Here is a 113,564-nt window from a genome sequence, read left to right on the forward strand (position 1 = left end):
CACCGGCATGTCGGCGCCGCCGATGGGCAGGGTCATGAGCACGCCGAAGGCCAGTGCCAGGGCGAAGAACATGAACAGGGCGAAGCCGCCCGGGGCCTCGGCGAACATCACGTAGAGGCCGAAGGCGATGGCCAGGCCGAACACGACCAGGTTGATCATCTGCTGGCTGGGGAAGTGGAAGGACTTCTTCATCAGCCCCTGCAGCTTGGCGAAGGCGATCATGGAGCCGGAGAAGGCCACCGAACCGATCAGGGCGCCGGCAACGGCCAGCACCTGGAAGGTGCTGTTGTCGAAGTGGCCCTTGAGCAGTTCCACCGCGGCGATGGCGGCGGCCGCACCGCCGCCCATGCCGTTGTAGATGGCGATCATCTGCGGCATGTCGGTCATGGCGACCTTCTTGCCGGTATACCAGGCCGCGCCGCCGCCGATCAGCATGGCCAGGATCATCAGGCCGTAGTTGCCCATGCCCGGCATGAAGAAGGTGGCGAAGGTGGCCACCACCATGCCGGCGCCGGCCCAGACGATGCCGCCGCGCGCCGTCTTCGGCGAGCTCATGCGCTTGAGGCCGAGGATGAACAGGACCGCGGCCGCGAAATAACTCAGCTCGATCATTTGCGGTCCTCCTTGCTGCTCTTGAACATCTCGAGCATGCGCTCGGTGACCACGTAGCCGCCGACCGCGTTGCCCGCGGCCAGCATCACGCCGATGAAGCCGATGAAGCGCTCCATGTCGGTGTCGGCGTGGCCCATGGCCACCATGGCACCCACCAGCACGATGCCGTGGACGAAGTTCGAGCCCGACATCAGCGGAGTGTGGAGGATGACCGGAACCCGGGCGATGACCTCGTAGCCGGTAAAGGCGGCCAGCATGAAGATGTAGAGTGCGGTGAAGCCTTCGATCATGACGCGTCTCCTTCCACCAGGGCGCGGGTGGGTTCGTGCCTGATTTCGCCGTCGTGGGTCAGCGCCGAGTCGTGGATGACCTGATCTTCCCAGTCGAGCTTGAGTTCGCCTTCCTCGATCATGGGGGTGAGGAAGTTGAGCAGGTTCTTGGCGTACATGTCGGAGGCGTGCACCGGCAGCATGGCGGGCACGTTGAAGGGGCCGTAGACGCGCACGCAGCCGTAGACGTAGTCCTCGCCCGGTTTGGTGACTTCGCAGTTGCCGCCGCCCTCGGCGGCCAGGTCGATGATGACCGAGCCGACCTTCATGTTGTCGACCATTTCCTGGCTGATGATCTTCGGCGAGGGCTTGCCGGGGATGGCGGCGGTGGTGATCACGGCATCGGCCTGGGTGATGTGCTTGGCCAGGACCTCCAGCTGCTTGCGCTTCTCCTCCTCGGTCAGTTCGCGGGCATAGCCGCCCTCGCCCTCGGCGGCGACACCGGTTTCGATGTACTTCGCGCCCAGCGACTGTACCTGCTCGCGGGTGGCCGAACGCACGTCGTAGGCCTCGACCACCGCGCCCAGGCGCTTGGCCGTGGCGATGGCCTGCAGGCCGGCGACACCGGCGCCGATGACCAGTACTTTCGCCGGCCGGATGGTGCCGGCGGCGGTGGTCAGCATGGGAAAGAAGCGCCCGGTACGGTCGGCGGCCATGATGGCGGCCTTGTAGCCGGCTACGGCGGCCTGGGAGGACAATGCGTCCATGCTCTGGGCGCGCGAGATGCGGGGGATCAGTTCCATGGCGAAACTGGTGATTTTCCGGTCGCGCATCAGCTTGACCCGGTCCGGGAACCGGTACGGGGACATGAAGCCGACGACGATGCTGCCCTCGGCCATCTGCTTGATCTCGTCCTCGGTCGGCGGCTGGACCTTGAGGACCACATCGGCACTGGCAAGCAGTTCGGCCTTGTCGGTGACGAAACCGACGTCCTCGTAGTCGTCATCCACATAATGGGCGCCGGCCCCGGCGTCGTGCTCCATCCGGACCTCGCAGCCCAGCGCGGCAAAGCGCTTGGCCACGACCGGATCGAGCGCCACCCGGCATTCGCCTTCGAGGGTTTCCTTGGGTACGGCCACGCGTATCGGCATTGTTGTCTCTCCGTCTCCGGCTGTCCGGTTGTCACGGGCGGGAAGGGCCGGCTTTGTCCCTTCCCCAAAAGCACGCCATGATAACGGATTCAGCTGAGCGATTGAATATCGGGGAAAAATTCCCCCGTGGACACATGGGTGTCATGCCACGATGCTTCAATCGGTAGCGCCGTGCAGCAATGTCGGCGCAAATAAACTCAGTAATATCAGCCGGTTCAAAAGCAAAGACCGGGTTGAAGCAGTTTACTTTTCCGGGGACTTCTGAGATAAAGAGTCCTCCGGTATGACGAGGACTCGACCATGTCGCAGGATTTGTCGCATCAGGTACTCAGGACCGACGCCGGCGGCATGCCGCTGGAGTGGGTCGACTATCGCGAGGCGGTCCGACTCTATCATCTCGGTCAGGTCGCCTACGCCTGCGGCAGTGTGATCTTCCGCATCCGCGGCGGCATCAACGCCCGGACCCGGAGGCAGAGCCTGGTCGAGGTCAATTCCATCATCGCCACCCACGGCAACCACACCGCGCTGCAGAAGAACCGCGACAGCTACACCCCGCCCCTCAACAACCGTACCCTGTTCAAACGCGATGCCCAGTTGTGCCTGTACTGCGGCGAACAGTTTCCCACCCGGGAGTTGTCGCGCGATCATGTCACGCCCATCAGCCAGGGCGGGGCCGATACCTGGAACAATGTGGTCACCGCCTGCAAGCGCTGCAACAATCACAAGGCCGGCCGCCGTCCCGAAGAGGCCAACATGGAACTGCTGGCAGTGCCCTTCATTCCCACCCATGCCGAGTACATCTACCTGCAGGGCAAACGGGTGATGGCCGACCAGATGGAGTTCCTGCGCGCCCATTTCCCCCGCCACAGCCCGCTGCACCAGCGCCTGGCCGCCGCGATGGCGGGGTGATTCCTTTGCTGTTGCGGCAATAACGCAGAGGACGCAAAGTTTTTAAGTTGGTTCTGATGGAATCGTCATTGCGAGGAGCGAAGCGACGTGGCAATCCCTGAACGACTGAACCCACCGTACGAGATTGCCGCGCCGCTCCCATAGAGTCCCTTCGGGCTTCATTATGGGTGCTCCACCCTTCGGATCTCGGCATCGCAATGACGCTGACAAACAGCTTCGTGGGCTGGACTCCAATTTGTCCAGCCCAACCTGCATTGCATAATTATCTCTGCGCCTCTGCGACCTCTGCGTTGTAAGCCGCCCTCACTGTTGAGCGACCGCCAGCGTCACGTTATCCTCGTGGCTCGCCCATGACCCGCTTCCAGTTCCATGTCCCTGTGGCAGCAGATCCAGTCCGATATCCGTGAGCACACCGGCGTGGATGTCGGCACCGATGCCGGCCGCGGCGTCGGCGGCGGCTGCATCAGCCAGGCCTTCCGGGTGGAGGGCGACGGCTGCGCCTTTTTCGTCAAGACCAACCGCGCCGGGTTGGCCGACATGTTCGAGGCCGAGGCCGAGGGCCTGAACGAGATCGTCGCCAGCAACACGGTGCGGGCGCCGGCGCCGGTGTGCTGGGGAGTGGCCGGCGGGCACTGTTACCTGGTCATGGAGTATCTGGAATTCGGCCGCGGTAGCGGGGCCGCGGGTCGGCTGGGTGAACAGCTGGCGCGGATGCACCGTACCACGCGGGAGGCCTTCGGCTGGCATCGCGACAACACCATCGGCTCCACGCCGCAGATCAACACGCCGCAGGACAGTGACTGGATTGCTTTCTGGCGCGACAGGCGGCTGGGCTTCCAGCTGGAACTGGCCGGGCGCGAGGGTCACGGGGGTGAACTGCAGCGGCTGGGTGCACAACTCATGGGTCGCTTCCCTGCCCTGTTCGTGGATTACACGCCGGTGCCCAGCCTGCTTCACGGCGATCTCTGGGGTGGCAATCATGCCGTGCTCGAATCGGGTGAGCCGGTGATCTTTGATCCGGCGGTCTACTATGGAGACAGGGAGGCCGATCTGGCCATGACCGAATTGTTCGGCGGCTTCGGGCGGGATTTCTACGCCGCCTACGAGGATGCCTGGCCGCTGGATGCCGGTTACCCGGTGCGCAAGCAGCTCTACAACCTCTATCACGTCCTCAACCACCTCAACCTGTTCGGCGGCGGCTATCACGGCCAGGCCGTGCGCATGATGGAGAGCCTGCTGGCAGAACTGCGCTAATGGACTCCGTCATCCCCGCGAAGGCGGGGATCCAGAAGCCGCGGCGGGATATGGATTCCCGCCTTCGCGGGAATGACGGTGTATTGGTGGGCGTGTCAAAATACCTGACTGCAGTGTAACCCGCTTATGTGATGAGGGTGTTCACTCCGCCTCTTCCTGTGTCTGCCCCCTGCCGCCGAACTGCTCGATCCAGTTCTCCCAGCCGCCGTCTTCCTGCGGAGCGAGGTTCTGGCGTTCGTCGAACAGATCTTCCATCTGCCGGGCCACCGCCACGGTGAAGGCTGCGTCACGGTGCTGGCGACACCAGGCATCCAGCCGGGCCATGAAGTCGAAGGGATTGGTGGTGCCGAGAATGTTGTAGGTATTGTCCAGCAGCAGGTTGTAGGCGGACAGGTGGCCGGCGGTCCACTCCACGTACAGCAGCTCATCCGCCCCGCCCCGGTAGCGGGCGTCCAGGTAATCCTCGCAGTCGCCGCTGCCGCTGCCGAAGACGGCATAGTTGCCGTTGACGTCCCGCGCGGCTGCCGGTGCAGCGGCCAGCGCAAGGGCGAGTGCAATGCCGAGTCCGCCGGGTGCTGTGTAGTGCATCATGCCGAGTCCTGATGGGTGTCCGCGCGCTTCTGGGCCCGGTCCCGCAGCCAGTCGGTGAACCGGGCGGCGGACATGGGGCGGGCGATGTAATGGCCCTGGGCGATATCGCAGTCGAGAATCTGCAGCATATCCCAGATATCGGCGGTTTCCACCCCCTCGGCGACCACCTTGAGTCCCAGGTTATGGGCCAGGTCGATGGTGGAGCGGACGATGACCGCGTCGTTCTCGTCTTCCAGCATATCTGAGACGAAGGAGCGGTCGATCTTGATCTCGCGCACCGGCATCTGCTTGAGGTAGGCCAGTGAGGAGAAGCCGGTGCCGTAATCGTCGATGGACAGACGGATGCCGCGCTGGCTGAGCCGTTGCAGGATTTCCTGCGCGCGCTCCGGGTTCTTGAGCATCGCGTTCTCGGTGATTTCCAACTCCAGGTATTCGGGCGGGACGCCGAGCTCATCGAGCAGTTCGCCGATGTTGGCGTCGATGTCGGCGTGTTCCAGATTCCAGGTCGACAGGTTGATGGCGATCGGCAGATTGATGTTGAGTCGTTGCCAGGCCAGGTGCTGTTCCAGGGCGCGGCGTATGACCCACTGGGTGAGTGGGCGGATCAATCCGGTCTGCTCGGCGGTGGTGATGATGTAGTCGATGCTGACATCGTTCCAGCGCGGCCAGCGCAGCAGGGCCTCCACGCCGACCAGTTCACCGCTGCTGATGGCGACCTTGGGCTGGTAGTGCAGCTCCAGTTCGTCGTGCTGAAAGCTGTGGCGCAGTTCGCTGATCATGGCCAGCCGGCTGACGCTGTGCGGGTCGTGCTCGGAGCTGTAGACCGAGTGCGTCAGGCCGTTGTTCTTGGCGACATACATGGCCACGTCGGCGCGTTTGACCAGGGTGTCGATATCACTGCCGTGATCGGGGTAGGCGGCGATGCCGATGCTGGTATCCACCAGCAGTTGCTGGTCGTTGATGCTGATCGCTCGATCCAGGCACTGGGCGATCTTGCCGGCGATGGCCTGGGCCTCGGGTATGCCGGTCTCGGGCAGGAGGACGGCGAACTCGTCACCGCCGAGACGGGCAACGGTGTCGGAGCGGCGCAGCAGATCCTGGAGACGGCGGCTGATCTCGCGCAGGACCTCGTCCCCGACATGGTGACCGAGGGTGTCGTTGATTTCCTTGAACCGGTCCAGATCCATCATCAGCAGGCAGAAGGGGTTGCCGTCGCGGGCCGAGATCAGCAGGGCCTGCTGCATGCGGTCGTTGAGCAGGAGGCGGTTGGGCAGGCCGGTCAGGCCGTCATGCAGGGTCTGATGGCGCAGTTCGTTCTGGCGCTGTTCGATCATGTGCTGCATGTGCTGGAAGGCATCAAGCAGATTGCGTGTCTCGCGGTTACGGGGCGCGGGGAGGCGTTCCTGGTACTGGCCGTGGGCGACCTGGTTCATGGCCCGGGTCAGCGTGGACAGCGGGCTGAGCACGGTGCGCTGGAAGAAGATGTAGCCCACGGCGAAGGTGATCAGCACCAGCGCAACCAGCAGCATGATGCCGTTGCGCAGGTTGTGCGCCAGCGCGCTCCAGTGGGTGACGTCGCGTACGGCCGCTTCCTCCACCCTGGCATCGATATGGTCCAGGTTGTCCCAGATGCTGGCGAACAACGGCTGGATTTCGTCCTTGATCAGGGGGAAGTCGGCGCGCCAGTGGCCGGTCTGGCGCAGGCTGCGGAAGCGCTCGAAGGCCCGATACCAGACACTGGCGTTGCGGGTCATCTGCTCCAGCGATTCCGTTGCCTGCAGGGAGAACTGCGGCTGCGATCTGAGTTGATGCAGCCGTTCCAGGGTTTTGAGTACCTGGCCATGGTGCAGGCTGATGTCATGGGCGGCGTCGTTGAGCCCCTTTTCCGTGTCGCTGTAGATGCCGGCCTGGCGTACCACGTACAGGCGGAAGGCGCCGACCATCTGCAGCCAGGAGAGTTGAGCGGCCTCGAATTCGTCGCGGATTTCACGCTGCGCGGGATCCGGGGCGACGGTTTCCAGTTCCTGCAACGCGAGTTGGACCGCCGTGAGGAATTCGGTGCGGGCCGGGGCCAGGGTCTCGTCCATCAGACGGGCGGCCGGGAACAGCTGCTCGACATCGGAACGGATATCCATCAGCCGGTTGGCCGCGGAACTCAATTCGAGCAGGGCATGATCGATCTCGTCGAGGGTCCTGCCCAGCCCCTGCTGCTGCGGCCATTCCAGTCCCTGGAGTTTTTCCGTGGTCGTCAGGGCCGAGCGGATGCGCAGCTGCACGGTTTCGCGGTACCAGGCGGTCGGGGTGAGGATAAAGGCCTGCAGCGCGTATTCCGTGCCCCAGACGTCATTGCGCAGGGAGCGGGTGACCAGCTGGACCTGGTTGCGATGTTCGATATTGCGGGTACTGCGTTCCTGTGCCTGACGGATGTGATAGTCGGTGTACAGCGAAGCGGCCAGGATGGTTGCCGAGACGGCCAGCGCCGCGCCCAGATAGCGCTGACGCAGGCTGGAGCGGTTCAGCCAGGTCGAGAAGCGGCTTGTAGTGGTTCTGGCCAAAACGGATTTCCGCTGTCAGTGGGTTCTGCTGCAGGAGTCACCAGATTGTAATGGCTTTTCGGGCAGTTGGCTGTATAAAAGGCCTTTTACAGACATGTTTTATGTGGTTGTGGTCCGTGCGTACGATGGCGGGTGTCAGCTGTGGTAGGCGGGGCTGAGCCGGTGCACGGCCTCGATCATGGCGGCGGCGTGGTCCGGGTCGATCCGGGGATGAATGCCGTGGCCGAGGTTGAAGACATGGCCGCTGCCCGAGCCGTAATCGGCCAGTATCCGTTCCACTTCGGCTTCGATGCGTGCGGGCGCGGCATAGAGCACCGCCGGATCCATGTTGCCCTGCAGGGCGACCCGGTCGCCCACCCGCCGGCGCGCCTCGCCGAGATCGGTGGTCCAGTCCAGGCCGAGGGCGTCGGGGCCGGCAGCGGCCATGGCTTCGAGCCACTGACCGCCGTTCTTGGTGAACAGGATCACGGGGATGGTCTGACCGGCGTGGTTGCGCTCCAGGCCCTGAACGATGCGCGCCATGTACCCGAGCGAGAACTCGCGATAGCAGGCCGGGCTGAGTGCGCCGCCCCAGGTGTCGAAGATCATCACCGCCTGGGCGCCGGCCCGGATCTGGGCATTGAGATAGAGGGTGACGGCATCGGCCGTCGTACCCAGCAGCTGATGCATCAGGTCGGGACGGTCGTACATCATGCCCTTGATGTGGGCGAAGTCCTTGCTGGTGCCGCCTTCCACCATGTAGGTGGCCAGGGTCCAGGGGCTGCCGCTGAAGCCGATCAGTGGAACCCGGCCGTCGAGTTCGCGATGGATCAGCCGCACGGCATCCATGACATAGCCCAGTTCCTGCTCCGGATCGGGTACGCCCAATGCTTCGACCGCGGCCTGGTCGCGCACCGGACGGCTGAAGCGCGGGCCTTCGCCTTCCTCGAAATACAGCCCCAGGCCCATGGCGTCCGGGACAGTGAGGATATCGGAGAACAGGATGGCGGCATCCAGCGGGAACCGCTCCAGCGGCTGCAGGGTGACCTCGCAGGCCAGTTCCGGCGTCTTGCACAGGGTGAGAAAATCCCCCGCCTTCTCGCGCGTGGCGCGGTACTCCGGCAGATAACGCCCGGCCTGGCGCATCATCCATACCGGCGTGACATCCACCGGCTGGCGCAGCAGGGCCTTGATGAGTCGATCGTTCTTGAGTTCTGACATAATGTGAGTTAACCGCCAAGACGCCAAGTGCGCCAAGGAAAATGGATAAACCGCCAAGGCGCCAAGGACGCCAGGAGACTATAAAACAAGAGCATGTATGTGATTCGCAGTGCAGTCAGCCGCGTTTAATCGGTCCAGTCTGCATTGATCAGTATTCCTTGGCGTGCTTGGCGCCTTGGCGGTTTAGGTCTCCATCTTGGCGTCTTGGCGGTTCAAAAATTTATCGCGGTAGATCTGATGATCCCATCAGGTACTCGTCGACGGCGCGGGCGCACTGGCGGCCTTCACGGATGGCCCACACCACCAGCGACTGGCCGCGGCGCATGTCGCCGGCGGCGAAGACCTTGTCCAGCGAGGTGTGGTAGGCCTTGTCGCCCTCGGTCTCGCCCTTGACGTTGCCGCGGCCGTCATACTCCACGCCGAGTTCATCCAGCATGCCCTGGTGCACCGGCTGGGTGAAGCCCATGGCCAGCAGCACCAGGTCGGCGGGCAATTCGAATTCGCTGTCGGGCACTTCGCTCATCTGCCAGCGGCCCTGATCATCCCTGCTCCAGTCGACCTTTGCGCACTTGATCGTCGTGACCCGGCCATCCTTGCCGATCAGTTCCCTGGTGGTAACCGACCACATGCGTTCGCAGCCTTCCTGGTGCGAGCTGGAGGTGCGCAGTTTGTTGGGCCACTCCGGCCAGGTCAGGCCCTTGTCCTCCTTCTCCGGCGGCCTCGGCATGATCTCCAGCTGGGTGACCGATTTCGCGCCCTGGCGGTTGGAGGTGCCGATGCAGTCCGAGCCGGTATCGCCGCCGCCGATGACGATGACGTGCTTGTCCGTGGCGCTGATGGCCAGGTGCTCGGGGACGGTGTCGCCGGCCACGCGCTTGTTCTGCTGCGGCAGGAAGTCCATGGCGAAATGCACGCCGTCCAGGTCACGGCCCGGGACCGGCAGATCGCGCGGCTGCTCGGCGCCGCCGGTGAGCGCGACGGCGTCGAACTCCTCCAGCAGCTGCCTTGCCGGGATGTCCACGCCCACATGGGTGTTGGGGCGGAACTCCACGCCCTCGGCGGCCATCTGTTCCATGCGCCGGTCGATGATGGGCTTGTCCATCTTGAAGTCGGGGATGCCGTAACGCAGCAGGCCGCCGATGCGGTCGGCCTTCTCGAACAGCACCACGTCATGGCCGGCGCGTGCCAGCTGCTGGGCGCAGGCCATGCCGGCCGGGCCGGAGCCGACCACGGCGACCCGCTTGCCGGTCTTCTCCTCCGGCGGCTGCGGCTGGATCCAGCCCTGCTCGAAGGCCTTGTCGACAATGGCGCATTCGATGGACTTGATGGTGACCGGCTCGTCCTCGATGTTCAGGGTGCAGGCCTCCTGGCAGGGTGCCGGGCAGATGCGGCCGGTGAACTCGGGGAAGTTGTTGGTCGAGTGCAGCACCTCGCTGGCACGCTGCCAGTCGCCGTGATACACCAGATCGTTCCAGTCCGGAATGATGTTGTTGACCGGGCAGCCCTGGTGACAGAAGGGGATGCCGCAGTCCATGCAGCGCGCGCCCTGCAGCTTGAGCTGGTCCTCGCTCAGCGGGATGACGAATTCGTGGTAATGCTTGAGCCGCTGCTCGACCGGCTGGTAGCTGCGGTCGACGAGCGGATACTCCATGAAACCCGTTGGCTTGCCCATAGACTTACTTTCCTCCGGCCGCGGCTGCCAGTTCCTGCGCCTGGGACTGTTTCATATCCTCCAGCGCACGGCGGTAGTCCACCGGCATGACCTTGACGAAGCGGGGCAGGTAGCTGTCCCAGTCGTCCAGGATGCGGCGCGCCACTTCACTGTTGGTGTAATGCAGGTGCTTGTGGATGAGCCGCTTCAGGCGCAGGGCATCGAAGCGGGTCATGTCGCTGATGTCGACCTTGCCGTGGGTCTCCAGGTCGCCGCCCTGATGCTCCAGGGCCTCCAGGGCCACGTCCTCTTCCGGCACCGGCTCGAGTTCGACCATGGCCAGATTGCAGCGCTCCTTGAAGGTCCTGTCTTCGTCCAGCACGTAGGCCACGCCGCCGCTCATGCCGGCGGCGAAGTTGCGGCCGGTCTCGCCCAGCACCACCACCACGCCGCCGGTCATGTACTCGCAGCCGTGATCGCCCACGCCCTCGACCACGGCATGGGCGCCGGAGTTGCGCACGGCGAAGCGCTCGCCGGCCACCCCGCGGAAGAAGCACTCGCCGGTGATGGCGCCGTAGAGCACGGTGTTGCCGACGATGATGTTGTCCTCGGCAGTGAAGCGGCTGACCTTCGGCGGATACACCACCAGCCGGCCGCCGGACAGGCCCTTGCCGGCATAGTCGTTGGCCTCGCCTTCCAGTTCCAGGGTGACGCCGTGGGCGGCCCAGGCGCCGAAGCTCTGGCCGGCGATGCCATTGAGCTTGATGTAGATGCTGTCCTCCGGCAGGCCCTGGTGGCCGTAGCGTCGGGCGACCTCGCCGGAGAGCATGGCGCCCACGGAGCGGTTGATGTTCTTCACCGGGGAGGCGATCTTCACCGGTTCGCCGCGTTCCAGCGCAGGTCTGGCCTGCTCGATGAGCTGCTGGTCCAGCGCCTGGTCCAGGCCGTGGTCCTGGGTCTCGCAGTTGTACAGCGGTTCGTCGGCGGCCGCGGCCGGCATATACAGAATGCGGGAGTAGTCCAGGCCGCGTGCCTTCCAGTGGTTGATGGCCTTGCGCATGTCCAGCCGGTCCAGCCGGCCGATCATCTCGTTCATGGTGCGGAAACCGAGCTGGGCCATCAGCTGGCGCACCTCTTCGGCGACGAAGAAGAAGTAGTTGACCACGTGCTCGGGCTTGCCGGTCAAGCGCTTGCGCAGTTCCGGGTCCTGGGTGGCCACGCCCACCGGGCAGGTGTTGAGATGGCACTTGCGCATCATGATGCAGCCCTCGACGATCAGCGGCGCGGTGGCGAAGCCGAACTCGTCGGCGCCCAGCAGTGCGCCCACCACCACGTCGCGGCCGGTGCGCATGCCGCCGTCGACCTGCACGGCGATGCGCGAGCGCAGGCGGTTCAGGACCAGGGTCTGGTGGGTCTCGGCCAGGCCGATCTCCCAGGGGCTGCCGGCGTGCTTGATGGAGGTCAGCGGGCTGGCGCCGGTGCCGCCGTCGTAGCCGGCGATGGTCACATGGTCGGCGTGCGCCTTGGACACGCCCGCGGCCACCGTGCCCACGCCCACCTCGGAGACCAGCTTGACGCTGATGCGGGCCTGCGGATTCACGTTCTTGAGGTCGTGAATCAGCTGCGCCAGGTCCTCGATGGAATAGATGTCATGGTGCGGCGGCGGCGAGATCAGGCCCACGCCGGGGGTGGAGTGGCGCACCTTGGCGATCCACTCGTTGACCTTGTGGCCGGGCAGCTGGCCGCCCTCGCCGGGCTTCGCGCCCTGGGCCATCTTGATCTGGATGTCGTCGGCGTTGACCAGGTATTCGGCGGTCACGCCGAAGCGGCCCGAGGCCACCTGCTTGATGGCCGAGCGCATGGAATCGCCATTGGCCATCGGCTTGAAGCGCTCCGGCTCCTCGCCGCCCTCGCCGGTGTTGGACTTGCCGCCGATGCGGTTCATGGCCACGGTCAGCGTGGTGTGCGCCTCCCAGGAGATGGAGCCGAAGGACATGGCGCCGGTGGCGAAGCGCTTGACGATCTCCTTCGCCGGCTCGACCTCGTCCAGCGGCACGGGCGCATTGGCGAATTTGAAATCGAACAGGCCGCGCAGGGTCAGCAGGCGTTCGCTCTGCTCGTTGATGGCCCTGGAGAACTCGCCGAAGGTCTTGAAGTCGTTGGCGCGCGCGGCGTGCTGGAGCTTGCCGATGGTGTCCGGCGTCCAGATGTGATCCTCGCCGCGGATGCGGAAGGCGTAGTCGCCGCCGACATCCAGCGCGTTGCGGTAGATGGGCGCGTCGCCGAAGGCGTCGCGGTGGCAGCGCACGGTCTCCTCGGCGATCTCGGCGAGTCCCGCCCCTTCGATCATGGAGGCGGTGCCGGCGAAGTAGCGGTCGACGAAGCGCTGCTGCAGCCCCACGGCGTCGAAGATCTGGGCGCCGCAGTAGGACTGGTAGGTGGAGATGCCCATCTTGGACATGACCTTGAGCATGCCCTTGCCGACCGCCTTGATGTAGCGCTTGTGCAGGTCGGTCTCCTCCACGCCCTCGGGGAAGTCGTGCAGCGAGGACAGGGACTCAAAGGCGAGATAGGGGTTGATGGCCTCGGCGCCGTAGCCGGCCAGCACGCAGAAGTGATGCACCTCGCGCGGCGCGCCGGATTCCAGCACCAGGCCGGCCTCGGTGCGCAGGCCCTGCCGGACCAGGTGATGGTGCACCGCGCTGGTGGCCAGCAGGGCCGGGATCGGCAGGCGCTCGGCGCTGACCGAACGGTCCGACAGGATCAGAATGTTGAAGCCTTCGCGCACGGCGGCCTCGGCCTGTCGGCACAGTTCCTCGATCGCGGTTTCCATGCCGGCGGCGCCGGCTTGCGCCGCATAGCAGATATCCAGGGTCTGGGTGCGGAAGGCGCCGTCGGTGGTCTTCTCGATGTTGCGGATGCGCTCCAGGTCCTTGTTGGTCAGGATCGGCTGATGCACCTCCAGGCGCATGTGGCTGCCGGCGGCGTCCTGGTCCAGCAGGTTCGGACGCGGCCCGATCAGCGAGACCAGCGACATCACCAGTTCCTCGCGGATCGGGTCGATCGGCGGGTTGGTGACCTGGGCGAAATTCTGCTTGAAGTAGTTGAACAGCGGCTTGGGCTTGTTCGACAGCACCGCCAGCGGATTGTCCGCGCCCATGGAGCCGATGGCCTCCTGGCCGGTGGCGGCCATGGGCGTCATCAGCATGCGCAGGTCTTCCTGGGTGTAGCCGAAGGCCTGCTGGCGGTCCAGCAGGGTGGCCGGATCGCCGCCGTTGCCCTCGGCGGCGGCCGGCAGGTTCTTCAGGTGGATCTGGGTCTTGTCCAGCCACTGCTGGTAGGGATGGGCGCGCGCCAGGCCGGACTTGATCTCGGCATCATCGATGATGCGGCCTTCCTCCAGGTCGATCAGGAACATCTTGCCCGGCTGCAGGCGCCACTTGGTGACGATCTTCTCCTCCGGGATGTCCAGCACCCCCATCTCCGAGGCCATGACCACCAGGTCGTCGTCGGTGATCAGGTAGCGCGCCGGACGCAGGCCGTTGCGGTCCAGGGTGGCGCCGATCTGGCGGCCGTCGGTGAAGGCCACGGCGGCCGGGCCGTCCCAGGGCTCCATCAGGGCGGCGTGATATTCATAGAAGGCGCGGCGTTCCTCGTCCATCAGCGGATTGCCGGACCAGGCCTCCGGGATCAGCATCATCATGGCGTGGGAGAGCGAGTAGCCCGCCAGCACCAGCAGTTCCAGCGCATTGTCGAAACTGGCCGAGTCGGACTGGCCTTCGGGGATCAGCGGCCAGATCTTGTCGATATCGTCGCCGAACAGCTTCGAGGCCATGGAATGCCGGCGCGCGCGCATCCAGTTGACGTTGCCGCGCAGGGTGTTGATCTCGCCGTTGTGGGCGATCATCCGGAACGGGTGCGACAGGTCCCAGGACGGGAAGGTGTTGGTGGAGAAGCGCTGGTGGACCAGGGCCAGGGCCGAGACCATGCGCTCGTCCTTCAGGTCCTGGTAATAGGCGTCGACCTGATTGGCCAGCAGCATACCTTTATAAACCAGGGTCTGACTGGACAGGGAACTGACATAGAACTGCTCCCGGCCGGGGAAGTCCGAGGCCAGCACCTGATTTTCCACCACCTTGCGGATAATGAAGAGTTTGCGCTCGAAGGCAGCATAATCGGTGCAGTTCTCACCACGTTGGATGAAGATCTGCCGGACCACCGGTTCCAGGGGCAGTACGCTCTCGCCCAGGCAGCCGGCGTCGGTGGGCACGTCGCGCCAGCCCAGCAGGTTCTGGCCCTCTTCGACCAGGGTGGCCTCCAGCAGGGCCTCGCACTCGGCGCGGCCGCGGGCATCGCGGGGCAGGAAGATCATGCCCACGCCGTACTCGCCCGCTGCAGGCAGTTCGAAGCCCAGTTCGGTGCATTCCGCGCGCAGGAAGGCGTCGGGGATCTGCATCAGGATGCCGGCCCCGTCGCCGGCCTTCGGGTCGGCCCCGACGGCGCCGCGGTGGGTCAGGTTTTCCAGGATCTGCAGGCCCTGGCGGACGATCGCATGACTCTTGCGGCCCTTGATGTTGGCGACGAAGCCGACGCCGCAGGCGTCGTGCTCGTTCTCCGGGTCATACAACCCCTGTCTGGGCGGCAATGCACCTCGGCTCATGTCAGAACCTCTCTCAATCCAATTCGAAGACTGTGGAATGACCGCGGCGGGGCAAGCCCGCATCGCTCTGGATTGGGGTGAGCGACGCGGGCCAGGATCCGTGGACACGGGTCTGCCTGTGCCCTGATTCGATAGGCAAACCCCGAGCGGTCGGCAAGTATAGCGCCGCCGATCAGGCGGTTCAAACCGACATTGAGCAGGGGTGGGCGGACGCGTTGCGGTGTGTACCCGGCAGTCGCCTCACTCGGCCGGGGGCAGTTCCGCGCGGATCTGGTCGAAGCGCCGCGGCCAGGGCTGGAGTTGGCGCAGCGCTGCGGGCAGGGCCCCGCGGGCCGCCGTGGCGGCGGCGCGATCCGGATAGCTTCCCGTGACCACGATGTGCCAGGCGGCAGCCTTGCGCCAGGTGTGAATCGCGTGCAGTTTGGCCTCGTCCCCATGGCGAGCGAGGAAGCGCTCGACCGTCTCCGGGTCGCGGGCACCCAGCAGCTGCAGGGTGTAGTGGTCCGCGGGCTGGTCGGCCAGCCAGTCCGGTGCAGGCGTGCTGTCAGTGTCGGTGGATGCGCGCGTCCGGGCAGCGGCCGCGGGTGCAGCCTCGGTCTGTGTTTGCGCCGGGGCGGCCTGCGCAGCCGGGGGTTCCGGCGCGGGTGCTGTCGCCTGCTCCCGGGGCGCTGGTGGCTCGGGCTCAGCGGCTTCCGGGGCGGGCGCCGCTGGTGCCTCGGCCGGTGTCTCCCCGACGGAAGGCGCCGGTACTGCCGGGGACAGCTCGGCCTCCAGGGCCGGTGTCTCACCGGCCGCAGGGGCCTGCGCCGGATCCGCGGGTTCGGATACGGATTCCGTGTCCGGCGGACTCGGGGTGGCGGGATCCGGACCCGGAGCCGGGGTGTCCGTCCCGGCGGCGAGCGGGTTGGCCGGCGGCAGCTGCAGGGTCTGTTCCTCCAGGCCCGGCAGCGCCGGCGCGCGGGTGTCGAGCTGCCAGAGACCGATGGCGATGCCGGCAACGGCGAGCAGGGCGAACCCGGTGAGCCAGCGCCCGCGCCGCGACCGGGACGGGCCGGCCGGACGCCGGGCTGCAGCGCGCTGCAGCCCCTGTTCCAGCAGGGTTTCGTGCGCCAGGCGGTTGAGTTCGCCGGGGCGGCCGCCAGCCGTCTTGTGCATGGCCCGCACCTCGGTCGCGCTGAAGGGGCTGTCGCCGGAATAGCCGGCGATGGCCAGCTGGTACATCAGGTAGGCCGCGCTCTGCTGCTCGTCGAACGGCGGCAGGTCCAGGGTGTGCACCAGCGACTCGCCCGGGCTTTTCAGGCTGAGCGACTGCAGGGTCGGATCGAGCTCGGGCGTGGCGAAGATCAGGATGCGCAGGGCCTTGAGGGTTTCGGCAGGGGAGCGGGCCAGTCCCAGCAGGGCCTCGAGCACGGGTGCGGGCAGGCGCTCGGCGTTGTCGATGACCAGCACGGCCAGCTGTCCGACCTGCTGCAGCCCGAGACAGTAGTGGATCAGGTCGGAGCCGAAGTGTTCGGTGTTCTCGGCGGCGGCATCGGGGTAGCAGTGTGAGAGTTGTACATAGAGCTCGGCGGCTGTGTTCACCGCTGCGCCGTCGAGCTGGCACAGGCGCCAGTGTTCGGCGGCCCGCAGCTGCAGCTGCTGCCGCAGCATGGTCTTGCCGGCGCCCGCCGGTGCACGCACATACAGCAGTTGTTCGCTGAAGCGTGTCAGGTGCTGGAGCAGGTCCAGGCGCTGCATCAGTGCCGGGTCGGCATAGAAGAAGCGCGCCTCATGGCGGTCCTGAAAGGGGTCGCAGTCGAGGTCCAGTGCGGCGACGTAATCGGGCGGTGTGTACGGCTGTGAGGCGTCCGCGTTCAAGGCTGCTCCTGTCCCTGGATGAAAACAATGCGGTAGCCGCGCCTGATCTGCTCGTCACGCAGGCGCATGAGCGCCTCCATGGCCTGATCGTGGTCGGGGTAATGATCCTTGATCACGCGGCCCCCGGCGCCCTGGTGACCCCATTCGCGGACCAGGTTCCAGCCCTCGAGCAGGTCCTCCTGCAGGTGCAGGTGATAGTAGCGCGGGGCGCTGCCGTCGGCGGCGGGTATCTGCATGTACAGGCGCATGGTTTGATGTTGTTGAGCGTGAAGCGGAATTATAGTTGACGGCCCGGCTTCAGTGCGCATGCTTGCTCACGTCTCACGTGAGTTCCTTCGGATTATACACCCTCTCGTATTCCGCAATGGCGAAACGGTCGGTCATGCCGGCGATGTAATCGGCCACGGCGCGGGCGCGGCCGGCTTCGCCCTGCCGGTCGGCCAGTTCGGCGGAGGCGTGCTGCGCTTCCTGCGGCATCAGGCGGACGTCGTCGAAAAAGGCGGTAAACAATGCCTGGATCACGCGCGTGGCCTTGGCTGTCATGCGATGTACGCGGTAATGCCGGTAGAGCTGGCTGCGCAGGAACCGCTTGAGTTCCAGGTTCTTTTCGCGCATGCCGTCACTGAAGGCGACCAGCGGCTCGGGCTGTGCGCGCACCGCCTCGATGTCGGCCGGCGCGGCGGCGTCCAGGCGGGCCCGGCTGGTTTCGATCAGGTCCACGGCCTGGCAATTGATCAGGCGGCGGACCACCTCGTGAATGCTGCGCCGTTCGGGCAGTTGCGGGTAGCGGCGCCGGACTTCTTCATACTGTTCGCGGAACAGGTCGATGGCGTTGAGCTGCTCCAGCGTGATCAGGCCGGCGCGCAGGCCATCGTCGACGTCGTGGCTGTTGTAGGCGATCTCGTCGGCCAGGTTGGTCAGCTGGGCCTCCAGGCCGGGCTGGCGTTTGTTCAGAAAGCGTTCGCCGATCTCGCCCAGCAGCCTGGCCTGCGGCAGGGAGCAGTGCTTGAGGATGCCCTCGCGCGCCTCGAAGGTGAGGTTGAGGCCGCGGAATTCGGCATAGCGCTCCTCCAGTTCATCGACCACCCGCAGCGATTGCAGGTTGTGCTCGAAGCCGCCGTAGTCCTTCATGCAGGCATTGAGCGCGTCCTGTCCGGCATGGCCGAAGGGGGTGTGGCCCAGATCATGGGCCAGGGCGATGGTCTCGGTCAGGTCCTCGTTCAGCTGCAGCGCCCGGGCGATGGTGCGCGCAATCTGAGCCACCTCGATGGAATGGGTCAGGCGGGTGCGGAACAGGTCGCCCTCGTGATTGACGAAGACCTGGGTCTTGTATTCCAGCCGGCGGAAGGCGGCCGAGTGGATGATGCGGTCGCGGTCGCGCTGGAACTCGCTGCGATGGCTCGGGGGCGGTTCCGGATGACGGCGACCGCGGGAATTGGCGTCACTGGCGGCGCAGGCGGCGTAACCGGTCATGTACCCTCACCCCGCATGGGCGGCGTCCAGGGTGGCACGCAGCAGGTCGGGGTCGAAATCACCGGTCACCACGGCCGCACCTATGCCTTTCAGCAGCACCAGCCGCAGGCCGCTGTCCATGACCTTCTTGTCGACCGCCATCAGGTCCAGGAACTGTCGGGTGCTCATCTCGCCCGGGATGCGGGTCGGCAGACCGGCCCGGGTGAGCAGCTGCTCGATGCGTTCGACCTCGCCCGCATCGAGCCAGCCCTGGCGGGCCGAGAGTTGCGCCGCCAGCAGCATGCCGGTTCCCACGGCCTCGCCATGCAGCCAGGTGCCGTAGCCCATGCCGGTCTCGATGGCGTGGCCGAAGGTGTGGCCCAGGTTGAGCAGGGCGCGCTGGCCGCTTTCGCGCTCGTCGGCGGCCACCACCTCGGCCTTGTTCAGGCAGGAGCGGGCGATGGCGAAGATCAGGGCGTCGGTGTCGCGCGCCGTGAGCAGGTCCATGTTCTTCTCCAGCCAGGCGAAGAAGTCGGCATCGCGGATCAGGCCGTACTTTATGATCTCGGCCAGGCCGGCGGCCAGTTGCCGGTCATCCAGGGTGGCCAGGGTATCGGTGTCGGCCAGCACGCAGTTGGGCTGGTGGAAGGCGCCGATCATGTTCTTGCCCAGCGGGTGGTTGACGCCGGTCTTGCCGCCGACCGAGGAATCCACCTGGGCCAGCAGGGTGGTGGGGATCTGGATGAAATCCACCCCGCGCTGGTAGCTGGCGGCGGCGAAGCCGGCCAGGTCGCCGATCACGCCGCCGCCGAGGGCGACCAGGGTGCACTTGCGGTTGAAGCGGTGTTCCAGCAGGGCATCGAAGATGCGGTTCAGGGTGTCCAGGTTCTTGTACTGCTCGCCATCGGGCAGGATCACGGTCTGGAGGTCATAACCGGACAGCCCGGCCTGCGCCGCCTCCAGATACAGCGGGGCGATGGTCTCGTTGGTGACGATCATCACCTGGCGGCCGTGGATGGCGGGCTGGAGCAGATCCGCGCGCCCGAGCAGGCCGGGACCGATATGAATGGGGTAGCTGCGTTCGCCGAGTTCGACGTACAGGGTCTTCATGGGGATGCGCTGTCTTTCGCTGTCAAATTCAGCACTATACGGACTCGGGCGGCCGCGAGTAAAGATGTGGGCAGGCAGGATGGGTGCGGGCGCGGTGCGCTGCAACCCGTCGTGCGGACGGGAGATGATGGGTTCGCCTGGCTTCGCCCGTTCTGCGCGGTCACTGGCGGCGGGCACGGTCGGAGCGGGGCCGTTGCCTGCTTCCGCACTGCCCGTCGAGCCGCTGCACGATCTCGCGCACCACATCCTTGACGCTGCGCCCGTCGGTCTCGATCACCAGGCTGGCCAACGAGCGATAGAGAGGTTCGCGCTCGGCCATCAGGGCCTCCAGGCGGGCACGCGGATCTTCGGTCTGCAGCAGCGGCCGGTTGCGGTCGCGGGCCGTGCGTGCCAGTTGCTGGTCAACGGAGGTGTGCAGGTAGATCACGGTGCCGCGGCCGGCCAGGTGGCGACGGTTGGCCTCGCGGGTCACGGCGCCGCCGCCGGTGGCCAGCACGATGCCCTGCTTGCGGGTGAGTTCGTCGATGACCTCCGCCTCGCGACGGCGGAAGCCCTCCTCGCCTTCCTTTTCGAAGATGAAGGGGATGTCCACCCCGGTGCGCAGTTCGATCTCGCGGTCGCTGTCGAGAAAGTCACGGCGCAGACTGCGCGCCAGTTGGCGGCCGATGGTGGATTTGCCGGCGCCCATCGGCCCGACCAGAAATAAATTGCCCGGCATTTTCATGCCGGGCAGGTATGCCAGAAAAGCCTGACAGGGGCAAGCGTCAGTTGACGCGCAGGCTCTGCTTGATGATCTTCGGGGTGACGAAGATCAGCAGTTCGGACTTGTCGTCCTGCTTGCGGGTCTGGCGGAACAGCACGCCCACACCGGGCAGGTCGCCGAAGAACGGCACCTTGTCGACCTCGTTGAGCAGGGTCTGCTCATAGATGCCGCCGAGCACCACGGTATCGCCGTTGTCGACCAGCACCTGGGTTTCGACGTTGCGGGTGTTGATGCTGGGCACGCCGGCGAAGACCTGGCCGACGCTGTCCTTGCTCACCCGCAGATCCATGATGATGCGGTCGTCGGGCGTGATCTGCGGGGTGACGTTGAGTTCCAGCACGGCTTCCTTGAAGCTGACCGAGGTCGCGCCGCTGGAAGAGGCCTCCTGGTAGGGGATCTCAACACCCTGCTGAATGGTGGCCTCATGCTGGTTGGAGGTGATCACGCGCGGGTTGGAAAGCACCTCGCCGCGACCCTCGGCCTGCATGGCGGACAGTTCCAGGCGCAGCAGATCCCGGCCGACGCGGCCGACCAGCAGGTTGAGCGCGCCGGCCGCATCGCCGACCGGCAGGTCGACCATCAGGGCCTCGTTGCCGCTGCCGGCGGGGTTCTCGATGCCGACCACGCCGCCCGGAGGGGCCAGGTCGCCGGGCAGGCCGCCGCCGATGATGCCGCGGGTCTCGTTCTGGTAGACGTCGTTCTTGGTCAGTCCGAGCTTGACGCCGAGATCGCGGGCGAAGTCGTCATTGGCGATCACGATGCGCGATTCGATCATCACCTGACGGACCGGGATGTCCAGGCTGGTGATCAGCCGGCGGATGTCCTCCAGCCGCTCGGCCGTGTCCTTGACCAGCAGGGTGTTGGTGCGCTGATCGATGGTGACCGAGCCGCGCTCGGACAGGATGCTGGCGCCTTCCCCGCCGCCCTCGCCCTTGAGCAGCGTGGCCAGGTCGGCGGCCTTGGCGTAGTTGACCTGGATGAATTCGGAGAACAGCGGGGCCAGTTCCTCGATCTGCTTCTGCGATTCCAGTTCCAGCTTCTCGCGCGCGGCCAGCTCCTCGCTGGGGGCGACCAGGATCACGTCATCGTTCTTGCGCATGGCCAGGCCCTTGGTCTTGAGCACGATGTCCAGCGCCTGGTCCCAGGGCACGTTCTGCAGCCTCAGGGTGATGTTGCCGCTGACGGTGTCACTGACCACGATGTTGGTATTGGTGAAGTCGGCGATCAGCTGCAGCACCGAGCGCACCTCGATGTCCTGGAAGTTCAGCGACAGGCGCTGGCCGGTGTAGCCGACCTCCTCGCGCCGGCGTTGTTCCTGCTCTTCCTTGGTGACCTGGCGCACCTCGACCGTGAACAGATCGTCGGACTGGTAGGCGATGTGTTCGTACTCGCCTTCCGGCGCGATGGTTACGCGGACGTTGTCGCCGCGGCTGCGGGTGTCGATGGTCTGCACCGGGGTCGCGAAATCGATCACGTCCAGGCGCCGCTCCAGCTCTGCGGGCAGCTGGGTGTTGTGAATGTCCAGCACCACCTTGCCCGCCTCCTGGCGCATATCGACCGGGATGTTGGGGTTGGACAGCTGGATCATGACCCGTGCCTCGCCGTCCGGGCCGCGGCGGAAATCGACATTCTCGATGCGACTGCCGGCTGCAGCGCTGCGTGCTGCGGGCTTCGGCGCATCGCTGGCGGCGGCGGCCGTGCCGGAGGCGGTGGTGATCGGGCCGCTGGCGCCGATGGTCAGCACGATGCGGTTGCCTTCGCTCTTCAGGTCATAAGGCGCGGTCTCCACCAGGTTGAACACCACGCGGGTGCGTCCCTGGGCCTCGATGGCGGTCAGGCTCTTGGCCAGGCCGACGCCGATGTTCTGCGATTTGGTGCCCAGCTGGTTGCTGGTGTTGGGGAGGTCCAGCGCAATCCGGGCCGGGTTGTCGATGGTGAAACTCAGCGGTTTTTCCGCCGGTTCGGCCATGTTCAGCGTGATCTGCACCTTGTTGCCGGGCAGGGACGAGACATCCACGCCCTGCAGGGCGTTGGTCTGGGCCGCCAGTGTCTGTGAGAACACCAGGACGGCAAGGCCGAGCAGGAGGGTATGCAAGCGGGTCATGATGGTATCCGTTCTGGTCGCGGCCTGCGGACGGCTGTGACGGTTATGGGCAAAGTGCATTGTGATCATCCTGTTTCCCCCCATGGGATCATTCACTGAGCGCGAGTGAGGCCTGGCGTTCGATCCAGCCTCCCAGCCCGTCCGGAACGATTTCCACTAACTCGATTTCGTATTCCGTTATGTTGGCGATCCTGCCGTGGTTCTGGCCCAGATAGTTGCCCGGCTGAACCCGGTGAATGGTGCCGTCGTTGGCGCGTACCAGTCCCCAGGACTGGCCGCCCTGATCCAGGGTGCCGACCATGCGCAGGGTATCCAGCGGGAAGGCCTCCAGCGCCTCGCGGGGCCGGTTGCTGTCGGGCCGCACGCCGCTGTCGCTGCGTTCGGTCAGAATGTCTTCCGGGGTGCCGCCGGCACTGGGCCGGAACGGGCTGCGCAGATCGGTCGCCTGGTAGAGAAAGGTCTCGTAGGGTTTGAACTCCGGCAGCGGCTCCACGCGTGTATTCTGCCGCGCGCGCACCTCGTCCACGTACTGGCGCAGATCATCGGTCTGGCCGCCGCTGCAGGCGGCAACCAGTGCGGATACACTCAGCAGCCAGGCAATCCGGGCGGGGCGTTCCATAGTCAATTTCACTTGCCCGCCTCCTCTTCATCCTCGTCCAGGTAGCGATAGGTCTTGGCCGTCAGTTCCATGATCAGCTGGCCCTGGCTTTCCTGCCCATCCTTGGACGGCGCAATGCCGATGTCATGAATGGTGACGATGCGGGGCAGCGCGGCCACGCCGCTGACGAAGTTGCCGAACTCGTGATAGCTGCCGCGTACGCGGATGCTGATGGGCAGTTCGGCATAGAAATCCCTGGGGATCTCGTTCTCGGGTTTGAACAGTTCGAACTCAAGGCCGCTGGCCAGGCCGGTCTGGGAGACATCGACCAGCAGTTCGGCGACCTCGGTCTTGTTCGGCAGCTGGCGCAGCATGGTACCGAAGCTCTGGCGCATCTCTTCGAGCTGCTGCTTGTAGGCCTCGAGATTGGCCGCCTTGGCCGCCTTGGTCTCGAACTCGGACTTCAGTTCCTGTTCCTTGCGCTCGACCTTCTGCAGGTTGGCCTGCTGGTCCTTGATGTCGAACCAGTAACCGAGGAAGGCCACGGCCACGGCCACCAACACAATGACGAAGATGCGCGCCGGCAGCGGCCAATTGTGTATGTTGCTGAAGTCGAGTTCATTGATCTTGCTCAGATCCAGGTTCATGAATCACCCCCGGCATCCTTGTTGGCTTCCGCGTCGGCGTTCTTCTGCTTCGCCGTGAGGGTGAACTCGGCGGAGCGGGAGCGTTCCTGCTTCCTGGTCTCAATGACCTGCAGCCCCGGATTGGCGAGCCAGTCAGAGGCATCGATGTTGCGCATGTAGGCCGAGACCCGCGCATTGGACTGGGCCACGCCGTCGATGCTGAGCTTGGTTTCGCTCTGCTGCAGCCTGGTCAGATGCACGCCTTCGGGCAGGGTGCGCACCAGTTCGTCCATCAGGTGGACGCTCATGGGGCGGTTGCTCTGCAGTTCCTGGATCACGTTCATGCGTGCCAGCAGGTTGGCCTTGGTCTTTTCGAGATCGTTGATTTCCTTGATTTCCTTGTCCAGTTTCTTGATCTCGGCCTGGAGGAAACCATTGCGGCTGTTCTGGTTCTCGATGGTCTGGGCCATCTGCATGTGCCACAGCCCCCAGATGGCGGCGCCGAACACGGCGGCCAGCACCACCTGGACCACGAAGTCCTTCTGCTGCTGAGCGCGCAGTTCCTCGCGCCAGGGTAATAGATTGATGCGTGCCATTTCCTTGTGCTCCCCCTTTAGCGCTCGTCGAAGCTGCGCAGCGCCAGGCCGCAGGCGATCATAAGTGCCGGTGCGTCATTGCTGAGCGACTGGGTCTTGATCCTGGATGCCAGCGACATGTTGGCGAAGGGATTGGCGATGAGAGTGTCGATCCCCAGCTGGTCCTGGATCAGGCTGTCCACCCCGGGGATCGAGGCGCTGCCGCCGGCCAGCACGATCTGGTCGATGCTGTTGTACTGGCTGGAGGAGAAGAAGAACTGCAATGACCGGTTGACCTGCTGCGCCATCGCCTCCTTGAACGGCTCCAGCACCTCCGGCACATAGTTGTCCGGCAGGCCGCCCTGGCGCTTGGCCATGCCCGCTTCCTCATAGGAAAGCCCGTAACGGCGCATGATCTCCTCGGTGAGTTGCTTGCCGCCGAAGACCTGGTCGCGGGTATAGATGATCTTGAGGTCGTGCAGGACGTTGAGCGTGGTCATGGTCGCGCCGATGTCGACCACGGCGACCGTCTTCTCGATGCCCTCGTCCTCAAGCTGGCTGCTGAGCAGGGAGAAGGCGTTCTCCAGGGCATAGGCCTCGATGTCCACCACCCGGGTGTCCAGGCCGCCGGCCTCGACCGCGGCCCGGCGCATGTCGACATTCTCGCTGCGCGAGGCGGCCAGCAGCACATCCACGGTATCGGGGTTGTTGGCGGAGGGGCCCAGGATCTCGAAGTCCTTGTACACCTCCTCCAGTGGGTAGGGGATGTACTGGTCGGCCTCCAGTTCGATCTGTGCCTCCATGTCGGCATCGGACAGCGAGGCCGGCATGGGGATGATCTTGGTGATGACCGAGGAGCCGGCCACGGCCACCGCGGCATGGCGGGCACGGGTGCCGGAGCGTTTGACCGCCCGGCGTACCGCCTCGCCGACGGCCTCCGCATCGGTGACGCTTTTCTCCACCACAGAGTTGGGCGGCAGGGGCTCTACCGCGTAGCTTTCCACCCGGTAGCGGTCGCCGCTGCGACTCAGTTCCAGCAGCTTGACTGCGGTGGAGCTGATGTCGAGTCCGACCAGAGGTGGCTTCCTGGACTTGAAGATCTGCGCAATCGGCACGGCGGCGTCCTTTGAATTCCTTTATTTTATCCTGAGCTTGCGCCTAAAACGTCGACTCTTGCATTAGAAGGGAACCCCAACTGTTTGTCAACAAAAGTTCTGGCTGCGCCTTCAGGTGTCGAATCAGGGTATCGGAACCAGCCTGATTTCCTTTATAGTGACGAGTCTATGGCGTGAACAAGCTGAGACGGGAATCACACTCCCCTGTTATTTCCATATCTTATGAAGATTATGCGTTTCTTGTTGTACGGGACGCTGGGCCTCGCGATGGCGGGTCTGGTGCTTGCCGCTGGCCTTTATTTTTATATCACTCCCCAGCTGCCCTCCGTTGAAGCGTTGCGGGACGTGCAATTCCAGGTGCCGCTGCGGATCTACAGCGCCGATGACCAGCTGATCGCCGAGTACGGCGAGAAACGGCGGATTCCGGTGACCTACGAACAGCTGCCGCAGCCGTTGATCCAGGCCTTCCTGGCCGCCGAGGACGACCGTTTCTTCAAGCATCCCGGGGTGGACTATCAGGGTCTGCTGCGGGCCGCGTTCGAGTTGCTGCGCACCGGCGAGAAGCGCCAGGGCGGCAGCACCATCACCATGCAGGTGGCGCGCAACTTCTTTCTCAGCAGTGAAAAGACCTATCTGCGCAAGCTCACCGAGATCTTTCTGGCGCTGAAGATCGAGCGCGAGTTGTCCAAGCAGCAGATCCTGGAACTGTATCTGAACAAGATCTATCTCGGTCAGCGCGCCTACGGGGTGGGGGCGGCGGCGCAGATCTACTATGGCGTGCCACTGGAGGAATTGAGCCTGGCGCAGATGGCGATGATCGCGGGCCTGCCCAAGGCGCCGTCGCGCGACAATCCGGTGTCCAACCCGCTGCGGGCCGAGCAGCGCCGCACCTATGTGCTGGGGCGGATGTATACCCTGGGCCATATCGACGCCGAGCAGTACCGCCAGGCCCTGACAGCGCCGATCAGTGCCCGGGTGCATGCCCGATCCAGTGAGCTGGAGGCCGCCTATGTGGCCGAGATGGTCCGCGCACACATGGTCGAGCGCTATGGGGAAGGGGCCTATACCGAGGGCTACCAGGTGCGGACCACCCTGGATTCGAGGCGCCAGCGGGCCGCGAGCCGGGCATTGCGAGCGGCGCTGATGGAATACGACCAGCGCCACGGCTACCGCGGTGCCGAAGGGCGGGTGAGTCTGCCGGAGACGGCACCGGCCGAGGCGGCACACGAGGCGCTCGACGACTTCGGCACACTGGCCGGGCTGGCCCCGGCGGTGGTGCTGGCGCTGGAGGAGCAGGCCTTCACGGCCCTGCTCGCGGATGGCCGCGAGGTGACGGTGGCGTGGGACGGCATCGAATGGGCCCGGCCCTATCTCAGTCATGACCGCCGCGGCAAGGCCCCGACGGCTGCGGCCGATGTGGTGCAGCCGGGTGACATCGTGCGCCTGCAGGAAGCCGGGGCGGGCTGGCGGCTGGCGCAGCTGCCCGCGGTCGAGGGCGCGCTGGTTTCGCTGCGGCCGGACGACGGCGCCATCCTGGCCCTGGTCGGCGGCCTGGATTACTTCCGCTCCAAGTTCAATCGCGCGGTCCAGGCCCGGCGCCAGCCCGGTTCCAGCTTCAAGCCCTTCATCTATTCCGCCGCCCTGGACAAGGGCTTCACCGCCGCCACCATCATCAACGACGCACCGGTGGTGTTCGACGATCCGGGCCTGGAGGCGCACTGGCGGCCGGAGAACTACAGCGGCCGCTTCTACGGCCCGACCCGCCTGCGCGAGGCGCTGACCCACTCGCGCAACCTGGTCTCGATCCGGCTGCTGCAGGATATCGGTGTGCGTTATGCCATCGACTTCGTGAAACGCTACGGCTTCGAGGCCGACCAATTGCCCGCCAACCTGTCCCTGGCCCTGGGCAGCGGCAGCGTGACCCCGCTGCAGATGGCGCGCGGCTACGCCGTGTTCGCCAACGGCGGCTATCGCATCGAACCCTATTTCATCGAGCGCATCCTGGATGCCGACGGCGGGACGGTGTACCAGGCTCGTCCGCCGACGGTGTGCCGGGACTGCGCAGCCGGGGACGGGGTCGAGGACGCGGCTGAGGCCGGGCCGGCGCCGGAGGGCATCGATGCCGTTCTGGTCGGTCCGCCCGAACCGCCGCCCCCGCCCCGGGCCGAACGGGTGCTGGAGCCGCGCAACAGCTGGTTGATGAACAGCCTGCTGCAGGACGTGGTCAAGCGCGGCACCGGCCGCCGGGCGCTGCAGCTGGGCCGCGGGGATCTGCGCGGCAAGACCGGCACCACCAATGACCAGCGCGACGCCTGGTTCTGCGGCTTCGTCCCCGGGCTGGTCAGCATTGCCTGGGTCGGCTTCGACGAACTGGAACCCCTGGGTCGGGGCGAGACCGGCGGCCGCGCCGCCCTGCCGATGTGGATCGACTACATGCGCAGCGCGCTCGAGGGCATACCCGAACAGCGCCGGGATCCGCCGTCCGGGCTGGTGACGGTGCGCATCGATCCGGTTACCGGCCTGCTGGCGCCGAGCGGCCGGGACGGTGCCATCTTCGAGACCTTCCGCCAGGAGCAGGTGCCGACCCGCTACAGCCGCCAGGATGCGGTCAGTGAAGACGGGGGCGATCCGCAGGCCGAAACGGTTGAGCCGTTGTTCTAGAACAGGCCCTGGGCCATAACACCACAGGGGGGAGCACGGGATGCGACACTCGACCCGCGATCAACAGATGCGCCAGCGCATCGCCCAGGAAGCGGCGCGCCTGATCGCCACCGAAGGGGTGCGCGATTATGGCGCCGCCAAGCGCAAGGCGGCCGAGCGCCTGGGCGCGCCCGATACCCGCAACATGCCGCGCAACACCGAGATCGAGGCCGAACTGGTGAGCTACCAGTCGCTGTTCCAGCGTGACGAACAGCCGCTGCACCTGCAGGCCCTGCGCCGCGCCGCGGTGCAGGCGATGAGCTTTTTCGCCCGCTTTCGTCCGCGGCTGACCGGCTCGGTGCTGAGTGGCACCGCCGACAAGCACTCGGACGTCAATCTGCATCTGTTCGCGGCCACCCCCGAGGAGGTGTTCCTCTACCTGATGGAGAACCAGCTGCCGTTCGAAGAGGGGCAGCGCCGGTTCCGCTTCGGCCGCGACGAGCAGCATACCGTGCCGGTGGTGCGGTTCATGGCCGGCGAGGTGCCGATCGAGGCGGCGATCTTCCCGGAAGAGGGTATCCGCCAGCCGCCGCGCTCGCCCATCGACAGCCGGCCGATGGAACGCGCCGGGCTGGCGCGGGTGGAGGCGCTGCTGGAGGAGTCCGAGCCGGTCGAGTCCTGATCCATCAGGCTTCGCGGTATCCGGGTGTGCAGGTCGGGTTAGCCCGCAGGGCGTAATCCGACCTTGCCCGCGCCTGGGTCGGGTTACGCTGCGCTGACCCGACCTGCAGCTGACCTGTTCAAACCAATGTGAGTTCGGATCAGGCCTGCGACAGCTCAGGTCACGCCGATCTTCGGCGGCTCGGGATAATGTGAGGGATAGGGCTCGCGCGCCGCGCCGGAGTCGACCGCGGCACGGGCGATGGCCGGCGGGACGAAGTCGATCAGGCGCGGGTCCAGTGGTTTGGGGATGATGTAGTCCGGTCCGAATTCCAGCCGGTCCAGGTTGTAGGCCTTGAGCACATCGGGGTGCACCGGCTCGCGCGTCAGGGCGCACAATGCCGCCACGGCAGCGATCTTCATCTGCTGGTTGATCTCGCGCGCATGCACGTCCAGCGTGCCACGGAAGATGAACGGGAAGCCCAGTACATTGTTCACCTGGTTGGGGTAGTCGCTGCGCCCGGTGGCCATGATCATGTCGTCGCGCACCTCGAGGGCGACCTCAGGCCGGATCTCGGGGTCGGGATTGGACAGGGCGAACACGATCGGCCGCGCGGCCATGCTGGCCAGCATCTCCGGGCTCAGGATATCCGGCCCCGATACCCCGATGAACACATCGGCGCCCTGCATGGCGTCGGCCAGACTGCGCCTGTCGGTCTCCACTGCATAGGCCTGCTTGTAGGGGTTGAGATCCTCGCGGCCGCTGTGAATGACGCCCTGGCGGTCAACCAGCAGGATGCGCTTGCGGTCGGCGCCCAGTGCCAGCAGCAGGTCCATGGAGGCGATGCCGGCCGCGCCGGCGCCGACGCAGACGATATCGGCTTCGGGCAGCGACTTGCCCTGAATCTCCAGCGCGTTGAGCAGGCCGGCGGCGATGATGATGGCGGTGCCGTGCTGGTCGTCGTGGAAGACCGGGATATTGAGCCGCTCGATCAGGGTGCGCTCGATCTCGAAGCAGCGCGGCGCGGCGATGTCCTCCAGGTTGATGCCGCCGAAGGTCGGGGCGATGCGGGCGACAGTGTCGATGAAGTCGTCCGCGGCCGGCGCGTCGACCTCGATGTCGAACACGTCGATGTTGGCGAAGCGCTTGAACAGCACCCCCTTGCCCTCCATCACCGGCTTGCCGGCCAGCGGCCCTACATTGCCCAGTCCCAGTACCGCGGTGCCGTCGGTGATCACCGCCACCAGGTTGCCTTTGGCGGTGTAGCGGAAGGCGGTGTGCGGATCGCGCGCGATCTCGCGCACCGGCTCGGCCACGCCCGGGGTGTAGGCCAGGGCCAGGTCATCCTGGCTGTTGCAGGGCTTGGTGACCTCGATGGCGATTTTTCCGGGCCGGGGCTCGGCGTGATAGGCCAGGGCGCGTTCTCTGTAGTCGCGGGACATCCGGTTCGGTCCTTTGTTTTGGCGGGTGCGTTCGGGGTTGGGCAATGGTAACGCAAAGGGCACAAAGGCGCAGAGTCGCAGAGAGAATGGAAAGCTGGCCTTAATTCTTCCTGGCGCCTCTGCACCCAGAGGGCAGTAACGCCTTTGTGTCCTCCGCGTTACTGCCGCGCAGTTCACGGCACGGTCTTGACCAGGCTGCCGGGCGCGGGCTCGCCGTCGGGGTAGAGGTCGTTCAGCAGTCGCAGCTGCGCCTCGGGGTGATTGGGAATGCTGGAGTCACGGGCCAGGTCAGCCATGCGGGTGCTGTTCCCGGCGCGGATGACCCGGATGCGCAGGGCGCGGGCCAGTTTGCGTTCGGTCTCGGTCAGAGGGTGGAAGCTGCGCGCGGTTTCCAGTACCAGACGGTCGTAGCGGAAGGGGTCGCCGCTGGTGTCGGCCGCGCCGGCGAACAGCAGCGCCTTGTCGTTGCGGTACAGCACCACGTGGCGCACCGGCAGCCGGCCTTTGGTCGTATCCTGGCGGGCGATGGCGGTGTAGCCCTGCATGCCCTGGTGCGTGATCGCCTCGCCGTGTTCCAGGTTCGCCAGCTTCAGGCGCTGGAGCAGGAAGTCCCGCGGCGGGATGCGCTTGTTCAGGTCGGCCATGGTGAACTGGATCATGCCGTCACCGCTGCGGGTGGTGGCGACCACGCGATCGGGCAGGTTCTCGACCTTCCAGCCCGACGGAAAGCTGATGGCCAGGTCCAGCGGGGCGTGATAGAAGCGGTTGCCGCGGCGGATGCCCTCGGCCTCGCTGTCACCGAAGACCAGCCCGTCGCTGCGCTGCAGGAAGGCGTCGCGCTCGATGCGGCCGCCGTTGCGGGTGTGCGCCTCGGCGGCATGCACCACCTCCTGCAGCCGCTGGTCGTTGCTGGGATGGGTGGAGAACAGGCCGTGGTAGACGCGCGGTTCGCGGCCCTCCTCCTCGGCCAGCCGGATCTCGAACTGTTCCTGGTCCTTGAGTACCTCGATGACCCCCAGCATGGCGCCGGGGGCGTAGCCGGTCCGGGCCAGGTACTCGGCGCCCAGGCGGTCGGCTTCCAGTTCATGCTCGCGGCCGTAGCCGCGCACCAGGGCGGTGCCGGCGATGTTGGCCAGGTCCCCGGCGCCCTGCACGCCGGTACTGCCGGCGATCACCGTGGCCAGGATCCCGGTGACGGTGGCCGCGCTGTGCTGGCGCACCGTGTGGCGGGCGGTGACATGGCCGATCTCGTGGCCCAGCACCGCCGCCAGTTCGGCCTCGGAGTTGAGGTAGGCCAGCAGGCCGCGGGTGATGTAGATATAGCCGCCGGGCAGGGCGAAGGCGTTCACGTCCGGGCTGTCGAGCACGGTGAAGCGGTAGACGAGATCGGGCCGGTGGCTCTGGGTGGCCAGCCGCTCGCCGACGCGCTGTACATAGGCCTGCAGTTCGGGGTCCTCATACCGGCCCATCTGCTCCAGGATCTGGGGATTCAGTTCCCGCCCCAGGGCGATTTCACGCTCCTCGGACATGAGCACCAGATCCTTGTCGCCGGTGACCGGGTTGGTGGCGCAGCCGGCGAGCAGGGTCGGTCCGGCCAGCAGAAGCGTCAGGATCAGCAGGGGCAGTCGCGGCAGCAGTGTCAGCATGATCTCAGTCCGGTGCGTGTTCATTCCTGCCCGGGGGCGGGCCGAGGACGGTCAGCATCAGCGGGTGGCGGATCTGCAGCCGCAGCTGGCCGCGGCGCTGATAGATCCAGCCGCTGGCCTCGATCTCGCGGCCGGGCAATGCCTTCCAGTCCAGCCCTCCGAACGCCTTCAGGTCGGTCCGGGCGATACGCAGGGCGACATTGCCCTGCAGGTTGATCCACCGATTATACTGCCCGTCGCTCACATGGGTGACCCGGCCGCGGATAAACCGGAAACCTTCGGTGGAGATCGGCAGGTCGGCGGCCGGCCGGGGGCGGAAGTCGGGCCGGCGCCACAGCCCCTTGCCGGCGCTGCGGGCCCGGGCCGCGGTGGCGTGATAGCAGGTGGCCTGCCAGGTGTTCGGCGGGACGGTCAGGGCGAAGCCCTGGCCCTGTTCGAGCATGAGCGCGGTCAGATTGCGGCCGTCATCGAGGAAGGCGTGGGCCAGCAGTCGGCCGTAGCGGTCCTCGCGTTCGCGCCCGAGGCGCAGACCGAGTTGATTGCGGTTGAGAAAGACCAGCCGGCGCAGGACATCCCGCGCCGCCAGGGCGCCGGGCTCGTGGGGGGCGCCGTCGTGGCCCAGTTCGGGCGCATTGATGCCGATCAGGCGCAGCCGCCGGCCGTCCTGCAGGGCCAGGGTGTCGCCGTCCAGTGTCTGGCTGACCCGCACCCGCTCGTCGATGCGTTCGGTCAGGCAACCGTCGGTGCCGGTGGCCGGGGCGGCGGGCGCCGTCAGCAGGCCGAACGCAACGAGGGCGCAGCCGGTCACCCGGCGCGCCCTCGCTGTCAGTGATCCAACCCGTGGCAGCACGGGTTGAAGCCTTATTTCATGCCGTACTTGCGACGGAACCGGTCCAGACGGCCACCGGTGTCCAGGATCTTCTGCTTGCCGGTGTAGAAGGGGTGGCAGCTGGAGCAGACCTCGACGCTGAGGTCGCGGCCCACGGTCGAGCGGGTCTGGAAACTGTTGCCGCAACTGCAGGTCACGGTTATCACGTTGTATTCGGGATGGATTTCCGCTTTCATTTCTGGGTCCTCGGCGATACCGCGCCACCGTCTGGGTGGCGGAAAGGCCGGCAATGATACGGAAATCGGACCGGGCTCACAAGCCCTTTGCGTCGCGGCGGGCGAAGTTCACCACATTGCCCGGGCGCGCCGGCAGCCCCTGGCGCGGATCCCGGTTGAGACTCTCCAGCAGCCCGCCCCGGCCATAGACCGAGTCCCACATCAGGTTGTGCATGCGGATGCAGGCCGCCAGCGGGGTGCCTGAAGTGCGCCGGACCTGGTCCAGCTTCCACTGCAGACGCCGCAGCCGGGCCTGGGTGCGGACGGGGGCCTGGCGGATCGCGGCCTCGATGGCCTGGGTGCGGCGGGCCTCGAAGCCCTCGGGGTCACGGCTGGCCAGTTCGGACCAGCGGTCGAAGTCGAAAGTGGAGTGATGCGCCTGTTGCATGGGCCTTCTCCCGTTCAGCGCCGCCCGGGCGGCGTTATTTATTGTTCTGTGATTGACTCTAGCACGCGGGGTAGGGGATGTCATGCTTTTGGCGCCTGGAATATGACGGATTTCAAATCATCGATTTCAACCTGTTGTTTTTGATCTGAAAGTGCTTTTGACGCATGCGCTCGTCAGCGGCGGGCATTCCCGGCCGGCAGGTTTTGGCCTATGATGCCGAGCCCCGGCCACGCGCCGCTTCCCGCTTCGGCAGCGAGTTCCATGTCCCGTACCCCCAATATCGGCTTCGTCAGTCTGGGCTGCCCCAAGGCCCTGGTCGACTCCGAGCGCATCCTCACCCAGCTCCGGGCCGAGGGCTATGGCATCGTCCCGGACTATGCCGGGGCCGACCTGGTGGTGGTCAACACCTGCGGCTTCATCGACGCCGCCGAGGCCGAGTCGCTGGAGGCCATCGGCGAGGCCGTGGCCGACAACGGCCGGGTGATCGTGACCGGCTGTCTGGGCGGCAAGGCCGGCAAGATCCGTGAACTCCATCCGGCGGTGCTGGCCGTGACCGGTCCGCATGCCTACGAAGAGGTCATGGCCAGGGTGCATGAACACCTGCCGCCGCCGGCCGAGCCCTACACCCAGCTGCTGCCGCCGGGCGGGCTCAAGCTCACCCCGCGCCACTACGCCTATCTCAAGATCAGCGAGGGCTGCAATCATCACTGCAGCTTCTGCATCATCCCCAGCCTGCGCGGGGATCTGGACAGCCGCCCGGCCGGCGAGGTGCTGACCGAGGCCGAGAACCTGGTCAGCGCCGGGGTGCGGGAACTGCTGGTGGTATCCCAGGACACCAGTGCCTATGGCGTGGATAAAAGATATCCCATGAGTTTCTGGGGCGGGCGGCCGGTGAAGACCCGCCTGACCGAGCTGGCGCGCGAGCTGGGCCGGCTGGATGCCTGGGTGCGGTTGCACTACATCTATCCCTACCCGCATGTGGACGAGCTGATCCCGCTCATGGCCGAAGGGCTGATCCTGCCCTACCTGGACATCCCGCTGCAGCACGCCAGCCTGCCGGTGCTCAAGGCGATGAAGCGTCCGGCGGCGACCGACAACACCCTGAAACGCATCGAGGCCTGGCGTCGCGACTGCCCCGACATCACCCTGCGCAGCACCTTCATTGTCGGCTTCCCCGGCGAGACCGGGGCGCAGTTCGAGGAACTGCTGGACTTCCTGCGCGCCGCCCAGCTGGACCGGGTGGGCGCCTTCGCCTATTCACCCGTCGAGGGTGCGGCCGCCAACGCCCTGCCCGATCCGGTGCCGGAAGCCGTCAAACAGGAACGCCTGGCCCGCTTCATGGAGGTGCAGGGCGGGATCAGCGCCGCCCGCCTGCAGGCGAAGATCGGCCGCGAGCTGCGGGTGCTGGTGGATGAGGTGGATGCAGAGGGCGCGATTGCCCGCAGCGCGGCCGACGCCCCCGAGATCGACGGCCTGGTGTTCGTCGATACCACCGAGGCGCGGCCGGGTGAGTTCCTGGATGTGCGCATTACCGATGCCGGTGAGCACGACCTGTGGGCGGAGCCGGTGGGGTGACGGATCTCAAGATAAAGAGCGCCACGGAATACACGGACATAATACTATCAGTCTGCTGCCCTGGCGCTGCGCGCCGGGCAGCAGAACATGCGTTGCATGCATGCAATCTTCCGTGTATTCCGTGGCGCTCTTTGTTCAGTTCTCTTCCTCCCGCCGCTGCGCCTCGCGGATGCGGTCCAGGCGGATCTCGATGCGCTCGCCGTCACCGCGCTCGGCGATCAGATATTCGGCGTGGTCGCGGGTCTGCAGGTCGCGCGGACGCAGCAACTCGATGTGATCGAGCCCGGAGTTGTCCTGCCAGGTGACCTGCAGGCGCCAGCCGCGCAGGATAGCGAGTTCAAAGTTGCTGTAGAGGCCGCAGTCGATGGGCGTGTAGTGGTCGCCGTTACTCATCGTCACGATGCAGCGTGAGGCTGTAACTCTCGTCCAGCGGATCCACTTGCAGGCGGTGCTCGATGGGCTGGCAGCACACCGGGCAGTCTTCTATGAAGCGTGCGGAGCCGGCGGACAGGTCAAGCGTAACCTCGATCGGCTCTCCGCAGTAGGGGCAGATGTCGGCGTGCTGTTGCAGGTCAGAGCGCGTCATCGGGAAGCATGTCCGCTAACACATCATTGAGAAATCTGTAACCCGTTGGGGTGGCCCGGATATGCGTGTCCAGTTCCAGCAGCCCGCGTTCGATCAGTGGGTCGAGCGCGGGCGCCAGGTCGGCGAAGGCCAGGCCGGTGCGTGCCGTATAAAGCTCCGGCGTGAACCCCTCATGCAAGCGTAGCGCATTGAGCAGGAATTCAAACCGCGCGTCGGCCGCGCCCAGTGTCTGGCTGCCGCCGATGCCGGCGGCGGTTCCGGCATGGGCGAGATAGTCGCGCGGGTGTTTGCATTTCCACCGCCTCAGGATGCGCTGTTCGGCGGCGAGCGTCAGCTTGCCGTGGGCGCCGGCACCGATGCCCAGATAATCCCCGAAATGCCAGTAGTTCAGATTGTGCCGGCACAGGTGGCCGCTGCGGGCAAAGGCCGAGACCTCGTATTGAGTATAGCCTCTGCTGGCGAGGCGCCCCCGGCCTGCCTCCTGGATATCCCCCAAAGTGTCATCATCCGGCAGCCGGGGCGGATGGCTGTAGAACCAGGTATTGGGCTCCAGCGTGAGCTGGTACCAGGACAGGTGGGACGGTTCGAGATCCAGCGCCGTGTTCAGATCGGCCAGGGCCTGGTCCGGGCGCTGGTCCGGCAGCCCGAACATGAGGTCGAGGTTGAAATTGTCGAAACCGGCCGCGTGCGCGGCCTCGGCGGCACGGATGGCCTCACGCCGACCGTGGATGCGGCCGAGTTTCTGCAGCTGGTCATCGTCGAAACTCTGGATGCCGATGGACAGTCGATTGATGCCGGCGGCGCGAAAGTCGGCGAAGCGCTGCTGTTCCACCGTGCCGGGGTTGGCCTCCAGGGTGACCTCCAGGTCCGGTTTCAGCGGCAGCCGGCCGCGCAGTTCCGACAGCAGCCGTGCAATGGCCTCGGCGCTGAACAGGCTGGGCGTGCCGCCGCCGATGAAGATGCTCTCCACCGTCCGGCCCCAGACCATGGGCAGGTCCTGGTCCAGATCGCGGATCAGGGCGGCGATGTAGTCGCGCTCGGGCAGCTCGTCACGCAATTCGTGCGAGTTGAAATCGCAGTAGGGACACTTGCGCACACACCAGGGGATATGCACATAGAGCGCGAGCGGCGGCGGGGCGGTGAAATTGAACATGGTGTAGTGTCGGTAACAACTGCACTAACGCAGAGACGCAAAGGCACAAAGTATATTGAGTATAGGGCTGAACACCTTTCGCTGCTGACAAATGATGCAGCCCTGGCTTTTCCGATGCCGCGGGCGCGCAGCGCCGCGGCAACGCATACCCGGATTTACTTTGCGCCTCTGCGTCTCTGCGTTTAGGTGTTTGTGCCGATCAGGCCCGCAATGCTTCCAGCAGCCGCCGCAGGGCCTGGCCGCGGTGGCTGATGGCGTTCTTCTCTGCCGGCGCCAGTTCGGCGGCACTGCAGTCGTGGGTGGGAACGTAGAACAGCGGGTCATAGCCGAAACCGTTCTCGCCCTGCGGGGCGTGCAGGATACGGCCCTCCCAGGTGCCCTGGCAGATCAGGGGGGTGGGGTCGGCCGCGTGGCGCAGGTACACCAGCAGGCACTGGAAGCGGGCGCCGCGTTGATGCTCGGGCGTGTCCTGCAGGGCCGCGAGCAGCTTGTCGCAGTTGTCCGCGTCGCTGGCGCCGGGGCCGGCATAGCGGGCCGAGTAGATGCCGGGGGCGTCGTTGAGGGCGTCGACCTCGATGCCGGAGTCGTCGGCGATGGCCGGCAGACCGGTATGCTCGGCGGCGTTGCGCGCCTTGAGGAGGGCGTTCTCGACGAAGGTCAGCCCGGTCTCGTCGGCCTCGGGGACGCCGAATTCGGACTGCGGCAGCACCTCGATGCCCAGCCCTTCCAGCAGGGCGTTGATCTCGCGCACCTTGCCCGGGTTGCCGCTGGCCAGCACCACGCGTTTCATTCCGCTCATGCCGTGCCCAGGGCCGCTTTCTGGGCCTCGATCAGGCGGAAGATGCCGCCCTCGGCCAGGTCCAGCATACGCATGAGTTCGTCGCGGCTGAAGGGATGGCCCTCGGCCGTGCCCTGCACCTCGATGAAGTTGCCCTGGTCGTCCATCACCACATTCATGTCGGTCTCGGCGTTGCAGTCCTCGGCATAGTCCAGGTCCAGTACCGGGGTGCCCTGGTAGACGCCGACCGAGACCGAGGCCACCAGGCCGGTGAGCGGGCTCTGCTTCAGTTCGCCGCGATCGAGCAGGTGCTGGATGGCGTCCGCCAGGGCCACATAGCCGCCGGTGATGCTGGCGGTGCGGGTGCCGCCGTCGGCCTGCAGTACGTCGCAGTCGAGGGTCAGGGTGCGTTCGCCCAGCTGCTTCATGTCCACTACGGCCCGCAGCGAACGGCCGATCAGGCGCTGGATCTCCAGCGTGCGCCCGCCCTGTTTGCCGCGGGCGGCCTCACGGCCCATGCGGGAATGGGTCGAGCGCGGCAGCATGCCGTATTCGGCCGTGACCCAGCCCTGGCCCTGGCCGCGCAGCCAGGGCGGTACGCGGGGCTCCAGGCTGGCGTTGCACAGCACCCGGGTGTTGCCGAACTCCACCAGCACCGAGCCCTCGGCGTGCATAGTGTAGTTGCGGGTCAGGCGTACAGGGCGCAGTTCGTCGGGCGCGCGGTGGCTGGGGCGCATGGGAAATCCTTGGTTGTCGTGATCGACCGCAGGGCGGGGAAAGCCCGGGATTATACTGACTGCGAGCGGTCCTGGGCAGGGGCGTCGGTGGGGATTTCATCGGCATAATCGGCCATGGCCTGTTCGATGGCGGCGATGGCGCGGTCGAGGCTGGACAGAGACCCGGTATCGTTCCCGTTTCCGGTCCGTTGCCCGCTCTCCGGTGCCGGTTCGCTGCCGCTGTCTGCGCCCTCCCAGCGCAGGGCCACGGCGGTGACATTGTCGCTGTGCGGATAACTGCGTGCCTCGGCGGTGACGGCCAGGGTCTCCAGACAGTCGGCAAGATTCTCGCTGGCGGTCAGTGTCTGCAGCTGCGACGGCTCCAGCGGCGACCAGAGGCCGTCCGAGCACAGCAGCAGCACGTCGCCGGGCTGCAGCCAGGCGGTGGGCCCGAGGGTGGGTTCGGGCACAACGGTGGCATCACCCAGGCAGCGGCTGACCTGGTTGCGCAGCCGGTGACTGCGTGCCTGGCGTTCGCTGAGCAGGCCGGCGTCGATCATGTCGGCGAGCGGGGTGTGGTCCCGGGTCTGGAACGCCACCGTGTCCTGGCGCAGCAGGTACAGGCGGCTGTCACCCACGTGCGCCCAGTGCGCGGTCTCGCCGCTGATCAGGCACACCACGCCGGTGGTCAGCGGCGCGATGGGCGGCCGCTGGGCCTGGCCGACCGCGATGATGGTGCGGTGGGCCGCCGCCAGGGCCTCGGTCAGGAATTCCGCCGGGTCCTGCAGCGGGTCACGCTGGCGGAAGCGGCGGGCCAGACTGTCGACGAAGGCCTGGGCGGCCAGGTCCCCGCGGGCATGACCGCCCATGCCGTCGGCCACGGCCAGCAGGACGCCGTCGCTGTCGGCCAGGACCAGGCTGCGGTCCTGGTTGCTGCTGCGGTTGCCGATCCGGCTGGTCTGTCTGGAGGTGAAGCGCATGGCAGGTACCCTGATCCCTCACCCTTTGGCCCACGGAAGACTGCCGACCAGACGGTCGAAGGTGGATTCCGGCTCCCCGCCTGTCGCCGGCGCCTCCGACTCAGCATAGAAGGCCGGGCGCAGTTGCGCCACGCTCTGCGGCCGCAGTTCGGGATCGACCTCCATGCACCAGTCGATCAACTCCAGCAGGGGGACGGAATAGTCACGGCGGAAACTGGAGGCCGCGCTTTTCAGCGTGTCGCGTTCGTGGCGCTCGCGTGCCGACGGCGGTGGCTTGCCCTCGATGCAGGCGCGCATGGTCGCCCCGAAGGAATAGATATCGGTCCAGGGGCCGACGTAGCCGTTGGACTCGTACTGTTCGATGGGGGAGAAGCCCGGACTGATGACCTGTCCCGGCTGCGTCTGGCGGCTTTGCGGAAAGCCGTGCACGGCGCCGAAGTCCAGCAGCAGCGGATGGCCGCCGGGACGGATGTGGATGTTGCCCGGCTTGATGTCCAGATGCAGCAGGTCCTGGTGGTGGATCACCTCCAGGCCATCGAGCAGGGGCGGGAAGACGGTGCGCAGGAAGCGCTCGCTCAAACGGCCGCGGCGCCGGGTGAGATAGGTCTGCAGGTTTCTGCCGTCATGGTAGTCCATCACCATGTAGACGGTGCCGTTGGCATTGAAGAAGGTGAAGACGTTGACGATGTTGGGGTGCTTGAGCCGGGCCAGCGCGCCGGCCTCCTGCAGGAACAGCATACGGCCGCGATTGAAGCGATCCGCCTCGGCCTGGCTGCGCGGGGCCACCTGGCCGTCGCGGGCGCGGCGTGCGAGTTTCGAGGGGATGTATTCCTTGATGATCACCTGGGTGCCGCTGTCGGCGTCGCGGGCCAGGTAGACCAGACTGAAGCCGCCGCCGCCCAGGGTTTTCACGATGTGGTAACGATCGAGCCGGGTGCCGGCAGCCAGGGCCTGCGGAGATTTTTTCAGCACCTGTCGGAATCCGTGTCGGTTGGTGGTGTCGGGGCCTGTCAGTGCCGTGCTGGGGTAGTGTTAACCGGCGCTGGGTTAGTAATATGGTTCGGCAGGTCCGCGCCGGACTTGAGGTGCACGCCCTTTGAGTGCTTGAAATACAAGGAGTTGAGATGATTCGGAGCATGACGGCCTTTGCCCGGCAGGAAGCCGGCGGCGACTGGGGCGCACTGGTCTGCGAACTGCGTTCGGTCAACCATCGCTACCTGGAGCTCAGTCTGCGCCTGCCCGAGGAATTGCGTGGGCTGGAGTCCGGCCTGCGCGAGCGTGCCGCGCAGGGCCTGCGGCGCGGCAAGGTCGAGATCAACCTGCGCTACCGTCCGGGGGACGGCGCGGCCGGCGAACTGGCGCTGGATAGCGGATTGCTGGAGCGCCTGGGCGCAACCCTGCAGGCGGTGGCCGCGGGACTGCCCGACCCGGCCCCGGTCAGCCCGCTGGAGGTGCTGCGCTGGCCCGGCGTGGTGCAGGATCGTCAGCCCGACCTGGCCCCGGTGCAGGCGGCCGCGGTTGAACTGTTCGAGCGCGCCCTGGCCGAACTGGTCGAGACGCGTGCCCGCGAGGGCGCTCAGATCCGGGAACTGCTCAGCACCCGGCTGGACGCCATGCAGCCGCTGCTGGCGTCGGCGCGCGAACGCCTGCCGCAGATACGTGAACGCCTCCGGGACAAGCTCAGGGCCCGGGTCGAGGAGTTGGTCGCGTCCCCGGATCCGGAGCGGCTGGAGCAGGAATTGGTCTACCTGTTCCAGAAACTCGACGTGGATGAGGAGCTGGATCGACTCGACGGTCACCTCGACGAGGTGCGCCGGGTGCTGGAGCGCGACGAGCCGGTGGGCAGGCGACTGGACTTCCTGATGCAGGAGCTCAACCGCGAGGCCAACACCCTGGGTTCCAAGTCCGCCGACAGCGAGACGACCAATGTCTCGGTCGAGCTCAAGGTGCTGATCGAGCAGATGCGCGAGCAGGTGCAGAATGTGGAGTGATGTTCTGAACCGCCAGGGCGCCAGGCACGCCAGGAACAGTTTGAGAAACCCCTGATTAATTCGTCATGCCCGCGGAGGCGGGCATCCATGCCCCTGAAACCACTGGATTCCCGCCTTCGCGGGAATGACGGGAAGAGGAATAATCAGAGCTTCCTTAATCAGCATCGCAGGTCGGGTTAGCCCAAAGAGCGTAACCCGACGTACCACCGTGATGTCAGATTGCGCTGCGTTAACCCGGCCTACAGAGCTGATAATGCAAGATTTTTGTAAAATATTAATGTCAACAATTATTTTGTAATAAGGTAGATATTTATGGCACAAGGCAGTCTTTTCATCGTCTCCGCCCCCTCCGGGGCCGGCAAGACCAGTCTGGTGCGGGCCCTGATGGAGCGGATGGACGGTCTGGCCTTCTCGATCTCCCACACCACCCGGGCGATGCGGCCCGGCGAGCAGGACGGGCGCGACTATCACTTCGTCACGGTGGAGGCCTTCGAGGCCATGATCGGGCGCGGCGAGTTTCTCGAACACGCCCGGGTGTTCGACAACTACTACGGCACCGCCCGCAGTGCGGTCGAGGCCCAGCTGGCCCGCGGCGAGGACGTGTTCCTGGACATCGACTGGCAGGGCGCGCGCCAGGTGCGGGAGCAGCTGCCCCAGGCGCAGGGCATCTTCATCCTGCCGCCCAGCCGGGCGGCGCTGGAGTCCCGACTGCAGGGCCGCGGTCAGGACGGACCCGAGGTCATCGCCCGGCGCATGCGCGATGCCGTCAGCGAGGCCGCGCACTATGATGAATACGACTACCTGATCATCAACGACGACTTCGACGCCGCGCTCGGCGAACTGGGCGCCATTGTCACCGCCGCCCGCCTGCGCCGACCGCGCCAGGCCGGCCGCCATGCCGGCATGATCGCCGACCTGCTGGCACCCGCCGGCTGAATTGGGTAGACTTGCCCGCCTCGCAGCAACGATTCTGAGCAGGAAACTCCTTATGGCACGCATCACGGTGGAAGATTGCCTCGATAATGTCGATAACCGCTTCGAGCTGGTCCTGCTGGCCGCCAAGCGGGCCCGCCAGCTGGCGCGCGGCGCCGAGCCCAAACTGGACTGGGAGAATGACAAGCCCACCGTGATGGCCCTGCGCGAGATCGCCGATTCCCTCGTGCTGCCGAGCAATGTCGACTCCCTGGTCAAGCCGCCGGAAGAGCCTGCCGCCGAGGCCGAGGCAGAAGCCGACGCCCTGCCGCCCGAGACTGAATAACCCCGTTCCAGCCTGTTCCGCCCGGCGTTGTGGGGCGGGTCCCCTTTGGCCTATGATCCGAAGGCCGGTCTGCGCCTGCGCGCTTACCGGTGGGTTCGTATGACAGGTGCCTGTGGATGAGTGAGGAGGCGGGGCAGTCGATGGTGGCCAAGGCCAGGGATACCGACAGCGAGCGGTTCCTGATCAGCGATCTGTGCAATCTGCTGGATTCCTACCTGCCCCATGATGCGGTGCAGGAGGTCTACAGTGCCTACCTGTTCGGCGCCGAGGCCCACGAGGGCCAGCACCGGATGTCCGGTGAGCCCTATATCTACCACCCGATCGCCGTGGCCCGGATCCTGGCCGAGATGCACATGGATCACCAGAGCATCGTCGCGGCCATCCTGCACGATGTCATCGAGGACACTCCCACCGCCAAGGAGCAGGTCGAGTCGCGTTTCGGCGCCGAGGTGGCCGAACTGGTCGACGGCGTGAGCAAGCTCACCCAGATCCAGTTCGAGTCCAAGGCCGAGCAGCAGGCCGAGAATTTCCGCAAGATGATGCTGGCCATGGTGCGCGACATCCGCGTCATCCTGATCAAGCTCGCCGACCGCCTGCACAACATGCGCACCCTGGGCGTGATGCGCCCGGACAAGCGCCGCCGCATCGCCCGCGAGACCCTGGAGATCTATGCCCCCATCGCCAACCGGCTGGGCATGAACCAGATGCGCCTGGAACTGGAGGACCTGGGCTTTGCCGCCCTGCATCCGATGCGCTCGCGGGTGCTGGAGGAGGCGGTGCGCCGCGCCCGCGGCAATCGCAAGGAGATCCTCAACAAGATCGAGACCGCCATCAAGCGCCGCCTGCGCCAGGAGCACATCGACGGTGAGATCAAGAGCCGCGAGAAGCACCTCTACAGCCTGTACCGCAAAATGCGCGGCAAGGGCGTGTCCTTTGCCGACGTCTCCGACGTCTACGCCTTCCGCATCATCGTCGACAAGCCCGATACCTGCTACCGGGCGCTGGGCATCGTGCACAATCTCTACAAGCCGGTGCCGGGCAAGTTCAAGGACTACATCGCCATCCCCAAGGCCAACGGCTATCAGTCGCTGCACACGGTGCTGTTCGGGCCCTACGGCGTGCCCATCGAGGTACAGATCCGCACCGAGGACATGGATCGGGTGGCCGAGGCCGGCATTGCCGCGCACTGGCTGTACAAGGCCGGCGAGGGCGGCGCCAACAGCGCCCAGCAGCGCGCGCGCGAGTGGCTGCGCGAACTGCTGGAGATGCAGAAGAACGCCGGCAATTCGCTCGAGTTCCTGGAAAACGTCAAGATCGACCTGTTCCCCGACGAGGTCTATGTGTTCACCCCGCAGGGCGAGATCATGGAACTGCCGCGCGGGGCCACCGCGGTGGACTTCGCCTATGCCGTGCATACCGAGGTCGGCAACACCTGCATCGCCGCCAAGATCGACCGCCATCTCTCGCCGCTGCGTACACCGCTGCTCAATGGTCAGACAGTGGAGATCATCACCGCCCCCGGCGCCCACCCCAACCCGGCCTGGCTGAACTTCGTCATCACCGCCAAGGCCCGCTCCAATATCCGCCATCACCTGAAGAACCTGCGCAGCGAGGAAGCGGTCAACCTGGGCCGGCGGCTGCTGGACAAGGCGTTGGCAAGCCTGGGGACCAGCCTGGGCGAACTGCCGCAGGCGCGCATCGAGGCCTTCCTGAGCGATTGCGGGGCGGAGTCCCTGGAGGCGGTGCTCGACGATATCGGTCTGGGCAACCGCTTTCCCATCCTGGTTGCCCGCCAGCTTGCCGGTCGCAGCGAGGAGGTCGAGGCCGGGGCGTCCGGCGACGCCGCGCAGGTGACCACGCCACTGGCCATCAAGGGCACCGAGGGCATGGTGGTCAGTTATGCCAAGTGCTGCCGCCCCATCCCCGGCGATCCCATTATCGGTTTTGTCAGCGCCGGGCGCGGCATCGTCATTCATGTGGAGAACTGCAAGAACGTTGCCGATTACCGCAATCAGCCGGAGAAATGGATCGACGTCGAGTGGGAGCCCGATGTGGAGGGCGAGTTCCCCGCCGAACTGCGCATCGAGGTGGCCAATCAGCGCGGCGTGCTGGCCACGGTCGCCGCCGTGATCGCCGATATGGGTTCCAATATCGAGAATGTCGGCATCGAGGAGCGCGACGGCATGAATACCACCATGGTATTCACCATTACTGTCAAGAACCGCCGGCATCTGGCCAGCGTGATGCGCCGTATCCGCCACATCAAGCTGGTGCTGCGGCTGTCGCGCGGCCGGGGCTGATGGTGGACGGTCAGTCCGTCATTGCGAGCGAAGCGCGGCAATCTCCTGATGCGCAGGAAAGCCGGTAGAGATTGCCGCGCTTCGCTCGCAATGACGTTCAAACAACCAATAATCAGGAGTCATCCGTGAGTAGAGAAATCATCGCCACCGACAAGGCGCCGCAGGCCATCGGCCCCTATTCCCAGGCCGTCAGATACGGCGACACCGTTTATCTTTCGGGTCAGATCCCGCTGGTGCCGGAGACCATGGAACTGGTCACCGGCGACATGGCCGCCCAGGTGCGCCGGGTGTTCGATAATCTCGGTGCCGTGTGCGAAGCCGCTGGCGGTTCACTCAATGATATCGCCAAGATCAATATCTTTCTCACGGATCTGTCCCATTTCCCGCTGGTTAATGAGATCATGCAGGAATACTTCAGCGAGCCCTATCCGGCGCGCGCCGCCATCGGCGTGGCCAGCCTGCCCAAGGGGGCGGCGGTGGAAATGGACGCGATCATGGTGGTTTGAGGATTTGAAGATCCAACGCAGAGGCGCGGAGACGCAGAGGACGCAGAGGACGCAGAGGACGCAGAGGACGCAGAGAAATAATTATTGCTTCAGGTGTCTGGCAGGAGCCATTGCGCTGCAGTCTGATCGCAAGCGGCATTGAACAACCGAACCGTAACAAACATTAATACTCTTTGCGTTCTCTGCGCCCTTGCGCCTCTGCGTTGAAAAGTTCTATGAATCAAAAAACGGATACCAAGCGCATGGATGCGCGTACGCATAATGACGAGACGCTGGACCGGGTGCCGGTCACGGCATTGAAGGGCGTAGGCCCGCGGCTGGCGGAGAAGCTCGCGCGGCTGAACATCGCCACGGTCCAGGATGCCCTGTTCCACCTGCCGTTGCGCTACGAGGACCGCACCCGGGTGGTGCCCATCGGGGCGTTGCAGCCGGGCAGGCGCGCGGTTATCGAGGGCGGGATCGATCATGCCGAGATCAAATTCGGCCGCCGGCGCATGCTGCTGGTGCACCTCAGTGACGGCACCGGCGCCCTGATTCTGCGCTTCTTTCACTTCAACGCCGCCCAGCAGGCCGCGCTGGCGCGCGGGATGCGCATCCGCTGCTTCGGCGAGGTGCGCAGCGGACCGGCGCAACTCGAAATGGTACATCCCGAATACCGTCGGGTGGATGCCGACACATCCGATCCGGACGCAGCCAGTCTCACCCCCATCTATCCCTCCACCGAGGGCGTGCATCAGCTCGGACTGCGCAATCTCACCGACCAGGCGCTGGCCTGGCTGGAGGCGTCTCCCGACAGCCTGCCCGACTGGCTGGGCGACAGCGCCACTGCACCCGCCGCGCTGCCCGGGCTGCGCGCGGCGATCCGGCTGGTGCACCGGCCGCCGCCGGAGGTGGATCTGGCTGCGCTGGAACTGGGCGAACACCCGGCCCAGCGGCGGCTGGTGCTGGAAGAGCTCATCGCCCATCACCTGAGCCTGCGGGTGCTGCGCTGGCGGGCGCAGTCCCTGCAGGCGCCGGTGCTGCGCGGCGACGGCCGGCTGCGCCAGGCGTTGCGCGGGCAGCTGGGCTTTCCCCTGACCGCGGCCCAGGAGCGGGTGGTGGCCGAGATCGAGGCCGATCTGGCCCGCGCCCATCCCATGCTGCGGCTGGTGCAGGGCGATGTCGGGTCGGGCAAGACGGTGGTGGCGGCGCTGGCGGCGCTGGCGGCGGTCGAGTCCGGCCTGCAGGTGGCGCTGATGGCGCCCACCGAGCTGCTGGCCGAGCAGCACCTGCGCAACTTCAGCGCCTGGCTCAGCCCGCTGGGACTGGAGCCGGCCTGGTTGTCGGGCCGGCTCAAGGGTGCGGCGCGCCGGGACATGCTGGCGCGCATCCGCGACGGCGAGGCCCGGGTGGTGGTCGGCACCCATGCCCTGTTCCAGGAGGAGGTCGCCTTCGAGCGCCTGGGCCTGGTGATCATCGACGAGCAGCACCGTTTCGGGGTGCATCAGCGCCTGGCCCTGCGCGACAAGGGTGGGCAGGACGCGCGCCTGCCGCATCAGCTCACCCTCACTGCAACGCCCATTCCGCGTACCCTGGCGATGGCGGTGTATGCCGACCTGGACACCTCGGTGATCGACGAACTGCCGCCCGGACGCAAGCCGGTCAGTACCGTGGTCATTCCCGACAGCCGCCGGCCCGAGGTGGTCGAGCGGGTGCGCCGGGCCTGCGCCGAAGGCCGTCAGGCCTACTGGGTCTGTACCCTGATCGAGGAATCCGAGAGCCTGCAGTGCCAGGCGGCCGAAGAGGCCGCCGCCGAGTTGCGCGAGGCACTGCCGGAGTTGCGGGTGGGACTTGTCCACGGCCGGCTCAAGGCCGCCGGGAAGGCGGACATCATGCAGCGGTTCAAGGACGGGGCGCTGGACCTGCTGGTGGCCACCACCGTGATCGAGGTGGGCGTGGACGTCCCCAATGCCTCGCTGATGATCATCGAGAACGCCGAAAGGCTGGGACTGGCCCAGCTGCACCAGCTGCGCGGCCGGGTCGGGCGCGGGGCGGCGGAAAGCCACTGTGTGCTGCTCTACCATACCCCGCTCTCCCGGCAGGGCAGGGAACGCCTGGGGGTGATGCGCGCCACCAGCGACGGCTTCGAGATCGCCCGCAAGGACCTGGAGTTGCGCGGTCCGGGCGAGGTGCTGGGGACGCGCCAGACCGGCATGATGAACCTGCGCATCGCCGACCTGGTGCGCGACGAGGCGCTGCTGCCCGAGGTGGAGCGGCTGGCCGAGCGGCTCAACCGTGACCATCCGGAACTGGTGCCGCGGTTGATCCGCCGCTGGCTGGCCGAGAACGTACGCTACGGCTCGGTCTGACGGTCCGCGTTTGTTCCGGTTGCAGCCATTCATGCGATAATCCCCGGTCTTTGGTCCGAGTCCTGAGATCTTGTCCCACCCGCGTCTGCACAATCATTGGGAAAATCCCTGGCACGCCGGCCGTCGCTGGCGGCGCGCGCAACTCGATCCGGTGTTGCGCGACTGGCTGCTGGACACCTCCTCCCTGACCCGGCGGCTGCAGGCATGTTGTCCCGGCCGCTTCCGGGTACGGCTGGACTGGCAGGGCTGGGCCCGGCCGAGCCTGGACGAGTGCCGGGCGCTGGGCCTGCGCCGGCGCCAGCGGGCCCTGATCCGCGAGGTGCATCTGTTGTGTGACGATCGCCCCTGGGTATTCGCGCGCACAGTGATCCCGCGTGCCAGTCTGCACGGCCGGGGGCGGCGGCTGGCGCACCTGGGCGAACGGCCGCTGGGTGCCGTCCTGTTCGCCGATCCGCGCATGCAGCGCGACGAGGTCGAGATCGCCCGCATCGAGCCCGGTACCGCCCTGCATGCCCATGCCCTGGGCGATGCCGGCCCGGACAGGGATGCCATCTGGGGCCGGCGTTCGGTATTCTGGCTGGGGCGCAAGCCGCTGCTGGTCAGCGAGATTTTTCTCAACCTTCAACACCGGGCGTAGGTTGGGTGAAACCTGGTGCAACCCATCGGTACTGTCCGGGCGATGGGTTGCGGCGCAGGGCGCCTCCACCCATCCTACTGGCCCATGCAACCCTGCGGCTGGAATCAGTGTTTATGCTCGACCGCCTGTACCAGTACTACCTGCTCGCCCGCCTGCACCGGCCCATCGGCACCCTGCTGCTGCTGTGGCCGACCCTGTGGGCGCTGTGGCTGGCCGCGGAGGGATTCCCCGACCCGCTGGTGCTGGCCGTATTCGTTGCCGGTGTGGTGCTGATGCGCTCGGCCGGCTGTGTCATCAACGACTATGCCGACCGGGAGTTCGACCCGCATGTGAAACGCACCCGGGAGCGGCCCATCGCCAGCGGCAAGGTCAGCCCGCGCGAGGCGCTGGCGTTGTTCGCGGTGCTGTGCCTGATCGCCTTTGCCCTGGTGCTGCTGATGAATCCGCTCACCATCAAGCTGGCCTTCGTGGGGGCGGCGCTGGCGGCGATCTATCCCTTCACCAAGCGTTTCACCCATCTGCCGCAGCTGGTGCTGGGCGCGGCCTTCGGCTGGGGCATCCCCATGGCCTTCGCCGCCCAGACCGGCGAACTGCCGCGGCTGGCCTGGCTGCTGTTTCTGGTCAACATCCTCTGGGCCACGGCCTACGATACCCAGTACGCCATGGTCGACCGCGACGATGACCTGAAGATCGGGGTGAAATCCACCGCCATTCTGTTCGGCGAGGCCGACCGGCTGATCATCGCCATGCTGCAGCTGCTGGTGCTGCTGGGCCTGGGGCTGGTCGGCAGCATGGCCCAGCTGGGGCTGTATTATTATCTCGGCCTGGCGGTGGCCGCGGCGCTGGCCCTGTACCAGCAGTATCTGATCCGCGGCCGCGAGCGTGAGGGCTGCTTCCGTGCCTTCCTCAACAACAACTGGTTCGGGGGAGCAGTGTTCGCCGGGCTGGTGCTGGATTACCTGAACCGGTCCTTCGCCGGGTGATGTCGCCGGAACCGCCAGGGCGCCTTGGGGTTCATTTCGATGCTGTGTGACAGGGAGTTGATATGACGGGAAACAACCCCACCGCCTATGAACGCCTCGGCGGCGACGCCGGCGTGCGGGCACTGGTCGAGCGGTTCTACGACGAGATGGACCGCCTGCCCGAGGCGCGCGGCATCCGCGATCTGCATGCGCCGGATCTCGCTGAGGCACGCGAGAAGCTGTACCTGTTCCTGTCCGGCTGGCTGGGCGGACCGCCGCTGTACATCGAGAAATACGGGCATCCGCGCCTGCGCGCCCGCCACCTGCCGTTTCCCATCGGCGAAGCCGAGCGCGACCAGTGGATGCTGTGCATGACCCGCGCCATCGACAGCCTGGGACTGGAGCCGGGCTTTCGCGACCAGTTGGTCGCCACCTTCTTCCAGATGGCCGACCACATGCGCAACCGCTTCGATCCGAAATCCCATCCCTTTCCGCTGGCAGGGGGCTGATGCGTCGCTTCCTGCTCCGTCATCGCCCTTCGGTCAGCCGCCGGCACCCGCTGTGGGGCGAGAACCACCGGCTGCGCGACTGGGTCATCCGCTCGGGCTGTCTGACCTTTCGCCGCGAGCAGGTGGCGCGCGGGGTCGCAGTGGGGCTGCTGGTCGGGTTAACGCCCACGGTCGGGTTCCAGACTCTGCTCATGCTCGGCGGCTGTCTGCTGGTGGGCGGCAACTTCCCCGCTGCCTTCCTGGTCTCCTGGGTCAGCAACCCGCTGACCATGACCCCGCTGTACCTGGCCTTTCACGAATTGGGCGAATACGCCTTCGGCGCCTGGCTGGAACGGGTCATCAGTCATACCGACTGGCTGGGCGAGGCCATGATCGACCTGTCCTGCACCGCGCTGGGCAGTCTGATGGTGGCCATACCCGCCGCGGTGCTGGGCTATCTCGCCACCCTGGGCGGGGCCGAGGTCTGGCAGCGCCGTCGGCATGCCGCCCGTGACCGCCGGCGGCGGGCGCGGCGGGCGCTGCAGCAGCAGGGCGCTGACCCCACCGACCAGACCTGAGCAGCCGCCGACGCCCGGGTTTTCCTGAGCGGGTCGTCGTCGTGCCGATCGAGCTGCGTGTAATCGGGTGATTGCCTGCCGAAGAATCCCCTGAATTTCCCGGCTTGAAATACGGCCCCCGACGAACTAGATAACACGGGAACGGCAGAGGATTCTGAACGCCCGGACGGGCGAAGGAGGCAGGCATGGCCGGACTGCTCAATCGTCTCTACCCCGAGGACATCCGGGAAATTCAGCCGAAGGAGACCCTGGACAGCGATACCCCGCCGATCAACCGCATCGATATGCGCCGACCCCTCCACTGGCTGGCGCAGGGATGGCAGGATCTGCGCCGTGCCCCGGTGGCGCTGATCGACGGGCTGGTCGTGGCCCTGGTCGGGTTGGTCTCGGTGTGGCTGACCTGGTCCCAACCCTGGCTGAGTTTTTCCCTGGTCACGGGCTTTCTGCTCATCGCGCCGGTGCTGTCGGTGGGGGTCAATGAACTGGCCCGGCGGCTGGATACCGGTGAGGCGCTCGGCCACGCCGCCGGCCTGGATGCGTTGATGCGCCTGGGCTGGCCGCTGTGGCTGTTCGCGGGCCTGTTGATCGTGCTGTTCAATGTCTGGGCCAGCTACATCTGGCTGTGGCTCGGGGTGCTGAACGTCGGCAGTGCCGGGGTGCTGGGCAGTGTCGACCAGATGCTGCTGGCGTTCCTGTCCAGTGCCGCCGGCATCGTGTCCCTGGCCGGCCTGCTGGTGGCCGGGGCAGTGCTGGCGCTGGCGGTGTTCTCGCTCAGCCTGGTGACCCTGCCGGTGCTGCTCGACCGGCACTGCTCGCTGGTCGATGCCATCGCCATCAGTTTCAAGGCGTTCCGGGACAATCCCCGGCCGCTGCTGCTGTGGGCCGCCCTGATCACGGGCCTGTTCGCGCTCTCGGCCCTGACCGCCTTCATTGCCCTGGTGGTGGTCTTCCCCTGGCTGGGCCTGGCCATGTGGCACGGCTACCGGGACCTGGTGGCCTGGGACGACCGCTGACCCTCACGCCCGCGCGCACACCCACACCTGCACCTCCAACGCGCCCCGTGCCTTGAGCGCACGGGCCAGGGCGTCCGCCGTGGCGCCGGTGGTCATGACATCGTCGATGATCGCCACCCGCCGACCGCGCCAGTCTCCCTCCGCCCGGAAGGCGCCGCGCACGTTGGCCCGCCGTGCCCGGGCGGAGAGTTCGGCCTGGGTGTCGGTGCAGCGCAGCCGCCGGCAGCGTCGGCTGTCGAGCGGCAGTTTCAGGCCGTGGGCGGCGAAGCGGGCGATTTCCAGCGACTGATTGAAACCGCGCCGCCACTGGCGGCGCGGATGCAGGGGGACGGGCACAAGCAGGTCGCAGGCGGGCCAGTCCGTGGCGGCCAGATGCAGCAACTGGCCCAGCAGCCGGGCATTGGCCAGGCGGCGGTGGTGTTTGAGATCCAGGATCAGGCGGTCGACCGGGGAGGCGTAGCGGAACAGAGTGAGCGTACGGTCGAAGGCCGGCGGCCGACGTTGGCAGCGCCCGCACACCCATCCGGCATCGCTGGCCAGCGGCTCGGCGCAGCGGCGGCAGGCCGGCCCGGGCCGCGGCAGCTCCGCCCGGCAGCCGGCACACAGGTCAAGCTCGCCGGCCCCGGGTCGATGACACAGGATGCAGGTCGGGGGGAATAGTCGGAATTGTATGAAATTCCACCAGTTGTTAACCATATGGCGTCCCTGCCGGTTGACAATCGGGGTGGGAAAGGCGATGATTCCGGGCCCTTCGATCAATTCAGTATACCGGAATCCAGTCCCATGTCCGAGACCGCGACCACTGCCACTCACCTGGTGACGGCCCGCAGCGCGCGCTTCAGCGCGGCCGCGTTCAATTACGGCAACATCATTTCCCTGCTGGCGCCCTTCCCGCTGATGATCTTCTGGCTGGGGGCGTCCATGTTCGTCTACTGCATGAACCGGCATCACCCGAACGAGAAGGTCGGCCACTACACCCAGCAGGCCGCCTACCGGTTCTACGGTGTGACCGGCTTCTTCGTCGCCGTGGCCATGTTCCTGCCGGTCAATCTGAACTACTACCTCATCGCCTGGGCCGTCGGCGCCGCCATCCTGCTGCCGCTGACCCTGCGCGACCTGGCCCGCATCCGCCGCGAGTCCTGGGAGGACATGGAGATCCTGGCGGAGCCGCAGGAATGAGCGGCCAGCCGGCGTTCGAGGTGGCCGCCGGCGATGGTCTGCGCCACGACTGGCGCCGGGACGAGGTGCTGGCCCTGTTTGCCCGCCCCTTCAATGACCTGATCTTCGAGGCCCAGCAGGTCCATCGTGCGCACTTCGACCCCGGCGAGGTGCAGGTCAGTACCCTGCTGTCCATCAAGACCGGCGCCTGTCCGGAGGATTGCGCCTACTGTCCCCAGAGCGCCCATTACAAGACCGAACTCGAGGTCGAGCGGCTGCTGCCGTTGGAGCAGGTGGTCGAGGCCGCCCGTGCCGCCCGCGCCAGAGGCGCCAGCCGGTTCTGCATGGGCGCGGCCTGGCGGCGGCCGCGCGACAAGGATCTGGAGCCGGTGCTGGACATGATCCGGGCGGTCAAGGCCGAAGGGCTGGAGACCTGCGTGACCCTGGGCATGCTGACCGAGGCCCAGACGGAGCGTCTGAAAGAGGCCGGGCTCGACTACTACAATCACAATCTCGACACCTCGCCGGAGTTCTATGGCGAGATCATCTCCACCCGCACCTATCAGGATCGGCTGGAGACCCTGGGCCACGTCCGCGACGCCGGCATCCACGTCTGCGCCGGCGGCATCGTCGGCATGGGCGAGGACCGGGCCGATCAGGCCGGTCTGCTGCAGGAACTGGCGAATCTGCCGCGCCACCCCGAGAGTGTGCCCATCAACCTGCTGGTCAAGGTCGAAGGCACGCCGCTGAGCGAGGTCGAGGACCTGGATCCCTTCGATTTCGTCCGCAATATTGCCGTGGCCCGCATCCTGATGCCGCAGTCGCATGTGCGCCTTTCCGCCGGCCGCGAGGCCATGAGCGACGAACTGCAGGCGCTGTGCTTCCTGGCCGGCGCCAATTCCATCTTCTACGGCGAGAAGCTGCTGACCACCGGCAACCCGGACGCCGACCACGACCGGCGCCTGTTCGAGCGGCTGGGCCTGCGCCCGGTCTGAGCCGGGCCATCCCGGTGAAGGACCTGCGCACCGCCCTGGAGCAGCGCCGCCGCGACGGTCTCTACCGCAGCCGCCGCCTCGCCGAATCCCCGCAACGGCCCGAACGCCGCATTGACGGCCGCGACTGCCTGAGTTTCTGCAGCAACGACTATCTCGGCCTGGCGGCGCATCCGCAGGTGGTCGCGGCCCTGCAGACCGGGGCGCAGCGCTGGGGCGCCGGCAGCGGCGCGGCCCATCTGCTGGCCGGACACACCGCGGCCCATCATGCCCTGGAAGAAGAACTGGCCGACTTCGTCGGTGCGCCGCGCGCCCTGCTGTTCTCCACCGGCTACATGGCCAACCTCGGGGTAATGGCCGCGCTGCCCGGACGGGCCGGCCGGCTGTTCCAGGACCGGCTCAATCATGCCTCCCTGCTCGACGGGGCACGCATCAGCGGTGCCCGGCTGGTGCGCTATGCCCATCTCGACATGCAGGATCTGCAGCGGCGCCTGGCCATGGCCCCGGCGGGGGGGCGGCTGATCGCCAGCGACGGCGTCTTCAGCATGGACGGCGACTGCGCGCCGGTCGAGGCGCTGGCCGCGCTGGCCGCGGAGCACGCGGCCGGGTTGTTGCTCGACGATGCCCACGGCCTGGGGGTGCTCGGTCCGCAGGGGCGCGGCACCCTGGCGCAGGCCGGACTGACACCCGACGCTGACATCATGCTGATGGGCACGCTGGGCAAGGCGCTGGGCACCTTCGGGGCCTTTGTCGCCGGCAGCGAGGCGCTGATCGAGACCCTGATCCAGCAGGCGCGCAGCTATGTCTACACCACCGCGCCGCCGGCGGCCGTGGCCGAAGCGACCCGGGCCGCGCTGCAGCTGTGCCGTGACGAGAATTGGCGTCGTGAACATCTGCAGAGCCTGGTTGCGCGGTTCCGCGCCGGCGCGGCCGAGCTGGATCTGGTGCTGATGGAATCGTCCACGCCGATTCAGCCGCTGTTGATCGGTGAGACCCGCGCCGCGACCCGGATGAGCGAGGCGCTGGAGGCCGCCGGCATCCTGGTGCCGGCCATCCGTCCGCCGACCGTGCCGGAGGGTGAGGCGCGATTGCGGATCAGTTTCTCCGCCGCGCACACCCAGGCCGATGTGGACCGGCTGCTGGAGGCGCTCGGCTCGGTAATGAGACGTTAGGCGATGCATCTGGAGATCGAGGGCGTCGGGCCGGATCTGGTGCTGCTGCACGGCTGGGGGCTGCGGCTGGAGGTGTGGGATGGCCTGGTCGGTTCCCTGCGTGAGCGCTTCAGGGTGATCCGGGCGGATCTGCCCGGGCATGGCCGCAGTCGCGATGCGACGCAGCTGGACGCCGATGCGCTGATCCCGGAGCTGGAGGCGGTACTGGAGCCGCCGGCGTGCTGGGTCGGCTGGTCGCTGGGCGGGCTGCTGGCGCTGCAACTCTGTGCACTGCGCCCGGCCTGGTTTGTCCGGCTGGGCATGGTGGGCTGCAACCCCTGTTTCGTGCAGCGTCCGGACTGGCCGGGGATGGCGCCGGAGGTGTTCGAGGCGTTTGTCGCCGGCGTGCGCGGTGACCCCGGCGCGACCTGGAAACGGTTTCTCGCGCTGGTTGCCCAGGGGGACGGCCAGCGCGAGGTCCTGCGCAGCCTGCGCCGGACGGCGGGCGAGTTCCCGCCGGCGACCGACGCTCTGGTGCAGGGGCTCGAACTGCTGGCGCACACGGACGCACGCCCGACGACCTCCGGCTGTTGTGTGCCGGTGCACTGGCTGCTGGGGACGGCGGATGCGCTGGTGCCGGCAGCGACGGCGGACGGCCTGGCCGGCCTGACCGGGGCGGAGTCGGTGACGCGGATCGAGGGCGCCGGCCATGCGCCGTTCCTGTCGCATCCAAAAATATTCAATCAATGGTTAGGGCGGCTGGCGAAATGATGCGCACAGGGATTCCGGGATTCGCGCGACAGATACGCATTGAATGATGGACGAGACACCACAACTCCGTAGGTCGGGTTAGCGCAGCGTAACCCGACACAGACGGCGGCAACGTCGGGTTACGCCCTGTGGGCTGACCCGACCTACGAAGGTTGTGTACAGAAACCGATTTGATGGATAAACCGCAGCAACAACTGGACAAGCGCCAGGTCCGCATCGCCTTCAACCGGGCGGCGGACAGTTATGACGGCGTCGCGGTCCTGCAGCGCGAGGTCGGCGAGCGGTTGCTCGAGCGGCTGGAACTGATCCGGCTGGAACCGCAGTGGGCGTTGGATCTCGGCGCCGGCACCGGGCAGATCACCCGCGGGCTGCTCAAGCGTTACCGCGGCAGCCGGGTGGTGGCACTGGACCTGGCCGAGGCCATGCTGGCGCATACCCGCCGCAGCGCCGGCTGGTGGCGGCGGCCGCGGCTGGTCTGCGCCGACGCCGAGCAGCTGCCCCTGGCCGATGCCTCGGTGGATCTGCTGGTCTCCAATCTCACCCTGCAGTGGTGCAACAGCCTGGAACAGACCTTCGCCGAGTTCCGCCGGGTGCTGCGTCCCGGCGGAGCGCTGTTCTTCACCACCTTCGGCCCCGACACCCTGCGCGAACTGCGCGAGAGTTGGGCCGAGGTCGACGGGCATTCGCATACCAATCGTTTCATTGATCTGCATGACATCGGTGATGCGCTGGTACGGGCCGGGCTGGCCGAGCCGGTGATGGACATGGAAATGCTGACCCTGACCTACCGCGAACTGCCCACGCTGGTGCGGGAGATCAAGGAACTGGGTGCGCACAATGTCACCCGGGGGCGGGTGCGCAGCCTCACCGGCCGGGCGCGCTGGCGAGCCTTCGAACAGGCGTATGAGTCGCGCCGTCGCGACGGCGTTCTGCCGCTGAGCTACGAGGTCATCTACGGTCATGCCTGGGCGCCGACCGGGGTGCGGCAGCAGCGCAGCGGTGACGAGGTGCGGGTGCCGCTCGATATGCTGAAGGGGCGCTGAGACCGGATGGGTCGGATACTTTTCGTCACCGGCACCGATACCGGCTGCGGCAAGACCTTTGCCGGCACCGCGTTGATTCATGCCCTGCGTGCCCGGGGTCGGCAGGTGCTGGCAATGAAGCCGGTCGCCTCCGGCTGCGAGATGACGCCGGACGGTCTGCGCAACAGCGATGCGCTGGCGCTGCAGTCGGCGGCGTCCACGCTGCTGTCCTACGACCGGGTCAATCCCTGTGCCTTTGCACCCGCCATCGCACCGCACATCGCCGCTGCCCGGACCGGGGTGCGGATCCCGCTGCCGGACATCATTGCCACGGCCCGGGAGCTGGCCGCCCAGTGCGACGTACTGGTGGTCGAGGGGGTGGGCGGCTGGCGTGTGCCGCTGACCGACGCGGAAGAGGTCGCCGATCTGGCGCGGCAGCTGCAGGCCGGGGTCATACTGGTGGTGGGGCTGCGCCTGGGCTGCATCAATCATGCCCTGCTGACCGCCCAGGCGATCGGGGCCGACGCGCTTCCGCTGCTGGGCTGGATCGCGAACCGGATCGATCCGGGCATGGACCAGCCCGAGGCGAATCTCGCCACGCTGGCGGCGCGACTCGGTGCGCCCTGCCTGGGATGCCTGCCGCATTACGCCGAAACCGTCGATCCGCGGGCAGCGGCCGAGCACCTGAATCCTTCCTCCCTGTAATCGATCGCACCCGTCGAGCCTTGCCTCAACGCGGCGGTCCAATGCGAGTTATGTCAGTCTGCCTTACAGATACTGTTAGGTATGTCGACGGGGCGACGTGATGCGCAATAAACTCCCTTTATCGTATGCGGAAAGAACAGCCAGATGTTTCATCCGGGCGCCGCAATATTAGCGAAGAGCTAATATTATAAATTTATAATAGTTTGTGTATAGGTTTTACAATAGCCTGTTATCGCAAAGTTTTATAACGCTGTTGGAGCGAGTTTGCTTGCGCCGTGCAGGTGCATCGGGTAGCATCCGGAACAGGTGAAATAACACAGTCTGTGCGTCAAAACACAGGCGGATGCAACTAATACATTATATAAAGCAGGCTGCATTCCAAGAGGGCGAGGTGGTAGCAGCGCAGTGTGACGCCAATCTGGCGGAGTGTTATGTCCTGATCCGGCCCAACTGTTCATTGACGTGGCGGGGGTCGGTACTCGTCTTCTGCGGCATCTTCCTGGTCTCGATGAGTATAGCCCTGGGCTTCTGGAGTCAGGGGCTGTGGCTGGTTCTGCCCTTCGCCGGCCTGGAGATGCTGATGCTGGCCGCCGGGCTGTATCTCGGGGCATTGCGGACGAGCGAGCGCGAGGTGATCCGGATCGAGGGGGATACGGTCGCCATCGAGCGCGGCCGTCGCTGTTGCCGGGAGATCATCCGCTTTCCCCGCGGCTGGGCCCGGGTGGAGTTGGCGCGCGCCGCCCGGCCCGGGTACCCCAGCCGGCTGCTGATCCGCAGTCACGGTCAGGCCCAGGAGGTCGGGCACTGTCTGAACGATCAGGAACGCGATCGGCTGGCGACGGATCTGCGCGACTGGATCCATCCAGGTCCGGCACCGGCCTGAGTGCTGAGAATCAGAATCACACAAGAAACAATGCATCTGGACCAAAGGAGAGAAGGGGCATGTCAGCGAGTATGAAACTGAGGGGGCGTCGGCTGCTTGCCGGGGCTGGCCTGATGGCGGCCGCCGGCAGCGCGACGGCGGAATGGGGGTTGAATCTGCCTGTCGGTGTGAGCCCGATCGCCAACGAGGCCTACAGCCTGCACATGCTGATTCTGTGGATCTGCGTCGCCATCGGCGTGGTGGTGTTCGGGGTGATGTTCTATTCCATCATCAAGCACCGCAAGAGCAAAGGCGCGGTCGCGGCCCAGTTCCATGAAAGCACGACCATCGAGATCCTCTGGACCATCATCCCCTTCCTGATCCTGGTCGGCATGGCCTTCCCGGCCACCAAGGCGCTGATCGCCATGGAGGACACCAGCAACTCCGATGTGAGCATCAAGGTCACCGGGTATCAGTGGAAGTGGCAGTACGAGTATCTGGACGAGGGCATCGGCTTCTTCAGTACCCTGTCCACGCCCAGGGACGAGATCTTCAACAAGGCCGCCAAAAACGAGCACTATCTGCTGGAAGTGGACAATCCGGTCGTGGTGCCGGTGGACAGCAAGGTCCGCCTGCTGATCACCGCCAGCGATGTGATCCACGCCTGGTGGGTGCCGGATCTCGGCATGAAGAAGGACGCCATCCCCGGCTTCGTCAACGAGATGTGGTTCCGCATCGATGAGCCCGGCGTCTACCGCGGCCAGTGCGCCGAGTTGTGCGGCAAGGACCACGGCTTCATGCCCATCGTGGTGGTGGCCAAGGAGCAGGCCGAGTATGACCAGTGGGTGGCTGAGCAGAAGCAGGGCCAGGTGGCCGTGGCCGCTGAATCCGAGCGTGAATGGACGCGCGATGAGTTGATGACCCGGGGCGAGGAGGTCTACACCTCCAACTGCGTGGCCTGCCACATGGCGAACGGCGAGGGACTCCCCGGGGCCTTCCCCTCGCTCAAGGGCGGCGCTATCACCACCGGCCCGGTCGCCGGCCATATCGATATCGTGCTCAACGGCTCTGCCGGCACCGCCATGGCCGCCTTCGGGGGGCAGCTCAGCGATGCCGATCTCGCGGCAGTGGTTACCTATGAGCGAAACGCCTGGGGCAATGATACCGGCGATGTGGTGCAACCGGCCGATATCAAGGCGGCGCGCTAACGGATTCCGAGGAGGAGAGAGCAGATGACTACCGCAACCGCACACGAGGCACACGACGATCACGGGCCGGCCCGGGGTCTGTCGCGCTGGCTGTTCACCACCAATCACAAGGATATCGGCACCCTCTACCTGCTGTTCTCGCTGCTGATGTTCTTCATCGGCGGTGCCATGGCCATGGCCATCCGCGCCGAGCTGTTCGAGCCGGGGCTGCAGTTCGTCAACCCCATGTTCTTCAACTCGCTGACCACCATGCATGCGCTGGTCATGATCTTCGGCGCGGTCATGCCGGCCTTCGTCGGCCTGGCCAACTGGCTGATCCCGATGATGATCGGAGCGCCCGACATGGCGCTGCCGCGCATGAACAACTGGTCGTTCTGGATCCTGCCCTTCGCCTTCACCCTGCTGCTGTCGACCTTCTTCATGGAGGGCGGCGCGCCGGCCGGCGGCTGGACCATCTATCCGCCGCTGGTGCTGCAGACCGGAGACGCGTTTCCATTCCTGATCTTCGCCATCCACCTCATGGGCATCTCCTCCATCATGGGTGCGATCAACGTGGTGGTGACGATCCTCAACATGCGTGCACCCGGCATGACCATGATGAAGATGCCGCTGTTCGTCTGGACCTGGCTGATCACCGCTTATCTGCTGATCGCGGTGATGCCGGTGCTGGCAGGCGCGGTGACCATGCTGCTGACCGACAAGTACTTCGGTACCAGCTTCTTCACCGCGGCCGGCGGTGGCGATCCGGTCATGTTCCAGCACATCTTCTGGTTCTTCGGGCATCCCGAGGTCTACATCATGATCCTGCCGGCCTTCGGCATCGTCTCGCAGATCATCCCGACCTTCGCCCGCAAGCCGCTGTTCGGCTACAGTTCGATGGTCTACGCCACGGCTTCCATCGCCTTCCTGTCGTTCATCGTGTGGGCGCACCACATGTTCACGGTGGGCATGCCGCTGGCCGGTGAGTTGTTCTTCATGTATGCCACCATGCTGATCGCCGTGCCCACGGGCGTGAAGGTGTTCAACTGGGTCTCCACCATGTGGCGTGGCTCCATGACCTTCGAGACGCCGATGCTGTTCGCACTGGGCTTCGTGGTCATGTTCACCATCGGCGGTTTCTCCGGCCTGATGCTGGCCATCGCGCCGGTGGACTTCCAGTACCACGATACCTACTTCGTGGTGGCGCACTTCCACTATGTGCTGGTGACCGGCGCCGTGTTCGCCATCATGGCCGGCGCCTATTACTGGCTGCCCAAGTGGACCGGCAACATGTACAACGAGACGCTCGGCAAATGGCATTTCTGGCTGTCGACCATCTCGGTCAATGTGCTGTTCTTCCCGCAGCACTTCCTGGGTCTGGCCGGTATGCCGCGCCGCATCCCGGACTACTCCATCCAGTTCGCCGAGTTCAACATGATCTCCTCGCTCGGCGGCTTCGCCTTCGGTCTGAGCCAGCTGCTGTTCGCCTATATCGTGATCAGTACCATCCGCGGCGGCGCCAAGGCGACCGACAAGGTATGGGACAACCCCGAGGGCCTGGAGTGGACGCTGTCCTCGCCGCCGCCCTATCACAGCTTCACTACGGCGCCCGAGGTCAAGTAAGGCAGGGCCGGCGCGGACAGAGGTGTCCGCGCCGGTTCCGCGCCGCGAGGTGTAAATGTCGCAGCAGACACCACAACAGAAACGCAGCAACATCCGTCTGGCGTTGATCCTGGCGCTGATCGCGCTGGGGGTCTTCGTCGGTTTTGTCTGGACCACGGCGGGAAGCGCGCAATGAGCACGCAGGACGACCCGCGCCAGCAGGCCACCCGGCGTACCCTGCGCCGCATGCTGTTCGTGACCGTCGGCATGTTCGGCTTCGGCTTCGCCATGGTGCCCTTCTACAACGTGTTCTGCGATATCACCGGGCTGAACGGCAAGACCGCGGACGGGCCGGCGCAGACGTTGCAGGAAAGCCGGATCGACAGCGATCGAACGGTTACCGTGGAGTTCATCGCCAATCTCAATCAGGCCATGCCCTGGGAGTTCCGGCCCGAGGTGAACAAGATGCAGGTGCAGCCGGGCAAGGCCTATACGGTCAGGTTCTATGCGCACAACAACAGCGGCAGGGAGGTGGTTGCCCATGCCGTGCCCAGCGTCGCACCGGGGCTGGCGGCAAAGCACTTCCACAAGACCGAGTGCTTCTGTTTCACCGAGCAGAGGTTCGGCGCCGACGAGGGGCGCTGGATGCCGGTGCGATTCATGGTGGATCCGGAACTGTCAGACAAGCACAACGAACTGACCCTGTCCTACACCTTTTTCGATACCGGGGCGCGTACGGCGGCCGCGCCGAAGGGGTTGGAGGCGGTGCATCCGTCGACGCAGACAAACTGACAGGGTCCATGTACTGGATGCTCGGAACAAAAAAACAAATTGCTGAATAAACCAGAGAGGATTGAGGTATGACTGAAGCACATGGCGGCTACTATGTCCCCCACGGCAGTCACTGGCCGCTGGTGGGGTCCGTGGGTCTGACCACCCTGGTGGTCGGCTTTGCGATGCACCTCAACGGTTCGGACATCGGGCTGAGCACGATGTTCGCCGGCATCGCCATCGTGCTGATCATGATGTTCGGCTGGTTCGGCACCGTGATCCGGGAAAGCGAATCCCACATGTACAACGAGCAGGTCGACAAGTCCTTCCGCTGGGGTATGGGCTGGTTCATCTTCTCCGAGGTGATGTTCTTCGCCGCCTTCTTCGGCGCCCTGTTCTATGCCCGGATACTGTCCGTGCCGTGGCTGGGCGGCGAGGATGCCAGCACCCATGCGCTGCTCTGGGAGGGATATTCCGCCGCCTGGCCCACCAATGGCCCGGGCGCCATGGGCGGGGTCTTCGAGACCGTGGGTGCCTGGGGCATTCCCGCGATCAACACCCTGATCCTGCTGACCTCCGGCGTGACCGTGACCTTTGCCCACTGGGCGCTGAAGAAGAACAACCGCGGTGCGCTGGTGGGCTGGCTGTTCGCCACGGTCGCCCTGGGTTTTCTCTTCATCGGGCTGCAGGCCTATGAGTACGGCCATGCCTACTCCGATCTGAACCTGACCCTGGAGTCGGGCGTGTACGGTTCCACCTTCTACATGCTCACGGGTTTCCACGGCATGCATGTCACCATCGGTGCCATCATGCTGGCCATCATCATGCTGCGCAGCATCAAGGGACACTTCACGCCCGACCGCCACTTCGCCTTCGAGGCGGTGGCCTGGTACTGGCACTTCGTGGACGTGGTATGGCTGGGGCTGTTCGTGTTCGTCTACTGGCTCTGAGGCGGCTGATCGGGATCATGGCCACGGCAAGGCGCGGCAAGCCAGTTGGTGTTGTTCATTGATTCCGTGGCGGTTTTACGGCCGCTCCCCCGGGCCGGGTGCACGGTCCTGCACAGCCTCTGCGGGTGGCTGCGGATAGACACCGTGGGGCTGCAGCACCCCGGTGGCGTAGCCCAGCATCAGCAGCAGGAACAGGGTGATGGACAGGCCGATGCGCCAGGTCAGCGCCTTGACGGTGCGGTCCGAACCGCCCCTGTCCCTGATCAGAAATACGAGGCCGCTGGCCAGGCTGCCGAGAATGACGAGCAGCACCAGTACGATGAACAGTTTTGGAAGCATGGAATGAAGGCGCCCTGTATAGCCGGGTTTGATGTAAGCCAGGCCGCAGGCGCACGAGCGCAGCGGCGGGGCGGTTCAGTATACACGCCGGCGCGCGGACGGGGCGAGTGAGGCCGGAGCGCCGCGCCTTCCGTCCCGGCCTGTGGCCCAGCCTGATTGTCGCCGTCCTGCTGGTCCTGCTGGTGGGGTTGGGCTTCTGGCAGCTGGACCGGGCCGAGCAGAAGCGCGCGCTGCTGGAGGAATACGAACACCGACCGCAGCAGGCCGCAGTCCGGCTGGATGCCGCGGTGAGGCTGGAGCCGGAACTGCGATACCGCCAGGCCTGGGTCCGCGGGCGCTACGATCCGGCGCACCAGTTTCTGCTGGACAACCGGGTGCATCAGGGCCGGGCCGGTTACCAGGTGCTGACACCGCTGCGCCTGGCCCACACGGATGCGGCGGTGCTGGTCAACCGGGGCTGGGTGCCGCAGGGCCGGACCCGCGCCGATCTGCCGCCATTGCCGGTGCAGAGCGAGGGCGTCATTACGGTGGAGGGCATGATCGATTATCCGCCCGAGGACCCCTTCAGCCTCGGCGAAGGCGAGGCCCGCGCGCCGGGGTGGCCCAAGGTGCTGCAGCAGATCGATTTCGAACTGCAGTCGCGGCAGCTGGATGCGCGTCTGCTGCCGCTGATACTGCTGCTCGATCCGGCGCAGTCAGACGGTTTCGTGCGCCAGTGGGCGCCGATCCCGGAGCGGTTCGGTCCCGCGCGGCATGTGGGCTATGCCGTGCAGTGGTTCGCCCTGGCCCTGGCCCTGGTGATTCTGTTCTACTGGGCCGTACGGCGGCCCGCTGAAGACGGAGCAGACAGAAAATGAGTGGTGTGATGGAGTCCGGAACGATGGCGAACAATCCCGCGGATGCGGCCTCACCGCGACGCGGCCGCCTGGTCCTGGTGCTGATTTTTGCGTTCTTTGCCCTGCCGCTGGTGGTGGCCTGGGTGATGAACTTTGCCGGTGACTGGGTGCCGCAGGCCTCGGCCAATCACGGCACCCTGATCCAGCCGGTACGGCCGGTCGAACTGCAGGGGCTGGTGGGTCTGGATGGCGAGGCCTTCGACCCGGCGCGGCTGGCCGATGACTGGACCCTGGTTTATCTGCACCGCGGTGCCTGCGACGAGACCTGCTACAACACCCTGTACAAGCTGCGCCAGGTGCGGCTGGCGCAGGGCAAGAACATCGAACGGGTGCAACGGCTGCTGCTGCTGGCCGAGCCGGTCACGCCCGACTGGGCGCGCGAGGCCCGGGGGCACTATCCGGGCATGCAGATCGCGCGGCCGCGGCAGCAGGGGGCGGCTGCACTGACGCCCTTCCCGGCGGCCGGCCGGGTCTATCTGATCGATCCACTGGGTCAGTTGATGATGGAATACCCGCTGCAGGCCGAGCCCGCGGGGATGATCGAGGATCTGGAGCGTCTGCTGCGGATATCCTACGTAGGATGAATGACACCGCCTGCATGGCGGGGCGCAACCAACACCGGGGGAGAGACAAGTGGCAAACGTCAACGTGCTGACAAGCCTGCAGGCCGAAGGGGCGGCCTGGCGCGACTATCTGGGCCTGTGCAAGCTCAAGGTGGTCGCCCTCATCGTGTTCACCGCGGTGGTGGGGATGTTCATGGCCACGCCGGGGCTGGTGCCGCTCGATGCCCTGGTCTTCGGCAGCCTGGGCATCGGCATGGCCGCGGCCTCGGCCGCCGCGCTCAATCACCTGGTCGATCACAAGGTCGATGCCTGCATGGCGCGCACCCAGAACCGGCCCCTGCCCACCGGCCACATGAATCCGCGCAACTGCCTGTACTTCGCGCTCGCCCTGGGCAGCGCCGGACTGGCCATGCTGTGGCTGCTGGTCAACCCGCTGACCGCGGTGCTGACCTTCCTGTCGCTGATCGGCTATGCCGTCATCTATACCCTGTATCTGAAACGGGCCACGCCGCAGAACATCGTCATCGGCGGGGCCGCCGGCGCCGCGCCGCCGGTGCTGGGCTGGACCGCGGTGACCGGTCAGGTCGACCCGCATGCGCTGCTGCTGTTCCTGATCGTGTTCGTCTGGACGCCGCCGCACTTCTGGGCCCTGGCCATTCATCGCCGCAGCGAATATGCCAGGGTGAACATCCCCATGCTGCCGGTCACCCACGGCGTGGATTTCACCCGCGTTCAGGTGCTGCTCTACACCGTGCTGCTGGTGGCGGTGAGCGTGCTGCCCTATGCCACCCACATGAGCGGCATGCTCTATCTGGTGGGGGCGCTGGCCCTGGGCGGCGGGTTCCTGTATCACGCCCTGCGGCTGATGCGCAGCGATGCCGCGGCCATGCCCGCCTTCGGGTATTCCATCCTCTATCTCATGGGCATCTTCGCCCTGCTGCTGCTGGACCACCACCTGCCCGGCCTGTGGCGCAGCCTCGTCGTCTGAGCCAACAGCTTCCGTAGGTCGGGTTAGCGTAGCGTAACCCGACGGGCGCCGCGGCCTGATGTCGGATTACGCCCTTCAGGCTAATCCGACCTACTGAACTGCCCGGCCTGTGGCAGACCCTGGGCGGTCTTCCGGGCTGAACCGAAACCCGACCGGGATCAGTGCGTTGACACCGTTCCGGGCAGTGATCCCCGGCCGCTGCCGCCGGCCGGGGGAATAAGCCGGCTGTCCCCGGCGTCCCTCCAGCGGCTTCCGTACTCGATTTTTCAGAATTTCGTCCGATACTGGAGCCTAGCGTTCTGCGCTTGGATCAGGGCGCAACTACGGGACATGGGTGCGGCAAATCCCATACGAATCTTGCGTCAGGGAGTGCCGTCATATTAGAATGTCCTGATATTTTCCTCGGGCACGGGCACCGCAATTTCCTCGGGCACGGGCCCTCGTGCCGGAATTCCAACAGGTAGCAACGAGGCGAGTCATGGCGCAGAGTGCAGCAGTGGGTACGCAGCAGCAGTACAACTATGCGATTATCAAGAAATTCTCCATCATGGCCCTGGTCTGGGGCGTGCTGGGCATGGCTGCCGGACTGTACGCCGCGCTGGAACTGGCCTATCCCTTCCTGAATTTCAACATCCCCGAGATCACCTTCGGCCGTCTGCGTCCGGTGCATACCACCCTGGTGATCTTCGGCTTCGGCGGCAGCGCCCTGTTCGCGACTTCCTATTATGTGGTGCAGCGCACCAGCCAGGCCCGCCTGTACGGCGACGGTCTCGCCAACTTCACCTTCTGGGGCTGGCAGCTGTCGGTCGGCCTGGGCGCGCTCAGCTACATGTTCGGCATCACCCAGTCGCGTGAATACGCCGAGTTCGAATGGCCCATCGACATCCTGATCACCCTGACCTGGGTGGCCTATTTCTGGGTCTATGTGCAGACCCTGCGGCGGCGCTCCCAGCCGCACATCTACGTGGCCAACTGGTTCTACATCTCCTTCATCCTGGCCACTGCGATCCTGCACATCTTCAACAACCTGGCCATCCCGGTGAACCTGTTCAGCCTCAAGTCCTACTCGCTGTTCTCCGGCGTGCAGGACGCCATGACCCAGTGGTGGTACGGCCACAACGCCGTCGGCTTTTTCCTCACCGCCGCTTTCCTGGGCATGATGTACTACTTCGTGCCCAAGCAGGCCGGGCGCCCGGTGTACTCCTACCGCCTGTCCATCATCCACTTCTGGGCGCTGGCCTTCCTCTACATGTGGGTGGGCGCGCACCACCTGCACTGGACCGCGCTGCCGGACTGGACCTCCACTCTGGCCGCAACCTTCTCCGTGATGCTGCTGCTGCCGTCCTGGGGCGGCATGATCAACGGCATCATGACCCTGTCCGGCGCCTGGCACAAACTGCGCACCGACCCGATCATGCTGTTCATGATCACCGCACTGTCCTTCTACGGCATGTCGACCTTCGAGGGTCCGCTGATGTCGCTGAAGAGCGTGAATGCGCTGTCGCATTACACTGACTGGACCATCGGCCATGTGCACTCCGGCGCATTGGGATGGGTGGCGCTGATCTCCTTCGGCTCGCTCTATCACATGGTGCCGCGCCTGTATGACACCAAACTGTGGAGCCTGCGCCTGGTCTATGCCCACTTCTTCCTGGCCACCATCGGCATCGTGCTCTACATCACCGCCATGTGGGTGGCCGGCATCGGTCAGGGCCTGCTGCTGCGCGCCTTCGACGACCAGTTCGGCACCCTGGCCTACACCTTCATCGAGACGGTGACCTTCCTGCACAAGCCCTATGTGGTGCGTGCACTGGGTGGCGCCTTCTTCGTCAGCGGTGTCGTACTGATGGCCATCAATATCGCCATGACCATTCGTCAGGCCAAGGTCGAGCAGGCCGCCATCGAGGCCAAGATCGCGTCCAAGCTGGCACGCGCCTGATATAGAGCAGCGGAGAGTTTTGAGCAATGAGCTTCTTCAAACACGAAAGCATCGAGATCAATGCCGGCCTTCTGATCGCACTGACCATGGTGGTGATCAGCATCGGCGGCCTGGTGGAGATCGTGCCGCTGTTCTATATCAAGAACACCATCGAGAAGGTCGAGGGCGTGCGCCCCTACACGCCGCTGGAACTGCGCGGGCGTGATATCTACCAGCGCGAAGGCTGCTACCTGTGTCATTCGCAGATGATCCGGCCCTTCCGTGACGAGATGCTGCGCTACGGGCATTACTCGCTGGCGGCCGAGTCGCAGTACGACCATCCCTTCCAGTGGGGCTCCAAGCGCACCGGCCCGGACCTGGCGCGCGTGGGTGGCAAATACTCCAACGAGTGGCATGTCGCGCACATGATCAACCCGCGTGACGTGGTGCCCGAGTCCATCATGCCCAGTTACCCCTGGCTGATGGAGAATGAGCTCGAATACTCCGACGTCGCCGACCGCATGCGGGCGCTGAAGAAGGCCGGCGTGCCTTACTCCGAGACCCGGGAGGAATACCAGGCCAACGTCGAGAAGTTCGGCCGGGAGGCTGCCGACAGGCTCAATATCCTCGCCGCCGAGCAGAATCTCATTGCCGAGGCCCAGGCCGGAAACTTCGACGGTGACCGCGCGCGGCTGACCGAGATGGATGCCCTGGTCGCCTATCTACAGATGCTCGGCACGCTGGTCGATTTCAGTCAGTACGAGGAAGGCCACTTCGCCGAGTTCCGCTGAGGCACTGGCCGGGTGAATCGATATGTCTGAACTGCTGCGCTGGATCGGTCAGTTCGAGAACAGCAAGATCGTTGCTCTGCTGATCTTCTTCGTGACCTTCTGCGCCATCATCATCTACGTGTTCACCGGCAAGCGGCGCAAGCAGCGGCTGGAATCCTACAAGTACATCCCGTTCGAGGACGATGAAAACGAGTCCCGGACGCAGCGCAAGGTAAATGACGATGAGTGAAGCGAACAAGCAACAGGGCGCAGTACAGACCACGGGTCATTCCTGGGACGGTGACCTGCAGGAGTTCAACAACCCGCTGCCGACCTGGTGGCTGTGGGGCTTTTATCTGACGGTGATCTTCGCCGTGATCTACTGGGTCATCTATCCGGCCTGGCCGGTGGGCGAGTCCTACACCAAGGGTGTGGCCAACACCATCACCTATACCGTCAACGGCGAGGAGCGCACCACGCACTGGAATACCCGGGCGCTGCTGATGAAGGAGATGCAGAGCGGCCAGGATGCGCAGAAGATGCAGGCCTATATGGAGAAGGTCGCCGCCGCCAGCTACGACGACATCCTGGCCGACGAGGAAATGCTGGCCTTCACCCGCGCCGTGGCCAAGGGCCTGTTCGGCGACAACTGTGCGGCCTGCCACGGCTCCGGCGGCGCCGGCGTGATGGGCCTGTTCCCCAACCTGGTCGATGACGCCTGGCTGTGGGGCGGCACTGTCGAGCAGATCGAAACAACCCTGACCGAGGGCCGTCACGGCTTCATGCCGGCCTTCGGCCGCAGCCTGGACGATGGCCAGATCGATGCCGTGGCCCATTATGTGCTCAGCCTGTCCGGCCACGAGGTCGACGGCGACATGGCGCAGCGCGGCATGCAGATCTTCAACGGCAAGGAAGGCGGCTGCTTCTACTGCCACACGCAGGCAGGCACCGGCCTGGAGTCACAGGGTGCGGCCAACCTCACCGACAGCATCTGGACCGTTGCCAATGTGCCGGGCCAGGACAGCCTCGAGGGCAAGCTTGCCGAGGTGCGTGAGGTGGTCGAGAATGGCATCGAGCGCGTGATGCCGGCGTGGGATGAGCGCCTCAGCGACAACGAAATCAAGCTGCTGACCGTCTACGTGCACGAACTCGGCGGAGGGCAGTAGCATCCGATGATGCATCCGGCCGGCCGGCGGCGGACAGCCGTCAGCCGGGGGCCGGGAGCCATCATTATCCGTCCATGACCGAAACCGACGTCCAGCTCTACCAGAAACGCGTACCGATCTATCCCCGCTCGGTCAAGGGGCGGTTTCGTCGCCTCAAATGGGGCATCCTGACACTGGCCTACGGTGTCTACTTCCTGCTCCCCTGGCTGCCATGGGATCGGGTGGCCGGTCCCCAGCAGGCCGTGTCCTTCGACATCCACGGCCGCCGTTTCTATCTGTTCGATCTGACCGTCCACGCCCAGGACATCTTCTGGCTGGCCGGCTTCCTGGTCATCGGGGCCTTCCTGCTGTTCTTCGTCACCGGCATCGCCGGGCGGGTATTCTGCGGCTACTTCTGTTTCCAGACCCTGTGGACCGATGTCTACATCCTGATCGAGCGCCTGGTACAGGGCGAGCGTCCGGCGCGCATCCGTCTGGACAAGCAGCCCTGGCGCGGCGGGAAACTGCTCAAGAAGGGAACCACGCATCTGTTGTGGCTGCTGGTGGCCTTCCTTACCGGTCTGAGCTTCACCCTCTACTGGGGCTATGCGCCGGAACTGTTCACGGGCTTCTTCACCGGCCAGGCGCCGTTCCCCGCCTATGCCACCACCCTGTTCCTGACCGCGACCACCTATGTCATGGCCGGGCTGGCACGGGAGCAGGTCTGCACCTACATGTGCCCCTATGCCCGCTTCCAGGGGGCGATGTTCGACCGCGACACCCTGATCGTGGCCTATGACGAGGCCCGCGGCGAGGGCAGTGCCGGCCGTCACAAGGTGGCCAAGGGCCTGAAGACACGCGAGGAACGCCAGGCGCAGGGCGTGGGTGACTGCATCGACTGCGGCTACTGCGTGCAGGTGTGTCCCACCGGCATCGATATCCGCAACGGGATGCAGTACCAGTGCATCTCCTGCGCCCTGTGCATCGATGCCTGCGACACCATCATGGATTCCATGGAGTGGCCGCGCGGGCTGATCAAGTACACCTCCGACAAGGCCCAGCACGGCGAGAAGACCCGCCTGCTCAAGGGCAAGACCATCGGCTACGGCGTGATCCTGCTGTCGGCAGCCACGGCCCTGATCGTCAGCATGCTGAACCAGGTGCCGCTGGACATCTCCGTCTCGCAGGTGCGTCAGCCGCTGTATGTGCGCCTCTCCGATGGCCGGATCCAGAACAGTTATGAGATCAAGCTCAACAACAAGGCCGATCTCAGTTACGAGGTCAGGCTCGATGTCAGCGGACTGGGCGGGGCGGAACTCGATCTGGGTCAGCTCGAACACATCGTGCTGCACCCGGATCAACGGCTGCAGCTGTTCGTCAAGGTGAGAATGCGGCCGCATGCCAACCAGCCCGAGAAGAAGGATTTCTACTTCGTGGTCGAACCTGTCGGGGCCGGGGATATCCCGCAGGTGAAATGGCCCTCGGTCTTCTATCACCCGGACGACTGAAGTATGGAGCAGCTGATCACCATCCCGCTGGGTATTGTGCTGCAGGTGCTGCTGTTCATCGCCCTGCGTCGCTTTGCCGGCATGGGGGCCAGGTCCGCCGCTGCCGTCATCGGGCTGCTGGCGCTGGGCATCTACATCCCCTATGCCATTCTGTACTGGCCCGGGGGCGACGTGGTGGCCATGCATGTCGCCCTGTATGCCGTGACCGCCTACGGCCTGGGCCTGATCATCGCCAACCGCGAGGCGCGTCTGCGCCAGCACGGCGGCAGCGAGGGCTGGTTCCACTGGGGGCCGGCCATCATCATCGGCTTCTTTGTCTTTCTCGTGCTGTTCGATACCGCCTTCGTGATCATCTCCCAGAAGGGTCTGCCCGAACCGGTGGCCGAGTGGCTGCTGCCGGCGCGCGACCGGGGCGAGGTCACCACCAACTTCCCCGGCGTGGCCGCACGCGACTACCAGGAGAAGCAGAGCCACTTCAACCGCTACCTGGAGCAGCGGCGCGAGCAGAGCGAACGCGGCTGGCAGGTGGACCGCGGCTGGATCGGCCCGGCAGTGGCGGACCGGGCGAGCCTGTTCCAGGTGCGGGTACTCGACCGTGATGGCAATCCGGTCAGCGGTGCCGACGTCGGGGGGAACTTCCTGCGTCCGTCCGACACCCGCCTGGACCAGGCCTTCCGCATGCAGGAGACGGCCAGTCCCGGCATCTATCGGGCCGAGGTCGTGCTGCCGGCCACCGGCGTGTGGGAACTGGACCTGACCATCCGCAGGGGCGAGGCGGTGCATCAGCTGCGGGCGCGGACCACCGTGGAGGCGGCCCCGGAGAGTCCCTGAGACAGGCGTTGCCTGTATCCATCCTTCCGATAGCGCTAAGCTGTGCAGCCATGACCGACACCGCCGCCTCCCAGCCCCCCGTCCCGGAGCAGGACGACGACACCCGCTGCTTCCACTGCGGCCTGCCCAACCCGCCCGGCAGCGACTATGTGGTGCAGATCGAGGACCGGCCGCGGCGCATGTGCTGCCCCGGTTGCAAGGCCGTGGCCGAGGGCATCGTCGCCGCCGGCCTGGAGGACTTCTACCGCTACCGCACCGAGAAATCGCGCACGGCCCAGGACCTGGTGCCCGAGGCACTGCGGGACATCGAACTCTACGACCGGCCCGAACTGCAGCAGAGCTTCGTCAGTGTGGATGAAGGCAACCTGCGCGAGGCGTCGCTGATCCTGGAGGGCATCACCTGCGCGGCCTGCGTCTGGCTCAATGAGCGCCATGTCGGCCGCCTGCCCGGCGTGGTGGAGTTCCAGGTCAACTACTCCACCCACCGCGCCCGGGTGAAGTGGGACGACAGCCGCATTCACCTGTCCGACATCCTGCGCGCCATCAGCGACATCGGTTATCTGGCCCACCCCTTCGATCCCGGCCGCCAGGAGGCGGTGCACAAGCGCGAACGCAGCCAGGCCCTGCGTCGCATCGCCGTGGCCGGTCTGGGCATGATGCAGGTGATGATGATCGCCGTCGCCCTGTATGCCGGCGAGGCCGACGGCAGCATGGATGCCGCGTTGCGTGACTTCCTGCGCTGGGTCAGTCTGCTGATCGCCCTGCCGGTGGTGGTCTATTCGGCGAAGCCCTTCTTCGTCAGCGCCTGGCGCGATCTGCGCCGGCGCCAGCTCGGCATGGACGTGCCGGTCTCGCTCGCCATCGGCGGCGCCTTCATCGCCAGCGGCTGGTCCACCGCGGTCGGCGGCGAGGACGTCTACTTCGACTCGGTGGCCATGTTCACCTTCTTCCTGCTCACCGGCCGCTATCTGGAGATGCTGGCCCGGCACAAGGCCGGCCAGGCCGCCGAGGAGTTGGTGCGGCTGCTGCCCGCCACCGCCAGCCGGCTGGATGCGGCAGGCGAAGAAGCGCGCGTTGCCGTGGCCGAACTGCGCCCCGGCGACCGGGTGCGCATCAAGCCCGGCGAGACGGTGCCGGCCGACGGCCGGGTGAGCGAGGGACGCAGTTCGGTGGACGAGTCCCTGCTCACCGGCGAGAGTCTGCCGCAGGCGAAACGGCCGGGGCAGGACCTGGTCGGCGGCACGGTCAACATCGAAAGCCCGCTGATCATGGAAGTGGTCAAGGTGGGCCAGGACACGGTGCTCTCCGCCATCAGCCGGCTGCTGGATCGCGCCCAGACCGAGAAGCCGGGCGTGGCGCGTCTGGCCGACCGCGTGGCCGGCTGGTTCGTCGCCGCCATCCTGCTGCTGGCCGTCGGCGTGGCGGCGTACTGGTGGCAGATTGAGCCGGCGCGTGCCTTCGCCATCACCCTGTCGGTGCTGGTGGTGACCTGTCCCTGCGCCCTGTCGCTGGCCACCCCGGTCGCGCTCACCGCCGCCACCGGCGCGCTCACCCGCATGGGCGTGCTCACCACCCGCAGTCATGCACTGGAGACCCTGGCCCGGATCACCCATATCGTACTGGACAAGACCGGCACCCTCACCGAAGGCCGGCTGCAGCTGACCCGGGTGGTGCGGCTGGGCCGCGAGACCCGCGACCGCGCGCTCACCATCGCCGCCGGGCTGGAGCAGGCCTCCGAGCATCCGCTGGCGCGGGCCATCCTGCAGGCGGCGGACCGCACGCCGGCCGCGGACAACCTGATCGCCACGCCGGGCGAGGGTGTGGAAGGCGAGGTGCAGGGGCGGGTCTACCGCCTGGGCACACGCGAGTTCGTGCTCGGACTGGGCGGTGCTGACAAGGCATTACCGGAGGAGTTCGCCGATCTGAGCGGCACCTTTGTCTATCTGGCGGATGCGCGCGAACTGCTGGCCGTACTCGTGTTCGAGGACAGTCTGCGTGACGGCGCATGCGAGGCGGTCCAGGGGCTGCGCGAACTGGGCATCGAGGTGCGCCTGCTCAGCGGCGACGAGGACCGGGCGGTCCGCCGGGTGGCAGAGGAACTCGGCATCGAGGCGGCGCTGGGGCAGCAGAAGCCGCCGCAGAAGCTGGCCCACCTCAAGGCCATCCAGGCCCAGGGCGGCATCGTGGCCATGGTCGGCGACGGCGTGAATGACGCCCCCACCCTGGCCGGCGCCCAGGTCTCCATCGCCATGGGCGGCGGCACCCAGCTGGCCCACGCCGCCGCCGACATGGTACTGCTCTCGGAACAACTCCCCCACCTGCCCGAGGCCGTACGCGCCGCGCGCAAGACCCTGCGCCTGATCCGCCAGAACCTGGGCTGGGCCATCGCCTACAACCTGTGCGCCCTGCCGCTGGCGGTGATGGGCTTCATCGCCCCCTGGATGGCCGCCATCGGCATGTCCGCCAGCTCCCTGATCGTGGTGCTGAACTCCCTGCGGTTGCGGCGGTTCTGATCGGTTCGGCTACCAGAAGAATAAAGACCGACAAGATCCGGTATAGCCAGAATTACGTGCTTCTATTAGTGATTTCTTGATAGCTGATGTAGCCGAATTGTGTCGGCGAAGGAAATCATAAACTTAATGTCCGTTTTCTGACTCAGCGGAATTCTGTGCGCTGGGCGATTCGATATTCCGTCTATCATTTAATATGTCGTCAAAATAACCCTGCCGGGTTTGGTTCTGGCGGCCTATCACGATACGATGCAATACGGATCGGGCAGGGTGACATCGTTGATTCGTGTGGTATTTTAGGTGAAGATTCGGGTGTGGATGCGCCAGAATAGGCGGAATCGGGAGTATTGCATGATAGATGGAATCCGCACTATTACCAATAATACGGATTCCGTCTAACACACTGTTATATGCCATGAATTCATCAATCGAGCACATTAAGTTAGTAAATGACGTTGCAGAGTTCTGCGAAAAGCATGATCTCATCATATTTGAACATGACTACAATTACATGGTGTTTGGTAGTTGGAGCCTAGTAATTGGTAAAAGCAAACACCGCATGAGATTCAGTTGGGATGGTAAAGAATCTTATCTTGGCGTTGGGGTGTCAGAATTTCAAAATTCCAATTCCACTGCAAATTGGGAGCCGGTATTGCCGAGTATAGGTGGCACACAAAAAACGGAGGCAGAAGTATTTGCCTTCATAAAAGAATCATTGAATAAGCAATATGTCATATAACAATCACATCAACTTTGCTCCCTTCGGTCGCCGGACGCTCCTGACGTCGCGCCGGTTATGTGAGCGTTAGATGCAGTATGAGTCGATATACACGCAAGGAATGGCGCTATGAAAATAAAGTCAGTAACCATTAACCGCTTTCGCGGCTATGCCGAACCCACAAAATTAGATGTTGACGATCTGTGCGTTTTGGTAGGAAAAAACGACATAGGGAAATCAACGATTTTGGAGGCATTAGATATCTTTTTTAACGAGGGCAAGGGCTGTGTAAAGCTTGATAAGGATGACATTAATAAGAGATGTGTCGCAGACGGTAACGATTGCATAGAGATTGCCGTCGAATTCACTGATCTACCGAATGCCGTGTTGATAGACGCGACTAACCAGACGACGCTTTCAAGCGAGTATCTTTTGACGGGCACCGGAACACTGGAAGTAGTGAAGCGGTATCCTAAGGCAGGAAAGGAAAAAGTATTTATTCGAGCGCTTCACCCAACACACGAAAATTGTCGTGACTTACTGCAAAAAAAGAACCCGGAACTGAAAAAACTTCTCGACGACCAGGGGCTTGGTGTGAAGACAAGACAAAGAACGCGGAACTCCGTAAAGCAATCTGGCTGTCGCAAGATGACTTACAGCTTGCAGAGGTAGAAATCGAAGTTGCGAAAATTGACGCCAAAAATATCTGGGAGCAGCTTAAAAGCTATATGCCCCTGTACACGTTGTTTCAGTCTGATCGAAAGAACAGCGATGGTGACAGCGAAGTACAAGACCCAATGCGCTTAGCTGTCCGAGAAATATTGGGTGACCCCAAAATACAGAAAGAACTTTCTGATGTGGCTGAGACAGTTAAAGAACGGCTAAATGAGGTCGCAGCCAGGACCCTCGATAAGCTACGTGAAATGAACCCCGCTATCGCAAATTCACTTGATCCCCAGCTACCTGATGCAGAAAGTTTGAAGTGGACTGACGTATTTAAAAATGTATCGATTTCGGGTGATGAAGATATACCTATCAACAAGCGAGGTAGTGGCGTTAAACGTCTTGTCCTAATTAGCTTCTTCCGCGCCGAAGCAGAGCGACGCCAACAGGCAGTTAATCTACCAAATATTGTATATGCAATTGAAGAGCCAGAAACGTCACAACACCCAGAACACCAGAGAGCACTAATTGATGCCCTTATTGCTTTGTCCTCGGCCGATAACACGCAGGTCTTTGTTACAACCCATAGCCCGGAGATCGTGAAAAGGCTTCGTTTTGAAAACATATTGCTTATTTCAGGGCGCGCACCAGGAGAGATGCTGCATGTGCGTGAGCATAACTTGCCGTATCCGAGCCTGAATGAGGTCAATTACGCCGCTTTTGATGAAACTTCATTCGAGTACCACAATGAGCTATACGGATATATCGAAGCAGAAGGTGCGCTCCAAGAGTACAAGCAGGGAAGGCCGGAGCGGCCGTATAACAGAGTTCGCCGAGATGGCTCCGTTGTTCCTCAAACGATAATTCTTACCGAATACATTCGTCACCAAATCCATCACCCAGAGAATGATCAGAACGCACCGTTCACTATGGATGAACTAAAGGAATCTATCGATGCTATGCGTGCGTTCATCCAGGGTGGAATGGGAGCGTGAAATTGCATCTAACAATCGGCTGCACTAGGACGTCAAACACTTCGCTGCGCTACGTGTTTGTCGCCTGTGAGCCGTGCCGTTAGCTGTAAAAAGAAATGGCATCGGAAGAAAGAAAAATACTAGAGCAATGCCTTAAGCCTCTGATGAAGGAGCTTGGCTTTAAAAAGCAAGGCCCTACTTGGCATCGCAGCAATGCAGATGCGATAGAGGTGCTTAATATTCAAGGGTCTCAGTGGAGTAAGAACTTCTACATAAATCTTGGTACGTATTTCAAGGCAATCGGCAGTGACGATACGCCGAAAGAATATGACTGCCACATTAGGCAACGTCTATGCGGAATCACTGACGACCTTAACGAGTGCAATAGCACATTATCGTTTGAAAACAGCATCAAACTTGAAGAAAGAGATAGCAATCTAAAAAGGTTGGTTTCTCAATTTGCCATCCCCTGGCTAGAAAGGTGTGCAACGGTTGAGGGTGCAAAAAACTACTTATTGAGTGAGAAAAAGCACGGTCTCCCTGTTACAAAGCAAACTTGGGAGTTCTTGGGTATAAACCACAGCTAACAAGGGGCTCCAATGGACATCAAAAAGCTACGCTCGTTCCTCGCTTCGCTTTTTGCCGCCATTGAGCCCAGGCGTTAGCCGTAAGGTAAAAGAATTAAGTGAAACTTAACGTTAATAACTCCCCTTTGTTAAAGCGCATCTCTATGGCTATAGCTGAACATGAAGGTCCAGGCTGTACCTTGCATGTTAGTGTGTCAGGTGAACCTGTCTGGGAGAAATCCTCGAATGGGGAGGAGGTGTATGTGCGGTGGCTTTGCTGGAGCATCGAGAATGGGGATTCAGAATTGGTTCCGCCTCAGTTTGAGGTTGTGAGTCCGGAGATAACGCTGGAATGCCTAAAATATGATTTACCTCATGTGTTTAGTGAAGTTAGTGTTGTGGTCGACAATGACATTGAGGTTTGATTATACGGCTAACAATGCCATGCACCGGATAAAAATCCTTCGCTTCGCTTCGGTTTTTCACCGGTGATGCAGTGCGTTAGGTGAAAAATGATCGAATTTGACGGAATCACTATTCCATCAGGCATACAAACATGCCGAAACGTGTATTTGTACGCAGATGGAGAAAAATGGATTCTATCTACCAGAGCGCACAAAATAGCAATTTTTGATAATCGAGAAGACGGGGAGGCATGGTGGCAAAGGTTCGAAGAATTTCGAGGTGTCTCTCACAAACCGGTAAAAAACTCTAAGCCCGTCGCTAAGGTAAAAAATAAGAAAAAAGCGAATAAGCGCAAGGGAACAACAGCAGGTGCAACGACTGACTCGTACGGATGGAGTCCAGAGAAAGGCATTTGTCCGGTATGCGGCGGTGATGGCGGAGCAGCAGGCCAATGTTACAAATGCGGTGGGTCCGGGTGGGCTTAGCGATAAATACTCACCTAACAAGGCAAATCCACTCGGACGCCAAAAAGCGCCGCTCCTTCGTCGCTCTGCTTTTTGTCTCCGGTGATTTGCGGCGTTAGAACAATTTATTTACACCAGTGAATAACTATAAACGAATTCTTCTATTTGCGATGTTAACACCCATATTGGTGGTAACCATTTATGTTTTATATTTGTGGATTACATACATAGATGAAACTGTAGTGCAAGGAACTGCTTATGGCTTTGAAATTGGCGACAGTAAGAGCGAAACATACACAAAAGCAAAATGGGTGCTACTTAAATTATCTGATTCAGGCATCACGCCGCCATATATCGAAGTAAAAGTTAATAATGAGAATGAAGAGCTTTTGGCGACAAAGTCTGAGTATGATTTGCTTGTACAAACACTACTGCATGATGTCGGATACGATAGATTTATTGAAAAGGATGTTTGGCGGTTCTATATCGATGGTAGCTATTTTAACTCAATCAGTCTCAAATTCTGTCAAAATAAATTATGTGAAATACATAGGCATAGAAAGTACTTTGAAATGCCGTAAATGTTCTAACAAGGCGGCTAAGGCTGACGGCTTCGCCGCAGCTTGCCTTGGCCGTTATGCCCAATAAGGTCGAATCGACATGGAAGTAATATTTTCAGTCATTTCCGTTCTCGTGCCCATTGTGGTCGGTGGCGTGTTCGGATATTTCTATTTCGGAGGGAAAAAGAAATCGCCTTTAGAGGCCGGCCATACTCCTCAATTAGAGGAACAGGCCGGAGGCCGATTCGATGGCTTTAATTTGACCATCCCTTTTGTACGCCATGCCATCTATGATGATTTTGTGGCTATTTCTTATGGAAAGAATAAGCACATTTTAAGGTTCAGCGAGATTGCTGAAGCAAGCATCAAAAGGCATCTTTTTTCAAAGGGGCTAACGTATCGGCATAGCAATGCAAGCGTTCCCACTGAGTGCATCATTTGGTCGAAAAATGCCCCGAGGGTATTGGAAATACTGAGTTCAAACGGTGTTTTGGTACAAAGTAAGGCATAACAAGGCAATCAACTTCGCGCCTTCGGCGCCGGACGCGCAAACGCGCGCCGGTTATTTTTATCGTTATGTGTAAAGAGGCCTTCGCAAGCACATTCTCATCTTACAATGAAAAAATATGACTATTGTTGCAGGAAAAATAGAGCCGCTAAAAAGATTAAAAGAGACTTTGCACAATCATGGCATATACAGGTTCAACTCTATCGGTGACATCAAAGCCTTTTTACAACGATATGAATCTGAAAAGAAAGATATACCGGCTACCGTAAAGCTCAAAACAGACGAAGAAATTAAGGCACTAGAAGAGGCGTCAAAGAAAGCGATAGAGATACGTGATAAAAATTTGTTCAATAAAGTTCTCTACTACTTTAAGGCGAGAAAGCTAATAAAAAACCATGCTGCACTAGTGAACAATTATGAGGCCGAAGTATCGAAGCGATGTACAGATTCTTATCGCGAGCTGGAATTCATTAAAGAAACAGTAGAAGGCCTATATTCAACAATCGCTGGTGCAATTGGTGAAAATGCAGTTGTTAGTGAGCTGCAAAAACTATCTGACAACCATTATTTAATTAATGACTTTTCCTTAACTTTTGATCCTCCAATATTTAATAAACGCGAGAACGATCGAATTTACAGCATCCAAATAGATCATCTATTAATTTGCAAATCTGGCGTCTTTGTTCTTGAGACAAAATATTGGAGCGCGCAGTCAATTGAAAATCTTGACCTCAGATCGCCAGTTGAACAGATCAAGAGAGCTAGTTTTGCATTATTTGTGTTTTTAAATAGCGATACCAACCAGGGATTGGTGCGTCATCATTGGGGAAGTAAAAAAATACCAATTAGGAACATTATCGTAATGACCAATAAGGCACCAAAAAGCGACTTTCAACATGTAAAGGTGCTGCCTCTTGATAAACTGAACGGCTACATTAAATACTTTGATGAGATATTTGATGAAACTGAGACAAAAAACATATTCAATTATTTAGACGATGAAGCACAGCAAAACACATAACAAGGCGCTCGTTCGGACGCAAACTACGCTGCGCTTCGTTTGCGCCGCACAGCTTCAGCGTTAGGCCACTGAAGAAGGAGGCTTTCTGAATGAATAAATTTCATGGGGGATGCATATGTAACGCCGTACGTTACGAAACCACTTCTGAACCATTGAATCAAATGTAGTAGTCGCGATCTGATCTGACAGTTACCGGCTCCGAGGAAGCCGTGGCTGTCAGGTCAAGTTCAGGCGATGAACTTTTCCTTCCAGATTTGTTTGCCATCCTCCCATGTCGCCATGGGCGTGCGTCCGCAGCACATCTTGCCCTGATGGGTGCGCTCATTATTGTAGTACGCCAGCCAGGTGTCCAGATCCGCCTGTAGGGATTCCAGGTTCGTGTAGATGTGCTTGCGGAACGTGACCTGGTAGAACTCCTGGAGAATGGTCTTGTGGAAGCGCTCGCAGATCCCGTTGGTCTGCGGGGAACGGGCCCGGGTGCGGGTGTGCTCGATGTCGTTGACCGCCAGGTAGAGCTGGTAGTCATGGCGATCGGCCTTGCCGCAGTATTCCGTCCCTCGGTCGGTCAGGATGCGCAGCAGCGGCAAGCCATGCTCTTCATAGAACGGCAGCACCCGGTCGTTGAGCAGATCCGCCGAGGTGATCGGCGTCTTGGTCGTGTAGAGCTTGGCGAAGGCCACCTTGGCGTAGGTGTCGACAAAGGTCTGTTGGTAGACCCGGCCCACGCCCTTGAGCGTGCCGACGTAGAAGGTGTCCTGGGAGCCGAGGTAGCCCGGATGGGCGGTCTCGATCTCGCCGCAGGCCACGTCGTCCTCTTTCTTCTTCTCCAGGGCGGCGACCTGAGCCTCGGTCAGCACGATGCCCTCCTGCGCCACCTTGGCCTCCAACGCCTTGAGCCGGTCGCGGAAGCAGGCCAGCTCGTGGCGCAGCCACACACAGCGCACGCCGCTGGGGGAGACAAAAATCCCACGCTTTCTCAACTCGTTACTGGCACGGACCTGGCCATGGGCCGGGGCCTCCAGGGCATACTCCACCACGGCGGCCTCTGTGGCCTCGTCGGTGCGGTTCTTGATGTTGGGCTTACGGCGGGACTGGTCGAACAGGCCCTCGACCCCGCCGTCCTCGACGGCGGCCTTGTAGCGGTAGAAGGTGTCGCGGGACAGGCCCATGACCTTGCAGGCGCGGGAGACGTTGCCCAGCTCCTCGGCCAGATTCAGCAGGCCCAGCTTGTGTTTGATGATTCTCTCGTTAGTATTGAGCATGAGGGTTACCTCTTTTGGTTCCGATGGTGAGTTCGCACTTCCATCAGAACCGGTAACCCTCACTTTTTCAAGTCAGGTGTCAGATCAAGTCGAAACTACTTCAGAATCAAAGGGTATGTCACTGCAGAGAATGTCAAAAAGCTATTGGCACTACCTTCAACGCTCGCGTGCTGATGCGTATTGAAGATGTTGCTATTTCCGGCCCGATTAACACGTTTCACTCCACAGAGGCTCTTGAGCGTGGTTTTTGTTCGCATTGCGGTACAACCATCTTTTCTCGGCGTGTTACTGCGGGTGTCATTGGACTGACAGTTGGCAGCCTCGACGATCCGTCACTATTCAAGCCTGATATGCACTTTTGGGTATCATCAAAGCAGCCGTGGTTAGAGATCTCAGATGACCTACCTCAATATCTGGAAGGTCCGCCATCTTTGGGTTATTAACTTCATGCGTAGTAACAACAATTGGCCTAACAATCACATCAAAATCGCTCCCTTCGGTCGCCGGACGCTCGTTCCTCGCGCCGTTTATGTATGGCGTTATGCCTAAAAAGGAGAGGAAAGCACCTTGTCGCTAAGCAGAAAGAAAGTCCGCGAACTTGTCGGCCTTACTTTTTCCGATTCCGGGGAAAACCCAAGCAATTGGTTTGAAATAGCTGTCGAATTCCATGCTGCAGCAAAGCTACTTTCCAACCCTGAATTAGGGAGTTTTCGTCTAACGTATTTCTTTAATGCGGGTCTTGCTATCGAACTCGCCCTGAAGGCGACGATATTGGCCAAAGGCCTGTCGTTTGAAACAAACCATAAGCTAATTGATCTGGGGGACCAAGCCCAGGTAGGTCTCACGGAAGATCAACTGTGTACCCTAGAGTTGTTGTCTGAAATTATTATTTGGGGCGGCCGTTATCCAGTGCCGAAGAACGAACGGCAATGGGATCACTACCATGATTCAATCTTGGAAAAACATGTTGTTCGGGAGAGAATCGGGAATACTGGTAGAACTAGGGCGTACCCCAAGCGATTCCCGTCACTCGAGAACTATTTGGCAATATGGGAAGCTTGCGAAGAGGAGTTCAGGCGTGCATCCGGGTAAGGGCATAACAAGCGCATCAACTTTGTTCCGGGCCTCGCGGCCCTCCACCGGACGCGCATTCGCGCGCCGGTTATGCAGTCGTTAAACGTAAAAGATTATAAATGAGAGTTTATCACCTTCTTTCAGCCCAATTTGGTATAACCAATATTGCGTTATCGAGAATAAAGATATCTCGATATGATGATCTTAATGATCCATTTGAACTGCTGGCAGGTGAACTAAGTGAAAAGGAACTTAGAGGCGCAGTCTCAGCAATGAAAAAGGATTTCAATGAAACAAAGGGGTTAATTTGCTTTTCCAAAAATTGGGAAAACCCAGTTCTTTGGAGTCATTACGCCGACAAACATCATGGAATGGCACTAGGCTTTGATATACCAGACAAATATGCCAGTGAAGTGCATTACAGCCCAGATCGTATTCCCGTAGAATATGTGGGTGGCAATAAATCAAATGGAATCGAACCGTCGTATGTACAGAAAATCACAAGCACTAAATATAAGCACTGGGAATACGAAGATGAAATACGTATGCATGTAGGCCTGGATGAAGGAACATGCGAAGGTGGTCTATATTTCATGCCATTCTCTAACGAGCTAAAACTGCGCGAGGTTGTACTAGGCCATTCTTGCCCAATTCCAATTGATCAAATCAGGGCGCTTCTTAAAGAATTGCACCCTGAAGCCAAAGCAATAAAGGCACGATTGGCTTTTAGGTCTTTTAGAGTTGTTACAAATCAGCGGTACGTAGAAAAATGAAAAAACGTTTAACAAGCAGGTCAGCTTGGACGCTCCTTGCGTCGCGCCAGTTACCTGAACGTTAGCTGTCCGACCTACCCATGGAAAGTAGACACATTCGTCAATTAGGATAGTATCGACGGAGAGGTGTCATCATGGCAAAGCGAAAAACCAAGTCATATCCAGAGTCCTTCCGCCGGGAGGCTGTCCGTCTGGCGGACCAGCCAGACCGAACAGCGGCCGATGTCGCGAGAGAGCTTGGGATTCATGTGGGCCAGATCTACAACTGGCGCACTCAGTTCAATAAGCTCTCAAAGGGGCAATTCACTGTAGCGGACGGCACGAATTATTCGCAGCAGGAGAAGGCAGAGATTCGGCGCTTGAAGAAGGAAGTTGCTGACCTTAAGGAAGAGCGGGATTTCCTAAAAAAAGCGACGGCATACTTTGCGAAAGCCGACAAGTAAAGTATGCCTTGATCGACTCGTGTCGGCATGAGTTCCGTATCACGTTGATGTGCCGTGTGCTGGGTGTGTCGAGATCCGGATTCTATGCATGGCAAAGGCGACCGATAAGCAGGCGGCAACAGCGCCGGGCCCTGATCGGTGAGGCGGTTGAAGCGGCCTATGTCCAGTATAAGCGCCGCTATGGCGCCCCGAGACTGGCCGTGGAGCTGAATGAGCAGGGCATTGGGTGCAGCCTGAACCATGTGGCTGCATTATTACAGGAGCGCGGGCTCCGAGCACGCAACGGCAAAGGCTTTCGGTACCGACCGCGCACGGAGGCCATGACCAATGTGAATGATAACCTCCTGGCGCGGGGCTTCACGGCAGAGGCACCCAACCGCAAATGGGTCTCGGATATCACCTATATCAAGGTGGGACGGATCTGGCTGTATCTGGCAGCGGTGATGGACCTGTTCTCGCGCAGGATCGTGGGCTGGGCGGTGGATGACCATATGCGCGAGAGCCTGGTCCTGGAGGCGTTACACATGGCGGTCTCCCAGCGTGATATCGCACACGGCGCCTTGATCCACTCGGACAGAGGGGTGCAGTATCGGGCCCATGAGTATCAGGAAGCCCTGAGGGGCTATGGACTGCGCTGTAGCATGAGCCGGAAGGGCAATTGCTGGGATAACGCGGTGATGGAGTCGTTCTTCAGTCGACTGAAGGTGGAACTGATCTATGCCGAGAACTACAAAACGGTCCACGAAGCCAGGTCGGGAATCTTCGAGTACATTGAGTTATTCCATAACCGGGAACGTCGTCATTCCGCGATTGGCTATATCAGTCCGCATGCCTACGAGCAGCGGTATGAACAATTAAACGTGTCCACTATTCGTGGGTAGGACCACTGTATAAAGATATGAACAATATAGAGGTTAGGAAGATTTGTCGAGGTGAGGAAGAAGAGTTATGGATGCTCTTTTATAACACTATCCATACCATAAATACTCGTGATTATAATGACGATCAAATAGCAGCCTGGGCACCCAAAGATTTCGACATAAATATAGCAATACAAAAGTTCATAGATATAGATCCATTCGTAGCGATCAAGGATGGAATGATAGTGGGATATGCAGACATCCAAACTGATGGATATATTGATCACTTTTATTGTCATCATAAATATCAAAGTCAAGGGGTTGGCAGAAAACTTTTCTCTGCTCTTGAAAAAGAAGCAAAAGAAAAAGGTATTTACAAAATGTATTCAAATGTAAGCATTACCGCCCGCCCATTTTTTGAAGCCATGGGGTTCGGTGTAGAGAAAGAACAGGTCGTAAAAGTGCGTGATCAGAAGCTCAAAAACTACAGAATGGTTCGGCAGCTATGAATACAGCTAACAATGCGCTCGTGTGGGACGCTAGCTTCGCTGCGCGCCCCACAGCTTAAACGCTAGAGGGTGATCGCGTAAGTGCTGGTGTTGAGGGCGACAACTAAAGTCCTGAAGACGTTGAGGGAGTCGGCAACGGAAACTGATGCCTCTGATACGGCGCTGGGTGATTGGTACGTAAACCGCATTGTAGTAGACCGAAAACCCATGCTGCTTCTTGTCAGTTCGCGATCGAGGCTCGCGATTCTTACACCCGCCCGAGATGTAAAGAACCTTCCTTGCTGGGTTGGAGAGCTGATTGCTGATCGCCTTGCTCGATTGGGGCTCGAAGACAACTTGATTAGGGCGGAGGTGGGTGCGATGGAGATTGTTCGAGTGGGGCGTACACGCGACCGCTCAATTACTGGTCAAATGGTCGATTTCGCAAGAGCAATTCCATACTATCTTCCGGTAGACGAATGGGACGAATCGACGCTTCGCTTGGTGGAAGATCGGCTGGGCGAAACTCCGTGCCTCTCGGGGCGCGCGCGATCGGAGACAGTGTGGCCAGGTCAGGTTGCGTGTCAGTTGCTGATGGGTCGGTGGTCGAGTGGTGCCCCCGCATACTGAAACGCCTGATATTTCAGATAGCCGGGTCAGAGTTAAAATGCAGCAATTGTGAATACGCGAAAATACAGAGCCTTACAGGCCAGGGTTGAATGTAATTATATAATAACTACAATATATGGCTATGGATGGGCTCAACTTCGAGTGGGATAGCCGCAAGGATGCGGCAAACCGGAAGAAGCACGGCGTTTCTTTCGAGGAGGCGAGGACGGCATTTTTCGATGAAAATGCGCGTTTCATGGCGGACCCGGATCACTCGGATGAAGAGGATCGGTTTGTTCTGCTGGGCCTGAGTTCGCAATTGCGACTGCTTGTTGTCTGTCACTGCTGCAGGGAAGAGCAGGAAACCATTCGAATCATTTCAGCCCGTAAGGCAAGCCGCTCGGAGCGGCGTCAATATGAGGGCTTCAGAGATGCGTGATCACTACGACTTTTCTAAATCGAAGAAAAATCCCTATACCAAAAAACTGAAGAAGCAGATTACGATAAGGCTCGACGAGGATACGGTCGCCTATTTCAAGGCGCTGGCCGAGCAGAAGGGTATTCCGTATCAGAGCCTGATCAATCTGTATCTTCGGGATTGCGCGGAACGCAATCGGGATCTGAAGATCAAGTGGGGATAATGCGGCATGTGATGGTGCTGCGTAATCACATGTTGGGATTCACGTGGTTCAGCCCAACCTACAAGCTTGATTATTGTCTTCGTGTCCTTTGTGGTGACAACAATAAAAAAGCCGCCCGCAGGCGGCTTTCTTTTGGGCGATGGCCGTAAGCCTTACAGCGACTCCGCCTCCTCGGACAGGTACTCGGCCACGCCCTCGGGGCTGGCCTTCATGCCCTTCGCGCCCTGGTTCCAGCCGGCCGGGCAGACCTCGCCGTGCTGCTCGTGGAACTGCAGGGCGTCGACCATGCGCAGCATTTCGTCGATGTTGCGGCCCAGCGGCAGGTCGTTGACCACCTGGTGGCGCACCACGCCGGCCTCGTCGATCAGGAAGGAGCCGCGGAAGGCGACGGCGCCGTCCGGGGTCTCGACATCGAAGGCGCGGCAGATGTTGTGGGTCATGTCGGCGACCAGGGTGTAATTGACCTGGCCGATGCCGCCCTTGTCCACCGGGGTGTTGCGCCAGGCGTTGTGGGTGAAGTGCGAGTCGATCGACACGCCGATGACCTCGACGTTGCGCTTCTTGAACTCGTCCAGGCGGTGATCGAAGGCGATCAGTTCGGACGGGCACACGAAGGTGAAGTCCAGCGGGTAGAAGAACACCACGGCATACTTGCCCTTGGTGGCGGTCCTGAAATTGAAGTTGTCGGTAATCTCGCCATTGCCCAGTACGGCCGGGGCGGTGAAATCCGGGGCTTCGCGTCCTACCAGTACACCCATCTTGATACTCCTTGAAAAGCACTTAAGTTGACTGAATTGCTTGGTATTATCCTATGCCGGCAGAGTCGAAACAAGCACGCCCGCCGTGCTGTATTTTCCCGCGTCCGGCGTCGCGGTGCCGGCAGGGTGGTCTACAACTAAGCGGTGAACAGGGGTGGCGGCGGGATTGCAAAATCTTGCTCTGGCTCTGCCGTCAGGCCGTGATTTGCAATATGAACCGGAAGCCAATCGTGCAATGAGGGGTAACACAATGTTTTTTATATTTAATTCAAATCGGCACGAAACGTGCAAACAGAGTGGGCAGGCGGGTGCCGTCACTGCTGACTCGTCCTGCCGTGGAGAGGCTGCGTGATGTGGTGGTTCAGCAGGCAAAGGCAGCGACAGGTGTCCCCGATCAGGCAAAGTGGACGCACGGTAACGCTGTCCGGTTATGGGTCTCTGCATGTGAATGTGCAGATCGACTGCCTGGGCGCGGTCTGTCCGCGTCCGCAGCTGTTGTGCATGCGGGCGCTTGATCACATGCAGCCAGGCGAAGTACTGGAGCTGGTGGTGGACAACCCCAGCACGGCCGAGGCGATTCCGGCAATGGATATGACGCTGGGCAGTACCCACCTGATCACGGTGCGGGATGATGGCTGCTGGCGTATCTACGTGCGTAAGGGCGCAATGGACGCGGAAAATTGATGAGCGATTCGAGATATCCGGGGGAAACGACAGATGGCGAATGATGCTAAGGCTGCGACGGCGGGCGCGGTAGGCTCGGCGGTGGCGGACAGGGCCTGGTACGGTCACAAGGGTAATCTGTACGCGATGATCATCGTCGCGCTTGTGGCGCTGGGTTCGGTATGGGCGCTGGCGCTGGACAGCCGGTGGATCTACCTGCTGGTGTATGTGTGGTTCGGCCTCGGCTACGGGATCTTCCTGCAGTACGGGCGTTTCTGTATGGCCTCTGCGGTGCGCGACCTGTTCGCGGTGGGCGTGCCACGCATGGCGGTGGGCATGCTGATCGCGGTCATGCTGTTCTCGCTCACGGCAGCCGCCGTGCAGGTTATGGGTGTGAATACCTTCCATCCCCATCCGATGGGTTGGCATATCCTCGTCGGTGCGCTGATCTTCGGTTTCGGCATTGTGTTCACCGGCGGCTGCGCGTCGGGTTCGCTGTACAAGACCGGTGAGGGCAACCTCGGTTCGCTGCTGGTAGTGATCTCCATCTCCTTCTCCCAGGCCATCTACGTGGCCCAGTCCGGCTGGCTGGACAAGCTGGTGCCCGCCGCCTGGACGAGTTCCGCCGCCGAGAAGATGATGCCGGAAGAACTGAGCGTCACGGAAGGCTGGTTCGACCAGTTCGTTGCCGGCTATGTCTGGGACCTGCAGGGCGGCCAGCTGGCCGGCCAGCTGGGCATTGACGGCATGTTCACGGGTCCGTTCATCGGCAATGCATTGCTGGGCGCGATCATCCCCTCCCTGCTGCTGATGCTGTACCTGTATAACTCGGCGTTCAAGAAGGGCTATCTGCGCCGCGCCAAGATTGAGGCGCCGCGTATGGGTGATCACCTGCGCGGTATCTGGGCGATGGTCACCTCTTCGCGCAACACCGCCATCGCCGGCCTGTGTCTGGGACTGCTGGCTGGCGGCCATATGTGGGCGACCGGCGAGTTGCGCGAGAAATACGAGATCTTCAACTTCGGTGAGCTGCTCGCCGAGATGGAATACACAGATGGCCTGTCGATGCAGGATACGGTCTTCGATCCCGGCTACTGGTACATCACCACCCAGGAGGCGCAGTGGGGCGCCTGGGCCATGGACAAGGTCGGCATCGAGATGACCGACAACATCTTCTTCGGACTGGAGAACGGTATTCCGAATCCGATCATCAACGCGCCCGGCTGGATGTCCATCGGTATCATCTTCGGCGCGGCGATCATTGCCCTGTCCCGGCGGGAATTCAAATGGAAGGTGCCGAGTCTGGAGACTGCGATGTTCGCCATCATCGGTGGTGCCCTGATGGGGCTGGGGGCGCGAATCGCGATGGGCTGTAATATCGGCGCCTTCTTCGCAACGGTTACCAACGGCGATCTGTCGGGCTGGGTGTTCCTGGCCGGCATGGCTGCCGGCGGCTGGTTGGGCGTCAAGGCATTCAATATGTGGATGGAATGGCGCGCTGGTGATGATGACCTGGCGCTTTGACCGGGTCGGGATTTTGAGTTGTTGAGAAATGGAGGAGTAATACCTTATGGCTGTCAAATTCGAGAAGGTTGGTGATCACGACTTCCTGCTGGATGTCACCGGATACGTCTGCCCGCATCCGCAGATGTATACCAAGAAGGCCATGGGCAAGCTGACGAGCGGCGATGTGCTTACCCTGCTGTTTGATAATCCGTCATCCGGTGAGTCGATCGTGGCGATGTGTGAATCCGAGGGCAACGAACTCATCGAAAAGACGAATGAGGACGGTGCCTCGAAGTGGCTGATCCGCAAGGCCTGATGACCGCCGGCTGACTCCTTTCGGAGGCGGCTATGATCAAGTGATTGTAATGGATTAAGGAGTATGCATGCGTTTTGGCTTGGTGGTAACCGACGAGCGCTATCGCGATCAGGCGGTATCCATTCTCGCCACGGCCCAGGGCCGGGGTTGGGAATGCAGATGCTTTCTCAACGACAGGGGGGCATTGCTGTTGATGGACAACGGTTTCACGCAATCGGATGCCTTCAGGGCTACGCAGGTGGCGGTGTGTGAGCTCAGTGTCGAGCGCTACGAAAACGAGGGGCTCAAGGTTTCCTCTATTGATGAACATGTGGTGATCGGCGGTCAGTACCAGGATGCCGAACTCGTGCAGAACAGTGACTGTGTCCTGGTGCTTTAGGAGTGGGAATGTCGAATACACAGAAAACGATTCTGGTGATAGCTCAGCACAACAAGCCGGAGGCGCTGCGTATGGCGACCGGGCTGACGCTGCTGGATGATGAAGTCAGGGTCGCCGTGCTGGGTGAGCTTGGCGATGATCAGGATACGCTGATGCAGATGGAGGCGCTGGAATTCGCGGAGGCGCCGGTGGAAAGCATTGCGGCGGAAACCGATGAAGGCATGGGCCGGCTGGCGGATGCCATTATCGGCGCCGATGCGGTCTACGTGATTTGAAAGGACAGAATATGACGGATTCCAAGAAGATTCTACTGATACATGCGCCGCACAAGCCTGTTAAGGCAGGCGAGAGCATAGATCTTTCACGCCTGGCCGACGCCCTGCGGGCGCGTGGGGCCGAGGTGGAGTCGCTGGCGTTCGGCGAACGGGTCGACTATCTGCTGGATCAGTTCGAGGCCGGCGCCCTGCCCGTGGTCTTCAGGGGCGAGCAGGGCGCCTGAACAGTATTGCAATTTCCACAGCCTGCCGCCGGAACGGGTAGTCTGCAATCGCCGCCAAGGGATGGCTTCCATCTAACTTCATGTTTTTTCAGCTGAACAGATTGTGGCACGAAGGCTGCTAACTGAATGATCGAAGTGCCGCCCCTGGGACCCCGATAACCGGGTGTTCGTGGCGGGTTCCAAAATAGCTCGCGGAGGAGAGCAGATGAATACATACCTGAATGCTTTGAGATGGCCGCGATCCGCTGCGATGGTGGGCGCGTACCTGTTGTCCGCATCAGTGCTGGTGGGTTGCGGCGGTGGCGAGGACAGCACTACTGGTATTGTGACGCCGCCGGGCGGCGAGCCGACGCCGATCGTCGTCAACAGTCCTGCACAGATTGCGCAGGAATCCGCGGATGACTACAACGACAACGAGAACGGCCTGATCACCGGTGCGACCCTGAAGCGCTGGAAGGATGACTGGCTGAATGAGAGGCCGGCGGGCATCACCGGAAAACTGGTGATTCTGCAGGTCACGGAGGGCCCGGGGGGTTCCGAGTACATCCTGCCCGATGATAAGAACGTATTTACCTATCTGTCTGATGGTAACGAATGGATTGAAACCCGCTCCAACGGCGTGATCTATACCCGCAGCATGGTCCCCAGCGGGGCCACTATGGATGCCCAACTCAAGAAATATAACATCGATCCGCACAAGGATATGATCGTTGTTGCCATGGGTACAGGTGGTACGGGTAATGCCATGCGCCAGGGCCGGGTCTGGTATGCACTGCGCTATTGGGGCGTGGAGGCTGAACATCTGGCCATCCTCAACGGCGGTAATGGTTGGTTGAACGGTAACGGCATGACGGGTGCTGATTTTACCGATACCGCATCGACCCCGCCGGAGAGTGGTATTGTCAGCGTCAAGTCGCTGGCTGCTGACAATACCCAGTTGCAGGCAACCGTGCAGGATATGCTTGCGGTGCTGCCAAGCAGTGACACCAATGTGCTGGATGACGGGGTATTCATCTGGGACGCGCGCGGCATGAATCAGTACAGCGCCGGCGAGGATGACGGTACCGGTACGCCGGTCGTTCCGTTCACGGATACCTTCCAGAACAGTGGCTCACGCCAGGGGCATCCCTGGGGTGCGCTGCAGCTTAACTTCACCAACTTCCTGGATTCGACTCAGGGGTACCGTTACAAGGACAAGGCTGAACTGGAGGCCTATCTCAATGGCGGCGCCACTGATTCGGGCGAGGCCTTCGTGGATAACACCTACCAGCCTGTGGGTGTGGGTAATGCCTATCAGGACGGCGATACCGTTTACACCTACTGTGAAACCACCTTCCGTGCCATGATCACGGGTGTGACCAGTGCGGTGATCCTGGGTAAGCCGACCCGCTTCTACGACGGTGCCATGGTGGAGTGGAGCTCCCTGTCCTATCTGCTGGACTGGAGCGGCGACTACATCCTGCCCATCGATTCGCCCTGGCGGACTGACGTGGTGTCCTTCTACCAGGAGCAGCCCGATCCGAATGAGGTAGAGCCGCGCCAGATCGACGATGCCTATGCCGACAACACCAATGCCATCATCCTGGCGGACAAGGCCTACAAGACCGGCTCCAGCTCCAGCGATGACGGCGGCAGCAGCGGTGGCGGCGGCGCCCTTCCGCCCAACCCTTGTGGGGGCTGACTCCTCCAGGCCCGGTACTGTCCGGGTCCCCACTTGACGTCGTATCATTACGTCCCCGGCTACCGCCAGGTAGCCGGGTCTTCTTTTGTTGAGGGGAGACAAATCAGATCATGAGGCCGGGTGCAGCAGCGCTCCTCCTGATCGCCCTGGTGGCGGCCGGAGGTGCATGGTGGATGGTTTCCAGTCATGGTCAGGGTCGCAGCGCCGAGGGTGTCGATGCCTTCCTGGAGCGCCACTGGAGCAAGCCGCTGCCGCCGCAGGGCGCGCCCCCCGATCATTTCAGTCCGCGCGAGGCCTCGCTTTCACCGCAGTCCTGCGCCGAGTGCCACGCCGAGCAGCACCGGGACTGGAGCGGGAGTCTGCACAGCCGGACCATGGACAAGGGCATCCTCTGGCAGGCGCGGGTGCTGCCCTCGGATCAGGTCAAGCGCTGCCTGGACTGCCATGCGCCGCTGGCCGAGCAGAAGGCCCTGCTGGCGCAGTCGCTCGGCTGGCCCGAGGCGCCGCAGGATCCGCCGCCGGAATATGTCAGCCCAGATCTGCACCGGCAGGGCCTGGTCTGTGCCGCCTGCCATGTCCGTGCCCACCAGCGTTTCGGGCCGCCGCCCGGGCCGGGACGGCCCGCCGGGGATACTCCGGGGTTGCCCCACGACGGCTTTGTCGCGAGTGCCGCCTTCGCCGACAGCCGGTTCTGCGCCAGCTGCCACCAGTTTCCGGAGGACGGCCCGGCGCTCAATGGCAAGCTGCTGGAAAACACGCTGAACGAATGGCGCGCCTCGCGTCATGCCCGGGAAGGCAGGCAGTGTCAGACCTGTCACATGCCCGATCGCAGGCATGAATGGAAGGGTATCCACGATCCGGGGATGGTCCGCCAGGCGCTGAGCGCAGGCATCAGGACCGAGGCGGAAGCGGCGGGCCGGGTGCGGGTGCGCGCCGAAATCCGCAATACGGGCGCGGGGCATTATTTCCCCACCTATCTGGTGCCCAGGGTCAGGCTGCAGCTGGTCGCCGAGGGCGGTGCCGGGGGCGAGCGGCATGTCCTGGACGAGGCGATCGTGAGCCGGGAGACGGACATCTGGCTCAGCGAGGAATACAGTGATACCCGGCTGGCGCCGGATGCGGCACAGATGCTCGAGGGCCTGTTGCCGGAGATCGGATCGACCGAGTGGCGACTGTACGTGCAGGTGGATGTCGCCCCTAAGGAGCACTATGAACGGATGTTCGCGGGGGTGCTGAACGACAGCGAGGTGAAGCTGGACCGGGAGACGCGCACCATCCTGGCGGCCGCGCTGGCGGAGGCGCGGAACACCCGGTATGTCCTGCGCCTGGGCGAGCGGGCGCTGACACACGGGATTGCAAATTGAGACGGGCTGCAGCTAAAGGCCTGAATTGCAATTGTCCCGAGCGGGTGCTTTGCCTTGATTATTATTTAAAAACAGTAAGTTATATATATTGGCGCGCTATGTGCTTTAGACTGGGGCGTGATCAGGCTGATGGACATTGAGGCGATGTGGAAAACGGCAATGCGGCCGACTCTGGTTGCGGTGACGTTTCTGGCGCTGATGCCCGTCCATGGGACGGTGCATGCAGATCAGCAAACCGAGCCGACCGCAGCGGCGGGTGGGGAGCAGAAGGCAGAGCCGCGCTCCCCGCGCTTGAAGTTCCGCTCCCGCGGTCCGGCCTGCATGTGCCTGAGCGGGCTGAGCGAGGCGGATATCCAGGCCGCGCAAAGCAGGCGTGAAGATGGTACGGAGAAGCTTGAATCCATTATCCGGGATCAGTGAGTCAATCAGGAGGAGATAGAGATGATGTTGAAGAAGATATGGAGCGGCCTGTTGCGGCAGATGCGGTTGCTGGCGGTGCTGTCGGGCGTGGCCATTGCCGGCGGAGCGGCATGGTCGTATTTGAACGATACCCTCTCCGACGACGCGGTCGGGGCACTGGCCCAGTCCGATGCGGAAACGGCCGTACAGGCCTCGGCCTGGGGTAATCAGGTGCTTGAGGAGATCCACAAGCACGTCGCGGCCGGCATTCCGATCCGTGTCGCCAATGCCTGCGGTCTGGGTGCCTCTTCCTGCTTCAAGTGCCATAACGGCAACCGCGCAGAAAAGCCCGGCGAGGATCCTGAGCAGGATCCCTGGCATGTGCATCACCAGAAGGTGAACAATTCCTGCGCCGGCTGCCACCAGGGTAATCCGCGCCTCATGAAGGAATCGATTGCACACCGGGGGCTGGTCGCCAATCCCGCCTCCAAGCCGGAATCCACCTGCTTCAGCTGCCATGGATCGGATGAGACGAATCTGGTCGATGTGTACCGGAAGCTTACAGACGCGACGGGGGAGTAAGAAGATGAAGAAAACGATGAACAGTCAATTTCGCCGCATCCGTCAGGGAGCGCTTCCGCTGGCAGTCATGATGGCAGCTGTATCCAACGTGCAGGCCGGGCCCACCATCACCTACGGCGAGCAGGGCTTCGTGACACTGAATTATGCCGTGCAGATGTGGGGGCAGTATCAGGACTACACTTCCAATACCGACTCCGGTGAAACCACCGACCTGTTCCTGCGCCGCAACCGGATCACGCTCTCCGGCCAGTACAACGACTATGTCGGTTTCTATGCCCAACTCGAGGCGGGCAATGACAGCAAGGAAGGCGTCAATGACAAGAACGTGTTCTACCGCGACGCCTACCTGACCCTGGACTGGTCGGACAGCGTGCGCTTCATCGCGGGACGGTTCAAGAACACCTTCACCCGCGAGAATCTCGAGGCCTGCCTGGAGCCGCTGACGCTGGATCGTGCGGAAAGACTGGCCTACACGCCCTTTGGTGGCACGCGTGACACGGGTGTCGCCATGTGGGGCAACATGGCGGATGCGAAGTTCCAGTATCGCGTGATGGTCTCGGATGGCCGCGAAGGCGATGAGGTGGTGGAGGATTCACCCCGCCTGACCGCGCGTGCGCACTGGACCTTCTGGGATCCGGAGTACGACTACGGCTACCGCGGCACCTACCTGGGAACACGCAAGGTCCTGACTATCGGCGCGGCCTACGACATGCAGAATGACGTTGCCTATGCCGATTATCCCAGCCGGACGGGTGCGAGCGACTATGAAGCCTGGACGGTGGATGCCTTTATGGAGTACCCCACATCCCAGGGTACGGTGACGGCATCGGCCGCATATATGGATTTCAGCACGGATGATGCGATTAACGGTAGTCCGGATCCGGCGCTGCCGCCCACCAGTGAACTGGATGGCTATTATGTCAAGGCCGGTTACCTGCTGCCCAACAAGGTGGGTGTCGGCCGGCTGCAGTTCTTCGCCCGCTACGAGGACCTGGATTACGGGGTCGACAGCGGTTACTACACCAACACCTGGAAGAGCGTCGGTGCCAACTATTACATCAACGGACAGCAACTCAAGGTGACCTTCGAGTATGCCAATGTTGACTACGACAAGCAGCACCCGACGCTCCAGTCACTGCGCGACCACGACCAGGTCACGCTGGGTCTGCAGCTGATCTTCTGATAAACTGATCTGGCTCGGACCCGCCGATTGTGGCGGCGTCCGGGCCAGAATCATCTGAGTCAGCACCGGCCAGACTGAGGCCGGCAACGGGTGTGGACTGTGGCAATTTCTACTGCGGTGGATCGAGGCCGTAACGGCCGCGACCCGAACGAGTCGCGTGCGCGGGCCGACTGCGCCCTCGGAATGGTGATCAGCGCGGTAGGCGTGGTCATCGCTGTAGTCCTCGTCTTCTATTCCCGCCGGCTCGGCGAACTGCCGGTCTTCCTGTTTCTGCTTCCCGTCGGCGTGCTGCTGGCTGCGCTCGGCTTTTTCATGTACCGGATGATCCGGTATCGGCAGATACTCGGCATCATGCATGCAGGTATGCGGGATGCGCAGGATGGAGTGCTGTCCCCGGTCGATGTGGGCCGGATACGCGATCCCTACCTCAGGGAGTTGATCGCGGATTACAACTCCATGATGACCAGTCTGCGGCGCGTGTTCTCCACGGTCGAGGAGTGCCAGAACCGCTTTCTGAACGAACGCAACCGCATCAATGCTGTATTGCAGAGTCTGCCGGGCGCGCTGTTGAGCGTCGATGACAATCTGTATATCAATGCGGTGAATTCGCAGGCCGAGACAATGTTCGGCGATTCCGAGGATGAGCTGGTCGGGCGCAGCCTGTTCGATCTGCTGACGCTGACGGAGTCCGATCGGAATCTGCTGCGCGATGCCTTCCTGTACAAGCGCCATATCACCAACCAGGAAATCAATATCCCGCTCAAGGGCGAGAAGCGCTATCTTTCACTGAATCTGTCTTTCATCACCCAGGCGGACCCGGACATGGGGGCGGTGATCACCCTGCAGGACATCAGCGACTACAAACGGCTGCAGGAGAATGTCTATAACCAGGAGAAGCTCGTCGCCATGGGCGAAATGGCGGCCGGCGTGGCGCATGAGCTCAACACGCCGCTGGGCAGCATTGTCGGCTATGCGCAACTGTTGCGTGACGCCATGGGCGAGAACCGCAAGGCGCATGAATGGACGCGCATCATCTGCGACGAGGCGCGCCGCTGTTCCAGGATCATCGACGATCTGCTGCACTACGCGCGCAGCCGCGACGAATGCACCAATGATGTCTGCGAGATCAACGACCTGGTGCGCAACGTCAGCGAGACCTTCGTCAGCTGCAGGATGAAGCGTTACAATATCAATGTGAGTCTGGACCTGCTCGAGGGCGAGACCTGGGTCGAAGGCGGCTGCGGCCAGCTCGAGATCGTTCTGGTCAATCTCATGCTGAATTCCATTCAGGCCCTGGCAGGCGAGGACAATGCCGCTATCAATGTCCGCACGGAATTGAGCGGTGATGACCGCGCGCGCCTGATCGTCGAGGACACTGGTCCCGGCATCCCGGAAGACGTCAGAAGTCGGATCTTCGATCCCTTCTTCACCACCAAGGACGTGGGCAGCGGTTCCGGACTCGGTCTGGCCATCTGCCAGGCCATGCTCAACCGGCGCGGCGCATCGGTATGGTACGACGCCAGCTACACGGGCGGGGCCCGGTTTATCGTGGAGCTTCCGCGCGTTTTGAATGAGGCAGACAGATGAGCGCCACTGCGGCCGAGACAAACGAAACAACCAACCCGGGTGCGCGTCCTCTGGTTCTCGTCTGCGAGGACGATGCCGCAATGCGCGAACTGGTTGCCAGCGTGATATCGCGGCTCGATGTCGAAGTGGTTCAGGCGGACAGTTCGCAGCACGCACTGGATTTCATCGAGAACAACGACGTGGCGCTGCTCGTGACCGACCTGAAGATGCCGGGCGTGGACGGCATGCAGCTGCTGAAGTTCGCGCGCTCGCACAATGCGATGACGCAGGTGGCGATCATCACCGGCTATGCCTCAGTGGAATCAGCCATCGACGCGCTGAAATCCGGGGCCTTCGATTACATCAAGAAGCCCTTCGACAACGACGAGTTGTTCTGCGTGGTCGAGCGCGCGCTGGAGCACTATCAACTGCGGCGGGAAAACCATGAGCTGCGTGAGCAGAACCGTCTGATCCGCGGGGAGGACGAGGGTTTCGTGGGGCGCTCCCAGTCGGTGTCCCGCATGCGCAAGCTGATCGATGCCGCTGCGGAATTCGACTGCACTGTGCTCATCACCGGCGAGAGCGGCTGCGGCAAGGAACTGGTTGCACGGCAGATCCACGAGCAGAGCGGCCGCCGGGACAAGAGTTTCGTGGCGATCAACTGCGCCGCCATTCCGGAAAACATCATCGAGAGCGAACTGTTCGGCTATGTCCGCGGCGCCTTCACCGGGGCCGAGCGCAACAAGAGCGGCCTGTTCGAGGCGGCTGACGGCGGGACGCTCTTTCTCGACGAGATCAATAATGCCTCCCTGTCGCTGCAGGCCAAGCTGCTGCGCGTGCTGCAGGACGGTGCCTTTTACCGTATGGGCGACACGACGCCGCGCAGCGTGAATGTACGCGTACTCGCGGCCAGCAACCGCTCGATTCAGGATCTGATCGCAAAGGGCGACTTCCGTGAGGATCTCTATTACCGGCTGAAGGTGATCGAAATCCACATCCCCGCGCTGCGTGAGCGCAGGGATGACATCCCGTTGCTGGTGAACCACCTCGTGAATCATATCTCGGCCCGCCTGGGCAAGCGCGTGCGCGGCGTCAGCACGCGCGTCCTGGGCGCCTTCATGCGCTACGAATGGCCCGGCAACGTGAGGGAACTGGAGAACATGCTGGAACGCATGATCATCCTGGCCGAAGGGGAAGTGATCGATGTCGATCTGCTGCCGCCGGAGATCACCGAACCCCGGGAGCAGGTCGGCAAGGCGCTGGATTACATGGCGCCGCAGAGCCTGGAGGACATCGAGGCCTATTTCATCAAGAAGACGCTGCGCGAGACCGGCGGCGACCGCGGCCTGACCGCGGAGATCCTCGGGATCGACAAGTCCACCCTGTGGCGCAAGATCAAGCGCTACCACCTCAACGACAAGGAATGAACATGACCCAACCTGACTGGCGGTATCTCAGGCAGCTGGCCGGCATGTCCCTGCTGGCATGCATGCTGACCCAACCGGCGCTTGCCGAGTCGGCGGATGAGCGGCTGGAGCGGCTGGAGCGCGAGATCAGGGAACTGCGCGAACTGATGCAGGAGCAGAACCGGGCCGGGGCCGAGGCTGAAGCCCAGGCAGGGGCGGCCGAAGCCCGTCAGCCTGCGCCGCCGGTCGAGTACCGGAGTTACCGCCAGCCCATGCACACCGGCCGCCCGGGCGGCATGATGCGCTATTACCTCAGCAGCGAGACGCTGGACAGTCAGCCGCCCTCCGCCATGGAGCCGACGGTTTCCGGGCGGGTGGCCGAGACCCATGAGATCAGCTTCGACCCGGTGGAGCACGACGTCACCGGGGCCGGCCCCTTCTCCGATTACCATGATCCGTCGGCCTATCCCTATGCGGGGATCGAGCTGGTCGGGGAACTGCCGGTTGCCGAGGCGGGCGAATATCAGTTCGTCATCTACCCCAAGCCGGCCCGCCAGGGTGGCGCCAACGTCTCCACCCGCATGAGCGCCTGGTTGAGTGTGGATGACGAGCCGGTGCTCGAATTCAGGGATACGCCGAGTTGGGCCAGTCAGCGCGGGACGGTCCGGCTCGAACCGGGGGTGCATCGCATCCGGGTCTGGGCCGTGGCGGCCTCGGACGGCTTCGGTCCCAGTCCGGTGGAGAGTCAGCTGCTGCTGGAGCTTAAGGGGCCGGGCGATGCCTCGCCGCGTCCCCTGGATGATCTGCGGCTTCCCCGCGACTGACCGCTGCCTGGCGTACCCTCATGCCCCGCCCATCAGGGCGTGGCCGGTCAGGCCGACGGCAAAACCGAAAATCGCGCCCAGTGGCGGGGCCCAGTGCCGGTCCAGCCGCGACTGGGGCGCGATGTCCTGGAAGATCAGATACAGGATGCCGCCGGCAGCTGTGAGCATGATCGCTCCCAGCGCATAGGGGGAGTCGGCCAGCAGTGCCCAGCCCAGCAGTCCGACCAGCGGACCGAGTCCGGCCAGCGCCAGCATCAGCAGCAGCACATGGCGTCGGCGCCGTCCGCCGTGGATCAGTTCGCGGTAGGCGTTGAAGCCTTCGGGCAGGTTCTGCATGCCGATGAAGAAGGCGAACAGTGCCGCGCTGCCGGAGCCGACGGCGAACATGCCGCCCAGGGCGACGGACTCGGGGATGTAGTCGAGCAGCATGCCCAGCAGCTGCGGGGATTCCCTGCGGTGCACCCCCAGCCAGCGCTCCAGCTGGAAGAAGATCAGGCCGCCCAGGATCAGAAACCCCACCCCGGCGAGGCTGCCGTTGAAGTGCTGCATGCCTTCGGGGATGAGCACCAGCGCCACCGCCCCCAGCAGGATGCCGCCGCCGAAGGCGATCACGAAATGCCTGAATTCCCTTTCCAGCCAGCGCGGCTGGATATGCTCGATGCAGGCAAGCAGCCCACCGAGCGGAATGCACAGTCCCGCAGCGGCGGTGTAGATGAGGATGCGCGCGAGTTCGTCCATGCCGTGCCGCGGGGGCTGTTGTTGTCGTCTGGTTTCAGTCCGTGCCGGGCACGCCGTCGAAGAAATCCACTCGCCCGGACTCGAGGTTGTATTCGGCCCCGACCACCAGCAGGCCGTCGTTGGCGATCAGTTCCTCCAGAATCGCCGAGCCGTGACGCAGGTGATCGGCCGAGGCACTCACGTTGGCACGGGTGGCGGCCTCGATCAAGCCGGTCGGATCGCGGCCGGTATCGGATGCGACCAGACCCTCCACGGCCGGGCGGATGCGGTTGACGATGGAACGGACATTGTCCGAGTGACTGCCGGGCCGCTGCAGGTCGTCCACTGTGGCCTGGATGGCGCCGCAGTGGGTGTGGCCCAGCACCACCACCAGCCGGGTGCCGAATTCGGTCGCGGCGAACTCCACGCTGCCCACCTGCGAGGGCGCGACGATGTTGCCCGCCACACGGATCACGAACAGATCCCCCAGGCCCTGGTCGAATACCATCTCCGCCGGGGCGCGCGAGTCCGAGCAGCCCAGGATGATGGCGAAGGGTTCCTGCCGCAGCCCGGCAAACTGGCCGCGCTGGGTCTGGCTGAGCAGATTGTCCAGGCTGCGCACATTGGTGGCGAAGCGTTCGTTGCCATCCCGGAGCCGCTGCAGGGCCTGCTCTGCATCAATCATTTTCGAAAAACATCCAGATAAACATAGATTAAAGATTATATGGCAGCGCGGGACGCAAAAACACCGCCGCGGTGTGAATTCCCCTCCCGTGCGCCTGCGGCAGGCGGGAAAATAAAATTGAAATAACGATAGCTTTATGGACAGGCATGGCCTATAGTGGGTCTCAGCGACAGATATCGATATTGGCAGTTTCAGCAGTTCCCACCGGTTACTTCTCGAATCCCCTTTCCATACCTGTACGCGAAAACCCTCATTATTTGATTTGAAAAGGTATATATAAAATGGCTACAGGTACTGTAAAGTGGTTCAACGAAGCCAAGGGCTTTGGTTTCATCTCTCAGGACGACGGCGGCGCGGACGTGTTCGTGCATTTCAGCGCCATCCAGGGCAGCGGTTTCAAGACCCTGAACGAGGCACAGGCTGTCAGCTTCGACCTGGAGCAGGGCCCGAAGGGTCCCCAGGCGAGCAACGTCGTCCCCCAGTAAGCAGGACGCACCCCGCTGCCCGGAACGGCCGCGCCAGCGCGCGGCCACTCCGGTGCGGCACCCCGGGCCGGGGCCTGTCCTTTCCATTGAGGGGGCAGGGTCCGGCCTTTTTCATGCCGCGCCAGCGGCGCGAAGAGCGGACTGACAGCCGCCTTGTTCATACGAACCAATTCAGGGAGAGAGTCTTATGAAGACCCTGTTCGTGGGCAACATTGCCCCCCAGGCTACGGAAACCGACATTACGGATCTGTTTGCCGAATTCGGCACCGTGCGCAAGCTGGAGATGCCGCGTGACATCTTCACCGGCAAGTGCCGCGGCTTTGCCTTCATCGACATGGAAGGCCACGAGGCCCGCGCGGCGATGACTGCGCTCAACGGCAAGACCTTCATGGACAGCAGTCTGAAGGTGCGTGATGAGAATCCGAAGAAAAAGGGCCGGGGCGGGCGCCGGCGCTAGAATTCACCTGCCGGGCGCAAGCGGCCGGCATTCCGACAGCAGGGTGATCGGCTCGGCGGTATGGTCGGCTGCCAGAAAGGAAAGCCTGCCCCGCCCGCCGCTGATATGCCAGCGCAGCCCGACCTGTTCGTCCAGGGATACATAACGCAGCCCCGAGGCCGCCGGCCACTCCCGCATCAGGCTCAGTCGCCCGTCATGATACAGCGCCGCGAACGAGCGGCCATCTTCCAGCGCCGGATAGGCGACCTGGAGCTGCCTGCCGTTCCCGCATCGATATCGAATCGTCTCCCGCGGCCATGCCGGTGTGGTCAGCGCCTCACGGGAAACCTGCGCGCCGTTTCCACCCGGCCCGGGAAGATCTGTGCAGCCGGGCCCGGTACAGGCCGTTGCGCCCAGCAACGCCATGGCGATCCCAAGCATGATGAACGCCAGGATGATGCCGAAGACGACATCAACGGTGCGGTCGAACAGGGCTTTGAGGCGATGTGTCGGCATGGTTGGGCGCGGGTGGTCAGCCGCGACCAGTATGGCAGATTCCCGGGTGGGTAAAAATCCCGGAGCGGGCGGCGCCGCCGGCCTGCTTCAGCCTGCGGTCAGGCGGATGAGAAAATACCCGAATTGCTGAGTCGAACCGCCCGGTGTGGCATGTGCCTCCGCGCGCGTGCTCTGTAGTGCGAACCCCGGCCCCAGTTCGCCCATCAGGCGATCGGCATCGTACTGGACGATATCAAGGCCGCTGCAGCGGGTCGGACCGCCGATGGCGAAGGCAGCGATAATGACATGCCCGCCCGGGACAAGCGCCCGCTGCAGCGTCTGTACATACCGTTGCCGCTCGTCCGCCGTGGTGAGGAAATGGAACACGGCACGATCGTGCCATAAGGCATACCGGCGGCCCGGCTGAAAGGCCGTGATGTCCGCCTCGAGCCACTCGACCCGCTCGGCCGATGCCCCCAGCCGCCGGCGGGCGCAGTCCAGGGCGCGGGCGGAGAGGTCCAGCAACGACAGATCCGTGTAGCCCAGCGCCAGCAGCCGGTCCACCAGCACCGAGGCGCCGCCGCCGACGTCGATAATGGGCGCGTCCGGCGCAACGCCGGCCTGCCGGATCAGTTCCAGCGACAGCGCCGGCTCCTGCTGATACCAGCTGACCTCCAGCGGCGATTTGTCGCGGTAGATGGATTCCCAGTGTGACTTTCTGTCGGTCATGCAGGACACGCTGCAGGAAGGCGGACGGCATGGCATTGACCGGCATCAAGCCCGGTATGCGATTGCAGCAGGATTCAGGTGCCGGCGTCCGGGGCGTAGGGCTTGACCAGGTCCTGCTCGGCGGGATGGTTTCTGGCCACGACGGCGCGTGCCGGCTCGGTCGCGCTCAGATTGATGGCCTCGTGCGGGACCCCGGGCGGCACGAACAGAAAGTCCCCTGCACGACTGACGGTCTCGTGCTCGAGCCCCTCACCCCAGCGCGTGCGGACACTGCCCTCGAGCACATAGATGCCGGTCTCGTAGCCCACGTGGATGTGCGGCTCGGCGCGCGCCCCCGGCGGAATGACCACCACATGCATGGACAGGCCGGCGGCGCCGACCGTGTTGCCCGAGATGCCGACGAAGTAGGGCAGCCGCTGCTTCGTCATGACCTCCTGATCCGGACGGATGGCCTTCACACTGAGTGTTTCATCGCTCATCGCGAGACACTCGAGCAAGGCCAGGGTTTACTGCAGTGCAGGCGTTTCGCCCCATATATCCTCCAGCCGCTGATCCCGGCCGCAGTTCCAGCGGTAGAATTTGTATCGGACAGGATATTTTCTGTAGTAATCCTGGTGATAGCTTTCCTCGCCCCGGATCGGGTAGAAGCTGGTCAAGGGCAGGACGGGCGTAACCACCTCCCGGCCCGGAAAGCGTTCCACCACTTTCCGTTTGGATGCCTCGGCCAGGTTTCTCTGCCGCGCATCGGCGACGAATATGGCGCTCAGATAACTGGGCCCCTTGTCGCAGAACTGCCCTCTGCCGTCAAACGGGTCGATGTTGATCCAGTAATGGTCCAGCAGTTCCCCATAGGACACGACTTCCGGATCGTAGATGACCTTGACTGCCTCGTAATGCCCCTCGTGGTTGCCCTCGTAGGTCGGGTTTTTCAGCGTTCCTCCGGTGAAACCGCTGATGACCTCGCTCACGCCCGCCACCTTCTCGAAATCGGCCTCCATGCACCAGAAGCAGCCGCCGGCGAAAACCGCGGTTTCGGCGCGCGTGACCATGCTGGCGAACAACATCAGCAGGATCGAAGACAGGCAACAGGACAGTTTCATCGGATCAGGTGCCCTTCGGTTGCCCGGCATCGGGCCTAGTCGCACTCCAGATCGTGGATGTGCAGGCCCTCGTCGAGGAAGTCGGCGAGCAGGGGGTGGGCAATGAGATATTCGGCGGTGGCCTCGTTCCACGCATCGGCGGCCTCCTGCAGGGCGTCGTCCCATTCCTCCAGCGAGTAGTCGCCGCGGCCGAGCCAGAGCAGGGCGACGATCTGCTGCTGCTGGTCGGGATCGAGGTCGTCGATGATGGACTTGAACTCCTGGAAGGTGGTGTCGCCGGTGTGATCGGCGAGCATCTGCACGGCCCAGTCGCCGCTGGGGCTGTCGGGCACCTCGGGGATGACCACGGCCTCCTGGCCGTGGAATTCGTGGGCCAGGGCGATCAGGCGGCAGACGGTTTCGGAGTTGATTTCGAGCATGCGGTTTCCGGATGGTTGGGTTGGTGTCGAACCGGGCGGGGGCTGCCGGCGTGCATCTATGACGTTAGTCACAGCGGCGGTCCTTGGCAAGTGGCCGTGGCCGGCACAGGCGTTACAATAAGACAATGGATATTCTGTATCTGCTCATTCCGCTGGCGCTGGTGCTGCTGCTGATCGCGATCGGGGCCTTCATCTGGGCCTCGCGCTCGGGTCAGTTCGACGATCTTGAGGGCCCGGCCCACCGCATCCTGATGGATGACGATGACCCGCGGATCCCGGGGCGTGGCAAACCGGACGCGGACGCCGGGCCGGGCGGGGATGGCGCGGACTTGAAGCGCCGGCAGGATTAATATAAGATTCCGCTAATATTTTGACGGTTATTGGTGCGGAGGCGCGGCATGTTTACCTTCCAGAATTTCCCCATGGTCATTGTCATCGCGCTGATCGTGATGGCCTACCTGAGCTTCTTCTCGGTGTTGCTGGCCGGCTGAGTCCGGATCCCGCACACACGAAAACGGCCCCGTTCGGGGCCGTTTTCGTTTCCGTGACTGCCTTCGGACTCAGGCGGCAATGGCGGTCTTGAGCTTCTTGATGGCATTGGCCTCCAGCTGTCGGATGCGCTCGGCGGACACGCCGTAGCGGTCGGCCAGTTCGTGCAGCGTGGCCTTGTTGTCGGCCAGCCAGCGCTGAGCCAGGATATCGCGGCTGCGCTCGTCCAGCCCGGCCAGGGCCTGGTACAGGGCCTGCTGGTTGTGGTCCTCCCAGTCGTCGGATTCCAGCAACTCGGCCGGGTCGGTGTTCGGGGCGCTCAGGTAGGCGGCCGGTGAGAAGCTGCGGCTGTCCTCGTCGCTGTCCTCACTGCTCATGTCGAAGCCCACGTCCTGGCCGGACATACGCGATTCCATCTCGCGCACCACCTCGGGTTTCACGCCCAGGTCCTCGGCCACGGCCCGGACCTCGTTCTCGGTGAACCAGCCCAGGCGCTTCTTGGCCGAGCGCAGGTTGAAGAACAGCTTGCGCTGGGCCTTGGTGGTGGCCACCTTGACGATGCGCCAGTTGCGCAGGATGAATTCGTGGATCTCGGCCCGGACCCAGTGCACGGCGAAGGAGACCAGGCGCACGCCGACCGTGGGATCGAAACGCTTGACCGCCTTCATCAGGCCGATGTTGCCCTCCTGGATCAGGTCACCCAGGGGCAGGCCGTAGCCGCTGTAGGTGCGGGCCACATGCACCACGAAGCGCAGGTGTGACAGCACCAGCTGGCGGGCGGCCTCCAGGTCGCCGTCCTCGCGCAGGCGCGTGGCCAGCTGCCGCTCCTCGTCGGCGCTGAGCATCGGGAAGCTGTTGACCTGCTGGATGTAGCCGGTCAGGTCGCCCCGGGCGAGCGTGAGCTGGTGTTCCGGCTGTACTGCAACCATCGCATGGGTCATAGAATGGGTTCCTCCACTTCACTGCTGCCTCGAGTTTAGCACTCGAGTCATTGGAGTGCCAATCCCCGGGGAAAGTTCCGCGCTTCCTGAAAAAAATCAATAAATCAGGCGCATACCCGGTTACGGCCGGTTTCCTTGGCGGTGTAGAGGGCGCGGTCGGCCAGATCCAGCAGGGCGGTGAGGTCGGCATCGGGGCAGGTCTCGGTCGAAGCCACGCCGACGCTGACCGTGATGATATGGCTGGCCGGGCGCAGGGCCTCGATGCCTGCGCGCAACTCCTCGGCGCGGGCCTGGGCCTCCTCCAGCCGGCAGCGGGGCAGCAGGACGGCGAATTCCTCGCCGCCGAAGCGGGCCACCAGGGTCCCTTCGCGCACCGATGCGTTGAGCAGGGCGCCGACCTCCTCCAGTACCTGGTCGCCGGTCAGATGGCCATGGCTGTCATTGAGACGCTTGAAGTGGTCGATGTCCAGGAGCAGGGCGGCGACCGGCTGGTTGCGCCGGTCTTCCAGAAACCCGGCGCCCTGACGCAGGAGGTGGCACTTGTTGCGTACGCCGGTGAGGCTGTCGGTGGTGGCGAGCAGGCGCATTTCCTCGGCCTGCAGCTTGAGGGCGGTGAACTGCTGCTTGATCAGCAGCAGCGAGCGAACACGCGCCAGCAGGATCTCCTCGACGATGGGCTTCTGCACGAAGTCGTTGGCCCCGGCATGGAATACCTCCACCTGGCGGTCGGGACTCTCGGCGGTGGTCAGCACCAGTACCGGCATTTCCTGCTGGGTGAAGCGGAACTTGCTGCGAATGGCGTGCAGCAGGTCGCCGCCGGTCATGGCCCCCTTGAGGAAGAAATCGGTCATCACGATGTCGAAGCCGGCATCGGCCTCGGGATTGCCCGGCGCGTTGTGCTGCAGCAGTTCGATGGCCTCCTCGGCGGTGGTGGTGTGCACCACCTGCAGGCCGTGGTGTTCCAGCAGCTTCAGGGTATGGCGGGCCGTGGTGGGACTGTCCTCGACATACAGCACCCGGCCGACCAGACCGGGATTGCGCTGGGTGAATCCCTTGATGAATTCCACGAAGGCCTGGTAGCCGAGGGACTTGTCGAAGTAGTCGGTGACCCCGGCGGCGAAGCCCTCCTGCAGCAGGCGCTCGTTGGCATCCCCCGAGACCACGATCACGGGCGTGTGGTGATGGCTGGGGTGGGCGCGGACCTGCCGGCACAGATCCAGCCCGTCCATATCCGGCAGCAGCAGGGCGGTGGTGATCAGGTCGTAGTGCTGCTCTTCCAGCCGCGCCTGGGCCTCGCGGCCGCTGCCGCACAGGGTTAGCTGGGTCCTGGGCATCTCCTCGTCGAGGATGCGCGAAATAATGGTGCGCGCGACCTCGGAGCCGTCGATCACCAGGATACGGGTCAGTTTGCGGGACATTGTCGAGCTGCGTTCCCTGTCAGCCGGCGGAATGCGGGTTCATGCCGGGGGTAGCGGCCACGGGGCGGGAATATTGAGGTCGCGGCCGTCGGAATGCAGCCGGGGTTGAGGGTCAGTTGGTTGTTTTTCTTTGTTTTCCTGAGATGAGCCTAGCTTGGCTCGATGTCGCGCAGGTGCCGGCTCACGGCCAGGCCGGAGCCCAGCCAGCCGAGCAGGGCGCCGGCGAGCAGCAGGGTCAGGCTGTCGAGCAGGCCCAGCGGCTGCAGCAGGAAGCTGCTGTCGTAGAGCCCGGCCAGATGCGCCACCGGTCCCCTGAGCAGCAGGAAGGCGAGCTGGACCAGCATCCAGGCCAGCAGCGCGCCGCCGACCCCGTACCAGAAACCGGTGTAGAGAAAGGGCCGGCGGATGAAGGCGTCGGTGCCGCCGATCAGCTTGGTCACCTCGATCTCCTCGCGCCGGTTCTGGATGTCCAGGCGGATGGTGTTGCCCACGATCAGCAGCACCGCCAGCGCCAGCAGGGCGCCCGCCACCAGCACCCCGCGCCGGCCGATTTCCATCAGGGCGGCGAAGCGCTGCACCCACTGCAGGTCGAGCTGGGCCAGGTCGGTGCCCTCCAGGGCCTGCAGCCGTTCCAGCAGTACCTCGGCACCCGCGGGTGTGAGGTCCTGCCGGGTCGGTTCGACCACCAGCACCCCGGGCAGGGGATTGGTCTCCAGCGCGTCCAGCACCTCGCCGAAGCCGGAGTGCTGGCGGAATTCGGCCAGCGCCTCGTCGCGGGAGATATAGTTGACCGTGGAGATCTCCGGCCAGCTGCGCAGTTCCTCGGCCAGTCTGCGCGCCCTGTCGCCCGCCACTTCGTCGTGCAGGAAGACCGAGATGCTGGCCGTGCCCTCCCAACTCAGACTCAGCCGCTGCAGGTTGTCGAGCAGGGTCAGCAGCCCGCTGGGCAGGGCCAGGGCGATGCCGATCACCGCCGCCGTCATCAGGCTGGCGGCCGGCTGGCGCGCCAGCCGGCCCAGGCTCTCGACCAGCACCTGCAGGTGGCGCGCGGCATACACCCGCGGGCTGGCCAGCCGCGGCCAGCGCAGGCGCGGCCAGGTCAGCCGGGGCCCGGCGCCGCGGGGCCTGCGCTGGCGCTTGGGTGGCGGCGGCCGGCGTACGGCGGCCCCGCGTTTACGGGGTCGGCGCCCGATCACGGGGCCGTCCCGCGGGCATAGCCGGCGGCCTGCAGCCGGCCGGCCTTGAGGATCAGGATCGGGTGGTCCAGCCGCGAGATCAGGTCGATGTCGTGGGTGGCGATCAGCACCGTCACCCCGACCTGGTTGAACTGCTCGAACAGGTGCATGATCTCGCGCGACAGTTCCGGATCCAGATTGCCGGTGGGCTCGTCGGCCAGCAGCAGCGGCGGGCGGTTGACCACGGCGCGGGCGATGCCCACCCGCTGCTGTTCGCCGCCGGAAAGGGTGACGGGATAGGCGCGCTCATGCTCCAGCAGCCCGACCTTGTCCAGCGCGGCGCGCACCCGGCGGCCGATCTCGCGGTGATCGTGGCCGGCGATGATCAGCGGCAGGGCGACATTGTCGAACACGGTGCGGTCGAACAGCAGCTGGTGGTTCTGGAAGATGATGCCCACCTTGCGCCGCACGAACGGGATTTGGCGGCGGCTGACCCGGTTCAGGTTCTGGCCGTCGATGAGGATGTTGCCCGAGGTCGGCCGCTCGATCAGCGAAATCAGCTTGAGCAGGGTGCTCTTGCCGGCGCCGGAGTGCCCGGTGAGGAAGGTCAGCTGGCCGGCCGGCACATGCAGGGACAGGCCGCGCAGGGCCTCGTGGCCGCCGGGGTAGCGTTTGCTGACGTTGTCGAAGCGGATCATGGGATCAGGTTGTATCCAGACTGCAGTCTCTGCTGGCCAATGATGGCCGGACTCTGGTTTTGACCGTCATGCCGGACTTGATCCGGCATCCATGACCGCGGCGGTGACTGGATTCCCGCCTGCGCGGGAATGACGGTAACAAAGGCGGGCAGTCTCAGGCCGCCTCGCTGTCGTCGGTCCCGTCGCCGAACAGCGCGGCGACGAACTCCCCGGCCTCGAACGGACGCAGGTCCTCGATCTTCTCGCCCACGCCGATGAAGCGGATCGGCACGCCCAGGCGCCTGGCGATGGCGAAGATGATGCCGCCCTTGGCGGTACCGTCGAGCTTGGTCAGGGTCAGTCCGGTTACGCCCACCGCCTCATGGAACTGCTGGGCCTGGTTGAGCGCGTTCTGGCCGGTGCCGGCATCGACCACCAGCATCACCTCGTGCGGGGCCGCGGGGTCGAGCTTGGCCAGCACCCGCTTGACCTTTTTCAGCTCTTCCATGAGGTTGGACTGGGTATGCAGCCGGCCGGCGGTGTCGGCGATGAGCACATCGGCCCCCCGCGCGCGGGCCGACTGCAGGGCGTCGAAGATGACCGCGGCGCTGTCGGCGCCGTGCTGCTGGGCGATGACCGGGATCTCGTTGCGCTCACCCCATACCTGCAGCTGTTCCACGGCGGCAGCGCGGAAGGTGTCGCCCGCGGCCAGCATCACGCTGCGGCCCTCGTCCTGCAGGCGCCGGGCCAGCTTGCCGATGGTGGTGGTCTTGCCCACGCCGTTCACGCCCACCATCAGGATCACGTAGGGGGTGTCGGCCTGCGGAATCTGCAGCGGCACGTTGACCGGCTCCAGGATGGCGGCCATGTCCTCGCGCAGGGCGGTGAGCAGGGCGTCGGCGTCGGTGAGCTGCTTGCGCGCCACCCGCCGGGTCAGGTCCTGGATGATGTCCTGGGTCGCCTCCACGCCCACGTCGGCGACCAGCAGCTGGGTTTCCAGTTCCTCCAGCAGTTCGTCGTCGATCTGCCGGCGCAGCGAGATCAGGTCGCGCACGTCGGTGTTGAGGACGTTGCGGGTCTTGGACAGGCCGGCGCGCAGGCGGGCGAACAGGCCGCCTCCGGCCGGTTTCCCGGCGGCGGTCTGCGGCGCAGGCGCAGCGTCTGACGCTGCTGCGGGCGCCGCCGGCCTGTCCTTGTCCGCTGCGGGTTTTTTGCGTCCGAAACCAAATACCATAAGGGATGTCATTAGCCATGTGGGTGCAACAGGCTTATCCTACCACCCGACAATGACCAAGGTAAGCGAGTTCATATGATACAGTCTCCAAACCTGCCAAAGCCTCATTCAGAGCTCCACAGGACCCGGTATGCAAGGCGCATTCGCGCCGGCATAGCACTCCTGTCTCAAGCGGATGCAACGCGGCAGGCCGGGTCCTGTGGGGTAATTCGAACTCTCCTGCGGTATCTGACGCTGGCCGCGCTGTGTCTCGCCGCGACCGCCCGGGCCGGCTCCGGCCAGGTGCACGAATACACCCTGGACAACGGCATGCGCGTGATTGTCAAGGAGGATCACCGCGCCCCGGTGGTGGTCTCCCAGGTCTGGTATCGGATCGGTTCCAGCTATGAGCATGCCGGCATCACCGGTGTCTCGCACGTGCTCGAGCATATGATGTTCAAGGGTACGGACAAGCACGGCCCCGGCGAGTTCTCGCGCATCATCGCCGAGAACGGCGGGCGCGAGAATGCCTTCACCAGTCGCGACTACACGGCCTATTTCCAGCAGCTGGAGCAGAGCCGGCTGCCGGTCGCCCTCGAACTGGAAGCCGACCGCATGCGCAACCTGCTGCTGCCGGAGGAGGAATTCAACAAGGAAGTGCGGGTGGTGATGGAGGAGCGTCGGCTGCGCACCGAGGACAAGCCCGAGGCACTGACCTTCGAGCAGTTCAACGCCGCCGCCTTCCTCAACAGTCCCTACCGCAACCCGGTCATCGGCTGGATGACCGATCTGGAGAGCATGAACATCCAGGACCTGGAGCGGTGGTACCGGCGCTGGTACGCGCCCAACAACGCCATCCTGGTGGTGGCCGGCGATGTCGATCCCGACGCGGTGGCAAAACTGGCGGCCGAGCATTTCGGCCCGCACCAGGCCGAGGAGGTCGCGCCGCCCAAGCCGCGCACCGAGGTCGGGCAGAAGGGGGTGCGCCGGATCCGCGTGCAGGCCCCGGCCGAGGTTCCCTACTTGCTGTTAGGCTACAAGGTGCCGGTGCTGCTGACGGCGGAGCACGACTGGGAGCCCTACGCCCTGGAGGTGCTGGCCGGCATCCTCGATGGCGGCCAGAGCGCGCGACTGGCGCGCATCCTGGTGCGCGACCGGCAGCTGGTGGCCGAGGCCGGCGCCGGTTATGACCTCTACGGCCGCCAGCAGAGCCTGTTCCTGCTCGACGCCACCCCGGCCGAGGGTGTGGATATCGAGGAGGTGGAAAAGGCCTTGCGCGGGCAGATCCAGCGGCTGCGCAGCGAGCCGGTCTCCGCGGCCGAACTGGAGCGGGTCAAGGCGCAGGTCGTGGCCGGGCGGGTCTATGAGGAGGACTCCATCTTCTATCAGGCCATGAAGATCGGGCGACTGGAATCGATCGGGCTGGACTGGCGCGTGGGTGAGCAGTATGTCGAGCGCATTCAGGCCATCACCGCCGAGCAGCTGCAGGCAGTGGCGCGCAAGTATCTGGTCGAGGACCGCCTGACCGTCGCCCGGCTCGATCCGCTGCCCATGGATGCCGAGGCGCGCGCCCGGGCCCGGGCCGCCGGCATGGCCGGCAGCCCCCGGCATTGAACCCCACACCGATGAAGCAAGGCGGAATCATGCGCAGAATCTGTATTCTTCTTCTGGGCCTGTGCGCGGCGCTGCCCGCGCAGGCGATGGAGCCCATCCAGCACTGGCTGACGGACAACGGCGCGCGGGTCTATTTCGTGCCGGCCCCGGAACTGCCCATGGTCGACATCCGGGTGGTGTTCGATGCCGGCAGTGCCCGCGACGGCGGCCATCCGGGACTGGCCGGACTCACCAACGGCCTGCTCGACCAGGGCGCCGGTGAGATGGATGCCGACGCCATCGCCGAACGGCTGGAGTCCGTCGGCGCCCAGCTCGGCACCGGTGCCCGGCGCGACATGGCCTGGGTGAACCTGCGCAGTCTCAGCAGCGAACAGCACCTGCAGCCGGCGCTGGAGGTCTACCGCCAGGTGCTGGCGGCGCCGGCATTCGCCGAGACGGCCTTCGCGCGCGAGCGCAGGCGCACCCTGGTCGGACTGCAGCAGATGCGCCAGCAGCCTTCGCAAGTGGCCGAGCGGGCCTTCTATGCCGCGCTGTTTGGTGAGCATCCCTATGCCACGCCGAGCGAGGGTACGATTGAAAGCGTCCAGACACTGGAGCGCGAGCAGCTTGCCGCCTTCCATCGCCGCTACTACGTCGCGCGCAATGCCGTGGTCGCCATCGTCGGCGACCTGGACCGCGCCCGGGCCGAGCGCCTGGCCGCCAGCGTGAGCGGGGGACTGGCGGCAGGCGAACCGGCGCCGGCGCTACCCGCGGTCGAGTCGCTGGCGGCGGCGGACCTGCAGCGCATCGATCATCCCTCCTCGCAGAGCCACATCCTCATGGGTCAGCCCGGCATGCGCCGGGGCGACGAGGATTACTTCGCTCTCTACGTGGGCAACTATGTGCTGGGCGGCGGCGGTCTCGTCTCGCGCATCAGCGAGGAGGTGCGCGAGAAGCGCGGCCTGTCGTATTCGGCCTACAGCTATTTCCTGCCCATGGCCAGACGCGGGCCCTTGGTGCTCGGACTGCAGACCCGCAACGAGCAGGCCGACGCCGCCCTGCAGGTGCTGCGTGAGACCCTGGCGCGGTTTGTCGCGGAGGGGCCGACCGAGGCCGAGATGGAGGCCGCGCGCAAGCACATCACCGGGGGCTTCCCGCTGCGCATCGACAGCAACAGCGAGACCCTGGAGTACATCGCCATGATCGGTTTCTACGACCTGCCGCTGGATTACCTGCAGCGTTTCAATGACCGGGTCAACGCGGTCACGCGTGCCGATGTCCGCGATGCCTTCCAGCGCCGGGTACAGCCGGAGCGGATGGTGACCGTGATCGTGGGCGAGCAGCCATCCGAGTAAGGGCTTACAAAAATCATCGGTGATTGCTTACAGTTCGACGGGTGAATCGCCATTGTCCGGGACAGGTCGAGCCCTATAATCCCGTATTTCCGGCTCCACGGACGGGGCCGGTAACAAGCATAAATACACTTTGCAGGATGGAGGAAATGCCATGGACGGCAGAAAATCTTACCGGCGTGCCCTGCACGCCTCTTTGTTCTTCGCGGGTATCGCAACAACCCCGGCCCACTCGGCACTACTGCTCTCCGAAGTGCTCTACGATGCCTCCGGCGGCGACGCCGGCAAGGTATTCGTCGAACTGTACGGCCCGGCCGGACTGGACCTGTCCGGTTACGAACTGCGCGGTATCAACGGCAGCGGCGGCGATACCTACAAGACGGTCGCGCTCAGCGGCCTGATTCCCCCCGACGGCGTGTTCGTGATCGCCGATGAGGACAGCGGCGGCACCGCGGTGCCCGGCGCCGACCTGCTCGCCGACGTGGACCTGCAGAACGGGCCGGATTCGCTCGAGTTGTGGGATGGCAGCAGGGTGATCGATGCCCTGGGTTACGGCGATTTCACCAGCGCCGTGTTTGCCGGTCAGGGCGATCCGGCCCCCGACGTTTCCGCCGGCCAGAGCCTGGCACGGGTGGGCGTGACCGGCAGCAACCTGGCCGATTTCGCAGTGCTGGACGTCCCCACGCCCGGGACCACGGCCATCAGCGCCGTACCGGTCCCGGCGGCGGTCTGGCTCATGGGGTCGGGGCTGGCACTGCTGGGCACCCGGCTGCGCCGCCACGAGACCGCCTGACTGCTGCGTCCGCATTGACCCCGTCCCCGGGCGCCCGGATGATGTTCCGCTTCCAGGCGTGGGGACTGGGGCAGGCAAGGCCACGGACTTGATGCCGGATGTCGGCCGCAGGGACGCGGCCGCCAAGCCTGCAGGGATGCCTCCCGGGCGTTCCGGCATCAAGTCCGTGGCCTTGCCGGTTTCCGCGACGGTCGAGCCTCCGCGGTCGGATCTGCGGCCGGTCCCGTCACCCTTCGATATTTCATCAGCTA

Annotated in this window: 116 protein-coding genes and 1 pseudogene (1 of these 117 only partly in view); 71 read left to right on the forward strand and 46 right to left on the reverse strand. The window is 63.5% G+C overall.

Annotation, left to right across the window (positions count from 1 at the left end; genetic code table 11):
* The 3 genes in view from COW1_RS13225 to COW1_RS13235 are tightly spaced (each overlapping or abutting the next) and all read right to left on the reverse strand, a layout consistent with a single transcriptional unit that may run on beyond the window.
* Positions 1–612 carry the 5' end (the start) of an NAD(P)(+) transhydrogenase (Re/Si-specific) subunit beta gene (locus COW1_RS13225; RefSeq protein ID WP_096363651.1) on the reverse strand. 747 nt of this gene lie to the left of the window's left edge, so the window shows 612 of its 1,359 coding nt (coding positions 1–612); the start codon lies at positions 610–612; its stop codon lies beyond the left edge, outside the window.
* A complete protein-coding gene (locus COW1_RS13230; protein WP_096363649.1) occupies positions 609–902 on the reverse strand; it encodes an NAD(P) transhydrogenase subunit alpha in 294 nt (97 codons plus the stop codon). The genes COW1_RS13225 and COW1_RS13230 overlap by 4 nt, the downstream gene beginning before the upstream one ends.
* The gene (locus COW1_RS13235; protein WP_096363647.1) at positions 899–2,032 is read right to left on the reverse strand and encodes a Re/Si-specific NAD(P)(+) transhydrogenase subunit alpha; all 1,134 of its coding nucleotides are present in this window, start codon (positions 2,030–2,032) and stop codon (positions 899–901) included. The genes COW1_RS13230 and COW1_RS13235 overlap by 4 nt, the downstream gene beginning before the upstream one ends.
* A gap of 300 nt (positions 2,033–2,332) precedes the next feature.
* On the opposite strand from COW1_RS13235, the gene COW1_RS13240 reads away from it, so the two are divergent.
* Entirely contained in the window at positions 2,333–2,941 is a 609-nt protein-coding gene (locus tag COW1_RS13240) for an HNH endonuclease (protein ID WP_096363645.1), read from the forward strand.
* A gap of 369 nt (positions 2,942–3,310) precedes the next feature.
* Complete coding sequence (locus COW1_RS13245) at positions 3,311–4,195, forward strand: fructosamine kinase family protein (RefSeq protein WP_201344460.1); 885 nt, start codon at positions 3,311–3,313, stop codon at positions 4,193–4,195.
* 141 nt (positions 4,196–4,336) lie between these two features.
* On the opposite strand, the gene COW1_RS13250 is transcribed toward COW1_RS13245, so the two are convergent.
* The 15 genes from COW1_RS13250 to COW1_RS13320 form a co-directional block, all read right to left on the reverse strand.
* Positions 4,337–4,786 carry a hypothetical protein gene (locus tag COW1_RS13250; RefSeq protein WP_096363641.1) on the reverse strand — a complete coding sequence of 150 codons (450 nt, stop codon included), beginning with the start codon at positions 4,784–4,786 and terminating at the stop codon, positions 4,337–4,339.
* Positions 4,783–7,341, reverse strand: coding sequence for a bifunctional diguanylate cyclase/phosphodiesterase (locus COW1_RS13255; RefSeq protein WP_201344461.1), 2,559 nt, complete (start codon positions 7,339–7,341; stop codon positions 4,783–4,785). Before COW1_RS13255 ends, COW1_RS13250 begins: the two co-directional genes overlap by 4 nt.
* Before the next feature lie 135 nt (positions 7,342–7,476).
* The gene (hemE, locus tag COW1_RS13260; RefSeq protein ID WP_201344462.1) at positions 7,477–8,541 is read right to left on the reverse strand and encodes a uroporphyrinogen decarboxylase; all 1,065 of its coding nucleotides are present in this window, start codon (positions 8,539–8,541) and stop codon (positions 7,477–7,479) included.
* A gap of 220 nt (positions 8,542–8,761) precedes the next feature.
* Positions 8,762–10,213, reverse strand: a complete 1,452-nt coding sequence (locus tag COW1_RS13265) for a glutamate synthase subunit beta (protein ID WP_201344463.1) — start codon at positions 10,211–10,213, stop codon at positions 8,762–8,764.
* 4 nt (positions 10,214–10,217) lie between these two features.
* A complete protein-coding gene (gltB, locus tag COW1_RS13270; RefSeq protein WP_201344464.1) occupies positions 10,218–14,852 on the reverse strand; it encodes a glutamate synthase large subunit in 4,635 nt (1,544 codons plus the stop codon).
* Positions 14,853–15,092: 240 nt separating this feature from the next.
* Positions 15,093–16,709, reverse strand: coding sequence for an AAA family ATPase (locus COW1_RS13275; RefSeq protein ID WP_201344465.1), 1,617 nt, complete (start codon positions 16,707–16,709; stop codon positions 15,093–15,095).
* Entirely contained in the window at positions 16,706–16,945 is a 240-nt protein-coding gene (locus COW1_RS13280; RefSeq protein WP_157745196.1) for a WGR domain-containing protein, read from the reverse strand. Before COW1_RS13280 ends, COW1_RS13275 begins: the two co-directional genes overlap by 4 nt.
* Before the next feature lie 85 nt (positions 16,946–17,030).
* Positions 17,031–18,182 carry a deoxyguanosinetriphosphate triphosphohydrolase gene (locus tag COW1_RS13285; protein ID WP_201344466.1) on the reverse strand — a complete coding sequence of 384 codons (1,152 nt, stop codon included), beginning with the start codon at positions 18,180–18,182 and terminating at the stop codon, positions 17,031–17,033.
* A gap of 6 nt (positions 18,183–18,188) precedes the next feature.
* Positions 18,189–19,271 (reverse strand): 3-dehydroquinate synthase, encoded by a 1,083-nt coding sequence (gene aroB, locus COW1_RS13290; protein WP_201344467.1) that lies wholly within the window; start codon positions 19,269–19,271, stop codon positions 18,189–18,191.
* A gap of 160 nt (positions 19,272–19,431) precedes the next feature.
* The gene (gene aroK / locus COW1_RS13295; protein WP_201344468.1) at positions 19,432–19,995 is read right to left on the reverse strand and encodes a shikimate kinase AroK; all 564 of its coding nucleotides are present in this window, start codon (positions 19,993–19,995) and stop codon (positions 19,432–19,434) included.
* Positions 19,996–20,035: 40 nt separating this feature from the next.
* Entirely contained in the window at positions 20,036–22,138 is a 2,103-nt protein-coding gene (pilQ, locus tag COW1_RS13300) for a type IV pilus secretin PilQ (protein ID WP_201344469.1), read from the reverse strand.
* Between the two features lie 88 nt (positions 22,139–22,226).
* Entirely contained in the window at positions 22,227–22,769 is a 543-nt protein-coding gene (locus tag COW1_RS13305; protein WP_231971536.1) for a pilus assembly protein PilP, read from the reverse strand.
* On the reverse strand, positions 22,766–23,377 hold the full coding sequence (locus COW1_RS13310) for a type 4a pilus biogenesis protein PilO (RefSeq protein WP_096367421.1): 612 nt from the start codon (positions 23,375–23,377) through the stop codon (positions 22,766–22,768). The genes COW1_RS13305 and COW1_RS13310 overlap by 4 nt, the downstream gene beginning before the upstream one ends.
* A 2-nt stretch (positions 23,378–23,379) precedes the next feature.
* Entirely contained in the window at positions 23,380–23,958 is a 579-nt protein-coding gene (locus COW1_RS13315; RefSeq protein WP_096363619.1) for a PilN domain-containing protein, read from the reverse strand.
* Positions 23,959–23,975: 17 nt separating this feature from the next.
* Positions 23,976–25,046 carry a pilus assembly protein PilM gene (locus tag COW1_RS13320; protein WP_201346108.1) on the reverse strand — a complete coding sequence of 357 codons (1,071 nt, stop codon included), beginning with the start codon at positions 25,044–25,046 and terminating at the stop codon, positions 23,976–23,978.
* 237 nt (positions 25,047–25,283) lie between these two features.
* On the opposite strand from COW1_RS13320, the gene COW1_RS13325 reads away from it, so the two are divergent.
* Positions 25,284–27,713, forward strand: coding sequence for a penicillin-binding protein 1A (locus COW1_RS13325; RefSeq protein WP_242466437.1), 2,430 nt, complete (start codon positions 25,284–25,286; stop codon positions 27,711–27,713).
* A gap of 40 nt (positions 27,714–27,753) precedes the next feature.
* Positions 27,754–28,374, forward strand: coding sequence for a hypothetical protein (locus COW1_RS13330; protein ID WP_096363615.1), 621 nt, complete (start codon positions 27,754–27,756; stop codon positions 28,372–28,374).
* Between the two features lie 155 nt (positions 28,375–28,529).
* Here COW1_RS13330 and COW1_RS13335 read toward each other — a convergent pair whose 3' ends face one another.
* The 5 genes from COW1_RS13335 to COW1_RS13355 form a co-directional block, all read right to left on the reverse strand.
* Positions 28,530–29,795: a malic enzyme-like NAD(P)-binding protein gene (locus COW1_RS13335; protein ID WP_201344471.1), complete on the reverse strand. Its 1,266-nt coding sequence runs from the start codon at positions 29,793–29,795 to the stop codon at positions 28,530–28,532.
* A gap of 173 nt (positions 29,796–29,968) precedes the next feature.
* The gene (locus COW1_RS13340) at positions 29,969–31,441 is read right to left on the reverse strand and encodes a M48 family metalloprotease (protein WP_201344472.1); all 1,473 of its coding nucleotides are present in this window, start codon (positions 31,439–31,441) and stop codon (positions 29,969–29,971) included.
* 4 nt (positions 31,442–31,445) lie between these two features.
* Positions 31,446–32,249: a thermonuclease family protein gene (locus COW1_RS13345; RefSeq protein WP_201344473.1), complete on the reverse strand. Its 804-nt coding sequence runs from the start codon at positions 32,247–32,249 to the stop codon at positions 31,446–31,448.
* A gap of 53 nt (positions 32,250–32,302) precedes the next feature.
* Entirely contained in the window at positions 32,303–32,506 is a 204-nt protein-coding gene (rpmE, locus tag COW1_RS13350; protein ID WP_157745191.1) for a 50S ribosomal protein L31, read from the reverse strand.
* 76 nt (positions 32,507–32,582) lie between these two features.
* Positions 32,583–32,933 (reverse strand): DUF3135 domain-containing protein, encoded by a 351-nt coding sequence (locus COW1_RS13355; protein WP_157745189.1) that lies wholly within the window; start codon positions 32,931–32,933, stop codon positions 32,583–32,585.
* A 261-nt stretch (positions 32,934–33,194) separates the two neighbouring features.
* Between COW1_RS13355 and rimO the strand changes: the two genes are divergently transcribed.
* The gene (gene rimO / locus COW1_RS13360) at positions 33,195–34,508 is read left to right on the forward strand and encodes a 30S ribosomal protein S12 methylthiotransferase RimO (RefSeq protein WP_201344474.1); all 1,314 of its coding nucleotides are present in this window, start codon (positions 33,195–33,197) and stop codon (positions 34,506–34,508) included.
* A gap of 135 nt (positions 34,509–34,643) precedes the next feature.
* On the opposite strand, the gene COW1_RS13365 is transcribed toward rimO, so the two are convergent.
* From COW1_RS13365 to COW1_RS13395, 7 genes are all read right to left on the reverse strand, one after another.
* On the reverse strand, positions 34,644–34,901 hold the full coding sequence (locus COW1_RS13365; protein ID WP_201344475.1) for a Rho-binding antiterminator: 258 nt from the start codon (positions 34,899–34,901) through the stop codon (positions 34,644–34,646).
* Positions 34,894–35,094 (reverse strand): CPXCG motif-containing cysteine-rich protein, encoded by a 201-nt coding sequence (locus tag COW1_RS13370; RefSeq protein ID WP_242466438.1) that lies wholly within the window; start codon positions 35,092–35,094, stop codon positions 34,894–34,896. Before COW1_RS13370 ends, COW1_RS13365 begins: the two co-directional genes overlap by 8 nt.
* Positions 35,081–36,247 carry a radical SAM family heme chaperone HemW gene (hemW, locus tag COW1_RS13375; protein ID WP_201344476.1) on the reverse strand — a complete coding sequence of 389 codons (1,167 nt, stop codon included), beginning with the start codon at positions 36,245–36,247 and terminating at the stop codon, positions 35,081–35,083. The genes COW1_RS13370 and hemW overlap by 14 nt, the downstream gene beginning before the upstream one ends.
* Positions 36,248–36,446: 199 nt before the next feature.
* Entirely contained in the window at positions 36,447–37,046 is a 600-nt protein-coding gene (gene rdgB, locus COW1_RS13380; RefSeq protein WP_201344477.1) for an RdgB/HAM1 family non-canonical purine NTP pyrophosphatase, read from the reverse strand.
* Positions 37,043–37,762 carry a ribonuclease PH gene (rph, locus tag COW1_RS13385; RefSeq protein WP_201344478.1) on the reverse strand — a complete coding sequence of 240 codons (720 nt, stop codon included), beginning with the start codon at positions 37,760–37,762 and terminating at the stop codon, positions 37,043–37,045. Before rph ends, rdgB begins: the two co-directional genes overlap by 4 nt.
* 50 nt (positions 37,763–37,812) lie before the next feature.
* Positions 37,813–38,721: a PP2C family serine/threonine-protein phosphatase gene (locus tag COW1_RS13390; protein WP_096363593.1), complete on the reverse strand. Its 909-nt coding sequence runs from the start codon at positions 38,719–38,721 to the stop codon at positions 37,813–37,815.
* A gap of 18 nt (positions 38,722–38,739) precedes the next feature.
* On the reverse strand, positions 38,740–39,693 hold the full coding sequence (locus tag COW1_RS13395) for a serine/threonine-protein kinase (RefSeq protein WP_231971534.1): 954 nt from the start codon (positions 39,691–39,693) through the stop codon (positions 38,740–38,742).
* Between the two features lie 152 nt (positions 39,694–39,845).
* Here COW1_RS13395 and COW1_RS13400 point away from each other — a divergent pair, with 152 nt between their 5' ends.
* From COW1_RS13400 to COW1_RS13450, 11 genes are all read left to right on the forward strand, one after another.
* Positions 39,846–40,712, forward strand: a complete 867-nt coding sequence (locus COW1_RS13400) for a YicC/YloC family endoribonuclease (protein WP_096363591.1) — start codon at positions 39,846–39,848, stop codon at positions 40,710–40,712.
* 312 nt (positions 40,713–41,024) lie between these two features.
* A complete protein-coding gene (gmk, locus tag COW1_RS13405; protein ID WP_201344479.1) occupies positions 41,025–41,648 on the forward strand; it encodes a guanylate kinase in 624 nt (207 codons plus the stop codon).
* Between the two features lie 52 nt (positions 41,649–41,700).
* Entirely contained in the window at positions 41,701–41,970 is a 270-nt protein-coding gene (gene rpoZ / locus COW1_RS13410) for a DNA-directed RNA polymerase subunit omega (RefSeq protein ID WP_201344480.1), read from the forward strand.
* Between the two features lie 116 nt (positions 41,971–42,086).
* On the forward strand, positions 42,087–44,270 hold the full coding sequence (gene spoT, locus COW1_RS13415) for a bifunctional GTP diphosphokinase/guanosine-3',5'-bis pyrophosphate 3'-pyrophosphohydrolase (protein ID WP_201344481.1): 2,184 nt from the start codon (positions 42,087–42,089) through the stop codon (positions 44,268–44,270).
* A gap of 125 nt (positions 44,271–44,395) precedes the next feature.
* A complete protein-coding gene (locus COW1_RS13420) occupies positions 44,396–44,776 on the forward strand; it encodes a RidA family protein (protein WP_201344482.1) in 381 nt (126 codons plus the stop codon).
* A gap of 215 nt (positions 44,777–44,991) precedes the next feature.
* Complete coding sequence (recG, locus tag COW1_RS13425) at positions 44,992–47,124, forward strand: ATP-dependent DNA helicase RecG (RefSeq protein ID WP_201344483.1); 2,133 nt, start codon at positions 44,992–44,994, stop codon at positions 47,122–47,124.
* A gap of 70 nt (positions 47,125–47,194) precedes the next feature.
* Positions 47,195–47,761 (forward strand): chorismate lyase, encoded by a 567-nt coding sequence (locus COW1_RS13430; RefSeq protein ID WP_157745187.1) that lies wholly within the window; start codon positions 47,195–47,197, stop codon positions 47,759–47,761.
* 113 nt (positions 47,762–47,874) lie between these two features.
* Entirely contained in the window at positions 47,875–48,744 is an 870-nt protein-coding gene (ubiA, locus tag COW1_RS13435) for a 4-hydroxybenzoate octaprenyltransferase (protein WP_096363577.1), read from the forward strand.
* Positions 48,745–48,806: 62 nt separating this feature from the next.
* Positions 48,807–49,232, forward strand: a complete 426-nt coding sequence (locus COW1_RS13440) for a group II truncated hemoglobin (protein ID WP_096363575.1) — start codon at positions 48,807–48,809, stop codon at positions 49,230–49,232.
* Positions 49,232–49,789 carry a DUF2062 domain-containing protein gene (locus COW1_RS13445; RefSeq protein ID WP_201344484.1) on the forward strand — a complete coding sequence of 186 codons (558 nt, stop codon included), beginning with the start codon at positions 49,232–49,234 and terminating at the stop codon, positions 49,787–49,789. The genes COW1_RS13440 and COW1_RS13445 overlap by 1 nt, the downstream gene beginning before the upstream one ends.
* A gap of 185 nt (positions 49,790–49,974) precedes the next feature.
* The gene (locus tag COW1_RS13450; protein WP_201344485.1) at positions 49,975–50,802 is read left to right on the forward strand and encodes a DUF2189 domain-containing protein; all 828 of its coding nucleotides are present in this window, start codon (positions 49,975–49,977) and stop codon (positions 50,800–50,802) included.
* Positions 50,803–50,805: 3 nt separating this feature from the next.
* Here COW1_RS13450 and COW1_RS13455 read toward each other — a convergent pair whose 3' ends face one another.
* Entirely contained in the window at positions 50,806–51,498 is a 693-nt protein-coding gene (locus COW1_RS13455) for a ComF family protein (protein ID WP_096367418.1), read from the reverse strand.
* An 87-nt stretch (positions 51,499–51,585) separates the two neighbouring features.
* On the opposite strand from COW1_RS13455, the gene COW1_RS13460 reads away from it, so the two are divergent.
* The 11 genes from COW1_RS13460 to COW1_RS13510 all read left to right on the forward strand — a co-directional run bounded on the left by COW1_RS13460 (position 51,586) and on the right by COW1_RS13510 (position 61,973).
* Positions 51,586–51,981 carry a hypothetical protein gene (locus COW1_RS13460; RefSeq protein ID WP_096363569.1) on the forward strand — a complete coding sequence of 132 codons (396 nt, stop codon included), beginning with the start codon at positions 51,586–51,588 and terminating at the stop codon, positions 51,979–51,981.
* Positions 51,978–52,955, forward strand: coding sequence for a biotin synthase BioB (gene bioB, locus COW1_RS13465; protein WP_096363567.1), 978 nt, complete (start codon positions 51,978–51,980; stop codon positions 52,953–52,955). Before COW1_RS13460 ends, bioB begins: the two co-directional genes overlap by 4 nt.
* Positions 52,956–52,969: 14 nt before the next feature.
* Positions 52,970–54,124: an 8-amino-7-oxononanoate synthase gene (gene bioF, locus COW1_RS13470; protein ID WP_201344486.1), complete on the forward strand. Its 1,155-nt coding sequence runs from the start codon at positions 52,970–52,972 to the stop codon at positions 54,122–54,124.
* Between the two features lie 3 nt (positions 54,125–54,127).
* Positions 54,128–54,874 carry an alpha/beta fold hydrolase gene (locus tag COW1_RS13475; protein ID WP_201344487.1) on the forward strand — a complete coding sequence of 249 codons (747 nt, stop codon included), beginning with the start codon at positions 54,128–54,130 and terminating at the stop codon, positions 54,872–54,874.
* Positions 54,875–55,047: 173 nt separating this feature from the next.
* Entirely contained in the window at positions 55,048–55,917 is an 870-nt protein-coding gene (bioC, locus tag COW1_RS13480) for a malonyl-ACP O-methyltransferase BioC (RefSeq protein ID WP_201344488.1), read from the forward strand.
* 6 nt (positions 55,918–55,923) lie between these two features.
* Complete coding sequence (gene bioD / locus COW1_RS13485) at positions 55,924–56,601, forward strand: dethiobiotin synthase (RefSeq protein ID WP_201344489.1); 678 nt, start codon at positions 55,924–55,926, stop codon at positions 56,599–56,601.
* 343 nt (positions 56,602–56,944) lie between these two features.
* Positions 56,945–57,484, forward strand: coding sequence for a DUF2244 domain-containing protein (locus COW1_RS13490; RefSeq protein ID WP_242466439.1), 540 nt, complete (start codon positions 56,945–56,947; stop codon positions 57,482–57,484).
* Between the two features lie 71 nt (positions 57,485–57,555).
* Entirely contained in the window at positions 57,556–58,671 is a 1,116-nt protein-coding gene (coxB, locus tag COW1_RS13495; RefSeq protein WP_201346110.1) for a cytochrome c oxidase subunit II, read from the forward strand.
* Between the two features lie 24 nt (positions 58,672–58,695).
* On the forward strand, positions 58,696–60,273 hold the full coding sequence (ctaD, locus tag COW1_RS13500; protein ID WP_096363555.1) for a cytochrome c oxidase subunit I: 1,578 nt from the start codon (positions 58,696–58,698) through the stop codon (positions 60,271–60,273).
* Between the two features lie 171 nt (positions 60,274–60,444).
* A complete protein-coding gene (locus tag COW1_RS13505) occupies positions 60,445–61,044 on the forward strand; it encodes a cytochrome c oxidase assembly protein (RefSeq protein WP_096363553.1) in 600 nt (199 codons plus the stop codon).
* Between the two features lie 68 nt (positions 61,045–61,112).
* Positions 61,113–61,973, forward strand: a complete 861-nt coding sequence (locus COW1_RS13510; protein ID WP_096363551.1) for a cytochrome c oxidase subunit 3 — start codon at positions 61,113–61,115, stop codon at positions 61,971–61,973.
* Between the two features lie 75 nt (positions 61,974–62,048).
* Here the strand turns inward: COW1_RS13510 and COW1_RS13515 are convergent, their stop codons facing one another.
* Positions 62,049–62,312: a twin transmembrane helix small protein gene (locus tag COW1_RS13515; protein WP_201344491.1), complete on the reverse strand. Its 264-nt coding sequence runs from the start codon at positions 62,310–62,312 to the stop codon at positions 62,049–62,051.
* Between the two features lie 107 nt (positions 62,313–62,419).
* On the opposite strand from COW1_RS13515, the gene COW1_RS13520 reads away from it, so the two are divergent.
* The 16 genes and pseudogenes from COW1_RS13520 (at position 62,420) to COW1_RS13595 (ending at position 79,320) form a co-directional block, all read left to right on the forward strand.
* Entirely contained in the window at positions 62,420–63,169 is a 750-nt protein-coding gene (locus tag COW1_RS13520) for an SURF1 family protein (protein ID WP_201344492.1), read from the forward strand.
* Positions 63,170–63,192: 23 nt separating this feature from the next.
* Positions 63,193–63,792 (forward strand): hypothetical protein, encoded by a 600-nt coding sequence (locus tag COW1_RS13525; protein ID WP_201344493.1) that lies wholly within the window; start codon positions 63,193–63,195, stop codon positions 63,790–63,792.
* A gap of 49 nt (positions 63,793–63,841) precedes the next feature.
* Positions 63,842–64,759: a heme o synthase gene (gene cyoE / locus COW1_RS13530; protein WP_172844221.1), complete on the forward strand. Its 918-nt coding sequence runs from the start codon at positions 63,842–63,844 to the stop codon at positions 64,757–64,759.
* Positions 64,760–65,237: 478 nt separating this feature from the next.
* Entirely contained in the window at positions 65,238–66,698 is a 1,461-nt protein-coding gene (gene ccoN / locus COW1_RS13535; RefSeq protein WP_096363543.1) for a cytochrome-c oxidase, cbb3-type subunit I, read from the forward strand.
* A 26-nt stretch (positions 66,699–66,724) separates the two neighbouring features.
* A complete protein-coding gene (ccoO, locus tag COW1_RS13540; protein ID WP_096363541.1) occupies positions 66,725–67,468 on the forward strand; it encodes a cytochrome-c oxidase, cbb3-type subunit II in 744 nt (247 codons plus the stop codon).
* Between the two features lie 22 nt (positions 67,469–67,490).
* Positions 67,491–67,697 (forward strand): cbb3-type cytochrome c oxidase subunit 3, encoded by a 207-nt coding sequence (locus COW1_RS13545; protein ID WP_096363539.1) that lies wholly within the window; start codon positions 67,491–67,493, stop codon positions 67,695–67,697.
* On the forward strand, positions 67,684–68,613 hold the full coding sequence (gene ccoP / locus COW1_RS13550) for a cytochrome-c oxidase, cbb3-type subunit III (RefSeq protein WP_096363537.1): 930 nt from the start codon (positions 67,684–67,686) through the stop codon (positions 68,611–68,613). The genes COW1_RS13545 and ccoP overlap by 14 nt, the downstream gene beginning before the upstream one ends.
* 74 nt (positions 68,614–68,687) lie before the next feature.
* On the forward strand, positions 68,688–70,100 hold the full coding sequence (gene ccoG / locus COW1_RS13555) for a cytochrome c oxidase accessory protein CcoG (RefSeq protein WP_201344494.1): 1,413 nt from the start codon (positions 68,688–68,690) through the stop codon (positions 70,098–70,100).
* Positions 70,101–70,103: 3 nt separating this feature from the next.
* Positions 70,104–70,931 (forward strand): FixH family protein, encoded by an 828-nt coding sequence (locus tag COW1_RS13560; protein WP_096363533.1) that lies wholly within the window; start codon positions 70,104–70,106, stop codon positions 70,929–70,931.
* Between the two features lie 50 nt (positions 70,932–70,981).
* Entirely contained in the window at positions 70,982–73,444 is a 2,463-nt protein-coding gene (locus COW1_RS13565; protein ID WP_201344495.1) for a heavy metal translocating P-type ATPase, read from the forward strand.
* Positions 73,445–73,856: 412 nt separating this feature from the next.
* Complete coding sequence (locus COW1_RS13570) at positions 73,857–74,180, forward strand: hypothetical protein (protein WP_201344496.1); 324 nt, start codon at positions 73,857–73,859, stop codon at positions 74,178–74,180.
* Positions 74,181–74,288: 108 nt separating this feature from the next.
* Positions 74,289–75,817, forward strand: a pseudogene (locus COW1_RS13575) (ATP-binding protein).
* A gap of 95 nt (positions 75,818–75,912) precedes the next feature.
* On the forward strand, positions 75,913–76,383 hold the full coding sequence (locus COW1_RS13580) for a DUF4304 domain-containing protein (RefSeq protein WP_201344497.1): 471 nt from the start codon (positions 75,913–75,915) through the stop codon (positions 76,381–76,383).
* A gap of 1,090 nt (positions 76,384–77,473) precedes the next feature.
* Positions 77,474–77,812 carry a hypothetical protein gene (locus COW1_RS13585; protein WP_201344498.1) on the forward strand — a complete coding sequence of 113 codons (339 nt, stop codon included), beginning with the start codon at positions 77,474–77,476 and terminating at the stop codon, positions 77,810–77,812.
* Between the two features lie 79 nt (positions 77,813–77,891).
* Positions 77,892–78,302 carry a hypothetical protein gene (locus COW1_RS13590; RefSeq protein ID WP_201344499.1) on the forward strand — a complete coding sequence of 137 codons (411 nt, stop codon included), beginning with the start codon at positions 77,892–77,894 and terminating at the stop codon, positions 78,300–78,302.
* 115 nt (positions 78,303–78,417) lie between these two features.
* Positions 78,418–79,320, forward strand: a complete 903-nt coding sequence (locus COW1_RS13595; RefSeq protein ID WP_201344500.1) for a nuclease-related domain-containing protein — start codon at positions 78,418–78,420, stop codon at positions 79,318–79,320.
* A gap of 227 nt (positions 79,321–79,547) precedes the next feature.
* Here the strand turns inward: COW1_RS13595 and COW1_RS13600 are convergent, their stop codons facing one another.
* On the reverse strand, positions 79,548–80,582 hold the full coding sequence (locus COW1_RS13600; RefSeq protein WP_201344243.1) for an IS481 family transposase: 1,035 nt from the start codon (positions 80,580–80,582) through the stop codon (positions 79,548–79,550).
* Positions 80,583–80,665: 83 nt separating this feature from the next.
* Here COW1_RS13600 and COW1_RS17280 point away from each other — a divergent pair, with 83 nt between their 5' ends.
* The 8 genes from COW1_RS17280 to COW1_RS13640 all read left to right on the forward strand — a co-directional run bounded on the left by COW1_RS17280 (position 80,666) and on the right by COW1_RS13640 (position 85,470).
* Entirely contained in the window at positions 80,666–81,025 is a 360-nt protein-coding gene (locus COW1_RS17280; RefSeq protein ID WP_201346111.1) for a GFA family protein, read from the forward strand.
* A gap of 124 nt (positions 81,026–81,149) precedes the next feature.
* Positions 81,150–81,674, forward strand: coding sequence for a HEPN domain-containing protein (locus COW1_RS13610; protein ID WP_201344501.1), 525 nt, complete (start codon positions 81,150–81,152; stop codon positions 81,672–81,674).
* A gap of 101 nt (positions 81,675–81,775) precedes the next feature.
* Positions 81,776–82,429 (forward strand): DUF2971 domain-containing protein, encoded by a 654-nt coding sequence (locus COW1_RS13615; protein ID WP_201344502.1) that lies wholly within the window; start codon positions 81,776–81,778, stop codon positions 82,427–82,429.
* A gap of 134 nt (positions 82,430–82,563) precedes the next feature.
* The gene (locus COW1_RS13620) at positions 82,564–82,872 is read left to right on the forward strand and encodes a transposase (protein WP_201344503.1); all 309 of its coding nucleotides are present in this window, start codon (positions 82,564–82,566) and stop codon (positions 82,870–82,872) included.
* 8 nt (positions 82,873–82,880) lie between these two features.
* Positions 82,881–83,753 carry an IS3 family transposase gene (locus COW1_RS13625; RefSeq protein ID WP_242466441.1) on the forward strand — a complete coding sequence of 291 codons (873 nt, stop codon included), beginning with the start codon at positions 82,881–82,883 and terminating at the stop codon, positions 83,751–83,753.
* Positions 83,754–83,770: 17 nt separating this feature from the next.
* Positions 83,771–84,241, forward strand: coding sequence for a GNAT family N-acetyltransferase (locus COW1_RS13630; RefSeq protein ID WP_201344504.1), 471 nt, complete (start codon positions 83,771–83,773; stop codon positions 84,239–84,241).
* Between the two features lie 730 nt (positions 84,242–84,971).
* Positions 84,972–85,268, forward strand: coding sequence for a BrnT family toxin (locus tag COW1_RS13635; RefSeq protein WP_096367416.1), 297 nt, complete (start codon positions 84,972–84,974; stop codon positions 85,266–85,268).
* Positions 85,261–85,470, forward strand: coding sequence for a BrnA antitoxin family protein (locus tag COW1_RS13640; protein WP_231971532.1), 210 nt, complete (start codon positions 85,261–85,263; stop codon positions 85,468–85,470). The genes COW1_RS13635 and COW1_RS13640 overlap by 8 nt, the downstream gene beginning before the upstream one ends.
* 152 nt (positions 85,471–85,622) lie before the next feature.
* Here COW1_RS13640 and COW1_RS13645 read toward each other — a convergent pair whose 3' ends face one another.
* Complete coding sequence (locus COW1_RS13645) at positions 85,623–86,228, reverse strand: peroxiredoxin (protein WP_201344505.1); 606 nt, start codon at positions 86,226–86,228, stop codon at positions 85,623–85,625.
* Between the two features lie 351 nt (positions 86,229–86,579).
* Here COW1_RS13645 and COW1_RS13650 point away from each other — a divergent pair, with 351 nt between their 5' ends.
* The 14 genes from COW1_RS13650 (at position 86,580) to COW1_RS13715 (ending at position 98,596) form a co-directional block, all read left to right on the forward strand.
* Positions 86,580–86,912, forward strand: coding sequence for a sulfurtransferase TusA family protein (locus COW1_RS13650; RefSeq protein WP_096363519.1), 333 nt, complete (start codon positions 86,580–86,582; stop codon positions 86,910–86,912).
* A gap of 33 nt (positions 86,913–86,945) precedes the next feature.
* On the forward strand, positions 86,946–88,415 hold the full coding sequence (locus COW1_RS13655) for a YeeE/YedE thiosulfate transporter family protein (RefSeq protein ID WP_096363517.1): 1,470 nt from the start codon (positions 86,946–86,948) through the stop codon (positions 88,413–88,415).
* A 46-nt stretch (positions 88,416–88,461) separates the two neighbouring features.
* Complete coding sequence (locus tag COW1_RS13660) at positions 88,462–88,713, forward strand: sulfurtransferase TusA family protein (RefSeq protein ID WP_096363515.1); 252 nt, start codon at positions 88,462–88,464, stop codon at positions 88,711–88,713.
* A 67-nt stretch (positions 88,714–88,780) separates the two neighbouring features.
* Positions 88,781–89,092 (forward strand): hypothetical protein, encoded by a 312-nt coding sequence (locus COW1_RS13665; protein ID WP_096363513.1) that lies wholly within the window; start codon positions 88,781–88,783, stop codon positions 89,090–89,092.
* An 8-nt stretch (positions 89,093–89,100) separates the two neighbouring features.
* Positions 89,101–89,367 (forward strand): hypothetical protein, encoded by a 267-nt coding sequence (locus tag COW1_RS13670; protein WP_096363511.1) that lies wholly within the window; start codon positions 89,101–89,103, stop codon positions 89,365–89,367.
* A gap of 11 nt (positions 89,368–89,378) precedes the next feature.
* Complete coding sequence (locus COW1_RS13675) at positions 89,379–89,591, forward strand: hypothetical protein (protein WP_096363509.1); 213 nt, start codon at positions 89,379–89,381, stop codon at positions 89,589–89,591.
* A 205-nt stretch (positions 89,592–89,796) separates the two neighbouring features.
* Positions 89,797–91,272, forward strand: a complete 1,476-nt coding sequence (locus COW1_RS13680) for a sulfurtransferase (protein WP_231971531.1) — start codon at positions 89,797–89,799, stop codon at positions 91,270–91,272.
* A gap of 110 nt (positions 91,273–91,382) precedes the next feature.
* Complete coding sequence (locus COW1_RS13685; protein WP_201344506.1) at positions 91,383–92,636, forward strand: multiheme c-type cytochrome; 1,254 nt, start codon at positions 91,383–91,385, stop codon at positions 92,634–92,636.
* Between the two features lie 129 nt (positions 92,637–92,765).
* Positions 92,766–93,056, forward strand: a complete 291-nt coding sequence (locus COW1_RS13690; RefSeq protein ID WP_096363505.1) for a hypothetical protein — start codon at positions 92,766–92,768, stop codon at positions 93,054–93,056.
* A 21-nt stretch (positions 93,057–93,077) separates the two neighbouring features.
* Positions 93,078–93,617, forward strand: a complete 540-nt coding sequence (locus tag COW1_RS13695; RefSeq protein ID WP_096363503.1) for a hypothetical protein — start codon at positions 93,078–93,080, stop codon at positions 93,615–93,617.
* Positions 93,618–93,633: 16 nt separating this feature from the next.
* Positions 93,634–94,800, forward strand: coding sequence for a selenite/tellurite reduction operon porin ExtI (extI, locus tag COW1_RS13700; RefSeq protein ID WP_231971530.1), 1,167 nt, complete (start codon positions 93,634–93,636; stop codon positions 94,798–94,800).
* A gap of 99 nt (positions 94,801–94,899) precedes the next feature.
* Entirely contained in the window at positions 94,900–96,387 is a 1,488-nt protein-coding gene (locus tag COW1_RS13705) for a nitrogen regulation protein NR(II) (protein WP_242466442.1), read from the forward strand.
* Positions 96,384–97,793 (forward strand): sigma-54 dependent transcriptional regulator, encoded by a 1,410-nt coding sequence (locus COW1_RS13710; RefSeq protein WP_201344508.1) that lies wholly within the window; start codon positions 96,384–96,386, stop codon positions 97,791–97,793. The genes COW1_RS13705 and COW1_RS13710 overlap by 4 nt, the downstream gene beginning before the upstream one ends.
* Positions 97,794–97,795: 2 nt before the next feature.
* On the forward strand, positions 97,796–98,596 hold the full coding sequence (locus COW1_RS13715; RefSeq protein ID WP_201344509.1) for a hypothetical protein: 801 nt from the start codon (positions 97,796–97,798) through the stop codon (positions 98,594–98,596).
* Between the two features lie 18 nt (positions 98,597–98,614).
* Here the strand turns inward: COW1_RS13715 and COW1_RS13720 are convergent, their stop codons facing one another.
* Positions 98,615–99,334, reverse strand: a complete 720-nt coding sequence (locus tag COW1_RS13720) for a ZIP family metal transporter (protein ID WP_201344510.1) — start codon at positions 99,332–99,334, stop codon at positions 98,615–98,617.
* Positions 99,335–99,368: 34 nt separating this feature from the next.
* Positions 99,369–99,998, reverse strand: coding sequence for a carbonic anhydrase (locus COW1_RS13725; RefSeq protein ID WP_201344511.1), 630 nt, complete (start codon positions 99,996–99,998; stop codon positions 99,369–99,371).
* Positions 99,999–100,279: 281 nt separating this feature from the next.
* Here COW1_RS13725 and COW1_RS13730 point away from each other — a divergent pair, with 281 nt between their 5' ends.
* Together COW1_RS13730 and COW1_RS13735 are read left to right on the forward strand one after the other, a co-directional pair.
* Positions 100,280–100,483 carry a cold-shock protein gene (locus COW1_RS13730; protein WP_096367408.1) on the forward strand — a complete coding sequence of 68 codons (204 nt, stop codon included), beginning with the start codon at positions 100,280–100,282 and terminating at the stop codon, positions 100,481–100,483.
* A 187-nt stretch (positions 100,484–100,670) separates the two neighbouring features.
* Positions 100,671–100,940: an RNA-binding protein gene (locus COW1_RS13735; RefSeq protein WP_096367407.1), complete on the forward strand. Its 270-nt coding sequence runs from the start codon at positions 100,671–100,673 to the stop codon at positions 100,938–100,940.
* Positions 100,941–100,943: 3 nt separating this feature from the next.
* Here the strand turns inward: COW1_RS13735 and COW1_RS13740 are convergent, their stop codons facing one another.
* From COW1_RS13740 to COW1_RS13760, 5 genes are all read right to left on the reverse strand, one after another.
* Positions 100,944–101,435: an MliC family protein gene (locus tag COW1_RS13740; RefSeq protein WP_096367406.1), complete on the reverse strand. Its 492-nt coding sequence runs from the start codon at positions 101,433–101,435 to the stop codon at positions 100,944–100,946.
* 87 nt (positions 101,436–101,522) lie between these two features.
* Entirely contained in the window at positions 101,523–102,143 is a 621-nt protein-coding gene (locus COW1_RS13745; RefSeq protein WP_201344512.1) for a trans-aconitate 2-methyltransferase, read from the reverse strand.
* A 74-nt stretch (positions 102,144–102,217) separates the two neighbouring features.
* Positions 102,218–102,622 (reverse strand): cupin domain-containing protein, encoded by a 405-nt coding sequence (locus COW1_RS13750; protein ID WP_201344513.1) that lies wholly within the window; start codon positions 102,620–102,622, stop codon positions 102,218–102,220.
* Between the two features lie 27 nt (positions 102,623–102,649).
* On the reverse strand, positions 102,650–103,243 hold the full coding sequence (gene msrA, locus COW1_RS13755; RefSeq protein ID WP_242466443.1) for a peptide-methionine (S)-S-oxide reductase MsrA: 594 nt from the start codon (positions 103,241–103,243) through the stop codon (positions 102,650–102,652).
* 35 nt (positions 103,244–103,278) lie between these two features.
* Positions 103,279–103,662 carry a DUF3775 domain-containing protein gene (locus COW1_RS13760; RefSeq protein WP_096367402.1) on the reverse strand — a complete coding sequence of 128 codons (384 nt, stop codon included), beginning with the start codon at positions 103,660–103,662 and terminating at the stop codon, positions 103,279–103,281.
* Positions 103,663–103,787: 125 nt separating this feature from the next.
* Between COW1_RS13760 and ccoS the strand changes: the two genes are divergently transcribed.
* Positions 103,788–104,012 (forward strand): cbb3-type cytochrome oxidase assembly protein CcoS, encoded by a 225-nt coding sequence (gene ccoS / locus COW1_RS13765; RefSeq protein WP_096367401.1) that lies wholly within the window; start codon positions 103,788–103,790, stop codon positions 104,010–104,012.
* A gap of 210 nt (positions 104,013–104,222) precedes the next feature.
* On the opposite strand, the gene rpoH is transcribed toward ccoS, so the two are convergent.
* The 5 genes from rpoH to ftsY all read right to left on the reverse strand — a co-directional run bounded on the left by rpoH (position 104,223) and on the right by ftsY (position 109,596).
* The gene (gene rpoH / locus COW1_RS13770) at positions 104,223–105,092 is read right to left on the reverse strand and encodes an RNA polymerase sigma factor RpoH (protein WP_369801220.1); all 870 of its coding nucleotides are present in this window, start codon (positions 105,090–105,092) and stop codon (positions 104,223–104,225) included.
* Between the two features lie 104 nt (positions 105,093–105,196).
* The gene (locus COW1_RS13775; RefSeq protein ID WP_201344514.1) at positions 105,197–106,510 is read right to left on the reverse strand and encodes a diguanylate cyclase; all 1,314 of its coding nucleotides are present in this window, start codon (positions 106,508–106,510) and stop codon (positions 105,197–105,199) included.
* A 149-nt stretch (positions 106,511–106,659) separates the two neighbouring features.
* Entirely contained in the window at positions 106,660–107,706 is a 1,047-nt protein-coding gene (gene ftsX / locus COW1_RS13780) for a permease-like cell division protein FtsX (RefSeq protein ID WP_231971527.1), read from the reverse strand.
* A complete protein-coding gene (ftsE, locus tag COW1_RS13785; protein ID WP_096367399.1) occupies positions 107,703–108,383 on the reverse strand; it encodes a cell division ATP-binding protein FtsE in 681 nt (226 codons plus the stop codon). Before ftsE ends, ftsX begins: the two co-directional genes overlap by 4 nt.
* A 154-nt stretch (positions 108,384–108,537) precedes the next feature.
* Positions 108,538–109,596, reverse strand: a complete 1,059-nt coding sequence (ftsY, locus tag COW1_RS13790) for a signal recognition particle-docking protein FtsY (RefSeq protein ID WP_201344515.1) — start codon at positions 109,594–109,596, stop codon at positions 108,538–108,540.
* Positions 109,597–109,878: 282 nt separating this feature from the next.
* On the opposite strand from ftsY, the gene COW1_RS13795 reads away from it, so the two are divergent.
* The 3 genes from COW1_RS13795 (at position 109,879) to COW1_RS13805 (ending at position 113,313) form a co-directional block, all read left to right on the forward strand.
* Complete coding sequence (locus COW1_RS13795; RefSeq protein ID WP_370590867.1) at positions 109,879–111,189, forward strand: M16 family metallopeptidase; 1,311 nt, start codon at positions 109,879–109,881, stop codon at positions 111,187–111,189.
* 29 nt (positions 111,190–111,218) lie between these two features.
* Entirely contained in the window at positions 111,219–112,523 is a 1,305-nt protein-coding gene (locus COW1_RS13800; protein ID WP_201344517.1) for a pitrilysin family protein, read from the forward strand.
* A gap of 151 nt (positions 112,524–112,674) precedes the next feature.
* Positions 112,675–113,313, forward strand: a complete 639-nt coding sequence (locus COW1_RS13805) for a lamin tail domain-containing protein (protein ID WP_157745718.1) — start codon at positions 112,675–112,677, stop codon at positions 113,311–113,313.
* The last annotated feature ends 251 nt before the right edge of the window (positions 113,314–113,564 follow it).

The sequence above is a fragment of the Thiohalobacter sp. COW1 genome (assembly GCF_016629505.1).
Classification (GTDB): domain Bacteria; phylum Pseudomonadota; class Gammaproteobacteria; order Thiohalobacterales; family Thiohalobacteraceae; genus Thiohalobacter; species Thiohalobacter thiocyanaticus_A.

Coding starts and splice junctions, on each gene's coding strand:
- COW1_RS13230 (WP_096363649.1), bottom strand. CDS start 902: ATGATCGAAGGCTTCACCGCACTCTACATCTTCATGCTGGCCGCCTTT.
- COW1_RS13235 (WP_096363647.1), bottom strand. CDS start 2,032: ATGCCGATACGCGTGGCCGTACCCAAGGAAACCCTCGAAGGCGAATGC.
- COW1_RS13240 (WP_096363645.1), top strand. CDS start 2,333: ATGTCGCAGGATTTGTCGCATCAGGTACTCAGGACCGACGCCGGCGGC.
- COW1_RS13245 (WP_201344460.1), top strand. CDS start 3,311: ATGTCCCTGTGGCAGCAGATCCAGTCCGATATCCGTGAGCACACCGGC.
- COW1_RS13250 (WP_096363641.1), bottom strand. CDS start 4,786: ATGATGCACTACACAGCACCCGGCGGACTCGGCATTGCACTCGCCCTT.
- hemE (WP_201344462.1), bottom strand. CDS start 8,541: ATGTCAGAACTCAAGAACGATCGACTCATCAAGGCCCTGCTGCGCCAG.
- COW1_RS13265 (WP_201344463.1), bottom strand. CDS start 10,213: ATGGGCAAGCCAACGGGTTTCATGGAGTATCCGCTCGTCGACCGCAGC.
- gltB (WP_201344464.1), bottom strand. CDS start 14,852: ATGAGCCGAGGTGCATTGCCGCCCAGACAGGGGTTGTATGACCCGGAG.
- COW1_RS13280 (WP_157745196.1), bottom strand. CDS start 16,945: ATGCAGATACCCGCCGCCGACGGCAGCGCCCCGCGCTACTATCACCTG.
- COW1_RS13285 (WP_201344466.1), bottom strand. CDS start 18,182: ATGACCGGTTACGCCGCCTGCGCCGCCAGTGACGCCAATTCCCGCGGT.
- aroB (WP_201344467.1), bottom strand. CDS start 19,271: ATGAAGACCCTGTACGTCGAACTCGGCGAACGCAGCTACCCCATTCAT.
- aroK (WP_201344468.1), bottom strand. CDS start 19,995: ATGAAAATGCCGGGCAATTTATTTCTGGTCGGGCCGATGGGCGCCGGC.
- pilQ (WP_201344469.1), bottom strand. CDS start 22,138: ATGACCCGCTTGCATACCCTCCTGCTCGGCCTTGCCGTCCTGGTGTTC.
- COW1_RS13315 (WP_096363619.1), bottom strand. CDS start 23,958: ATGGCACGCATCAATCTATTACCCTGGCGCGAGGAACTGCGCGCTCAG.
- COW1_RS13325 (WP_242466437.1), top strand. CDS start 25,284: ATGCGTTTCTTGTTGTACGGGACGCTGGGCCTCGCGATGGCGGGTCTG.
- COW1_RS13330 (WP_096363615.1), top strand. CDS start 27,754: ATGCGACACTCGACCCGCGATCAACAGATGCGCCAGCGCATCGCCCAG.
- COW1_RS13335 (WP_201344471.1), bottom strand. CDS start 29,795: ATGTCCCGCGACTACAGAGAACGCGCCCTGGCCTATCACGCCGAGCCC.
- COW1_RS13340 (WP_201344472.1), bottom strand. CDS start 31,441: ATGCTGACACTGCTGCCGCGACTGCCCCTGCTGATCCTGACGCTTCTG.
- rpmE (WP_157745191.1), bottom strand. CDS start 32,506: ATGAAAGCGGAAATCCATCCCGAATACAACGTGATAACCGTGACCTGC.
- COW1_RS13355 (WP_157745189.1), bottom strand. CDS start 32,933: ATGCAACAGGCGCATCACTCCACTTTCGACTTCGACCGCTGGTCCGAA.
- rimO (WP_201344474.1), top strand. CDS start 33,195: ATGTCCCGTACCCCCAATATCGGCTTCGTCAGTCTGGGCTGCCCCAAG.
- COW1_RS13365 (WP_201344475.1), bottom strand. CDS start 34,901: ATGAGTAACGGCGACCACTACACGCCCATCGACTGCGGCCTCTACAGC.
- COW1_RS13370 (WP_242466438.1), bottom strand. CDS start 35,094: ATGACGCGCTCTGACCTGCAACAGCACGCCGACATCTGCCCCTACTGC.
- hemW (WP_201344476.1), bottom strand. CDS start 36,247: ATGTTCAATTTCACCGCCCCGCCGCCGCTCGCGCTCTATGTGCATATC.
- rdgB (WP_201344477.1), bottom strand. CDS start 37,046: ATGAGCGGAATGAAACGCGTGGTGCTGGCCAGCGGCAACCCGGGCAAG.
- rph (WP_201344478.1), bottom strand. CDS start 37,762: ATGCGCCCCAGCCACCGCGCGCCCGACGAACTGCGCCCTGTACGCCTG.
- COW1_RS13390 (WP_096363593.1), bottom strand. CDS start 38,721: ATGCGCTTCACCTCCAGACAGACCAGCCGGATCGGCAACCGCAGCAGC.
- COW1_RS13400 (WP_096363591.1), top strand. CDS start 39,846: ATGATTCGGAGCATGACGGCCTTTGCCCGGCAGGAAGCCGGCGGCGAC.
- gmk (WP_201344479.1), top strand. CDS start 41,025: ATGGCACAAGGCAGTCTTTTCATCGTCTCCGCCCCCTCCGGGGCCGGC.
- rpoZ (WP_201344480.1), top strand. CDS start 41,701: ATGGCACGCATCACGGTGGAAGATTGCCTCGATAATGTCGATAACCGC.
- spoT (WP_201344481.1), top strand. CDS start 42,087: ATGAGTGAGGAGGCGGGGCAGTCGATGGTGGCCAAGGCCAGGGATACC.
- recG (WP_201344483.1), top strand. CDS start 44,992: ATGAATCAAAAAACGGATACCAAGCGCATGGATGCGCGTACGCATAAT.
- ubiA (WP_096363577.1), top strand. CDS start 47,875: ATGCTCGACCGCCTGTACCAGTACTACCTGCTCGCCCGCCTGCACCGG.
- COW1_RS13440 (WP_096363575.1), top strand. CDS start 48,807: ATGACGGGAAACAACCCCACCGCCTATGAACGCCTCGGCGGCGACGCC.
- COW1_RS13445 (WP_201344484.1), top strand. CDS start 49,232: ATGCGTCGCTTCCTGCTCCGTCATCGCCCTTCGGTCAGCCGCCGGCAC.
- COW1_RS13450 (WP_201344485.1), top strand. CDS start 49,975: ATGGCCGGACTGCTCAATCGTCTCTACCCCGAGGACATCCGGGAAATT.
- COW1_RS13455 (WP_096367418.1), bottom strand. CDS start 51,498: ATGGTTAACAACTGGTGGAATTTCATACAATTCCGACTATTCCCCCCG.
- COW1_RS13460 (WP_096363569.1), top strand. CDS start 51,586: ATGTCCGAGACCGCGACCACTGCCACTCACCTGGTGACGGCCCGCAGC.
- bioB (WP_096363567.1), top strand. CDS start 51,978: ATGAGCGGCCAGCCGGCGTTCGAGGTGGCCGCCGGCGATGGTCTGCGC.
- COW1_RS13475 (WP_201344487.1), top strand. CDS start 54,128: ATGCATCTGGAGATCGAGGGCGTCGGGCCGGATCTGGTGCTGCTGCAC.
- bioC (WP_201344488.1), top strand. CDS start 55,048: ATGGATAAACCGCAGCAACAACTGGACAAGCGCCAGGTCCGCATCGCC.
- bioD (WP_201344489.1), top strand. CDS start 55,924: ATGGGTCGGATACTTTTCGTCACCGGCACCGATACCGGCTGCGGCAAG.
- COW1_RS13490 (WP_242466439.1), top strand. CDS start 56,945: ATGCAACTAATACATTATATAAAGCAGGCTGCATTCCAAGAGGGCGAG.
- coxB (WP_201346110.1), top strand. CDS start 57,556: ATGAAACTGAGGGGGCGTCGGCTGCTTGCCGGGGCTGGCCTGATGGCG.
- ctaD (WP_096363555.1), top strand. CDS start 58,696: ATGACTACCGCAACCGCACACGAGGCACACGACGATCACGGGCCGGCC.
- COW1_RS13505 (WP_096363553.1), top strand. CDS start 60,445: ATGAGCACGCAGGACGACCCGCGCCAGCAGGCCACCCGGCGTACCCTG.
- COW1_RS13510 (WP_096363551.1), top strand. CDS start 61,113: ATGACTGAAGCACATGGCGGCTACTATGTCCCCCACGGCAGTCACTGG.
- COW1_RS13515 (WP_201344491.1), bottom strand. CDS start 62,312: ATGCTTCCAAAACTGTTCATCGTACTGGTGCTGCTCGTCATTCTCGGC.
- COW1_RS13525 (WP_201344493.1), top strand. CDS start 63,193: ATGGCGAACAATCCCGCGGATGCGGCCTCACCGCGACGCGGCCGCCTG.
- ccoN (WP_096363543.1), top strand. CDS start 65,238: ATGGCGCAGAGTGCAGCAGTGGGTACGCAGCAGCAGTACAACTATGCG.
- ccoO (WP_096363541.1), top strand. CDS start 66,725: ATGAGCTTCTTCAAACACGAAAGCATCGAGATCAATGCCGGCCTTCTG.
- COW1_RS13545 (WP_096363539.1), top strand. CDS start 67,491: ATGTCTGAACTGCTGCGCTGGATCGGTCAGTTCGAGAACAGCAAGATC.
- ccoP (WP_096363537.1), top strand. CDS start 67,684: ATGACGATGAGTGAAGCGAACAAGCAACAGGGCGCAGTACAGACCACG.
- ccoG (WP_201344494.1), top strand. CDS start 68,688: ATGACCGAAACCGACGTCCAGCTCTACCAGAAACGCGTACCGATCTAT.
- COW1_RS13560 (WP_096363533.1), top strand. CDS start 70,104: ATGGAGCAGCTGATCACCATCCCGCTGGGTATTGTGCTGCAGGTGCTG.
- COW1_RS13565 (WP_201344495.1), top strand. CDS start 70,982: ATGACCGACACCGCCGCCTCCCAGCCCCCCGTCCCGGAGCAGGACGAC.
- COW1_RS13570 (WP_201344496.1), top strand. CDS start 73,857: ATGAATTCATCAATCGAGCACATTAAGTTAGTAAATGACGTTGCAGAG.
- COW1_RS13580 (WP_201344497.1), top strand. CDS start 75,913: ATGGCATCGGAAGAAAGAAAAATACTAGAGCAATGCCTTAAGCCTCTG.
- COW1_RS13590 (WP_201344499.1), top strand. CDS start 77,892: ATGGAAGTAATATTTTCAGTCATTTCCGTTCTCGTGCCCATTGTGGTC.
- COW1_RS13595 (WP_201344500.1), top strand. CDS start 78,418: ATGACTATTGTTGCAGGAAAAATAGAGCCGCTAAAAAGATTAAAAGAG.
- COW1_RS13600 (WP_201344243.1), bottom strand. CDS start 80,582: ATGCTCAATACTAACGAGAGAATCATCAAACACAAGCTGGGCCTGCTG.
- COW1_RS13615 (WP_201344502.1), top strand. CDS start 81,776: ATGAGAGTTTATCACCTTCTTTCAGCCCAATTTGGTATAACCAATATT.
- COW1_RS13620 (WP_201344503.1), top strand. CDS start 82,564: ATGGCAAAGCGAAAAACCAAGTCATATCCAGAGTCCTTCCGCCGGGAG.
- COW1_RS13630 (WP_201344504.1), top strand. CDS start 83,771: ATGAACAATATAGAGGTTAGGAAGATTTGTCGAGGTGAGGAAGAAGAG.
- COW1_RS13635 (WP_096367416.1), top strand. CDS start 84,972: ATGGATGGGCTCAACTTCGAGTGGGATAGCCGCAAGGATGCGGCAAAC.
- COW1_RS13640 (WP_231971532.1), top strand. CDS start 85,261: ATGCGTGATCACTACGACTTTTCTAAATCGAAGAAAAATCCCTATACC.
- COW1_RS13645 (WP_201344505.1), bottom strand. CDS start 86,228: ATGGGTGTACTGGTAGGACGCGAAGCCCCGGATTTCACCGCCCCGGCC.
- COW1_RS13650 (WP_096363519.1), top strand. CDS start 86,580: ATGTGGTGGTTCAGCAGGCAAAGGCAGCGACAGGTGTCCCCGATCAGG.
- COW1_RS13655 (WP_096363517.1), top strand. CDS start 86,946: ATGGCGAATGATGCTAAGGCTGCGACGGCGGGCGCGGTAGGCTCGGCG.
- COW1_RS13660 (WP_096363515.1), top strand. CDS start 88,462: ATGGCTGTCAAATTCGAGAAGGTTGGTGATCACGACTTCCTGCTGGAT.
- COW1_RS13665 (WP_096363513.1), top strand. CDS start 88,781: ATGCGTTTTGGCTTGGTGGTAACCGACGAGCGCTATCGCGATCAGGCG.
- COW1_RS13670 (WP_096363511.1), top strand. CDS start 89,101: ATGTCGAATACACAGAAAACGATTCTGGTGATAGCTCAGCACAACAAG.
- COW1_RS13675 (WP_096363509.1), top strand. CDS start 89,379: ATGACGGATTCCAAGAAGATTCTACTGATACATGCGCCGCACAAGCCT.
- COW1_RS13680 (WP_231971531.1), top strand. CDS start 89,797: ATGAATACATACCTGAATGCTTTGAGATGGCCGCGATCCGCTGCGATG.
- COW1_RS13685 (WP_201344506.1), top strand. CDS start 91,383: ATGAGGCCGGGTGCAGCAGCGCTCCTCCTGATCGCCCTGGTGGCGGCC.
- COW1_RS13690 (WP_096363505.1), top strand. CDS start 92,766: ATGGACATTGAGGCGATGTGGAAAACGGCAATGCGGCCGACTCTGGTT.
- COW1_RS13695 (WP_096363503.1), top strand. CDS start 93,078: ATGATGTTGAAGAAGATATGGAGCGGCCTGTTGCGGCAGATGCGGTTG.
- extI (WP_231971530.1), top strand. CDS start 93,634: ATGAACAGTCAATTTCGCCGCATCCGTCAGGGAGCGCTTCCGCTGGCA.
- COW1_RS13710 (WP_201344508.1), top strand. CDS start 96,384: ATGAGCGCCACTGCGGCCGAGACAAACGAAACAACCAACCCGGGTGCG.
- COW1_RS13715 (WP_201344509.1), top strand. CDS start 97,796: ATGACCCAACCTGACTGGCGGTATCTCAGGCAGCTGGCCGGCATGTCC.
- COW1_RS13720 (WP_201344510.1), bottom strand. CDS start 99,334: ATGGACGAACTCGCGCGCATCCTCATCTACACCGCCGCTGCGGGACTG.
- COW1_RS13725 (WP_201344511.1), bottom strand. CDS start 99,998: ATGATTGATGCAGAGCAGGCCCTGCAGCGGCTCCGGGATGGCAACGAA.
- COW1_RS13730 (WP_096367408.1), top strand. CDS start 100,280: ATGGCTACAGGTACTGTAAAGTGGTTCAACGAAGCCAAGGGCTTTGGT.
- COW1_RS13735 (WP_096367407.1), top strand. CDS start 100,671: ATGAAGACCCTGTTCGTGGGCAACATTGCCCCCCAGGCTACGGAAACC.
- COW1_RS13740 (WP_096367406.1), bottom strand. CDS start 101,435: ATGCCGACACATCGCCTCAAAGCCCTGTTCGACCGCACCGTTGATGTC.
- COW1_RS13745 (WP_201344512.1), bottom strand. CDS start 102,143: ATGACCGACAGAAAGTCACACTGGGAATCCATCTACCGCGACAAATCG.
- COW1_RS13750 (WP_201344513.1), bottom strand. CDS start 102,622: ATGAGCGATGAAACACTCAGTGTGAAGGCCATCCGTCCGGATCAGGAG.
- msrA (WP_242466443.1), bottom strand. CDS start 103,243: ATGAAACTGTCCTGTTGCCTGTCTTCGATCCTGCTGATGTTGTTCGCC.
- COW1_RS13760 (WP_096367402.1), bottom strand. CDS start 103,662: ATGCTCGAAATCAACTCCGAAACCGTCTGCCGCCTGATCGCCCTGGCC.
- ccoS (WP_096367401.1), top strand. CDS start 103,788: ATGGATATTCTGTATCTGCTCATTCCGCTGGCGCTGGTGCTGCTGCTG.
- rpoH (WP_369801220.1), bottom strand. CDS start 105,092: ATGACCCATGCGATGGTTGCAGTACAGCCGGAACACCAGCTCACGCTC.
- COW1_RS13775 (WP_201344514.1), bottom strand. CDS start 106,510: ATGTCCCGCAAACTGACCCGTATCCTGGTGATCGACGGCTCCGAGGTC.
- ftsE (WP_096367399.1), bottom strand. CDS start 108,383: ATGATCCGCTTCGACAACGTCAGCAAACGCTACCCCGGCGGCCACGAG.
- ftsY (WP_201344515.1), bottom strand. CDS start 109,596: ATGGTATTTGGTTTCGGACGCAAAAAACCCGCAGCGGACAAGGACAGG.
- COW1_RS13800 (WP_201344517.1), top strand. CDS start 111,219: ATGCGCAGAATCTGTATTCTTCTTCTGGGCCTGTGCGCGGCGCTGCCC.
- COW1_RS13805 (WP_157745718.1), top strand. CDS start 112,675: ATGGACGGCAGAAAATCTTACCGGCGTGCCCTGCACGCCTCTTTGTTC.